This is a genomic window from Streptomyces maremycinicus (assembly GCF_001184025.1).
Lineage (GTDB): Bacteria > Actinomycetota > Actinomycetes > Streptomycetales > Streptomycetaceae > Streptomyces > Streptomyces maremycinicus.
Genome location: NZ_BBYG01000011.1, coordinates 429,222 through 543,710, shown reverse-complemented (window position 1 = coordinate 543,710; position 114,489 = coordinate 429,222). Strand labels below are relative to the sequence as shown.

Below are 114,489 nucleotides of genomic sequence, written 5' to 3'. Positions count from 1 at the left end.
CGCGGAGAAACGGGGCGCCGGGGCCGGCTGGGTGATGCCCCCGTGGTCGGTGAAGGTGCCGCGGGCCGCGAGATGCGGGTGGCGCGGGGCCTCGCGCAGCGACAGCACGGGCGCCACGCACGCGTCGGAGCCCTCGAAACGGGCCGTCCACTCCTGCCGGGTGCGGGACCTGAAGCGGGCGGCGACGGCCTCGCGCAGCTCCCCCCAGCGCGTCCAGTCCTTGCGGGCGTCGCGGAGGTCCTCGAGGCCGAGGAGGTCCACGAAGGTGTCGTAGAACTGCGGTTCCAGGGCGCCGACGGCCATGTACCCGCCGTCGGCGGTCTCGTAGGTGCCGTAGTACGGGCAGCCGCCGTCGAGCAGGTTGGCGGCACGCCGGTCCTGCCAGCCGCCGGCCGAGAGCATGCCGTGGATCATCGCGGAGAGGTGCGCGGTGCCGTCGACGATGGCCGCGTCGACGACCTGGCCGGTGCCGCTCACGCGCGCGTGGTGCAGGGCCGCGAGGACACCGACGACGAGGTAGAGGGAGCCTCCCGCGTAGTCCCCCAGCAGGTTGGCCGGGACGGGCGGCGGCCGGTCCGGGTCCCCGATCATGCCGAGGGCGCCGGTGACGGCGATGTAGGAGACGTCGTGTCCCGCGCGGTCGGCGAGCGGGCCGTCCTGGCCCCAGCCGGTCATCCGGCCGTAGACCAGACGGGGGTTGCGGGCGTGGCAGTCCCCGGGGCCGACGCCGAGCCGCTCGGCGACGCCCGGGCGGTTGCCCTCGATGAGCACGTCGGCGCGGGCGGCGAGGTCCAGCACGCGCGCGGGGCCGTCCGGCGCCTTCAGGTCGACGATCACCGAGCGCTTGTTGCGGTTGGTGATGTCGTGGGCGGGGTCGATGGCCAGCGCCGAGCCTCCCGGGCGGTCCACCCGGACGACATCGGCGCCCAGGTCGGCCAGCAGCATGCCCGCGAAGGGGCCGGGGCCGATCCCGGCGAGCTCCACCACGCGCACGCCCGTCAGCGGGCCGTGCCCGGCCGTCCGTGCCGTCGTCATCCAGCCCCCTCGCTGTGACACAACCGATGTAACACCAGTGATGCTAAGAACGTGTTCCAGTGGGCACAAGAGGTGAGCGAGCAAGCGCTTAGACACTTTAGGGGCACCTGCCGCCGGCCTCCGCACTCCCCACGCTAGCCTCAGCCACCGTCAGCGGCGCGGGCTGCACGACGACGAAGGGATGTCATGAGCAGGCTGAAAAGGGCGGACCGCCCGTACGACATCGTGCTCTTCGGGGCCACCGGCTTCGTGGGCACGCTCACCGCGGAGTACCTCGCCGCGCACGCGCCCGACGACCTGAGCTGGGCAGTCGCCGGCCGGAGCGAGGAGAAACTGGAGCGGCTGCGCGAACGGCTCGGCGAGAAGGTCGGGGTGCTGCGCGCCGACGTCTCGGACCCGGCGTCCCTGCGCGCCCTCGCCGAGCACGCGCGCGTGGTGGCCACGACGGTGGGTCCGTACGTGTCGTACGGCGAGGAACTCGTGGCGGCCTGCGCGGACACCGGCGCCGACTACCTCGACCTCACCGGCGAACCGGAGTTCGTGGACCTGATGTACGTACGGCACGACGCACGCGCGCGGGAGACGGGTGCGCGGCTGCTCCACGCGTGCGGTTTCGACTCCGTCCCGCACGACCTCGGCGTGTTCTTCACCGTCCGGCAGCTTCCCGAGGACGTGCCGCTGACCGTCGACGGCTTCGTCTCCGTGGACGCCGCCTTCTCGGGCGGCACCTTCGCCTCGGCGCTGGGCCAGTTCGCGCGCGGCCGGCAGATGCTGGCCGCCGCACGGGAGCGCGGCCGGCACGAACCGCGGCTGATGGGCCGTCGGGCCGCCGCGCCGGTGGGCGCCCCCCGGTTCGCCCCGGAGGTGGGCGCCTGGGCGCTGCCGTTGCCGACCATCGACCCGCAGATCGTGCTGCGGTCGGCGAGGGCGCTGCCGCGCTACGGGCCCGACTTCCGCTACCGGCACTACGCGGCCGTACGGCGGCTGCCCGTCGCCGTGGGCGGGGTCGCGGCGGTCGGCACGCTCGCCGCGGCGGCCCAGCTCCCGCCGGCCCGGCGCTGGCTGTCCGACCGGCTCAAGCCGGGAGAGGGCCCCAGCGCGCAGAAGCGGGCGCGGAGCTGGTTCTCGGTGCGGTTCGTCGGCGAGGGCGGCGGTCGGCGGGTGTACACCGAGGTGGCGGGCGGCGACCCCGGCTACGACGAGACGGCGAAGATGTTCGCCGAGGCGGCACTGGCCCTGGCCTGCGACGACCTCCCGCCGACCGCGGGACAGGTGACGACGGCTGCGGCCATGGGCGAGGCACTGACCGGGCGGTTGACCCGGGCGGGTGTCGGCTTCCGCGTCGCGGCGCGCCGCTGACCGTCGGCGGGCCGGGTCCGCGGCCTCAGACCGGCCACTGCACCAGCGTGTAGATCATGCCGCCGATCCAGCCGACACCCGCCAGCACGGCGAGGATCAGCGCGGCGTTCACGGCACGCTCGACGGGCCGGTCGGGGTCGGCGAGGGGCTTCGAGGCACGGTGCGTGGTCATGGGCCCAGCCTGCCGAGGCGGGGGCGGGGCGCACATCCGTACGCGTACTCAGACGGCGTACTCAGACGGCGTACTCGGACGACGTGCCCGGACGACGTGCCCGGACGACGTGCCCGGACGGCGCGATGAGGCCGCGTACTCGGGCGGGCGGAGTGCGTGGCATCGGTGCGGTCGGTGGCGGGCGATCAGTGGCGGGCGATCGCCTCCTGAAGGGCGCCCCGGCACAGCGCGTCCGCCCTCCGGGTGGTTTCCGGGAGGCGGAACCGGGGGGTGAGGGCGAGGGTGTGGGCGCAGGCGTCGTCCAGCGTGACGCGGTGGCCCACGGACACGAAGACCGGCTTCACCCCCGCCCGGGTGCGCAGCGCCCGCCCCACCTCGTCCTCGCCCGCCAGCAGCGGGGACGCCGAGCCGCGCGGGGCGCCGGGGTCGTCGTACGTGAAGGTGAAGGGGTTCTTGGCGACGCCGATCGTGGGCAGGCCGGTGAGGACGCCCAGGTGGCTGGCGAGCCCGAAGCGGCGCGGATGGGCCAGGCCGTAGCCGTCGCAGACGACCAGGCCGGGTGGCCTGGGCAGCGCCTCCAGGGCGGCGAGCACGGTGGGGATCTCGCGGAAGGCGAGCAGCCCCGGCACGTACGGGAAGGAGATCCGGCCGACGGCGGTGGCCTCGGCGACGACTTCGAGGGTCGCCGCGTCCAGCACCACGGCCGCCGCCGCGACGATGTCCCGCTCGTCGTCGTAGGCGACGTCGACACCCGTCACCCGGCCCGTCCCGGGCGGCGGCCCCGGTTCGTCGAGCACCACCCGGTCGCGCAGCTCGTCCTGGACGGCGCGGGCCGCTTCCTCGGTCGCGGGCCAGCCCGCCGGAATGTCTACGGTCGTCATCGTGGGGTCGAGCGTACGGCCCCCGGGGACCGGCCCGCGATCGTGTTCCGGCGCGGACGTCGGACGCGGAGGGGGAGGCGGCGGCGGAGTCGGAGGCCCTCGGGTCCCCCGGGTGCGGATCAGCTCTCCAGCCGGGCCACCCGCCCCTGTTCGCCGGCGGCCCAGCAGGCGTGATCGGGGGTGCAGTCCACGGTGTCGTAGGAGCCCGTGTCGAGGGTGCGCCAGGTGCGGCCCGCGTCGGTGGTCAGGTCGGTGCCGGTGGGGCCGACGGCGAGGGCGGCGGAGCGGCTGTGCGGCAGCCAGGCGACGCCTGAGCGGTAGGCGGGCGGCGCCGTGGCGGCCGGCCGCCAGGTGCGGCCCGCGTCGCCGGTCGCGGCGGCCGCCCGCGGGGAGGGCTGGTCGGCGCGGTAGTCGCCGCCGACGGCGAGACCGTGGGTGCGGTCGCGGAAGGCCACCGCGAAGACACCGCGCGCGGGATCCCCCGCCGGGACCGGGGTGTCGGCGGCCGTCCACGTCAGTCCGCGGTCGGACGAGTGCAGCACCCGCGCGCGTGCGGCCCCGCCGGTGGCCAGCCAGACGTCCCTCGGCCCGGAGGCGACCAGACACTGGCCACTGGCCGCGAACCCCGCCTCGCCGTCCAGGGCGGCCGGCATGCCCGCGTTCGGCAGCACCTTCCAGGAGCGGCCGCCGTCGCCGGTCGACAGGATGCGGAACTTCCCGTCGACCGGGTCGCTCATGGCGAGGCCGTGCCGGCGGTCGAAGAAGGTCAGGCAGTCGTAGAAGGCGTGGGCGTCGGTGTTGCGGAAGGACTCCGTCCAGGTCGTCCCGCCGTCCTCGGTGCGGTACACGCGGGACGCCTCGCCCTCGCCGATGGCGAGCACCACGGCGTGGCGCGCGTCGAACGCCTCGATGTCCCGGAACTGGAGGTCGGCGGCACCGGGCGGCGAGACGTCCCGCCAGCTCCCGCCGCCGTCGGTGGTGCGCAGGACGGTGCCCGCGGTGCCGGACACCCAGGCGGTGTGCCGGTCGACCGCCGCCAGGCCCCGGAACCGTACGGCGGCCGTACCGGTCTCCTTGAGGTCCCAGTGCGGCGTCCGGGGCCCCGGGGTGCCGGCCTGGGCGGGCAGCGCGGTCAGGAGGGCCAGTGCCGCCCCACAGGCCGCCGCCACCACCCGGCCGCTCACGCGTGCTGTCCGAACCGTGCGTCGCGTCTTCCCCAAGCGCCTCATGGCGGGCGAAGCTAGCCCACGGCTTTCGGTGGCGTCCAGATGCCCGCGATCGCCTCAACCGCCAGCCGGGACACGGGAGGAGAGGTGAGTCACTCGTGTGCATGAATGACGGTGACCGAGGTCACTCGGAAAGGGTGTGCACGGATCGGCCGGTTCCGGCGTCTCTTCCAGTGTCCGGACGCACCGCCCGGAAGATCGTCCCGCCGTCACGAGGGAGCAAGGCGTTGTCCACCGTCATCGAGCAGTCCGTAGAGGCGCGCCTGGTCGCCGCCGCGCCTCGGATGCAGAACATCCCCGCGACCTTGTCCTACGACCGGCAGGACCCCTTCGCGGTCCGCATGACCTTCCCGGCTCCGGCCACCCTCGAGGGCGTCGAGGTCTGCTGGACCTTCGCCCGTGAGCTGCTCGCCGCGGGCCTGCACGACGCCGAGGGCCACGGCGACGTCCGGGTGCGGCCCTACGGGTACGGCCGCACCGTGCTGGAGTTCCACGCGCCCGAGGGCACCGCCGTCGTGCACGTCCACACGGAGCAGATCCTCGGCTTCCTGCACGCCACGAGCGAGCTGGTGCCCGTCGGCACGGAGCACCGGCAGCTCGACCTCGACCACGACCTGGTGGAGCTGATGCGGGACGCCCGTTAATGCGTTGACAGCCGTCACGGGCCTTCCTACCGTGTAGAACGGTTCTGTTGCCGCTGATCGGAGAAGGACGTTGCTCGTCTGAGGTCTTGAGACACCGCGCCGCACCCTCGGGGTGTGTGTGCCGCGTGCGACCTCGGCCTTGAGCCGTCCTGGCGGAGCAGGACCTCCTGCATGTCTCCGCGCTCCCCGCTGCCGCGGTGGTCGCCGCTTTCCGGTGTCTCGACACGTGTCGTCCCTGACCGCACACGCACCCACGAGGCCCGCTTTGACTCATTCCATCACCTGCACCTCCCTCGCCTTCTCCTGGCCGGACGGCACCCCCGTCTTCGACGGTCTCGACATCGCCTTCGGCCCCGGCCGGACCGGACTCGTCGGCGTCAACGGCTCCGGCAAGTCGACCCTGCTGAAACTGATCGCCGGGGAACTCGCCCCGCTCGACGGCACGGTGCGCGTCGCCGGCGACATCGGACACCTCCCGCAGAACGTCACCCTCGACACCACGCTGAAGGTCGACGCGGCGCTCGGCATCGCCGCGCAGCGGGCCGCGCTGCACGCCATCGAGGCCGGGGACGCCTCCGAGGGGCACTTCGAGACCGTCGGCGACGACTGGGACGTCGAGGAACGCGCGCTGGCCACCCTCGGCGAGCTCGGGCTCGGCCACATCGACCTCGACCGCACCATCGGCGAGGTGTCGGGCGGCGAGTCGGTCCTGCTGCGGCTGGCCGCGCTGCTGCTGCGCCGGCCGGACGTCCTGCTGCTGGACGAGCCGACCAACAACCTCGACCTGTACGCCCGGCGGCGGCTGTACGCGGCCGTCGCCTCGTGGCCGGGCGTCCTGGTCGTGGTCAGCCACGACCGGGAGCTGCTCGACCTCGTCGACCAGATCGCCGACCTGCGCGCCGGTGAGGTGACCTGGTACGGCGGCAACTTCTCGGCGTACGAGGAGGCCCTGGCCACCGAACAGGAGGCCGCCGAGCGCATGGTGCGCGTCGCGGAGGCCGATCTGCGCAAGCAGAAGCGCGAACTGACCGACGCCCAGGTCAAACTGGCCCGCCGCAAGCGGTACGGGCAGAAGATGTGGGACAGCAAGCGCGAGCCGAAGATCGTCATGGGGGCGCGCAAGCGCGCGGCCCAGGAGTCGGCGGGCAAGCACCGGATCATGCACGAGGAGAAGCTCGCCGAGGCCAAGGACCGGCTCGACGACGCGGTGGAGGCGGTACGCGACGACGACGAGATCCGCGTCGATCTGCCGTTCACGGCCGTACCGCCGGGGCGGGAGGTGCTGCTGCTCCAGGACCTCCGGCTCGCGTACGGCGCGCGCGTGGACGGCGGTCTCGACCTGCGCGGTCCCGAGCGGATCGCGCTCGTCGGACGCAACGGCGCGGGCAAGACGACGCTGCTGCGCACCATCGCCGGGGAGCTGGCGCCGGAGGCGGGCGAGGCGCACGCGCACGTGCCGCTGCGCTTCCTGCCCCAGCGCCTCGACATCCTCGACGGCGAGCGCACGGTCGCCGAGAACGTGGCCCGGTTCGCGCCGGGCGCCACCAACAACCGGATCCGGGCCCGGCTGGCCCGCTTCCTGTTCCGGGGTGCCCGCGCCGACCAGAAGGCGGCGACGCTGTCCGGCGGGGAACGCTTCCGGGCGAGCCTGGCGGCGCTGATGCTGGCCGAGCCCGCGCCCCAGCTGCTCCTGCTGGACGAGCCGACCAACAACCTCGACATGGCCAGCGTGCGCCAGCTGACCACGGCCCTGGAGTCCTACGAGGGCGCGCTGATCGTGGCCAGCCACGACCTGCCGTTCCTGGAGTCCATCGGCATCACCCGGTGGCTGCTGCTCGACGGAAAGCTGCGGGAGACGACGGCGGCGGAACTGGCGGACCCGGCGTAGGTCCGCCTCGCTCGGTCTCAGGTGGGGCACATTGTTACTGCGGGGTTTTGTCCTGGTGGTCCCGCGCTGCATGATGGCTGACCGGCGCCGCGCCCGAGGCGCCGGTTGTGCCACCCGATTCGGAGACCTGGACGTGCCCAGCAAGAAGGCCCTCATCCGCCGCCCCAGCCCGCGCCTGGCCGAAGGCCTGGTCACGCACGTCGAGCGGGAGAAGGTCGACGTGGAGCTCGCCCTGGAGCAGTGGGAGGCGTACGCCGAGGCCCTGCGGACGCACGGCTGGGAGACCGTCGAGGTCGATCCGGCCGACGACTGCCCGGACTCCGTCTTCGTCGAGGACACGGTGGTGATGTACAAGAACGTCGCCCTGATCGCGCGCTCCGGCGCCGAGTCCCGGCGCGACGAGACCCTGGGCGTCGAGGAGGCCGTGGCCCGCCTGGGCTGCTCGGTGAACTGGATCTGGGACCCGGGCACCCTGGACGGCGGTGACGTGCTCAAGGTCGGCGACACGATCTACGTCGGCCGGGGCGGTCGTACCAACGCGGCCGGCGTCCAGCAGGTGCGCGCCGCCTTCGAACCGCTGGGCGCGCGGGTCGTGGCGGTACCGGTGAGCAAGGTGCTGCACCTGAAGTCGGCGGTCACGGCGCTGCCGGACGGCACGGTGATCGGTCACATCCCCAAGGTGGACCGGCCGTCGCTGTTCCCGCGCTTCCTGTCGGTGCCCGAGGAGGCCGGCTCGCACGTGGTGCTGCTCGGCGGCCCGCAGGTGCTCATCTCGGCCGCCGCTCCGAAGACGGCGGACCTGCTCGCCGATCTCGGTCACGAGCCCGTCGTCGTCGACATCGGCGAGTTCGAGAAACTCGAGGGATGTGTGACATGCCTCTCGGTGCGACTGCGTGGGCTGTACGCCTGAGCGCCTGATCCTCTCACCCGTTCAGCCCTGGGACCTGCGGTTCCCGGGGCTGTTCGGCATGCCCCGAATTATCCGACGCAACACGGCTGATCAGCGATCTTTACGCAGTTCTTAACCTACGACTTCGTAACCTACGGATACGTAGCCTACGATCCCGTAAGTTCCGGCTCCGCTCGCCGGATTGTTCCACTCCGATTTACGTCCCCTGGAGTACTCGTGACGATCGCCTCCCCTCACCTCGGCAGCCCCGCCGTCTGGACCGACGCCAAGCTGCTGTACGCGCTCGAGGAAGTGGTCGAGAACGAACTCAACCGGCACCTCAAGGTGACCAAGGACTGGATGCCCCACGAGTATGTGCCGTGGAGCGACGGCCGCAACTTCCCCGGCTTCTTCGAGGACGGCGAGGCCTGGGAGAAGGGTCAGTCCAAGGTCACCGAGATCGGCCGGATCGCGCTCGTCGTGAACCTGCTGACCGAGGACAACCTGCCCAGCTACCACCACGAGATCGCCTCCCTCTTCGGCCGGGACGGCGCCTGGGGCACCTGGGTGCACCGCTGGACGGCCGAGGAGGGCCGGCACGGCATCGTGATGCGCGACTACCTGCTCGCCTCGCGCGCGGTGGACCCGGACAAGCTGGAGCAGTTCCGCATGGCCCACATGAGCGAGGGCTTCGAGTCGGACAACCGGCACTCGATGCTGCACTCGGTGGCCTACGTCGCCTTCCAGGAGCTGGCGACCCGCGTCTCGCACCGCAACACCGGCCACCAGTCGGGCGACCCGGTCTGCGACCGCATGCTGGCGCGTATCGCGACCGACGAGAACCTCCACATGGTCTTCTACCGCAACCTCCTGAAGGCCGCCTTCGAGCTGGCCCCCGACCTCACCATGCAGGCCGTGCGGGACGTCCTCGTCAACTTCCGCATGCCCGGCCACGGCATGCCCGGCTTCGAGCGGTTCGCCGCGCAGATGGCGATCGGCGAGGTCTACAACCTGCGCATCCACCACGACGACGTCATCCAGCCCGTGCTGCGCTTCCTGAAGGTCATGGAGATCGACGGTCTCGGCCCGGAGGGACAGAAGGCGCAGGAGGAGATCGGCCTGTACATGGGCGGCCTCGACTCCGAGGCCTCGAAGTTCGACGAGAAGCTGGCGACGCGCAAGGCCCGGATGGCGGCGCGGCAGGCCGGCTGACCTGCCCCCACCGAGCACTTCGACGGCCCGCACCGGGATGCGACTCCCCGGTGCGGGCCGTTCGCGCGCCGCGGCGGACCGGGGGTGGCGGGGCAAGCGGGTATCGACCGGTACCGAGGGGGGCTGGTGCCGAGAGGGGCCGGTGCCGACGGAGGCCGGTGTCGACGGAGGCCGGTGTCGGAGGGGGCCGGTGTCGGAGGGGGCGGGTGTCGGAGGGGGCGGGGCGGCTGGATTCGAACCAGCGTGACCCGGTTCTGGAGACCGGTGCGACTGCCTCTGCGCTACGACCCCGCCCTTGCCCCGGAGCCTAGTGCCTCGGCGGAGGTTCGCGCGGGGGTGTTCCCGGGGCTGATGCGCCGAGCGAATCGGCGGGGCGGCGGACGGACGTCACTCCCCCGCGGGGGCCTCCAGGATCTCCCGCGCCTCCGGTGCCGGTGCCGGTGCCGGTGCCTCCGCTGCCGCCGTGCGGTGCACGCTGCGGACGGCCGCCACGTCGGGTGGCACGGCCGGGGCCGGGACACCGGCGCTGAGAGCCGCCAGGCGGCGCTTGACGGTGGTGGCGACGCCCTGCCCCAGGACGAAACGGGTGGCGGTGACCGCGCGGGGCGCGTGGTCGAGGATGCGGTGGGCCTCCCGGCTGCGCAGGCCCGTGTGGCGCAGGACGAGGTGGGCCAGGCGGTGCTCACCGGCCGCCAGCGTCCGCCCGATGGACTCGGCCGCCGTCAGGTCCAGCCGGTTGTCCGCCGCGCCGAGCACGGCCGCCGCCCGGACCCGGCCGAGGTCCAGCAGGGTGACACCGGCGACGGTGACAGCGCCGACCAGTCGGGCGGCGGCGGAGGGGCCGATGCCGTTGCTGGCCACCGACAGCCGGGTGAGCCGTCCGTACGGCGCCCGCTCGAGGCCGTCGGCGAGCCGGAGGGCGCCCGCGTCGCCCAACCGGGCGGCGGACACGTACAGTTCACCGATCGCCCCGGCGGCGACCACGGCCGCGAGCGCCCCGGCGCCCGCCTCCCCCAGGGGGTTGCCGCCGACGAACAGCCGCTCGACCCGCCGTCCGGCGTCGTCGGCGGCCAGCAGCGCGTCGGCGAGCACCGCGACGCCCGCCGCGTCGAGGCCGGTCTGCACCAGGTCGAGCGTGCGCAACGTCCGTGCCGAGTCGAGGAGTTCGGCCGCCGCCCGGCCACCGCCGCGGCCCAGCGGATTGCGCTTGAGCCACACCCCCGTGAGCACCTGCGGCGAGGCGCGCAGCTGGTCGGCGATACGGCAGGCGCCGCCCGCGGTGATGCCGTTGCACCCGAGGTAGAGCGTCTCGACCGGCGCGTCCGCACCGGCCACGGTGGCGGCGCCGTCGTCCCCGAGGGCGTCGGTGCCGAGGAGCAGATGCCGTACGGGCGAGGGCCCGTCGGCCAGCGCGCCGGCGACCAGGGCCGCGCCCTCGGCCCCCAGGCCCTGCTTGCACAGGTCGAGCCGCCCGTCGGGCAGCGCGGTGCCCGACGCGAAGTCCAGCCGCTCCGCCGCCGGGCGTCCGGCCCGCAGCCAGTCGAGCAGCGGGGCGAGATCGGCGAGGGGGCGGGGCGTCACACGGGGCACCCCGGCGAAGCCCGCCGGTACCGGTCCCGACACAGACCCCGGTGCCGGTGCCGTCGCGTCGTCCTCGCTCACCACGGGGCCTCCCGGTAGTCCTTGAGGAACACTCCCGACACCGGGTGGCCGGCTTCGCCACGCACGATCGGGTCGTACACCCGGGCCGCGCCGTCCACGATGTCCAGCGGGGTACGGAAGCCCGCGCCCGCCATCCGGGCCTTCTTCGGCGCGGGGTTCTCGTCCGTGATCCAGCCGGTGTCGACGGCGCACATGTGCACGCCCTGCTCGGCGAGCGCGGCCGCGCTGGTGCGGGTGAGCATGTTGAGGGCGGCCTTGGCCATGTTGGTGTGCGGATGCCCCGGCATCTTGTTGCGCACCGCGAACCGGCCCTCGACGGCCGTCACGTTGACCACGTAGCGGCGTGGGCTGGGCGAGGCCAGCAGCAGCGGCAGCAGCCGGTCGCACAGCAGCGCCGGAGCGAGGGCGTTGACGAGCTGGGTCTCCAGCACCTCGGCCGGGTCGAGCGCGCCGAGCCGGGCCGACCAGGAGTTCTCCGGGGACGGGTCGGGCAGCAGTCCGGCCTCGTCGGCCTCGCGCAGGGCGGCGGGCAGCGCGGAGAGCGAGCCGCCGAGTCCCTCCAGCATCCGCATCGGGGTGAATCCGGGCGCCCGCCGCGTCCCTTCGGGCAGCGCGTCGGGTTCCCCGGCGGCCAGCAGGGCGTAGGAGTGCGGCGGACGGCGCACGGTCTGCGCCGCGTTGTTGACGAGGATGTCGAGCGGTTCGCCCTCCCGCCGCAACTCCTCGCACAGGCCCAGCACCTGGCGCGGGTCGCGCAGATCGACGGCGACGACGGTGAGCCGGTCCAGCCACCGCGCGCTGCCGGGCGCGGCACGGAAACGGCGGACCGTGTCGTGCGGGAAGCGAGAAGTGACGACGATCCGCGCCCCGTCCCTCAGCATCATCAGCGCCAGCTGGAAGCCGATCTTCACCCGGCCGCCGGTGAGCAGGACCCGGCGCCCGCGCAGATCGGTGCTCAGCGAGCGGCGGGCCGCGTTGTCGGCGGCGCAGGCGGGGCAGAGCCGGTGGTAGAAGGTGTCGACCTCGCGATAGGGCGACTTGCACACATAGCAGGAGCGTGGCCGCTGGAACCGCCCACCGCGCCCGGCGGCCGACAGGGGCGCGTCCTCGCGGCGGTCCAGGGCGCCGGTCGCCGTCCCGGCCATCGCCGCCGCGTCGGCGGCCGCCACCTCGGCGCCCCGCTCCTTGCGCCGCCGCAGCCGTCCGTCCCGCGCGAAGGACGCGGCGACCTGCTCGGCCCGCAGCCGTACGGGATCGTCGACGGGCAGCGCCCGGAGCCTGCCCACGACGTCATGGAAGGCGGCCAGTTCCGCCTCGGTGACCGACGGGCCCGACGCCGCCCCCTCGTTGTGCTCGTCCATCCGTCGCCGCCCCGCCCCGCGCCGTCCCGCACCGTGCTCCGCGTGCCCTGCTCCTCGTCCTGTGGTCCCGACCGGATTCGAACCGGCGTATCCACCCTGAGAAGGTGGCGAGTCTGCCTCTGCTCTACGGGACCGCGCACGTTTCCGGACGACCGGATGCGAACCGGCTTGACGCGCCTGAGCAAGGCGCCGCGCCTGCCTCCGCGCTACGTCCGGACACGCTCCCGGATCCTAACCGCACCCCCGCGACGCGGTCATTCGAATTCGGGGTCGCCGTGCAGGGGCGCTTCAGCGCGGGACGCGCCGAAGGCTCAGACGCTCCTTCTCGGACATGCCGCCCCAGACGCCGAAGCGCTCGTCGTTGGCCAGGGCGTACTCGAGGCAGGCGGAACGCATCTCGCACATGCCGCAGATGCGCTTCGCCTCCCGTACCGAACTGCCGGGCTCGGGGAAGAAGAACTCGGCCCCGGTCTGCGCGCACAGTGCCTCACGCTGCCAGCCGAGGTCGGGTGTCGGAATCGTGTCGGTATACATGGCCTGGATCGTGCCCGGCGGCGAAAAACGTTCGATCAACGCCGGATATACGCCGCGTTCCAAGGCCCCCGGCCGCTCGATGATGCTCCTGCCGCACCCCCTTGCGCACGGCGGCGCGCGGCGTGTCCGGCAGGGTCCCGGAACGCCGGTGGCGGTGTCCCGGCAGCGATTGTCGGTGGGCGGTGCGAGACTCGGCAGTGCAGAGGCCGGGACCCCTTCGAGGAGGGCACGATGCTCACCACCCGTTTCGTCGACGGCGCTCCGAACTGGATCGACGTCGGCACGTCCGACATCGACGGCGCCACCTCCTTCTACGGCGCCCTCTTCGACTGGCGGTTCCGGTCGGCCGGGCCCGACGCCGGCGGCTACGGCTTCTTCCAGCTGGACGGCAGGACCGTGGCGGGCGGCATGCAGACCGGACCCGAGCAGGGCCCGCCGTCGTGGACGGTCTACTTCCGGACATCGGACGCCCAGGCCACGGCAGAGACGGCCGAGCGCAAGCACGGCAGGATGCTCTTCGCGCCGATGGACGTGATGGGCCAGGGCACGATGGCGGTCCTCGCCGACCAGGCGGGCGTGTCGTTCGGCCTCTGGCAACCGGGCCGGACCACGGGCGTGGACGTGGCGAACGAACCCGGCGCGCTGTGCTGGGTCGAGCTGTACACGCCGGACGTCGCCGCTGCGGCCGCCTTCTACAACGCCACCCTGGGCCTGGAGACCTCCGCCGCCGCCTTCCCCGGCGGCACGTACACCTGCGTCAACCCGGCCGACGCCGGGGAGGAGGCGATGTTCGGCGGGATCGTGCCGCTGGCCGACGACCCGACGGAGGCCGAGTCCGGCGCGTACTGGCTGCCGTACTTCGAGGTCGCCGACACGGACGCGGTCGTGGCCGAGGCGGAGAAGCTCGGCGGCAGGGTGCGGATGCCCGCGACGGACGTCGAGGGCGTCGGCCGTATCGCCAAGCTGGCCGACCCCTACGGAGCACGCTTCGCCGTGATCAAGAGCGTCCCCCAGGAGATGTGAGGCGGTCCCGCGGGGCGACGCGGGTAACGGGCCGGGCTGCGCAGGTGGGGAGCCGGGCTGGGCCGACGGCGATATACGGGACAGGGACGGCGGTGAGCGGGGCGGGGACGGCGGTGGGCCGGGCGGGGACGGCGGTGGGCCGGGTGGCGGGCCCGGTCAGGCCGAGGCGCGGCGCACCAGCGTCGTCGGCAGGACCACTCCGCCCGGCCCCTCGTCGGCGACGCTCCGGTCGAGGCGGCGCAGCAGCAGCCGGGCCATGATCCGGCCCATCTCCTCGATGTCCTGACGGACCGTGGTCAGCGGCGGATCGCTCTGTTCGGCGACCGGGAGCATGTCGTCGAAGCCGACCACGGCGACGTCCTCGGGCACCCGGCGCCCGCGTTCCCGCAGGACGCGCAGGGCTCCCGAGGCGGCGAGGTCGTTGGCGGCGAACACGGCGTCCAGGTCGGGGCGGCGGTCGAGGAGTTCGCGCATGGCCCGCTCGGCGCCGCCGGGGGTGAAGTCGCTCTCGACGACGAGCCGCGGGTCGTGCACGCCCATGACCTCCCGGTACCCGTCGAGCCGGTCGGCCGCGGAGGTCTGGTCGAGGGGTCCGGTGATGTGCGCGATGCGGGTGCGGCCGAGCCCGGCCAGCAGGCGCACGGCCGCGCGGGCACCGCCGCGGTTGTCGCTGTCGACGTAGACCACGTCCCGGGTGCCGTCGCTCCAGCCGGGACGGCCGCCGAACACGGTGGGGACACCGGCGCCCTGGATCAGCCCGGGGAGCGGGTCGTCGAGGTGGAGCGAGAAGACCAGGGCGCCGTCGACATGGCCGCCGGCGAGGTAGCGGGCGACCCGGGCGTGATCGTCCCGGCCCTCGGTGAGCAGCAGCACCAACTGGTTGTCGTGGGACGTCAGTTCCTTGCTGATACCGCGGAGCTGGAGGGCGAAGAAGGGGTCGGCGAAGACCCGGGTCTCCGGTTCGGCGATGACCACGGCGACCGCGTCGTGCCGCTTCGTCACCAGGCTGCGTGCCGCCTGGTTGGGGACGTAGCCGAGCTCCTCCACGGCCCGGCGCACCCGCTCGACGAGCGGCTCGCGGACGCCGTCCCCGCCGTTGACGACGCGTGACACGGTCGCCCGGGAGACCCCGGCCCGTGCGGCCACGGCCTCCAGCGTGGGACGCGACGCTGTCTCGGTCACTTCGGGGCTCCTCCTGGCCGGCTGCGGCTCAGGATAACTCCGGGAGACGTCCCGGGTGAGAGCGCTCTCCGGCCCGCGTCCCTCAGTGTTCGTGCGCGGTGCCGGTCCCGTCCGGAACAGGGGGCCCGTCCGGAGCAGGGGTCCCGTGCGACGCGTGCGGATCGTGCGGTTCGTATCCCGGGATCGTGCCGTCGGGCTTCCTCACCAGGAACAGACCGACCATGCCCATGTCGGAGTGGCTCTGTACATGGCAGTGGTACATCCAGGCGCCCGCGCCCACCCCCTCCCCCGCGATCACCTGGAAGCCGAAGGAGTCGGCCGGGCCCACGATCTTGTTGTCGACGACCTGGCTGGGGTCGTCGGGTCCGGTGAGCAGCCCCGTGCGGTTGTCGGCCCAGCGGTGACCGTGCATGTGGAAGGTGTGGTAGTACTCGCCGTGCGTGATCATCACGAACTCGACCCGGTCACCGACCGTCGCCTCGAAGTCTGGGCCCTGGTGGCCCGAGTGGGCGGGCCTGTTGTTGATCGTCATGTCGTTGAAGACGATCGTGTGGGTGGCGTCGGGAAGGATGTCGCCCTTGCGCCGCACGATCACCGGCCCGTACAGCCCTTTGCGGATGCCACCGGTGCCGTGTTCCGTTCCCACGACGTGGTCGTGGTAGTGCCAGTAGCCCGCGCTGCCCGCCCGCCAGGTGCCGTCGGCGCGGCGACCGGGGGCGTGGGTGCGCCAGGTGTAGGTACGGGTAGCGCCGGGCTCGATGTCGCTCCGGTTCAACTTCGTGCCGTCGCTGGACACTTCGTAGTCCAGGCCGTGGACGTGCAGACTCGCGGCCACGTCCAGGGTGTTCTCCACCTCGATGTGGACGGTGTCGCCCTCGTTGAGTTCGATCAGCGGTCCGGGGACGGTCGCCTTCCCCTTCTCGAAGCCGTAGCCGAGTTGTCCGTCGGCGAGCTTCTCCGCGTACAGCTTGAGGTGTCTGACCGCTCCTCCCGCCGGCGCGGTCCTGGCCGGTCCGTCGGCGCTCACCGCCCTCGGCCCCAAGGACAACGATGTCGCGGCGGCGGCACCGCCCAGCAGCACCCGGCGGTTGAACCCGCGTCTGTCCATGCCGAACTCCCCACCCTGGTACGGAATTTGCGACGATGAAGAAGACGAGCCTGTGATGAACCTGTGAGACGGTACCGGCCGTTCCGCAGTTTCTCCACACCCAGGACAAAGTTCGTGCCATTGCGGTCATAGCTATTGGCGAGTCAGGCACATGGGGTCTAGCTTCCTTGGCGCTGTCGCTGTGACCGAGGAGGTGCCCATGCACTTACGAGGATCGAGTACGAGAAGACGGGTCCGGGTGACCGCCGTGGCGTGCGCCACGCTTGTCGCCGGCCTGCTGACCGCGCCGGCCGCGGAGGCGCGCCCGGCGCCCGAGCCACTCCCGACAACGATGTCCATCAAGTCGCCGCCGGGCGGCGCGGATGTACGGGTGCTGATCTTCCACGGGTCGGCCGCGGCCGGAGAGGAGTCGCCGGTCGTCAACGCCGGGATCGAGGCCATCGAGCGGATCGGCCTGTCGGGACCGGCGGAGCAACGCTTCGAGGTCGAGGCCACGGACGACGCCTCGGTCTTCACCAGCGCGACCGAACTGGGCACCTACAACGCCGTCGTGTTCCTGACCGGAGGCGGCGACGTCCTCGACCCGGAACAGGAAGCCGGCCTGGAGGCCTACATGGAGGCCGGCGGCGGGTTCGTCGGCATCCACGACGCGGCCCGGGCGGAGCCCTACTCGGACTGGTTCACCCAACTGATCGGTGCCCGTCCGGCCGCGTCGAGCCCGACGGCCGTACAGCGGGCCACGGTCGAGGTCGGCGACCGGCGGCATCCGGCCACCGGAACGCTGCCGCTGGAGTGGAAGCGCCCCGACGTGTGGCCGAACTGGGTGAAGAACCCGACCGGCACGGTGCACACCGTCGCCCGGGTGCGCGAGTCCACGTACCGGCCGGGCGCGAGCGCCAACGGCGCCGACCACCCGGTGAGCTGGTGTCGCGACTACGACGGCGGCCGCTCCTTCTACACCGGCATGGGCGGCACGGTCTCGTCCTACGACGAGGCGGACTTCCGTACGCATCTGCGCGGCGCGCTGCTCTGGACGTCCCGGCTGGTGCGGGCCGACTGCAAGGCGACCATCACCGGCAACTACAAGGCCGAACGCCTGACCCCGGCCAACCAGCCCGGCCAGAACGACCAGATCGGTGAACCGCACGGTCTGGTCACCGCACCCGACGGCCGGGTTCTCTACATCGGCCGGGGCGGCGCCGACTCCTCCCGGCCGGTGATCACCGACTGGAACAACCCGGACGTGGGCAAGGGCAAGGGCCAGATCCACGTCTACGACCCGGCGACCAAGAAGGTCACGCTGGCCGGGGAACTGACCGTCTTCGGCGACAAGGGCGGCGGCGACGAGCTCGTCAAGGTCGAGGAAGGTCTCCTCGGCATCGAACTCGACCCGCGCTTCGAGCAGAACGGCTGGGTGTACCTGCACTACACGCCGCACTCGGGCGTCGACCGTGACACCCGGACGGCCGAGCGGCGCGTCTCCCGCTTCACGCTCGACCTCGCGACGAACCGGCTCGACCTGGGCAGCGAGAAGGTACTGCTCAAGTGGCCGGTGCAGGTGCACAGTTGCTGTCACGCGGGCGGGGGTCTCGCCTGGGACTCGAAGGGCAACCTCTACATCGCCACCGGTGACAACAACTCCAGTGGTTTCAGCGGCGGTTACTCCGGCAACAACCCGCAGCCGAACTTCAAGGGCGTCTCCTTCGCCGACGCGCGCCGCACGGCCGGGAACACCCACAACCTCAACGGCAAGATCCTGCGCATCCACCCGGAGCCCGACGGCACGTACACCCTGCCTTCGGGGAACCTGTTCACGGGCCGGGAGACCGACGAGGGTGGCGGCAAGACCCGCGGCGAGATCTATGTGATGGGCGTCCGCAACCCGGCGCGCATCTCCGTGGACCCCGCCACCGACATCCTGTACGCGGGCTGGGTGGGCCCGGACGCGGGCGAGCCGTCGCCCACCTGGGGCCCGGCGAAGTACGACACGTTCGCCGTCATCACCCAGGCGGGCAACCGGGGCTGGCCGTACTGCATGGGCGACAAGCAGCCCTACCGGGACCGCAACCTGCCGGATCCGTCACAGCCGCTCGGCTGGTACGACTGCGACCACCCGAAGAACGAGTCGCCGAACAACGACGGCCTGGTCAACCTGCCGCCGGTCACCGGCAACAACATCTGGTACTCGCCCCAGGGCGGCGCACCCGACTACCCGCGCGACGCGGCCGGTGTCCCCTCCTATCGGCAGGACCAGGCGACCTACCGGCTGCCGTGGCTCAAGGGCGGCGGCCAGGCGGCGATGAACGGCCCGCTCTACCGCTACGACGCGGCCGGTTCGAGCGCGGTCAGGTGGCCCGCGTACTGGGACGGCAAGTGGTTCGTCGGCGACTTCTACGACGCCGATCAGCCGCGCAACGCGGTGGTCATGGACCCGAGGACCCAGGCATCGGGCGGTCTGCCGGTCCACTCGGAGTCGCTGAAGAAGATCGTGCCGGTCGGCAACGACGGCATCAAGAACCTCATGGACTGGAAGTTCGGTCCGGACGGCGCCCTGTACGTCCTCGACTACGGCCGCGGCTTCTTCACCTCGGACGCCAAGTCGGCTCTGTGGAGGGTCACTTACCAGGGCGGCGGTCCGACGCCGGCCGCCGACCGGCTGGCGAGGGGGACGCGGTGACACGGCAGCCACGACAACGGAGAATCTTCACGGCCCTGTTGGCCGCCGTGCTGATGACCCTCGGGCTTCAGGCGGCGCCCAGCACGGCACGGACCGAACCGGAGGCCGCCGCCCAGGTGCTCACCTGGACCGCCGGTGACGACATCACCCAGTACGGTGCGGCGCCGACGACCGCGGTTGCGGGCCAGGCGACGATCGTCTTCGAGAACAGTGTGGCGACCGGCAACACCATGGGCATGCCGCACACGTTGACGTTCGCGACCAGCGACCCCGAGTTCAACGACGACGTCGCGCTGAACATCCTGGCCAACCCGAACGACGACACGGGCGGGCGGCACACCGCCGAGGTCACCCTGACCCCGGGGCGCTACTTCTACCACTGCACCATCCCCGGCCACGGCCAGATGCAGGGCATCCTGGTGGTGACCGAGGGCGGCGGCGAGGACACCACTGCGCCCGGGACGACGGCGCGGGTCACCGGCACACAGAACGCGCGGGGCGAGTACGTCGGCTCGGCGAGTGTCGCGATCGCGGCGACCGACGACGGCGGGTCGGGGGTCGACGCCGTCCAGTACGCGGTCGGCGCCTCGGGTGACTGGATCCCGTACACCGCGCCGGTCGTCGTCGACCAGGTCGGCAGCCACCAGATCCGTTACCGGGCGTTCGACAAGGCCGGAAACGTCTCCGCGGAGAAGAGCGTCGCCTTCACGGTCGTCGCGCCGCCCTCCGACGACACGACTCCCCCGGACACCTCGGGGACCGTGAGCGGCGAGCGGAGCCCCGACGGCACGTACATCGACATGGCGACCGTCACCGTGTCGGCCTCCGACACCGGATCCGGCGTCAACACCGTCGAGTACGCGGTCGGCTCCGGGGCCTGGCAGCCGTACACGGCGCCCGTCATGGTGCATCAGGTCGGCACCCACACCGTGCGGTACCGGGCCACCGACAAGGCGGGCAACGTGTCCGCCGAGAAGGACGTCCGGTTCACCGTGGTCGCGGCGACCCCGCAGGACACCACACCCCCGGTGACCGGCGTGACGGTCGACGGCACCAGGAACTCCGCCGGAGCCTACGTCGGCAACGCCAGGGTGACCGTCAGCGCGACGGACGAGCACGGGACGGGTGTCGAACGGATCGAGTACTCGCTCGACGCCGGCCCCTACATCGCCTACACCGTCCCCGTGGTGGTCGACCGCGCCGGTCCGCACAGCCTCGCCTACCGTGCCACCGACAAGGCGGGCAACACCTCCACCGCGCGCACCGTGACCTTCACGGTGGTGTCCAGTCCGGTCCCGGCCCCCAACTGCCCGGAATACGACGAGCGGTTGACGGTCATCGTGGGCACGGTCGACTCGGGGGTGCCGAACCGGCTGACGAACAAGCGGTGCCGCGTCAACGAGTTGATCGAGGACGAGAAGGAGTGGACGTCCCACGCGCTGTTCCTCAAGCACGTGAAGACCGTCCTCGACGCGCTGTTCGCCGAAGGGGTGGTGGACGGGCGTGAGTACGACGCAGTCCAGGAGGCCGCACGGGAGTCCGGGATCGGCAAGCCCGGCCAGACCGAGGGCTACCGCACGATCCTCGACGGCAGCGCGGAGTCGTTCGCCAAGTGGCAGCAGGTGGGAGGTGGTTCGTTCACGCGGAACACCGACGGGTCGATCACCAGCGGCACCACCCGAGAGGGCCTGGGCATGCTGTGGTTCCCCGAGCGCAAGTACGGCGACTTCTCGCTGAAGCTCCAGTGGCGTGACGACGCACCGGGCACGGGCAACGCCAACTCCGGTGTCTTCGTGCGCTTCCCGTGGGTCCACGACCATGCCGAGGAGCCGCGACCGGAGTGGGTCGCGATCAAGTACGGACACGAGATACAGGTATTGGACCGGCCGGACGGGGACATGTACAAGACCGGGTCGGTGTACGGCTTCGACCGGGTGGGACTCGCCGGCGCCGGCGTCACCCAGAAGGGGACCTGGAACGACTACGAGATCAGGGTGGTCGACCAGCACTACTCGGTCTACCGCAACGGTGTGCTGATCAACGAGTTCGACAACACCGGCGGCCAGGAGTTCTCCCCGCCGCGCGCGGACGACCCGGGCACCGACGGACGGCGTTTCGCCTCCGGCTACCTCGGGCTCCAGGTGCACGGCACGACGGACGTCGTCTCGTACCGGGACATCCGCGTCAAGGAACTCTGAGCGGAGCGGTCCGGGTGGTCCGGGCCGGCTAGGACGCCCCGGGTCCGCCCGGGGCGTCCTCGTGCCGTGCCCGGCTCGGCTGCACGCGCTTCGGCTCGCCGGGCATCTTCGGGTACTCCGGCGGATACGGCAGGTCCCCCAGGCCGTGGTCGTGTTCGTCGCGGCGGGCCAGTTCGAGGAGGGGCTCCAGGGAGAACGCGTGGTCGTCCATGTCGGCGTGCACGTCGCCGAGTTCGGCGTACCGGGCCGGCATGGTCGCGAGGTCGAAGTCGCCGGGGTGCGCGTCGCCGACCTCCTCCCAGCGCAGCGGCGCAGAGACGGGCGCGTGCGGACGGGGACGCACGGAGTAGGCGGAGGCGATGGTGCGGTCGCGGGCGGTCTGGTTGTAGTCGATGAAGATGCGCTCGCCCCGCTCCTCCTTCCACCACTTGATGGTCACCCGCTCCGGCAGCCGCCGTTCCATCTCCCGGCCGACGGCGATGGCGGCACGCCGGACCTGGGTGAAGGTCCAGCGGGGTTCGATCGGCACGAAGACGTGCAGACCGCGGCCGCCCGAGGTCTTGGGCCATCCGCGCAGACCGCCGAACTCCTCCAACACGGACCGCAGTTCATGGGCGGCGTGGACCGCGTCGTCGTAGTCGGTGCCGGGCTGCGGGTCGAGGTCGATGCGCAGCTCGTCGGGGCGGTCGACGTCGTCGCGGCGCACGGGCCAGGGATGGAAGGTGAGGGTGCCGTACTGGGCGGCCCACAGGACGGCGGCCTCCTCGGTCGGGCACATCTCGTCGGCGCTGCGTCCGCTGGGGAAGGTGATGTGAGCGGTCGGGATCCAGTCGGGCATGTTCTTCGGCGCCCGCTTCTGGAAGAAGGACTCGCCGGTGACGCCGTCCGGGTAGCGCTCCAGGGTGGTGGGGCGGTTGCGCAGGGCGCGCAGGATGCCGGGGGCGACCGCCTGGTAGTAGCGGGCGAGGTCCAGCTTGGTGAAACCGCGCTCCGGGAAGAACACCTTGTCCGGGCTGGACAGCCGTACCGTGCGCCCGGCCACTTCCAGTTCCACCGCATCGCCCATGCGAGCCACGGTAGACACACCTCCGCGACCTCGCATCAGCTCGCGGCGGCCCCCGCACCCCGGACGGCCCACGCATCGCAGCGCCCGCACGACCCAGGCATCGCACGGCCCACCCGTCGCACGACCTGCACACCGGACGGCCCGCACACCGGGCGGTACCCGCCGCCCTCGCGCAGAATCGGAGCATGGATCTGCCCGTGATGCCGCCCGTGAAACCGATGCTCGCCAAGTCGGTGGCGGCGATCCCGCCGGGCATGCAGTACGAGGCGAAGTGGGACGGTTTCCGGGCGATCGTGTTCCGCGACGGTGCCGAGATCGAGTTGGGCAGCCGCACCGGCAAACCGTTGACCAGGTATTTCCCGGAGCTGGTGGAGGCGTTGCGGGAGCGGTTGCCGCTCCGGTGCGTGCTGGACGGGGAGATCGTGATCGCCCGGGAGGGCCGGCTCGACTTCGACGCCCTCACCGAGCGCATCCACCCGGCGCAGTCCCGGGTGCGCACCCTCGCCGAACGGACCCCGGCGTCGTTCGTCGCCTTCGACCTGCTGGCGCTCGAGGACCGGGCGCTCCTGGACGTGCCGCTGAGCGACCGGCGTGAGCTGCTGACCGGGGCGCTCGCCGAAGTGACGGCGCCGGTGCACCTGGCACCGGCGACGACCGACGCCGAGGTGGCACAGCGGTGGTTCGAGGAGTACGAGGGCGCGGGACTTGACGGCGTGATCGCCAAACCGCTCACCCTGCGCTACCGCCAGGACGAGCGCGCCATGTTCAAGGTCAAGCACGAGCGCACCGCGGACGTCGTCGTCGCGGGATACCGCTTCCACAAGAGCGGGCCGGTGGTGGGCTCCCTGCTGCTGGGCCTGTACGACGACAGGGGCGTCCTCCAGCACGTCGGCGTGTCGGCCGCGTTCGCCATGAAACGCCGGGCGGAGCTGATCGAGGAGCTGGAGCCGTTGCGCATGGAGGACGCGGCGGGTCATCCGTGGGCGGCCTGGGCCGAGGAGGCCGCGCACGAGACGGCGCGGCTGCCCGGGGCGCCGAGCCGCTGGTCGGGCAAGAAGGACCTGTCCTGGGTGCCGCTGCGGCCCGAGCGGGTGATCGAGGTGGCGTACGACCACATGGAGAACGGGGCACGGTTCCGGCACACCGCCCGCTTCCGCCGCTGGCGCCCCGACCGCACCGCGACCAGCTGCACGTACGCGCAACTGGAGGAACCGGTGCGCTACGACCTGGCGGAGATCCTCGGGGCCCCGCCCGTGAGGCCGCCCGCCGCACCGCCCACGCCGCCCCACGGAGCCTGAGGCGTAGGTGGGGGCGTAGGCGGAGGCGGGCGGGTTCCCGCGCGCTCGTCCGTCACGGCGTCATCAGGATCTTCACCGCGCCGTCCTGCTTGTGCTGGAACATCTCGTAGGCGTGCGGGGCGTCCGACAGCGGCACGCGGTGGGTGGCGAAGTCGTCGACGCCGAGCGGGTCCTCGTCGGTGAGGTACGGCATGATCTCGTCGCTCCAGCGGCGTACGTTGGCCTGCCCCATGCGGATCTGGAGCTGCTTGTCGAACATGGTGAGCATCGGCAGCGGGTCGGCCATACCGCCGTAGACACCGACGAGGGAGAGGGTGCCGCCGCGGCGCACCAGCTCGATGGCGGTGTGCAGGGCGGCGAGCCGGTCGACGCTGAAGCGTTCCGCGAGCGGGCCGCTCAGTTTGCGAGGCAGCATGGCGGCGGCGTTCTGGATCATGCGAGCGGCCGCGCTGCCGTGCGCCTCGGTGCCGACGGCGTCGATCACCGCGTCGGGGCCGCGGCCGTCGGTCTCGTCGCGGATCGCGGCGACGAGCTCCTTCTCGGTGTCGAAACTGCGCAGGTCGTACGTCTCCACGCCGCGCGCGCGGGCCCGGCGCAGCCGGTCGCCGACCAGGTCCACACCGAACACCCGGCCCGCGCCGCGTACCTGGGCGATGCGGCAGGCCATGTCACCGATGGGGCCGAGGCCGAGCACCGCGACGGTGCCGCCCTCGGGGATGTCGGCGTAGGCGACCGCCTGCCAGGCGGTGGGCAGCACGTCGGAGAGGTAGACGAAGCGGTCGTCGGGCGGCCCCTCCGGCACCTTGATGGGGCCGAACTGGGCCTGCGGTACGCGCAGATACTCGGCCTGGGCACCGGGCACCGCCCCGTACAGGCGGGTGTAGCCGAACAGCGCGGCACCCATTCCCTCGCCGGTGACCTGGGTCGTCTCGCACTGGGTGGGCAGCGCGTTCAGGCACATCCAGCAGTTGCCGCAGGCGATCTGGAAGGGCACCACGACCCGGTCGCCCGCCCGCAGATCGGGTACCGCGGCACCGACCTCCTCGACGATGCCCATGGGCTCGTGGCCGAGGATGTCGCCCGGGGTCATGAACGGGGTGAGCACCTCGTACAGGTGGAGGTCGGAGCCGCACAGACCGCTGGACGTGATGCGGATGACGGCGTCCGTCGGTTCCTGGATCGTCGGGTCGGGAACCGTGTCCACCCTGACGTCCCGCTTGCCCTGCCAGGTCACTGCCTTCATCGCACCGCGCTCCCTCCGCCGACCGGCCCGTCCCGGCTGGTCCGGGGGTACCGGTTCCTGGCTGCGGCCCGGGTACCCGACGCCCCGGCCCCGAACCACGCCACCCCGGCCGGCACAGCCCGCACAGCCCGCACAGCCCGCACAGCCCGCACAGCCCGCACAGAGCCACGCATAGCCACTCTCGAACGGATGAGCGCACAATCGAGACACGAAACGGGGGTGGCCATGACAGGCGCGATACGTCCAGGACGTGCCGGACACCGAAGACACCTGGAAGGCCTCGTCGCGGCCCTGTCGGCCGTCCTGCTGGCGATCACCCTCGCGGCGGGCTGTACGACGAGCCGCGAGCCGTCGAGAGGCGACGACAGCCGGAGCGCCTCGCGGCAGCCGGACCCGAGCGGCAGCACCAGCCCGAGCGCCGTCGCCGCCTCCCCGCTCGCCGTGAAGATCGACAACGCCCCGGGGGCCCGGCCGCAGACCGGTCTCGACGCCGCGGACGTCGTCTACGTCGAACAGGTCGAGGGCGGGCTGAGCCGGCTGATGGCCGTGTACGCGACCACGTTGCCGAAGGCCGTCGGTCCCGTGCGCAGCGCCCGGGAGTCGGATCTGGAGTTGCTGCGCCAGTTCCGGCGTCCGGTGCTGGCGTTCTCCGGCGCGCAGGGCAAGCTGCTGCCGCTGATCGACCGGGCGCCGCTGGACGCCGTCACCCCCGAGGACGCGGACGGGGACGGGGCCTACTACCGGGGCACCGACCGGGCCGCGCCGCACAACCTCTACGTGCGCCCGGGCCGCCTGCTGCCCGCCGCGCCGGGCGCCGCCGCGCTGACCACCGGGTTCCGCTACGGCGCCGCGCCCGCCGGCGGTACGGCGCTGCCCTCGCTCACCGTGCGCTACCCGGCGGCGCGCTTCACCTTCACCTGGTCCGCGAGCCGGGCCCGGTGGCTGGTCTCGACGGACGGCGCGCCGACCGTGACGACCGACGGGCGGCGGGTGGCCCCGGCCACGGTGGTCGTGCAGTACGTGAAGGTGCGCGCGTCGGGCTTCCACGACTTCCTGGGCAACAACACGCCGTACACCGAGACGGTGGGCTCGGGAACGGCGCGGGTGCTGCGTGACGGGCGGGTCCACGAGGTGAACTGGAAGCGGGCGACGGCCACGTCCGGCACGGACTTCACGACCGCCGACGGCTCCCCGGTCGCCTTCGCCCAGGGTCAGGTGTGGGTGGTGTTCGCCCAGGCACCCTGACGCGGCGCGCCGCGCGGCTCCGCGCACCCGGGGGCCGGTGTCGCGTTCAGGACGGCGCGACCAGCGGTTCCCCGGGGTTGCGCAGGCCCTCCGCCGCGTCCGAGACACGCTGGATGAGCTCGAGGAACAGGGTCTGCTCCGCGGCCGAGAGGGGAGACAGGAAGACCTGGTTCATCCGGGCCGTGCGCACGGTCAGCCTGCGGTGGGTGCGCAGCCCTTCGTCGGTGAGGCCCAGCAGGAAGCGGCGCCCGTCCTGGGGGTCGCGGACCTTGTCGAGCAGGCCCCGGCGGATGAGCCGGCTGATCACCTCGGCGATGGTGGAACGGTCGAGCCCCACCCGCTCCCCCACCGTGCGCTGGTCGAGGCCCGGCTCGGCCACGAGCGCGTTGAGGACCGCGAACTGCGGCGAGGTGATCTCCTCGGAGACCATCGTGTTCCACAGCAGGTAGTGCGCCTGCTGGAGCCGCCGGGCCAGGTGCCCGGGGTGGCTGGTGAGATCCACCGCGGCCATGTGCGCTCCTCAGCGTGAGATGTCGCCGTCTGATTTCATCGGTGCACTGAACGATACCCCGCCTGATGAGCCACGTCTTGTGGCCGAGTGACCCTCGTCAGACCTCCGGCCTGGGGTCTTGACTGCTCCACTCCACGGTGGCAGCGTGTGTGAAACCTCGGAGAAATAATCAGTGCCCTGATTAATTGACGGCCGGGGGCGCGCGGAAGAGATGGGGCTTCACGGATGGACAAGGTGGTCGCCACGGCCCTGGAGGCGGTGGCCGACGTGCCGGACGGCGCGTCTGTGGCAGTGGGCGGATTCGGACTGAGCGGCGTACCGAACGTGCTCATCCAGGCTCTGTACGAGCGGGGCGTCGCCGGACTGTCGGTCGTCTCCAACAACTGCGGCGCGATGGAGTCGGGCCTCGCGGTCCTGCTCGCCGCCGGGCGGATCGCCCGGGTGACCGGTTCCTACATCGGTGCGAACAAGGAGTTCGCCCGCCAGTACCTGTCCGGTGAGCTCGAGGTCGAGATGATCCCGCAGGGCACGCTGGCCGAGCGGCTGCGGGCCGGCGGCGCCGGGATCCCCGCCTTCTACACCCCCGCGGGCGTGGGCACCCAGGTCGCCGACGGCGGACTGCCGTGGCGGTACGACGGTGAGGGCGGCGTCGCCCTGGCGTCACCGCCGAAGGAGGTCCGGGAGTTCGACGGCGTGGAGTACGTCCTAGAGCACGCCATCCGTACGGACTTCGCGCTGGTCAGGGCGGCGAAGGGGGACCGGCACGGCAACCTGGTGTTCAACAGGTCCGCCCGCAACTTCAACCCGCTGTCCGCGATGGCCGGGCGGATCACGATCGCCGAGGTCGAGGAGCTCGTCGAGCCCGGCGAGATCGACCCGGACGCGGTCCACGTGCCGGGCATCTTCGTGCAGCGGGTGCTCGCGCTGACCCCGGGGCAGGCGGCGGACAAGAGGATCGAGCGGCGGACGGTCTCCGCGCCCGTGACCGAGGGAACGGTGAGCGAGTGATGGCCTGGACACGCGAGGAGATGGCGGCCCGCGCCGCGCGCGAGCTGGAGGACGGCCAGTACGTCAATCTCGGCATCGGCCTGCCGACCCTCATCCCCAACTACCTCCCGGCGGACGTCGAGGTGGTGCTGGAGAGCGAGAACGGCATCCTGGGCACCGGCCCCTACCCCACCGACGACGCCGTCGACCCGGACCTGATCAACGCCGGCAAGGAGACCGTGACGGTCCTGCCGGGCGCGTCCTTCTTCGACTCGGCGCTGTCCTTCGGCATGATCCGCGGCGGGCACATCGACGTCGCCGTGCTCGGCGCGATGCAGGTCTCCGAGCGCGGCGACCTGGCGAACTGGGCGATCCCCGGCAAGCTGATCACCGGGATCGGCGGGGCGATGGACCTGGTGCACGGCGCCCGCACGGTCATCGTCGTGATGACCCACACCGCCAAGGACGGCAGCCCCAAGATCCTCACGGACTGCGCGCTGCCGCTGACCGGGAAGGCCTGCGTGAACCGGATCATCACCGACCTGGGCGTCCTGGACGTCACCGAGGAGGGTCTGGTGCTGGTGGAGACCGCGCCGGGCGTCACCGCGGAGGAGATCGTGAAGAAGACCGCCGCCAAGGTCCGCATCGCCGAGGAGTTCCCGTCATGAGCGACACCGGCAACACGCTGAAGACCGTGTACGTCGTCGACGCGGTCCGTACCCCGATCGGCCGCTACAACGGCGCGCTCGCCTCGGTGCGGCCGGACGACCTCGCCGCCCACGCCATCCGTGAACTGCTGGCCCGTACACCCGCGTTGGACCCGTCCCGGATCGAGGACGTGTACTTCGGCAACGCCAACGGAGCCGGTGAGGAGAACCGCAACGTCGCCCGGATGGGCGCGCTGCTCGCGGGCCTGCCCACCTCCGTGCCCGGTGTCACCGTCAACCGGCTGTGCGCCTCCGGGCTGGAGGCGGTCGTCCAGGCGGCCCGGGCGATCGCGGTCGGCGACGCCTCCGTCGCCGTGGCGGGCGGTGTGGAGTCGATGACCCGCGCGCCGTACGTGCTGCCGAAGTCGGACCGGGCGTTCCCCGCCGGGCACACCGAGCTGTACTCGACGACGCTGGGCTGGCGGATGGTCAACCCGCGGATGGACCCGCAGTGGACGATCCCGCTGGGCGAGTCGGCCGAACTGATCGCCGACAAGCACAAGATCGGCCGCGAGCAACAGGACGAGTTCGCCCTCGCCAGCCACCGCAAGGCCGCGGCGGCCCAGGAGGCCGGCCTGTTCGACGCCGAGCTCGCGCCGGTGTCGATCCCCCGGCGCAAGGGCGATCCGGTCGTGTTCGGCGCCGACGAATGCGTCCGGCCGGACGCCTCGCTGGAGGCGATGGCCAAGCTCCGGCCGTCGTTCCGGACCGAGGACGGCACCGTGACGGCGGGCAACGCCTCGCCGCTGAACGACGGCGCCGCGGCCCTGCTGCTGGTGGACGAGGACGGGTTGAGGGCGACCGGACGTGAGCCGCTCGCCCGGGTGAGTGCCACCGGCGTGTCCGCGATCGACCCGCAGTACTTCGGGCTCGCCCCCGTCGAGGCGGTCAACCGCGCGCTCGCCAAGGCGGGCAAGGGCTTCGCCGATCTGTCGGTGCTCGAACTGAACGAGGCCTTCGCGGCCCAGGTGCTGGGCTGTGTGGCCGAGTGGCCCGAGTTCGACCCGGCGGTCCTCAACCCGCAGGGCGGCGCGATCGCCCTCGGCCACCCGCTCGGCGCCTCCGGTGCCCGGCTGGCCGGCACGGTCGCCCACCAGCTCGCCCGTCGGGGCGGCGGCGTCGGGGTCGCCACCCTCTGCATCGGTGTGGGCCAGGGCCTCGCCCTCGTCCTCGAACGTTAAGAAACCCGGGAACCGTCATGACTCTCACGCAAGCCGACATCGACCAGGAGATCGCGGCCGAGCACGCCGCGTACGAGAAGCGGCTCGCCGACGGCGCGCCCGTCGAGCACCAGCCGCGCCGCGACTACGCGCCGTACCGGTCCTCCGTCCTGCGCCACCCGAAACAGCCGCCGGTCGCCATCGACGTCAGCAAGGACCCGGAACTGGTGGAGCTGGCCTCCCCCGCCTTCGGCGAGCGGGACATCACCGAGATCGACAACGACCTCACCCGGCAGCACAACGGCGAGCCGATCGGTGAGCGGATCACCGTTTCCGGCCGGCTGCTGGACCGTGACGGCCGGCCGGTGCGCGGTCAGCTGGTCGAGATCTGGCAGGCCAACTCGGCGGGCCGCTACGCCCACCAGCGCGAGCAGCACGACGCGCCGCTGGACCCGAACTTCACGGGCGTCGGCCGCACGCTCACAGACGACAGCGGTTTCTACCGTTTCACCACCGTGCAGCCGGGCCCCTACCCCTGGCGTCAGCACGTCAACGCCTGGCGACCGGCCCACATCCACTTCTCGCTGTTCGGCTCGGCGTTCACGCAGCGGCTGGTGACACAGATGTACTTCCCGAGCGACCCGCTGTTCCCGTACGACCCGATCATCCAGTCGGTGACGGACGACGCGGCCCGGCAGCGGCTGGTCGCCACGTACGACCACAGCCTGTCGGTGCCGGAGTTCTCGATGGGCTACCACTGGGACATCGTGCTCGACGGGCCGCACGCCACCTGGATCGAAGAAGGACGCTGAGCTGCCATGACGAAGATCGACACGAGCCGCCCGGAGAGCGTCCTGCCCACTCCGTCGCACACGGTCGGCCCGTTCTACGGCCACGCGCTGCCGTTCCCCGGCGGCGGTGACATCGCCCCGCTCGGCCACCCGGACACGATCGCGCTCCAGGGCCATGTGTACGACGGGGAGGGCAACCCGTTGCCGGACGCGTTCCTGGAGCTGTGGGGCGCGGACCCAGAGGGCAATCTGCCGCGGGTGGACGGCTCGATGCGGCGGGACCCGTCCAGCGGTGGTTTCCTCGGCCGCAACGGCGTCGAGTTCACCGGCTGGGGCCGCATCCAGACGGACGCGAACGGCCACTGGTCGGCGCGGACGCTGCGGCCCGGCGCGCGCGGACACAGCGCCCCGTACCTGAGTGTCTGCGTGTTCGCCCGCGGGCTGCTGGTGCATCTGTTCACCCGGATCTACCTGCCGGACGACGAGGCCGCGCTGACCGCCGACCCGCTGCTGGCGCGGGTGGACCCGGCGCGGCGCGACACGCTCATCGCCACGCGGGGCGAGCTGGGGACCTACCGTTTCGACATCCGCCTTCAGGGCGAAGGCGAGACGGTCTTCCTGGAGTTCCAGTGACAACTGCTCACCACGACGCCGGTCTGCTCGCCCCCGGGTGGACCGGCTCCCCCGCCGCAGCCGCGACCGACGACAGGGCCTATCTGCGGGCGCTGCTCGACGCGGAGGCGGCGCTGACCCGCGCCCAGGAGGCTCTGGGGCTGGCTCCGCGAGGCGCCGGCGCGGCCGTCACCTCGGCGGCCGACGACGGCGGGTTCGACGTGCGCTCCCTGGCCGAGCGGGCGCGCGCGGGCGGAAACCCGGTGATCCCGCTGGTCGCGGATCTCACGAAGGCGGCCGGTGAGGAGTACGGGCCGTACGTCCACCGGGGCGCGACCAGCCAGGACATCATGGACACGGCGACGATGCTGGTCGCGGTCCGTACCCTCGGTCTCCTGCTGGCCGACCTCGACCGCGTCCAGCGGGCGCTGGCCCGGCTGGCCGCCGAGCACCGCGACACACCGATGCCGGGCCGCACCCTCACCCAGCACGCCGTGCCGACGACCTTCGGGCTGAAGGCGGCCGGCTGGCGGTCGCTGGTGCTCGACGCGCGGGACCGGGTGACAGCCGTACGGGACTCGCTGCCGGCCCAACTCGGCGGCGCGGCCGGGACGCTGGCGGCCTTCACGGCGTACGGAGCCACCGACGCGACCGCCTTGCCCGGTGCCTTCGCCGATGAACTCGGGCTGCGGGCACCGCTGTTGCCGTGGCACACCCTGCGCACGCCGATCGCCGACCTGGCCGGCTGTCTGGCCTTCGCGGCGGGCGCGCTGGGGAAGGTCGCGACGGACGTCCTGACCCTCGCGCGCACCGAGATCGCCGAGGTGGCGGAGGGCAGCGGCGGCGGTTCCTCGGCCATGCCGCACAAGGCGAACCCCGTGCGGTCCACGTTGATCGCGGCCGCCGCCCGGCGTGCTCCGCAGCTCGCGGCCACGCTGTACGGATCGCTGGCGGCGCAGGACGAGCGGCCGGCGGGGGCGTGGCACGCCGAGTGGGAGCCGCTCAGGGAGCTGCTGCGAGTGGCGGGCGGGGCCGCCCGGGACGCGGCCGAACTGACCGGGGGGCTCCGGGTGGACGCCGACGCGATGCGGGCACACCTCGGCCTCACCCACGGACTGATCGTCTCCGAGCGGCTGTCCGCGGCGCTGTCGGCGGTGCTCGGCCGCGGCCGGGCCAAGGAGCTGCTGACCGAACTCGCCCGGCGCACCTACGCCGAGGGCCGTCCGCTGGGTGAACTCCTCGCCGAGGAACCCGGCTTGAAGGACGTCGACCTCGACGATCTCACCGACCCCGCCCGCTACACCGGCTCCGCCGGAAGCCTCACCGACCGTGCGCTGGAGCGACGTTGACCGAGAAGCTGCTCAACCACCGTGCCGAGGGACCGACCACCGCTCCCCCGCTGCTGCTCGGCCCCTCGCTGGGCACGTCGTACGCCCTGTGGGACAAGGTCGCGCCGGAACTGTCCGTCACGCACCGGGTGATCCGCTGGGATCTGCCCGGGCACGGGGGCTCGGCGGCCGACCTCATCGGCCCCGGCGCCACCGTGGGTGATCTCGCGGACCTGGTGCTGGCGCTCGCCGACTCGCTCGGCCTGGAGCGGTTCGCGTACGCGGGCGTGTCCCTGGGCGGCGCGGTGGGTCTGCATCTGGCGCTGCACCACCCGGAGCGGGTGTCGGCGCTGGCGGTCATCTGCTCGTCGGCCCACTTCAACGGGGCCGGGCCGTGGCAGGAGCGGGCCGCGCTGGTGCGCCGCGAGGGACTCGCCGGGCTCGCCGAGGGCGCGAACGCCCGTTGGTTCACCCCCGGGTTCACCGTGCCGGGGCTGGTCGCCGACCACCGCGACGCCGACCCGGAGGCCTACGCGGCGTGTTGTGACGCGCTGGCCGCGTTCGATCTGCGGGAGCGGCTGCCGGAGATCGGCGTGCGGACCCTGCTGATCGCCGGGCGGCAGGACCCGGCGACGCCGCCGGCGCATCTGCGGGAGATCGCGGACGCGGTGCCGGGCGCCACCCTGGTCGAACTCCCGGGCGCCTCGCATCTCGCGCCCGCCGAGTGCCCCGAGGCCGTCCTGACCGTGCTGCGCGCCCACCTGGACGGCCTGGCCGAGCGGGGCATGGAGGTGCGCCGGGAGGTGCTCGGGGACGCGCACGTGGACCGTGCGCAGGCCCGGCAGAACGCGTTCACCGCGCGCTACCAGGACTTCATCTCCCGCTACGCCTGGGGCGAGATCTGGACCGACCCGACGCTCAGCCGCCGCGAGCGCAGCATGGTCACGCTGACCGCGCTGGTGGCCCACGGCCACCACGACGAGCTGGCCATGCATGTACGAGCGGCCCGCCGCAACGGGCTCACCCCGCAGGAGATCGGCGCCGTGCTGCTCCAGACGGCCGTCTACTGCGGCGTCCCGGCGGCGAACTCGGCCTTCGCGACGGCCCAGCGAGTGCTGGCCGAGGAGGAACACGAAACCGGCTGACCCGATGTCACCCTCACGCCGGAACCGACGGGCACACGAGCCGCGGCGCACCATCCACGCGGCTGCCCTGTCGGCAGGACGCGTCAGGCACACGGGGCGACGGCGCACGACCCGGGCGGCTGCCTCCTCGGCCCGGCCACTGGTCAGCCGCGAGCCACCGGTGCGAGACCGGGTGGCGGGTCCGTCGAGGCCGGGACGGGGCCGGCGAACCCCGGGCAGCAGGCCCGCCCGGGCTTTGGCAGTAGGTCCGCCGAGGCCCGGCCGCCGACCCGCCGGGGACCGGCCGCAGTCCACCGAGGCCGGGCGGCAACCCACTGAGGCCCGTGCGGAGGGCCCGCCGAGGCCCTGTCACCGGTCCGTCGAGACCGGGCGGCACGTCCATCGGGGAGCGGCCCCCGATGTCATCTTTGCCGGTGGCCCGGTCGCGGCTATCTTCTGGTCTGGCCGGGAACCAGGCCCACTTGGGGTGCGCCGAGGCCGCGCAGGGCCTGTTGGGCCTGGTCGACCAGCCCGTCCGCTCCGCAGGAGCGTGCCAGGGACAGGCCCCGGCTGAGTTCGGAGACCGAGCGGGCGAGGATGCCGTACTCGACGCGGGCCGCCGCGTGCTCGTACTGGCAGGGCGAGGACTCCAGGAAGGTGACGGCCTGCTGGGCCAGCCGGACCGCGCGCTGGCCGGTCTCCAGGGCGGCGGCGCAACGCAGGGCCTCCCCGATCGCGGTGTCGGTGCCGAAGCGCTCGGCCTGCCGACGGGCCTCGGAGACGAGCCGGTTCGCCCGGGCCGGGTCCTCGGTGGCCAGCGCCCGGGCGAGTTCGACGGCCCAGGGGACCATCACCGGGTTGAGGTGGCCGCGCACGGCGGCCGCCTTCTCGGCGGCCTCCAGCTCGTTCACGCCGTCCTTGACCCGGCCGACGGCCAGCAGCAGCCGGCCGCGCACCGAGCGCGGGTCGGGCAGGACGATCGTCGACGGGTAGGGCGGGGCGAATCCGTACTGCTCGGCGGTCTCCCAGGCCTCGGCGACATGGCCACGGGCCAGCAGCGTGTCGACGAGGTTGCAGGTGGCCGACCAGTACAGGGGCAGGCCGCGACCGACGCGTTCGGCGACCCGCAGGGATTCCCTGAGGGACTCCTCCGCCTCCTTCAGACGGCCCCGACGGCGCAGGCCCAGTCCGAGGTAGGCGTGGGCCAGGGCGAGATGGCCGCCGCTCCAGCCCGCGGAGGTGTAAGCGCGCAGGGCCTCGTTGAAGAGGGCGTCGGCGCGGTCGAGCCGGTCGGTGTAGGCGTAGGAGCTGGCCAGCATCATCAGCAGTTCGATGCCCCACTCCTGGTCGGTCCAGCCGAGCCCGGGGGCGAGGCCGCCGTTGACGAGGGCGCGGTCGCAGAACTCGGCGACCTCCTCGGCGTTCTCACCGTGGGTCATGGCGTCGAAGCCGCGCAGGATGAGCAGGGCGCGCTCGGCGTTGTCCCGGCCGGTACAGGTCGCGGCGAGATCGGCGAGTCTCTCGGAGCGGCGCGGTGTGGTCGCCTCCCCGGCGTGCACGCCCTCCCACATGAACTGCACCGCCTGGAGCCGCAGCCGCGCGGGTCCGGGAGCGTGCCGGGCGGCCTCCGCCTCGACGGTGCGGACGGCCTCCTCCAACTGGTCGTTGTGCAGGAGGGCCTGGGAGAGGCGGTACACGGCGTCGACGCGCTCGGGGCCGTCGAGTCCCGGCATGCCGAGCGCGGTGCGCAGGTGGTCGATGGTTCTGGCGGGGGCGGTGAGCAGGGTGGCGCAGCCCAGTTCGTAGAGGACGTGCGCGTGGACCTCGGGGGCGGGCGGTTCGCTCAGGGCCCGTTCCAGACAGCGGCGGGCCGCGTCGGGGGCGCCGACGGCGAGGTGTTCGCGGGCGGCCTCCCGCAGCTGTTCGACGAGTTCCTCGTCGCCTTCCGCGTGGACCTGGAGCAGGTGCCGGGAGGCGGCCGCGAGGCCCTTGCCCGCGTCGGTGACGACCTGGGCGGCGATGCCGTGCATCGCGGTGCGCAGGCCTCCGGGGATGGAGTCGTAGACGGCGGAGGCGATCAGCGGGTGGACGAACTCCAGATCGCCGTCGCCGGCCGGGACGGCCCCGGGGACGGGCTCGGTCAGGATGCGGGCGTTGCGCAGCAGTTCGGCGCAGCGCGCCGCGTCGTCGCGGCCGAGTCCGGCGAGCAGGGCGGCCTGGTCGACGGAGATGTCGGCGCCGAGGATCGCGGCGGCCATGGCGAACTTGGTGGCGTCGACGCCCAGTTTCTCCAGGCGGTCGACGAGGCCGCCGCCACGGGCCGCGCGGTTCAGGGCACGCAGTTCACCCGCCGAGGACTCGCTCGCCTCCAGTTCGCTGTCGCGGACCTTGGCGAGGAGTTCGACGGTCTCGTACGGGTTGCCGTCGGTGACGGCCCAGACCTCGCGGCAGAACGCGGCGTCGGCGTGCGGACCGAGGGTGGCGCGGGTGAGGCCGGCGACCGCGGTCGGGGTCAGGGCGCTGAGGCTGGTGACGGCACGGCCCGCGGCCGTGCCGATGGCGTCGAGGTGGCGGGCGGCGTCACCCTTGACCTCGCCGGGCCTGCGGGCCACGACGACCAGGACGGAGAGTTCGTCGAGGCGCTCGACGAACGCGACGAGCCAGCGCAGGGTCTCCTGGTCGGCCCAGTGCGCGTCGTCGATCAGCAGGACGAGCGGGTAGTCGCGCCGGGCCAGCCGGGTCACGGCGGCGACGAGGCCGTCGCACACGCCCTGCGGGTCGGCGTGGCCCTCGCCGGGTTCCAATATGCCGAGAGCGGGGCCGGCGATGTCGTACCAGTCGCCGAGGTACTCGCGGGCCTCCTCCGGGTGCAGGGACAGCAGGGCGGGCTGAAGCAGCTGCCGTACCACGTTGAAGGGGACGGACCGCAGGGTCTCGCCGCCGCGGGCCGACCAGACCGCGCAGCCGCGGCTCTCGGCGATACGGCGTGTCTCGGCCAACAGGGCGGTCTTGCCGAAGCCCGCCTCGCCCCTGAGGACCAGCAGGTGACCCGACGAGGAACGGTCGGCGCGGAGTGTCTCCACCGCCTCGGCGATGGCGGCGACCTCCCGCTCGCGCTCCCACAGGGAAGCCGACGCGGCCGCCGTCGGCCTGACCTCCGTCATCCCGCTACCTCCCCAAGTCGCCCGAACGACGTACCGACGTCGAGCGTAGCCTTCCGGGGGCCCGCGCGGAGGGCGGTCCGGGCAGGTCCCGCCTCCACGGGTGACACGCGACGGTCCGGGGCGCCCCGGCGGGCCTGCGGAAGCGGTCCCCCGGCGTCAACGGCGAGTGACGGGCACCGAATTGACGTCGAATTCACGCCAGCCGGGCGGCGGGGCGCCGGGAAGGTATTTCAACGGAGTGCCCTCCCTCTCATCCGGCTTTCACCGATGCCTCATACGGTGGGGGCATGACGCAGGTGACTCCTCCCGGGTGGTATCCCGATCCGGGGCAGACAAGTGACGGTCCCGCCACCGAACGCTGGTGGGACGGCAAGGCATGGACGGACCAGACCCGCGCCGCGGGCTCGGCCGCCGTATGGGGTCCGCCGGCGCAGACCCCGGCGGACGGGTCGTACCCGGCCCACCCCGGGTATCCGGGGTATCCGGGGTATCCGGGATATCCCGCGGCGCCGGCGGACAAGGGCCCGCGGCGCGGGCTGCGGACGGGGATAGCCGTCGCCGCGGCCGTCGCGGTCCTGGCCGCCATCGGGGTCGGCGTGTACGCGCTGTCCGGCGACGACGGCTCGGGCGGCGGCGGCACGGCCCAGGGGCCGGGCGGTCAGGGCGGACCCGGAGGCACGGGCGGCCAGGACGGCAACGGCGGCCAGGGCGGGCCGTTCGGCGACTCCGGCGGCTCCGGCGGTCCGGGGGGCTCCGGGGGTTCGGGCGGGGCCTCTCCCTCGCCGGAGGAGTCCGAGGCGCCGAAGATCAAGAGCGGTGCGGTGACCGACGCGCTCAACGGGATCAGCATCCCCATCCCGAAGGGCTGGACCGGCCAGGAGCTGAGCGTGGGCGCGCAGCTGACCTCCGACTCCTCCTACAAGTGCCCCGGCGACACCTCCAAGACCTGCACCAAGGGGGGCGTGTACTCGGCGCCCGTGGAGGTGCTGGAGACCAAGGGCGAGACCGCCGAGGCGGTCGCGAAGGCGGACATCGCGGCCAACGCCGAGGAGTCCTACGGCGGCACGACCTACGGCGCGATCACCTCGCACGAGGTGCTCGCCTCGAAGGCGGTGACGGTGGCCGGGCAGAAGGGCTACCTGGTGCGCTGGAAGGCCGTCACGAGCAAGGGCGCGGACGGCTATGTCGAGTCGCTGGCGTTCCCGGCGCCCGCGGACACCAAGCGGCTGGTGGTGCTGCGCTTCGGCGTCGACGCGGACCAGAGCGTGTCGGTCATCGACACCATCACCCAGGGCATCAAGGTGTCGACGGGCGGCGGCAGCGGCCAGGACGTCTGAGCCGCCCCCTGACGGGCCGGTGACACGGTCGGCCGGATGGGGCGCCCCTCCGCTCAAGGGGGCCCCACCCGGCCGGGTGGTGCGCGCCGCCCCCGTCCCCACGGTGCGGCGCGAGACAGGTCACCGTCCAGTCATCCCGTGGACGGCGGCCTGAGTCAGGTGCTGAGCTGTGTGCCGGTCTTGTTTCTGTGCCGGTCTTCCCTAGGTGAGGCCGAGGGCCGGCAGCACGGCGGCCTCCACGAAGCGGACCAGGTACTCCTGGTCGGCGTACTGCCCGTCCACGACGGGACGGGCGCGGATCACGCCGAACATCTGCGCCGGGATGTACTCCAGCGCCGGGTGGTCGCGGGCGACCTCGCCGCGTTCGACCCCGCGCCGCAGGATCTCACGCAGCGCCTCGATCTCGGGGGCGACGATCGCCTCCCGCAGCGCCAGCGCGAGGTCCTGGTCGCCGGTGACGGCGTGGCCGAGGGCCTGGAGCAGTTTGGTGTCGTTCGTGGACCAGCGGCCGGTCGCCCGCGCGGCCTCGCGCAGGTCCTCGGCGAGCGAGCCGGTGTCGATGCCGGTGAGCCGGGCCTGACGGCGCGAGCGCAGGGCGGCCACGACGAACTGGGGCTTGGTCTTCCACTGCCGGTAGAGCGTGGACTTGCTGCACCGGGTGCTGGCGGCGATGCCCTCCATGGTGACGGCTTCGTACCCGCATTCACGGACCTGGTCGAGGACGGCGTCGAAGAACTCCTGCTCACGCTCGGGCGTGAGCTTGGAGCGGCTCGTGGCGGCGACCGACTCGGGTCCGTCCGCTGCCTGCGACATCATCTGCCGTTCCCCTCGCTTCTCTTCCGTTCCTTCGGCCTGTCTCGAGGCGGCCGCGGGATTCTCTGTCCAGTGTGGCGCACACCATCGATACGCCAGTGTACCGGTACGCCGACGTATCGGTACACTGGCGTATCGGTACGACATAGTATCGATGGTGTATGCACGAGTCACGCGCACGGCAGCACCACCCGCACGCGCCACCCACATGCACCACCCACACGCACCACCGTCAGTGAAGGGGCCGGGGGATGAATGCCCGCACCGAGCCTGGGGAAGCGGAGCCGGTCACGCCGGCGCGGCCGCCCATAGTCCGAGAGCTCCTGCTGGTCGCGGGGCTCTTCCTCGTCTACAAGCTCGGCCGGCAGCTGGCCGCCGGCCACACCGGCGAGGCCTTCCGCAACGCCCATGACGTGTGGCACGTCGAACGCTTGCTCCGGCTCCCCGGGGAAGGCTCCGTCCAGGCCCTGCTGCTGCACGGCGACACCCTGGTCGAGGTCGCGAACACCTACTACGCGACCGTGCACTTCCCCGCCACCCTGGCGTTCCTGGTCTGGCTCTACCTGCGGCGCCCGGCCCACTACGTGTGGGCCCGCCGGGTGCTGGCCGCGGTCACCGCCGCCGCCCTGGTGCTGCACCTCGCCCTGCCGCTCGCCCCGCCGCGGATGCTGGCGGCGACGGGACTCGTCGACACGGCGCACGTGTACGGGCCCTCGGTGTACGGCCCGCCGCGGACGGACCACCTGTCGAACCAGTTCGCGGCGATGCCCTCGCTGCACTTCGGCTGGGCCCTGATGGTCGCGATCGGCCTGATCGTCGCCACCCGGTCGCGGTGGCGGTGGCTGTGGCTGCTGCATCCGCTGCTGACCCTGCTGGTGATCGTGGGCACGGCGAACCACTACTGGCTCGACGCGATCGCGGCGGGCGCGCTGCTCGGCCTCGCGCTCGCGCTGATCCACGCCCCCCGGCGCACGGCCACGACGGCGGGACGCGGTACGACCGCCCCCGCCCCGGCCGAGGACCGGATCCTCGTGGGGGCGGGCCGGTGAACGCCACCCTGGTCGCCGTCGTCCTGTCCCTCTTCTCGGCCGTCGCCTACGCGGCCGCCGCCGTCGCCCAGGAGAGGCTGGCCTCCCGGCACCCCGGCACGGGCCTGCTGCGCCTGCTCGGCAACGGCTCCTGGTGGTGCTCGGTCGGGCTGAACGCCGCCGCCGCGCTGCTGCACGTGGTCGCCCTCAAGTACGGACCGCTGACCGTGGTGCAGCCGCTCGGCGCGCTCACCCTGGTCGCGGCGGTGCCGATGGGCGCGCGGGTCGCGGGGCGCCGGGTCAGCGCGGCCGAGTGGCGGGGCACCGCCTTCACCCTGGCCGGCCTGGCCGCCATCCTGGTCACCGCGTCCGGCCCGGCTCCCGAGGACGTCCTGAGCGTGCCGGAGGCGGTGGCGGTGGCGGGCGCGACCGCGGCGCTCATCGGGCTGCTGGCCCGGCGCGGCGCCAAGCCGGGACTGCGGCACGCGACCGCGTCCGGCTTCGCGTCGGGGGTCGCCTCGGCCCTCACCCAGACCGTGACGGTGGCCGCGACGGACCGTTCCGGCCCGCTGCTCAGCGTGCAGGTGATCGGGGTGGCGCTGCTGGTCGCGGCCTTCGCGACGGCCGGGCTGCTGCTGTCGCAGACCGCATACCGAGGCGGGCTCGGCGCGCCGCTGGCGATGGTGACCCTGGCGAACCCGGTGGCCGCAGCGGCGATCGGCCTCGCGCTCCTGGGCGAACGCCTCCAGGGCGGGGCGGCGGGTGTGCTCCTGGCGCTGGCGGGAGCGGGCGTCGCCGGGTGGGGCGTGGTGCTGCTGTCCCGGGCCGCGCCGGAGCCCGGTGCCGTCGAGGACGAGGACGACCATCCCGTGGCGGTGGTGCTGGCGCTGAGTGCGCGGACGGCGTCGGCCGAACCGGCACTGCTGCCCCGGCCCGCGACCGGACCGGAGCACCTCACCCCGCTCTAGCTCCGGCAGGGTGACACCCCGCGGGGTGTCACCCGGGCACGGCGGGCGTCAGCCCAGACCGCGCGCGTCCTGCTTGAGCGCGGTGTCCACGGTCAGGGCCGTGGCGACGACCAGGCTCAGCAGCGGCTCGGGCAGCTGGTAGTGGATCTGGAGGACGTAGTTGTCCGCCGTGGTGAACATCGTCTTGGCGAGGCCTTCCCAGGTCTTGGTGATCCGGGCGACCTCGTTGTCGGCGTGGTCGACGATCGCGAAGTTCCAGGCCCGCCAGTTCTCCGCCTTGATCGCGCCGATCTGGCGGCCGTCCGCGTTGATGGCGAAGTTGATCTTCCCGAAGACGTTCTGCTGCACGATCTCGCCGACCGGCTGCCCGTCGGGGCGCGTCACGACCACCCGCGACTTGAGGAACTTCGCCGGACGCGTCAGCAGCAGCACCGGCTGCCCGTGGACGTCGCGGATCTCCAGCTTGTGCGTCAGGTACTGGTCGATGCTGACGACGAAGCGGAGGATCTTGCGCAGCGCGCTCTGGCCGACCTGGACGACCGAGCCGAGCTGACCGCCCTGCTGGTCCATGACCTTGTACTCGTTGGTCAGCTCGATCAGCTTGGCCTTCTGGTTCACCACCAGCACCGGTTCGCTGAACAGGGTGCCGCCGCCGGGGCCGCCCGCCGCGACCCCGGCCTGCTGCTGCACCTGGCGCTGGACGCGCTGGTCCGGCCCCGCCTGGTGGGGCACCTGCGGCGCGGCCTGGCCCTTGCCGTCCTCGTGGGTGTGCTCGGTCCACCGGGCGCCGTCCCAGTAACGCAAGGTCTGGGCCGCCCCGTGCGGGTCCGGGTACCAGCCTGAAGGTGTGTTCGAATGCGTGGTCACCGGGGCACATTACCCCGAGCCCGCAGGGACCTGACCAGCCCCCACGATCCGGTGCCCATCACCCATTTGCCGTGCCCCCGGCGCCAGCGGGTCACTCCGTGACGATCGCCGGGTCGCTCACCCCGGGTCGGCCGTTCTCGACGTGCCCGGCGAACCGCCTGAGGAACGCCGGGTCGGCGCTCGACGTGACGGTGAGGTCGTACCACCGGTGGCTCGCCCGCAGGTCCAGGGTGCGCTTCAGCGATCCGCCGGGCCGCAGCCTGACGGTCGTGGGCCGGCCGCCGTAGCCGTCGGTCAGCCTCAGCTCCACCGTGCCGTAGCCCCGGTGGGTGAAGGTCAGTTCGAGCCCGGCGTCGACGTGCCGGACGGTCACCTCGGGCCCGGCCGCCTTGCCGGCTCCCCTGAAGGCGCGCAGGAATCCGTTCGGGCCGTGCACGGTGAGGTCGTGCGCGCCGCCCGAGTACGCCGAGTTCCAGGTGTCGGAGACGGTCGCGCCGGCCCCGGTGGTGTAGCTCCACGGCCCGTCGGCGCGGTTGCCGGAGGTGACCAGGAAGGCGGCGCCTGCCCTGGCCCCGGAGGCGAAGGTGAGGGTGAGGGTGCCCGCGGTCGGGTCCACCGCGCCGTGCACGGCGGGCGCGTACCCGAGCGGGCGGGTGGGCCGCGAGCCGCGCTCCTGCTTCGGCAGGACGGGCACGGCCGGCGGGGTGGGCACGTAGTCGGGGTGGCGGCCCTTGTCCGGGGGCTCGTAGCCGTCGGTGTCCGGCAGGACGACCGGCCGGGTGTCCGGGCGGGAGAAGTCGAACGCGGAGGTCAGGTCACCGCACACGGCGCGCCGCCACGGCGAGATGTTCGGCTCGTGGACGCCGAAGCGGCGCTCCATGAACCGGATGACCGAGGTGTGGTCCAGCGTCTCGGAGCAGACGTAACCGCCCTTGCTCCAGGGCGATATGACGAGCATCGGCACCCGCTGGCCGAGTCCGTAGGGGCCGGCGGCGTGGCCGCTGTCGCCCGGGAAGACGTCGAGGCCCACGTCGACCGTCGAGCGGCCCTGCGCCGGGGAGGCCGGCGGGAACGGCGGGAGCAGGTGGTCGAAGAAGCCGTCGTTCTCGTCGTAGGTGACGAACAGGGCCGTCTTCGCCCACACCTTCGGGTCGGAGGTCAGCGCGTCGAGAACCTGGGCGACGTACCAGGCGCCGTAGTTCGCGGGCCAGTTGGGGTGCTCGGTGAAGGCCTCCGGGGCGACGATCCAGGAGATCTGCGGCAGCTTGCCGCCCTTGACGTCCGCCTTCAACCGCTCGAAGTAGCCCTCGCCGGTACGGGCGTCGGTGCCGGTGCGCGCCTTGTCGTACAGCGGGTCGCCGGGCCCGGCGTTCTGGTACTGCTTGAAGTAGAGCAGCGAGTTGTCGCCGTAGTTGCCGCGGTAGGCGTCCTGGATCCAGCCCCAGCTGCCCTGCGCGTCCAGGCCGTCACCGATGTCCTGGTAGATCTTCCAGGAGACCCCGGCCCGCTCGAGGCGTTCGGGGTACGTCGTCCAGTTGTAGCCGACCTCGTCGTTGCCGAGGACCGGGCCGCCGCCCCTGCCGTCGTTGCCGGTGTGTCCGGTCCACAGGTAGTAGCGGTTGGGGTCGGTGGAGCCGATGAACGAGCAGTGGTAGGCGTCGCAGACGGTGAAGGTGTCGGCGAGCGCGTAGTGGAAGGGGATGTCCTCGCGGGTCAGGTACGCCATCGTCGTGGCGCTCTTGGCGGGCACCCACTTGTCGTACTTGCCGTTGTCGAAGGCGGCGTGGCCGTCGTTCCAGCCGTGCGGGAGATCCTGGAGGAAGGCGAGGCCCAGATCGTCGGCGTCCGGGTGGAAGGGGAGCACGTCCTTGCCGGCGCCGTCCGCCTGGTGCCAGACCGACTTGCCGTTCGGGAGGGTGACCGGGCGGGGGTCGCCGAAGCCTCTGACCCCCCGCACTGTGCCGAAGTAGTGGTCGAAGGATCGGTTCTCCTGCATCAGGACCACGATGTGCTCGACGTCCTCGATCGACCCCGTGCGGTGGTTCGCGGGCAGCGCGGCGGCACGCTCGATGCTGCCGGAGAGAGCGGTGAACGCCGTTGTGGCGCCCGCGAGTTGGAGGAATCGGCGCCGGTTGACTTCGGGCATGGGTGAGGCACCTCTCGTACGGAAGGGGCTGCGCCTGCCGGTTCTTGACGCAATGCGCGCGCAAGGAGTGTTCCAAGGGCACCGAACGTCAGGGAAGGGTCGGATGACGTCAGCGTGAAAGTCGACGGTACGAGGGGGGTGCGACAGGCCAAGAGATCCCCAAGGGCCTCCGCGAGGGTTCCCTCGGCGGCTTCCGGCCGACCGGCACGGGGACGGCCGACCGGCTCGGGGGCGGCCGACCGGCTCGGGGGCGGCCGACCGGCTCGGGGACGGCCGACCCGGGGCCCGACCGCCCCTCTCGCCTCAGTAGCGAAAAAGGACAACTTCTGTTCATTTACGACCGAATATAACGAGCCTATCGCTATGGGTACTTAATCCTTTAAACTTTCCGGTATCACGCCAGGAAGCGCGCTGGGGGCGCGCGCCGGGGGGAGCTGGTCGTCGTGCGCCGTAGCGCGTTTTTCACCACCCTGCTCAGCTGTGCCGCGTTCCTGGTGCTGCCGTTGTTCTCCGCGGCACCGGCCCAGGCCGCCGACCCGGTCGCACCGTATGTCGAACTCGCCCCAGCAACAGGACAGTTGACACCCGGCGGGGCCCCGCTGGCCGTCGACGCCCTGTTCCACAACACGCTGGACACGGACATCACGGACAGCTTCATCGTCTCCGTGGGTATCCGGCTCGCTCCGCCCGCCACACCGCTGACGCCGCAGCAGGTCACCGTGGAGTGGTTCGACGCGGCCGCGGCCGTGTGGCGGGCGGTGGAGCTGACGCCGGGCCAGACCGCGCTCACCGGCTTCCTCAGCACGGACGCGGGTCTGCCGTCCGTGGGCTCGCTGCCGGCGAACGGCACCGCCCGGATCGGCCTGCGCATCGCGCTCGCCGCCCAGGTGCCGACCGCGAACACCGTCCAGTTCGTGGCACAGGGCCTCATCCAGCCCAGCCCGCTGATCGACCCGGTGGCCCTGATGGACGGCAAGGCGTCCTACGCCGTCGTCGCACGGCCGCCGGCCACGGGATCTCCGTCGTCGTCCGGCAGTGCGAGTGCGAGCGGAGGTACCGGCGGTCCGGCCTCCCCCTCCGCTTCCCCTTCCCTCTCCGCCTCCGCCTCTGCTTCCGCGACCGCGTTTCCGTCCGGCCCGCCCGGCTCGTCCGGTGAACCGTCACTGTCCGCCGTACCGGTGCCGCCGGGGCCGCAGGCGCTGTCCGGCGGAACGAGCGGGGGGCGGCTGGCGGACAGCGGGAGCCCCGCACTGGCCGCCGCCGGCACGGCCGCTCTCGTGGTCGCCGCCGGGGCCGCCCTCGCCGCGACCCGGCGCCGGCGCCACGGACGCGGCTGACCCGACGGCGGACGGGACACCGCCACAGGACTCGTACGCGCAGCACCGGTCCGTCCTTACGGGAGGAATTCATGCACCAGCGCACGGGGCAGGACGTCCTGCGTGAAGTGGTCCGCGGCCTCGCACCGGCCGAACTGGAGAAGCTCGACGAGACCTGCCGGGCCTATGCCGCCCGGCCCTATCCCCCGCAGCCCCTGCACCGTCCGGCCGGGGACCCGCTGGGCGACGGCGTCCAGACGGCCGTCCTGCTGCCGGTGCTCGTGGCGGTGGTCTCGCAGATCCTCGCCGACCTCGCCTCCGGACGCATCCGGGCGGGCGGCAGCCGACTCGGGCGGTGGTGGCGGCGACGGCGGGCGCGCGGCGCCGCGACCGACGAGCGGCGTACGGCGCTGACCTCCGCCCTCCCCGAGCTCGCCGGGGTGACGCCACAGGAACTCACCGCCTGGGCGCTGGCCCAGGGCCGGGCCGTCCGGCTGTCACCCGCGCAGGCCGCGGCGTGCGCCCATCTCGTCGTCGTGGCCGTGGTACGTCCGCCGGCGGAGCCCGCGCCCGGACCGGCGGCGGACTCGCACGAGGCAGACGGTCCGTCGGCCGCCAACGGGGAGTCGGGTGCGGTCGCCGGGCACGAGGAAGCCGGTCCGGCCGCCGTCCGCGAGGAAGCGGGTGAGGTCCAGGCACCCGCGCGCACACCGCCGTCGTGAGCGGTGCGCCGGGCGCCGCCAGGTCCGCCGCCGTCCGACGGGACACCGCTCGCGCGCTCGTCTCCAGCCCGCTGCCGCTGCCGACGACCACCCGGCTGGTGCTGCTGGTCCTCGTCGCGTGCGCGGGCGCCTCGTTCGCGACGTGGTGGTGGCTGGTCCTGGGACAGGGCAACTGGCCGGGCGCCCAGCTCGCCTGTCTGCCCGCCGCGGGGGGCCCGCCCGACCGGGTCCTCGACCGTTTCACGGGCTGCGTCAACGACGTCCGGCTGGCGCAGTCGGCGGTCGTGCTGTGCGGGCCGCTCGCGCTGCTCGCCCTCGCCCTGCTCGGCCGGGCCGCCGGCCGCCGGCTGAGCCTGTGGCGGTGGGCGGCGGAGCCCGACCGCTCGTCGCTCTCCGCGAGGCTGGCCGCCGTACTGCCCGACGGGGACGGCGCTCCGGGAGGGCCCCGGCCGACGCTGTGGGTGCGCGGGCGGCGGGTCGGGGTCGGCGCCCGCGCCTCCGGCACCCGGCGCGAGCCGTGGATCGTGGCCGACTCGAATGTCTTCAACCTGCCCGACCGTCAGGTGGAGGCCGTGTTCCGCCACGAACTGGCCCATCTGCGCCTGCGGGACGTGGGTCGGGTACGGCTCGCCGTCGCCGCCTGGTGGATCCTGCTCGCGGGGGTCACCCTGCCGGTCGGCGCGGCCCTGCTGCTGGACCCCGGTCAGCTCACCGCGGGTCTGCTGGCGCGGATGCCGGTCGTCCTGGTGATCATGCTGCTCACCCTGTGCGCGGTCCTTCGGGTGCGGGAGCACGACGCCGATCTCGCGGCGGAGGCGGATCCGCGCGCGCCGCTGGGCGCCACCGCCGAGCATGTCGCCTCCGACCAGCCGCCGAGCCGCCGCCGACGGGTGCTGCGGGCCGCGGGCCTCGCCAGCCATCCGACCTCCAGAGCCCGCCTCGACGTGCTCGCGGACCCGGCGCGCTCCTGGGGCGTCACGGCGACCGAATGCCTGGCCACCGGACTGGCCGCGGGGCTGCTCTTCACCGAACTGACGCTGCTGGTGGCTTCCCTGATGCCGACGCGAGCCCGACTCGCCTACCACATCACGGGGTTGCTGACCGGCTGGGCGGTCGCCGGGGTGGTGGTCGTGGCCTGGTGGCGGGCCGTCGCGGTGGGACACCGGGACGCGTCGGGCCGCCGTCCGGCACGGGCGGGGGCCGCGTTGGGTCTCGGCGTGCTCGTGGGCAGCCAGCTGTCCGGGCGGGCCGCGGGCGACTGGGTGCGCGACACGGGCACGGCGGACGGACTGGCCACGGCGCTCTCCCTCGTGCACGCTCCCCTCGCCCAGGTGCTCGCCCTGACGGCGGCCCTGGTGATCGGCGGGGCGCTGTTCGCCACCTGGACCACCTCTCTCGCCCGGGCCGCCGGGGCCGCGGTCAGCGGTCCGCGCTCGGCACCCGCGTGCGCGGCGGCCGTCGTCCTCTCCGGAGTCCTGGTCGCCGTGCCGCTGGGCAGCTGGTTCCTCTTCGCCCGCCTGGTCGCGGCCCGTGCCGCCCCGGACATCCGGTGGAGCGTGATCGCCACACCCTGGTGGGTGACGGGGGTTCTGGTGGCCGTCGTCGGGGCGCTGGTTCCTCTCGCCGCGGCGAGGCGGCGGGCCGCGCGGGGGAGCGTCGCCCGCCGGTTCCGGCCGGTGGCCGTGCTCGCGTTCGCCGGGGTCGTCGTCGCGGCCGGGGCCGGGTGGGCCACGGTCGGCGGCGACTTCGGGCAGGCGCCGACGGCATCGGCCGCCCGGTCCTCCGGTCCCCCGGCCTCGGTCACCGTCCGGCCCGGGTCGGCGGCCACCACCGGTGACGAGATCGTGCCCCTGGAGGATCTCCCCGTCCTCCCGCCCGAGGAGGAGCGCACCGCGCGGCTGCGGGCGGACACCGGGCTCGTGTGCCGTGCGCTGAACCTCGGCGGAACGGTCGTCTGGACCGACCCGCGCCGCCGGCTCGACACGGCCGCACTGCTCGGCGGCCTCGACGACACCGTCTTCAGCGCCGCCTCCGCCGTACTGCTGCGCGACCCCGCAGGTCCGGTGGACTCCGAGGCGCTGGTCGCCTCGCTCCTGCGCTGCGACCTGTACTTCCGCTACCACCGCTGAGCCCGCGCGCTCCCGCACCCGACGGTCCACCCGCTCTCCGAGGAGGCACGCATGAGCCGGCCGACCACCACCACGACCACCGCCCGCCGACACCGGTTCACCACCGTGCCGGTCACGGCCGCGCTCCTGGCCACGGCGCTCACCGCGTGCGGCCACGCCACCGACCGGGCGGACACCGTCGTCCCCGTCGATCCGTCGCTGTCGTCGCCGGCCACCGGGGCCCCGGCCCCCTCCGGCTCCCCGTCCGCCTCCGCCTCCGCCTCAGCCTCCACGAAGGCCTCGTCCGGCTCCCCTTCCCCCTCGAAGAGCGCGAGCGGTTCGGGGAGGACGGGCCGTACGGGAGGTTCCGGCGCGTCGGGGACCGGCGGCGCGGGAGGCGGAAGCGGAGGGAGCACGGGATCCGGCGGAAGCGGAAGCGGCGGCGGCTCGGGCACAGGGTCGGGGTCGGGGTCGGGATCAGGTGGCCGCTCGTCTTCCGGAGGGGGCACCCAGGCCGGCCCCGAGCTGCCCACCGCCGCCCGGCTGTCGTCCGCGCTGCTGACGACGGGCCAGCTCCCCGCCGGTTACGTACGGACCGACCTGCGCAACGATCCCCCCACCCGCTCGGACCGCCCCGAGTGCGTCAGCACGCTCAACGCGCTGGAGTCCTACCGCAGTACCCGTGCCGGCGCGGTCGAGGCCAGGGCCACCTTCGCCCAGAGCCAGAGCGGTCCGTTCCTCCAGGAGGTGGTGCGCGCGCTGCCGGGCTCGGGTGCGCGGCAGGACCTCCAGCAGGCGGCGGCCGTGCTGTCCGGCTGCGCCGAGTTCGCCATCGGCTGGAGCGACGGCATGACCGGCACCGAGCGGGTGGTGGCGCACGGCGCGGCGGGCATCGGCGACGCGTCGTGGCACGCCACGGTCACCGCGACCAGCGAGACCTTCACCGTCCAGGAGACCCTGGTCCTGGTGGTCGTGGGCAAGACCCTGGTCGTCCTCAGCGAGGCGGGCAGTCCCACGGCGCCCTCCCGCTCCCGCACGCTGTCCCTGGCCCGCACGGCGGCGTCACGCGTCCCCTGAGGAATCCCCGTCCCGCGTCGCGGCGAAGGGGCCGGGGCGCGGCTGCCCGGTCAGGCACGGTCCGGGGCCGTCGGCAGGGACAGATGGGCGAGGTCGCCGGGTGGTGGCGTCGTGAAGGACCAGAGCGGGGCGGGGGAACCGTCCGCGACGGCTGCCGGGGCGTCGGTCAGGTTCATCCGCTCGCGCAGCCGTCCGTAGAAGTCCATCGGGCCCAGCCGGACGGCCCGCAGGCGGCGCGGGGCGGCGTACACGCCGATCCATTCTCCCGGGTCGAGCACACCGCGCAACTGGCCGTCGATGCTGACGGCTGCCGTTCCCGAACGCTCCAGCAGACGCAGTCCGACGGGTTCGTCGGGGGCGGTGACGACGGAACGGTCGAAGGCCATGTGCGGGGCCACCGGTGTGAAGACGAGGGCCTCCGCCCGGGGCGAGACGACGGGCCCGCCCGCGGCGAAGCTGTAGGCGGTCGAGCCGGTCGGCGTGGCGACGAGCAGCGCGTCGGCCGAGTAGGAGGCCAGGAGCCGCCCGGAGACATAGACCCCGACCGACACCTGGCGGTCCCTGACCAGCTTCTCCACCACGATGTCGTTGAGCGCGGTGACGTCCAGCGGGATGCCCCAGTCCTTGTCGACCTCGCAGTCGGGCCGTACCTGCGGAGGGGGCAGGAGCGGCCCACGGCCGTACTCGATGAGCGATTCCATGCCCGCCGGAACCTCCAGCCGGCGCGAGGCCCGCAGCGCCAGCAGCATCCGGCTGTCGACCTCGAACCGGCCCTCCCGCACCGCGTCCAGGGCCGAACGCACCCCGGCCGCCGACACCTCCGTCAGAAAGCCGACCCGGCCCAGGTCGACCCCCAGGACCAGGGCGTCGTTGGCGGCGGCCAGCCGGGCGCCGCGCAGAAAGGTGCCGTCGCCGCCCAGGGTCACCACGAGGTCGGGGTGGCCCGCGGCCTCGACCTCCTCGCGGGCGCCGCGCCGCCCGCCGTCGTGCCACACGTCGATGTCCGCGCAGGCCACGGCGTGTTCCGCGCACCACGCGCGGACGAGGTCCGCCGCCGCCACGGCCTCCGGACGTCCGCCGTGCACGACCAGGCCCAGCCGGTTCACTGTCACATCCGCCTCCGGACGGTCTCGGTCACCAGGGGGTGGCCGCCGTGCGCGGCACACCCGGTGCCGCCCCGCGACCTGCTTCTCCTCGATGGTGTGACACCCGGACCGGCCCTGTCGCCTCCGTGCCAGCCATTCAGCCCCCCCGGGACGCCGGGCGCCGGACGCCGGGCGCCGGGCACCGGCGGTGCGGTGCCCGGCGTCCGATGTGCCGTCAGCCGGTGGGCATCAGGACGGTGTCGATGATGTAGACGTGGGCATTGGCGGTCTTGACGTTCCCGCAGACCACCTTGGCGGAGTCGTTCACGGTGTAGGACTCGCCCGAGCCCGAGGTCGTCAGCTCGGACTTCTCCAGCGTGGTGAAGGAGCCGTTCTCCAGGTCCTTCGGGGTGAGCTGCTGACCCACCACGTGGTAGGTGAGGATCTTCGTCAGCTGGGCCTTGTCGTTGAGGACCTTGTCCAGGGTGGCCTTGGGGATCTTGGCGAATGCGTCGTTGGTCGGGGCGAACACGGTGATGTTCTGGGCGTTGTTGAGGGTGTCGACCAGGCCTGCCTTCTTCACCGCCGTCACCAGCGTGGACAGGGCCGGGTTGTTGGACGCCGCGGTGGCCACCGGGTCCTGGGCCATCCCGTCGAAGGAGCCGGCGCCGCTCGCGGGCACCGACGAACAGGCAGGTCCGAACGGCTCGTCCGAGGCGGCGGTGCTGCCGGCGCCGGCCATGCCGTCGTCGGAGGCGGTGGCCGACGCCGCGGTCTTCGCGGAGGAGTCCGCGCCGCTCGTCCCGCTGCCGTCGTCCGAGCAGGCGCTCAGCGCGAGCGGCAGAAGGGCGGCGGCGGTCACGGTCATGGCGACACGGCGGATACGGGTGTTCATGGGGTTTCTCCTGTTGGTTGCCGCAGCGAGCGCTGCGTTCCTCGGGGGGGCGGAAATCCGTGGGGAAATGGGTGGAGGGAAGGTGACGTGGGTCTGGGGTCTGGGGTCTGGCTGGGGGTCTGAGGGGTCGGGGGTCAGTCGACGGTGACCACGACGGAGTGCCGGCCGCTGGCGCCGTCGGGCACCGTGCGGGCGCGTTCTTCGGTCTGCACCGCGCCGGTGCGGTCGGTAGCGCGCACGGTGAGGGTGTGGCCGCCCCTGGTCGCCTGCCAGGGGAAGGACCACTGGCGCCAGGTGTCACGGGAGTCCTCGGCCGCGAGGCGGGCCGGCTGCCAGGGGCCGTCGTCGACGCGGACCTCGACCTTGTCGATACCGCGGTGCTGGGCCCAGGCCACCCCCGCGACCATGACGGTGCCGGCTCCGGGGCGGGCGAAGGGTTTGGGCGTGTCGATGCGGGACTGGGTCTTGACCGGCGCCCTGCGGGCCCAGTCGCGTTTCACCCAGTAGGGGTCGTAGGCGTCGAACGTGGTGAGTTCGATGTCCTCGATCCACTTGCACGCGGAGACGTAGCCGTAGAGGCCGGGCACCACCATGCGGACCGGGAAGCCGTGCGCGAAGGGCAGCGGTTCGCCGTTCATCCCCACGGCGAGCAGGGCGTCGCGGCCGTCCATGACGTCCTCGACCGGGCTGCCGAGCGTCATGCCGTCCACCGACCGGGCCACCAGCTGATCGGCGGGTCCTCCCGCGGAGGGAGGCCGGACCCCGCACTCGGTCAGCAGATCGGCCAGGCGCACGCCGAGCCAGCGGGCGTTGCCCACGTACGGGCCGCCGACCTCGTTCGACACACAGGTCAGGGTGATGTCACGCTCGATCAGATCCCGCCGCAGCAGATCGTCGAAGGACAGCGTGACCGGACGGACGACCCCTCGGCCGTGGACGCGCAGCCGCCAGGCGGTCGCGTCGACCTTGGGCACGACCAGGGCGGTGTCCACACGGTAGAAGTCCTGGTTCGGCGTCGTGAAGGAGCTGATCCCGGGGATCCGCACCTGCGCGGCCCGGGGCACCGCCGGAGCGGGCGAGTCCGGGGCGGGCAGGACGAGATCCTCGCGGGAGGCGACCGCGTCACGGCCGCTCGTCGCGTTCAGCACGCGGCCGAGCACTCCGGCCCCGGCGGACGCGACCGCGGCCGCGCTCGCCGCGAGCACGAACCCCCGCCGGTCCCACTCCGGTCCCGGGAACGCCGCGCCCTCCGTGCCTCCCGCGCCGCCCGGTGCGGGCGCACGCAACGCGAGACGGCCGGCCAGGAAGTACAGGAGGAAGGCTCCGGCGACCCCGCCCACGGCGGAGGGCAGCGCGTCCGTGAGCCCCGTGGAATCCGGCCGGCCGATCGCCGCGGCCGCTCCGACTGCGCCGAGCAGGAGCACCCCGGCGGACCCGCTCCGCCGGTACCGCGGTGCGAGAGCACCCAGGGCGAGGGCGAACAGGGCGAGTACGGCGAGGATCCCGAGCTGGAGGACGAGTTTGTCGTCGGTGCCGAAATTCCGGATCGCCCAGGCTTTCACCGCCGCGGGCGTCCGGTCGATCGCGGCACCACCGACCGCGACCACCGGACCGGCCTGCGGACGCACCCGGCCCGCCGCCAGTTCGGCGACGGCGAGGGCGGCGCATCCCGCGAGGACACCGCTGAGCGCACCGAGCGCCGGCCGCGTCCCGCTCCGCGGAGTCCGCCTGTTCTTCCCGTCGTCTGTCACATGGGGAATCCGGGCCTGGACGCGGCACGGATTGGTCGCTCATCCGATCGAAGGAATTCTCCTTCCGGACCAATCCGTACGCCGCTTCGCAACGGATCTACCCACGTGCCGTGGCGCGTGGCTAGGCCGCGCCCTCGAGGAGCGCGGAGTCGTCGAGGAGAGCCCCGTCCTCGGGGAACTCCTCGTCCCCGAGGAAGGCCTCGTCATCCATCATCGCGGCGCCGAACCCGCCCAGGATCTCCTCCATGTCCAGCTCGGTGGCGCCGGCCGGGGCCGCGGGCTTGTGCCCCTCGCTCATCCGCACCACGAGCCCGAGCTTCTTCACCTTCGCGTTCTCGGCCAGCTTCGCGAGATCGACGGAGACCTCGGTCAACTCACCGTCGTCGAGGGTGAAGTCGGCTGTGACCTTGGCGTTCGGGGCGTCCTTGAGGTCCTTGTCCGTGGGCAGTTCCATGCCCGGCGGGAGGCTCTTCGCGAGCGGACGGATCTCGCCGAGGAACTCGGTGACGAGCGTGCGGAACGGAGCGGTGGCGGTGATGTGCTCGGCGCCGTCCTCGTCACCGGCGGTCTTGAAGGCGACCTCGCGGGCGACGGTCTCGCGCAGCGCCTCCAGCAGTTGCTTCTGCGCCTCGGCGTCGAGGGTGGGCTCCGGCTCGGGCGCCGCGCCCGGCTCCGCGCCCATCTCGGCGGTGGTCTTCTCCATCTCCTTGGTGTTGATCTTCACCCACTCTCCCTCGAGTACCTTCTTGAGCCCGCCCGCCTCCGGGGGAAGGTCCTTCGTCGAGGGCACGGGAAAGCCCATGGCCTTGCCGAGGGCGTTCACATCGGAGCGGATGTAGGCGTAGTCGCCGATGACCCGGTACTCGGTGAGATCGCCGTCCTCGGTGCTGATCTTCATCGCCATGCCGACGTAGTCCTTCTCCCCGGACTCCCCGATCGGCTTCTTCGACTGGACCGTGACACTGATCTTCGCGCCGCTCAGCAGATCGGCGACCTCGTCCGTCATCTCCTCGCCGGGCTCCGGATCCATCGAGGCGTCCAGGGCCTTCAGGCTCTGGGCGTCCGTGTCCAGATCGAGCTCGAAGGAGATCGACTTCTCGCTCGCGAGCTTGTCGAAGGCCTCGTCGAGCCTCTTGCCCGCGGTCAGCTGCTCCACGGTGCCACAGGCGGCCGAACCCACCAGGACGGCGCCGACAACTGCGGTGGCGGTCAAGGTCTTTCGTATGGCGGTGATGATGGTCTCCTCGTCAGTGCGATCACCGACGAAGACGTGCGGCTTCGCCAAATGGTTGTACCCGCCCGGGCGATCGCGGGCCGGGCGGGTAACTCCTGCACATGCGGCGGCCCGACGCGGCACACCCGGCGGCCCGACGCGCCACGTGCCCGCCGAACCGGACACGGCCGAAGGGCACTCGTCCTCGGCGCGCGGCCCGCACGACCTGACCCGGGTGGGTCAGCGGCGGCCGCCGCGGCGGTGGCCCCAGGAGTAGTCGTCGACGGTGCGGCCTCGGCTGTCGCGCAGGGTGACGGTGTCGCGGTCGTCGTCCCACACGTAGGCGCGGCGGTTCTGGTAGAGGTCGCCGCGGGTGTCGCGTCCCTTGCCGGTGTGGACGCGGACCGAGGACTGCGGGGCCAGGCGGTAGTGGTGGAACGTGTAGGAGTGACCGTCTTCGTCGCTCAGGGTCCAGCCGTCCAGGTCGACCGTGTGGCGGGTGGGGTTGGTCAGCTGTGCCCGTTCCCTGTTCAGCGAGCGGTTGGAGCGGTCGTCGCGCCCCGGGGAGCCGTGCTGGACGGTCGAGATCTCCACCCGCGCCCGATGCGGGCGGGCGTGGTCGGCCGCCGCGGCCGGCAGCGCCGCCACCGAGACCAGAGCGGCGGCCACGAGCGCGGCAGCGGCCGAACGGCGAGCGGTGAAGGAAGCAGAAGCGGACAAGAAGTCCCCCTGACGGTGCGGCACCCACCCCGGCCCGGTGTAGGTGTCATGGCCGGCGCGAGGGCTGGTGCGGTGTGCGGTGGCGGCCGGACAGCCGCGTCCCCAGCATGTCCACCACGGAGGGGAATGGAGCGAAAACGCAGCCTGCGTTACCTGTTGTCCACATTGCCGTGATGCTCGACTGTAACCTCCATGTATGCGGCTTGTGCACGAAGTTGACGAGTCGCCAGGCGCGATTCCCTTGCGAACGCGGGCCGGAGGCCCACCCCGACCGGACTCGCCGCGGCGGATCGACCAAGGCCATCACCCGAAAGTGAGTAACAGCAGGACAGCTCCACGACGGCAGCCGCACGGGGCACGATGGTCGAGGAGTACCGCCGGTCCACCGCACCGGGCGACGACCGGGCCCCCTGTGACGCCGGATCCGGTAGCGGCACGGACGGCGGGCGAGCCACCCCCCTGCCGACGCCGGGGGAACGGCCTGCCGTACGGCTCGGCACGCGGCCCCTGGTGCGAGTTCCGCGTGCCGTTCGCGCCGCCGATGCGTCAAGAGACAAGGCCGGCCATCTTGTCGGCTCGCGCGAGGCGGAGTGCGGAGACGAGGAAGAAGACCCCGCCCAGGAAGGCATAGCCGCCCAGGCCGCTCAAGGAGGCGTCGGCCTTGCCGGCCTGGATCACGAACGAGGTTCCGGCGAGAGTGGAGATGGCGCCACTGGCGATCATCGGCCACTGCCCTGCCATGCCGCGCCGATGGACGGCGACGACGAGTTGGACGAGTCCGGCAGTGACGGCCCAGGAGCCCCAGACCCGCAGGACGGCCGGGACGCCCGAGGTGGCGGCGGCGGCGAGACCTGCGGCGGCGAGGGCACTGAGCGCGACATTCACCTGGAGACCGCGCACTGATCGGCGGTCCGTTTTGGCGGACCTCAGGTCGACCACCGCACACGCCACATCGAACACGGGGTAGATCACCAGCAAGGTCGTGCTCAGGGGGTTCAGTTCGTCGGTGGCGGTGAACAGGAGGACGGCCCATACCGCGGCGAACGCGAAGCGCAGGAAGTAGAGACGGCGCAGTGCTGCGGTGCCGCTCACGGAGGCGGCGACGGGGGCGGAGACGGAGGATCCCATGGCGGGTCCTTTCGGCGATGGGCGCTTGCCACGGGACCGGCCGGGCCGGAGGGCACCGGCCTGTGCGGCTGCGGTACGGCCCTCGTCGGGCGAGCCACCGGTCCCGGCAAGCGCCGGGCATGGACGGGAGAGGGAGAAGGGAAGGGGAAGGAGAAGATGAGGGAGAACGTTCGGTCTTCCCTCATCAAAAGCGGCAGCACCTCCCCTGTCAAGACCGAACGTTCTCCCTCATCGGCTGCTATCGTCGGCACCATGAGCGCGGAGGCAGAAGGCAGAGGCAGATCCGAGGCGCGGGAGCGACTGCTCGGCACGGCGACCCGGATCTTCTACGCCGAAGGGATCCACTCGGTCGGCGTGGACCGGATCATCGCGGACGCGCAGGTCACTCGCGCCACCCTGTACCGGCACTTCAAGGGCAAGGACGAACTGATCCTCGCCTACCTCCAGCAGGCCGATCAGGGCATCCGGGGGCAGGTGGCCGCGATCCGGGCACAAGGCCTGTCGGCAGCCGACACGGTCCGGGCCGTGAGCCGCTTCGTCGCCGAAGGCATCCGGTCCTCCGGGTTCCGCGGCTGCGCCTTCCTGAACGCGGCAGCCGAGTATCCCGACTCCGCACACCCCGTCCACCAGGCCGTACTGGCCCATCGGCAGTGGTTCCTGGAGACCGCCACGGAGTTGCTGGAAGACGCCGGCCACACTCCGGCCGACGCGGCGGGCCGGCACTTCGTCATGCTCCGGGACGGCGCCATGGCGGCCGGCTGCCTCTCCGACCCGGCGCCGATCTGCGAGACGTTCCTGCACGGTGTGGAGGGCATCCTGGCCAAAGCCACAGCACCGGCGCCGGCGCCCTCGGTATCGGCACCACCGGCACGACCGGCGTCTGAAGGGGACGCGCCGGCCGCGCTTCCGGCATGACGATGCGGGCGGGCGCCCATCGGCCCGCGATCGAGCCTCCCGTTCGGCACCCCCGCTTCCGGGAACGCGAGCGGCCGACGACCGCCCCGCCTCCCGCCGCACGGCGAGACGTCAGGCGGTTCTCAACGTGACCGCACGCGCCGCAGGGTCGGCTTCGGCGGCGTCGAGAGTTCCGGCCGGGACGGACCGGGCCGCTCGACGACCCTGGCCAGTTGGAGCGGGGTGAGGTTCAGCAGCCGCAGCAGCGCGGCCGTCTGGCGCTCGTCACCGGCCCAGAGGTCTCGCTGCTCGGCCTGCTCGTACTGGGCCGGGTCCATTCCGATGGACCGGGCAAGCCTGTCCGTGGTGAACTGCCGCGCCAGCCGGTGCTCCCCCAGCGTTCGCGGTTCCTCGATCCCCATCAGGTCCGTGGTCCGGCACCAGAGGACGTCCGCGAGGGCGATCAGTTCGTGCTCGGCGGGGCGGTGCTCGCCGCTCTCCCACGCGTGGACGAGGGAGACGTCGGCGGGAACTCCGCACGCGTTCAGCTGCTCCGCCACCTGCTGAGGCGATATCCCGAGACCCTGTCTGGCCGACAGAGCGGCAGCGGGAGAGAACGGCGGTCTGTTCACGGGGGGCGGCCCTTCTTGTTGCTCGGTGGTGCGTGTCTGCGCCGACGCATCCGGTTCGCCCCGAAGGCAGTCCGGAACGCGCGTCGATCGGTGAGCCCGGTGCGGGCACCCCGCACGGTCCTGCTCATGATCAAAGTCTCGTCGCCGCATATCCGTGCCTACGACATATGCACCTCACTTGTGCACGGTCGCCCCTCACCCATGCCTCGCAGGTCACCCCGGCGCGCCGCCCGGCCGTCCTCAGGGGCAGGTTCGTCATGATCGACAGGGCATCACGACCGGACGAGCGGGAGTTCTCTCGCCGTCTCCGGCATCCGCCGACCTCGCGCGGCGAAGGGCCCGACACCTCCCCGGTCACCCTGCCGCCCGTCCGCCCGTGCGCCCGTGCGCCCGTCCCCCGTCCGCCCGTCCCCCCGTCCGCCCGTGCGCCTGCCCTCCCGCCTGCCGGGCCGGTCGTCCGCTCTACCCGGAGCTCCGCACCGCCCCCACGACACCGAGGGTGCGTACGGCTGCGCTCTTCAGGGCCGGGTGTTCGCGCACCAGCCGATGAGCCGCCCGGAGCGGCTCGTGCCGGAGCCAGTGCAGCGCGGCACCCGGACCGACCGTGCGCAGGGCGCCTTCGTGGACCGTGAGGTCACCCGTCTTGAAGGCGTTCTTGTAGGCGGCCTCGCCCCGGCCGAAGTCGACCAGCCGAATGCCGGAAGCGGCGGCGGCCTCGATCATGCGCAGGTAGAGGATCCGGCCGGGCGAGAAGGTGGCGAGGTCGCGGTCGTAGGAGGGGAACCAGCAGGACAGGACCGTGCGGGAGCGCAGACCGAAGTGGGCGGCTACGGGACGGTCGGCGGCGTAGAGCACCGAGAGGACGCCCGAGCAGTCCGGTGCGGTGGTGTCGGCCAGCAGGCGCACCAGGCCGGCGATCCACCGCTGCTCGAACGGGTCACGGCGACCGGTGCGGCGGTAGTGGGCCGACTTCCAGCCGACAAGGGTCCTCAGCGCCGCCGGGTGGCGCTCGTCGTGGACGAAGCGCAGCGGGCCGAGGTGCCGGGCCAGGCGGCGCTCCTGGGCCCGGGTCGATTTCAGCAGGCTCCGCGAGTGGGCGCGCAGGTGGGTTTCGTACGCGGCGTAGCCCTGTGCGAGATCGACGACGGGAGACGCGAACCGGCCCGTCGCGTACGGCAGGAACAGGTCCTGCCCGCCTTCGAGATGGTTGAACTCCCAGGCGTTCAGGGAGCAGGCACGCATGAGGTGGCGCGGGTCGAGGCGCGCGTCGTCGGGATGCAGGACGGCACCCTGGCAGTCGGACACCCCCAGACCGACCGCGCGGCCGTGGCCCCACCGGCCCCGTTGGTAGGGGAAGTAGCCGACGGCCTGCCGCTTGCGGCGCAGTACCGCCACGCGGGCGTCACGGCGTACGCGGCCGACGGCCCGGGTGAACTCGGCGCTCATGAAGGGGTTGGCGGTGGCGCCGGTCGCGGCGTGCCGTAGTTCGTTCCAGCGGGCGAGGTCGCTCGGCGCGAGGTCACCGGCGTGCACGATGTCGATACGTGGAGTCGTCATGAGAGGTCCTGAGTCCTGGTTTCGCGGCAGGACGAGTCGTCCGGCGGGCGTTCGAGGCGTGCGACGGCTCGGGCATGGGGCGCCGAGGCGTTCTCCAGCGTGCTTGTCGGGACGTACCTGTGACGGGACGTCAGCTCAGGGGAGGGCCTCGGCGGCCGACCGCGCCGGTGAGCAGCACCTCCGGGCCGTGCTCGTCGTCGTCGGCGCGGGCTGCGCGGAACCGGCCCGGGCCGACGTCCAGGTCCGTGCGCCTCCGCGGGCGCAGCAGAGCGCGCAGGCGGTGGAAGAAGGCGCGCGGACCCGCCTGGACCGTGGCGGACAGCCGGGACCGGGAACGCGCCACGGCGCGCAGCGCGCACACCGTGACCAGGGTCATCGCCAGATGGACCGCGCCGCCCTCGCCGCCGTGGAGCGGCCCGCCCGTGCCCCCCGGCCCGGAGGCGGCGACAGCGAACCAGCAGCAGGCCACGGCCTGCGCCAGGATCATGGCGCAGAGGTCGGGCAGCAGGGCGTCCGACCCGGCCGCCCGGGACCGCGGCAGCGCACTCGCGAACAGGATCGGCACCACCAACAGGCAGGCGGCGAAGGAGATCGAACGCGCGAAGACCAGGTGGTAGCCGGCGGCGGCCAGGGCCGTCGCGGTCACCGCCAGGCCCAGGGCGGGTAACACCCCTCGCCGGGCCTTGCCGTCGACGGACCGACGGCAAGGCCCGCCGAGGGGGTACGAGTTCACGATCATGTCCCGTCCATGGTCGACGAGATTCGCGGCCGTGAACTCCGGAACGGCAAAACCGCCCGGTGCGAACGTTCGGGCGACCGGTCCCATCTGGGGGTGAACGGGCAGGGGGACGCGTGCGCTCTTCGACGACGCCCTTCCGTGAGGCGGAAGCCGTGTTGCGGCCCCGTGACGCCCGCCCCGACGATGCGGACACCAGCAGAGACGGGAGCCGCAACGATGCCGCACACCACCGCATTCGCCAGGAACCAGTGGTACGTCGCCGCCTACGCCGCAGAGGTCGGGCGGGAGGAGTTGCTCGGCCGGACGATTCTGGGTGAGCCGCTCGTGTTCTACCGGACCGAGGAGGACGGGACGCCCGTCGCCCTGCACGACCGCTGCGTGCACCGCCGCTTCCCGCTGTCGGAGAGCCGGCTGGACGGCGACCGCATCGTGTGCGGCTACCACGGCTTCACCTACGACTCGACCGGCGCCTGTGTGTACGTGCCGGGACAGAAACGGATCCCGCGCACCGCCCGGGTCACCGCCTACCCGGTCGTCGAGCTGGACTCGCTGGTGTGGGTGTGGATCGGCGACCCGGCGCTCGCCGACCGGCGGACGATCCCGCGCGCCCGGCATCTCGACGCCCCCGGCTGGACCACCGTCCGGGGCATGGAGCCCATCGACGCGGACTACGGGCTGCTCGTCGACAACCTCCTGGACCTCTCCCACGAGACGTATCTGCACGGCGGTTACATCGGCACGCCCGAGGTAGCCGAGACGCCGATCACCACCGAGGTCGACGAGGGCGCGGGGATCGTGCGGGTCAGCCGGCACATGGACGACGCCGAGTGCCCCCCGTTCTACGCCCGTTCGACGGGCATCGAGGGCCGCATCACCCGCTGGCAGGACATCGAGTACCACGCGCCCTGTCTGTATCTGCTGCACAGCCGGATCGCTCCGGTGGGTGTCCTGCCCGAGGCGGACGGCGGTGACCCGAACGGCTTCCACACCGAGATCACGTACGCGATCACACCCTCCGCGGACGGCGAGGTGTACGACTTCTGGATGGTCTCGCGGGACTGGGCGACGGACGACGAGGAGGTCACCGAGTTCCTGCGCGGCAACAACCACACGGTGGTCATGCAGGACGTCGACGCTCTCAACCTCCTTCAGCGCACGCTCGGTTCGGAACGCACCGGCTACCAGGAGCTGAGCATCAACATCGACACCGGCGGTCTGGCCGCGCGCCGTATCCTCGCCCGGCTGGTGGCCGAGGGCGACAAGCCCGTGGAGCGGGTCCTGTGAGCACCGGCCCGACCGGCGAGATCTACCGCGTCGACTGGCTGCCGGGCACCGACGTGCTGCACGGAACCTGTCACTGCGGCGCCGAACACACCACGCAGGACCCGGTCGAGATGTGGGAGTGGATGCTCGGCCACCCCGAAGGACACCGGCCGCGAGGGAACGGCTCATGAGCGTGTACGAGACCGAACTGGTCGTCGAAGTACGCGAGTTCGCCGCCGAAGGGGTGCTCGCCCTCACTCTGCGCCACCCGCTGGGCGAGCCGCTCCCGGCCTGGGAGCCGGGTGCCCATGTGGACCTCGTCCTCGGCCCGGGGCTGGAGCGCCCGTACTCGCTGTGCGGTGATCCCGCGGACCGCCGCGCCTGGCGGATCGCGGTGCTGCGCGAGCCGGCCGGGCGAGGCGGATCCGCGCATGTGCACGAACAGTTGAGGCCGGGCGACAAGGTGCGGGTGCGGGGCCCGCGCAACCACTTCGCGCTGCGTCCGGCGGCCGGCTACCGCTTCGTCGCGGGCGGCATCGGGATCACCCCCATCCTGCCGATGCTGGCGGCGGCCGAGGCGGCGGGCGCCGAGTGGAGCCTGCTCTACGGCGGCCGGACCCGCGGTTCCATGGCGTTCGCCGGGGAGTTGGCGCGGTACGGGGACCGGGTCACCGTCGCGCCGCAGGACGAGACGGGTCTGCTCGACCTCGGTTCCGTGCTCGACGCGCTGCCGGAGGGCACCCTCGTCTACTGCTGCGGTCCGACTCCGCTGCTCGACGCCGTGCAGGAGCGCTGTCCGGCCGATGTGCTCCGGGTCGAGCGGTTCCAGGCGCGTGATGAACCGGCGGGCGAGGAGGGCGAGTTCGAGGTCGAGCTGGCGCGGAGCGGGCGGACACTGACCGTCGCGGCGGGGGTCTCCGTGCTGGACACCGTACGGGCGGCGGGGGTCGAGGTCCTCTACTCCTGCACGGAGGGCACCTGCGGCACCTGTGAGACCGACGTGCTGGAGGGCACGCCGGAGCACCGGGACTGCGTCCTCAGTCCGCAGGAGCGGGAGGCCGGGGAGACGATGATGATCTGCGTGTCCCGGTGCCGGGGGAGGAAGCTCGTCCTGGACCTGTGACCGGACCCGTGGCCCGGGCGGCGGCGCCTCCCGTCGGGTCGGTGATCCGCAGGTCGGCCTCGATCCGCGCCACGGCCGCCAGCAGCGGTGGCAGCAAGTCCCGGCGGACGGCGGCCACCGAGGTGCGGCCGGCGTGGACGGCGATGTTGACGGCGGCGACCACCGTGCCGTCGCGGCCGCGCACCGGGGCGCCCACCGACCGCAGCCCCTCCTCCAGTTCCTGGTCGACGAGGGCGTATCCCTGCCGCCGCACCCGCGCCAGTTCCGCCCGCAGCTCCTCCGGCCCGACCAGCGTCCGCGCGGTGAGCGCGCGCAGTTCCGCCCGGTTCAGCCGGAGTTCGAGCTCGTCGTCCGCCAGGTCGGCGAGCATCACCCGGCCCACCGAGGTGACGTGCGCGGGGAAGCGGGTGCCGACGGTGATGACGGCCGACATGATGCGGGTGGTCGGCACCCGGGCGACGTAGACGATGTCGTCACCGTCCAGGACGCACAGCGAGGAGGACTCCCTCACCTGTGCGACGAGGTGTTCCAGATGCGGCTCGGCGACCTGCGGAAGGGTGAGCCCGGCCAGGTAGGCGTAGCCGAGTTCCAGCACCCGCGGGGTGAGCCGGAAGAGCCGGCCGTCGCTGTGGACGTAGCCGAGATCCGCGAGGGTGAGCAACAGGCGCCGGGCCGCCGCCCGGGTCAGCCCGCAGGCGCGGGCGACGTCGCTGAGGGTGCGCGCGGGGTGCTCCGCGTCGAAGGAGCGGATCACCGCGAGACCCCGCTCGAAGGACCTCACGAAGTGCGGTGCTCGGGCCGTGGTGGACATACCACCCTCCCAACTGTCAACAATTTCGTCAGCCAAACGCATTGACCCCGTCGGACGGCGGGCTCTACGTTCCCTGTACGCCAATTGAGCACTACTGTGCGGTGTGCGCACAGCCTGTCGGAACACCGTTGTCTGCACAGGAGGAGCCTTGCGTCGTCTGTTCGCCGGTCTCGCGACCGGCACCATCCTGCTCGCCACGGCGGCCTGTGGCTCGTCCGACGACTCCGGTACGTCCACCGGGAGTTCGTCGTCCGGGGGCACCACGACCGTCGAACTCGGACTCATCCCCATCGTCGACGTGGCGCCCGTCTATCTGGGCGTGAAACAGGGTTTCTACGCCAAGCACGGCCTGAAGCTCTCGATCACCACCGCGCAGGGCGGCGCGGCGATCGTTCCCGGAGTCGTCAGCGGCCAGTTCCAGTTCGGCTTCAGCAACATGACCTCCCTGATGGTCGCGCAGTCCAACAACGTTCCCGTGCAGGCCGTTTCGAACGGCATCGCCTCGACGGGCGTACAGGGCAAGGACTTCGGGGCGATCACCGTGAAGAAGGGCAGCCCGCTCAAGTCCGCGAAGGACCTGGAGGGCAAGAAGGTCGCCATCAACACCCTGAAGAACATCAACGAGACCGCCGTGCGCGAGTCGGTGCGCAAGGCGGGCGGCGACCCGGACAAGGTGAAGTTCGTCGAGCTGGCCTTCGACCAGATGCCCGCCGCGCTGGACGGCGGGCAGATCGACGCGGCGATGGTCGTCGAACCGGCGCTGGCGACCGTCAAGAGCCAGGGCGGGGTGGAGATCGCCTCGCCGCTGGTGGACGTGGCCCCGAACCTCACCGTCGCCATGTACTTCACCTCGACGCAGTACGCGCAGAAGAACCCGGAGGTGGTGAAGAAGTTCCAGGACGCCACCGCGGAGTCGCTCGCCTACGCCGACGCGCACCCGGACGAGGTCCGCCAGATCGTCACCACCTACACCAAGATCCCGACGTCGGTGCTCGCACAGGTGACGCTGCCCAAGTGGCCCGCCGAGGCCGACCGTGCGTCGATCGAGGCGCTGGAGAAGCTGGGCGAACAGGACAAGCTCTTCAAGTCGACCCCGGACCTGGAGAAGCTGCTGCCGTGAGAGGCACGAACCTCGCACTCGGCGCCGCCGGACTCGCGGCCTTCCTCGGCCTGGGCGAGGCGGTGCCGCGGCTCGGGCTGGTCAAGGAGGCCTACTTCCCGCCGACCAGCCGCATCGCCGGCGCGCTGGGCGACGAACTCGCCGACTCCGCCTTCTGGACGGCGCTCGGCGACACCCTCACCGGCTGGGCCCTGGGTCTGGCGATCGCGGTGGGCGCCGGGGTCGTGGCCGGTGTGCTCGTCTCGGTCGTCCCCTACCTCCGCGAGGCGACCTCCTCGACCATCGAGTTCCTGCGCCCGATCCCGTCCGTCGCCCTGATCCCCCTCGCCGTGCTGCTCTACGGCACCGAACTGCGCTCGGTCCTGTTGCTGGTCGTCTACGCCTCGTTCTGGCAGATCCTGATCCAGGTCCTGTACGGCGTCCAGGACGTCGACCCGGTCGCCGAGGAGACGGCCCGCTCCTACGGACTCGGCGCCTGGGCGCGAGTGCGGCACGTCCTGTGGCCGACCGCGCTGCCGTACGTCATGACCGGCGTGCGGCTCGCGGCGGCCGTCGCGCTGATCCTCGTCATCACCGCCGAACTGGTCATCGGAGCACCGGGGTTGGGCGCGCGCATCGCCGTCGCGCAGACCTCGCAGGCGGTGCCCGAGATGTACGCCCTGATCGTCGTCACCGGAGTGCTGGGGCTGCTGATCAACGTGGGCGCCCGGACGGTGGAGCGGCACGCGCTGGCCTGGCACCAGTCGGTGCGCGGGGAGGTGGCGGTGTGAGCCGGTACTCCCCCGCCCGAACGGGTGCGGCGGCCTGGCGGCGCGTGCTGCTGCGGATGCTCTTCACGCTCGCCCTGCCGGCCGTGCTGGTCACCGTGTGGTGGGTGGCGTCCGACGGCAGTACGAACGTGTACTGGCCGCCGCTGCGCACGATCCTGAAGGCCTTCCCCGACGTGTGGACCGCGGAGCGGCTGCGCACCGACGTCCGGCCGAGCGTGCTGCGGCTGCTCGGCGGGTACGCGACGGCGGCCGTCGTCGGTGTGGCGCTGGGCACGGTCATCGGCTCCCACCGGCGGGTGCGGGCGGTGTGCGAGCCGGTCCTGGAGTTCCTGCGGGCGGTGCCGCCGCCCGTCCTGGTGCCGGTCATCATGCTGTTCGCGGGCATCGGCGACACCATGAAGGTCGTCGTCATCGCGAGCGGCTGTGTGTGGCCGGTGCTGCTCAACACGGTCGAGGGCGTGCGGGCGGTGGACCCGGTGATGGCGGAGACGGCGCGGTCCTACGGCATCACGGGCGTCGCCCGGTTGCGCGACGTGGTGCTGCCGTCGGCGAGCCCGCAGATCTTCGCGGGGCTGCGCCAGGCGCTGTCGATCGGCATCATCCTGATGGTCATCAGCGAGATGTTCGCCGCGAGCAACGGGCTCGGCTTCACCATCGTGCAGTTCCAGCGCGGTTTCGCCATACCCGACATGTGGACCGGGATCCTGGTGCTCGGTCTCCTGGGCTTCGTCCTGTCGGTGCTCTTCCGGATCGTGGAGCGCCGGGTGCTCGGCTGGTACCACGGTCTGCGCGCATCCACCCGGCGGTCCCCGTGACCCTCGCGAAAGGGCGTTCCATGCACCCGCGTCTTGCAGTGTCCGGCCTGCGGAAGGTCTACGAGGGGTCAGGGCGCCGGGTGGAGGCGGTGCGCGACCTCACCTTCACCGTCGAGGCCGGTGAACTCGTCTGCCTCGTCGGCCCGTCGGGCTGCGGCAAGACGACCCTGCTGAAGTGCATGGCCGGACTGCTCACCCCGACCTCGGGCGAAGTGCTCCTGGAGGGGCGCAGGGTGACCGGGCCGCCGCCGGACATGGCGTTCGTCTTCCAGGAGTACGGACGCAGCCTGTTCCCGTGGATGCGGGTCGGCGAGAACGTCGAACTCCCGCTGAAACAGAAGAGGTTGCCCAAGGGCCTACGACGCGAACTGGTCGCGGACGCCCTGCGTTCGGTCGGCCTGGAGGACGCGCTCTCCGCGTACCCGTGGCAGCTGTCGGGCGGGATGCAGCAGCGGGTGGCGATCGCCCGCGCGCTCGCCTACGAGCCCCGGGTGCTGCTGATGGACGAGCCGTTCGCCGCGGTGGACGCGCAGACCCGCGCCGATCTGGAGGACCTGGTCCGGGGTCTGTGGCGGGAGCGCGGGATCACCATCCTGTTCGTCACCCACGACATCGACGAGGCCGTCTACCTCGGCGAGCGGGTCGTCGTCCTGTCCGCCTCCCCGACGGTCGTCCGGGAGCAGCTGACGGTCGACCTCCCGCCGGAGCGCGACCAGTTGCACACGCGGGTGGCGCCGCGCTTCGCGGAACTGCGCACCCGGGTGTACGAGCAGATCCAGGCGGCGAAGCGCGACACCCCGGTGGACCGCCTCACGAAGTCGGACGCGCCGCCGGCGTGATTCCGCGCGCGGTGCCGACCCGGGCGCCGTCGGCGACCTGAACGCCGACGGTGCCCGGTCAGACCTCGGGTGCCGGGACCACGCTGAGGTGGCTCGCGGTACGGCGCGCGGCGCGCGTCCTGCGGGGCAGCGGGGTCGGGCGGGTGGCGCGCAGCACCATCGTCAGCCGGGTGTACCCCATGTCGTGCAGGGTCCTGGGGGTGTCGCAGACGATGCGGCACTCCGTGGCGCCCCAGCGCGGGTCGGGGTGCAGCAGGGGCCGGACCGCCCCGTCGTGCTCGACGGCCTCCTCGCCGACCGCGCGGATCCAGTGCGGCAGCCCGTGGCGGTAGGCGGCCTCCATGATCGGGTCCTGGGCGATCTCGCGGCGGATCGCCTGGAGCCCGTGGTCGTGGGCGTGCCGCTCCACGGCGGCGGCGAAGCGGGCGAGCATCGGCAGGCACCAGCCGGCCTCGTGGTCCCCGAGGACCGAGGGGGCGTCGGGATGGAAGAGGACGAAACGCAGGAAGTTGTCGCCGGGCAGGGCCGTGGGATGCGGGCCCACCTCCCGGAAAAGTGACGCGAAAGCGTCGTTGGAGAGAACGACGTCCCAGCGGTGGTCGAGGACGACGGACGGGAAGGGGACGGCCTCCAGGTATGCGGCGTAGTCGTGCAGATACGCCTGGGCCTCAAGACTCTCGGGGACGGGCCGCGGTACGGACCGCTGCCCACCTGCCTGATATGCCATCGGGAGGTCACCCCTCTTGCCTATGCGGCCTTCACGCGGCGCCCCGATCCTGCTGCCCCGACGCGATCGGTGTCAACTATCGTGGCATTCCGTGCTGGTTGACGGCTGAAATTGGCCACAGTTGTGGCGAGACCTGGATGTGAGTTCGAAAGACGGGCTACTCTCCACGCAGTTCACGGCGACCGTCCGTTCTGGTGATCGTGTGCCTGTGAGAGGGACGTGAGAGACCTAGGAGACCTGTCGGTGGCGGAGGATGGCTTCGAGGTTCCGGGCGCCGCGGCGACGGTGCTGATGTCGGCCGTCGTCGCCCGGGTCGCCGCGCTCGCCGACCGGCTCGGCGTGCCGCACGCGGAGGTCTTCGGCACCGGGCGGCTGTCCGTCGCCTCCGGTGTCCCGGAGTCGGTGGTCAAGGCCCTGCTGAGCGGCCGGCCCGCCGGTGAGCCCGATGTGCAGGCCCGCTTCTTGCAGCGGCTGGACCTGCTGCGCCGCACCCGGCTCAAGCCGAACGGCCGTAAGTACACGCAGCAGGAGATCGCCGACGGCGCCGGTATGTCGCGCCAGCAGGCGGGCGCCCTCATCAACGGCGACCGGCGGCCCACCATGGAGCACTGCGACGCCCTCCAGCGCTTCTTCCGGGTGCACGCGGGCTTCCTCACGGCCGAGGACCCGGAGGCGCTCGCGGGAGCCCTCCAGCACATCGAGCAGGAGCTGCTCCAGAAGCTCGCCGCCCGGGAGGCCGCCGCGGCCGCCGAGGATCCGCTCGAGCGGCTGCTGCAAGACCACGGCGTGCGCGGGATCGCCTGGCGGGCCGCCCAGCTGCCCACCGACCAGCACCGCGACAAGGTCGCCGAGTGGCTGGACATGCTCCTGGAGAGCGTGAAGCGGCCCGAGTCGTGATCCGGGGGAGAACTGTGAGCATCGCCAGGGAAATGCGCCGCCTCAGCGGCGAGTTGGTCGCGGAACTGAGCCTGCCGGCCCCCGCCGTGCCGGCCGACCTGTACACCGCCCTGTGCGACGGGATGAGCAGACGGCGGGGCCGCCCGGTGCACTTCCGCATGGCCCCCTTCCCGGCCGACACCGCCAGCGGTCTGTGGCTCGACATGGCCGACCAGGACCTCGTGGTCGTCGAGGAACGCACCGCACCGGAGCACCAGTTGGTGATCCTGGGCCATGAGCTGTGGCACATGAAGGCGGGTCACTGCGGGCACCACGTCGAGGGTGCCGCGGTGGCGGCCCGTTTACTCAGCGACGGGGCGGATCTCCGGGCGACGGTGCGCAGCGTCGCCGCGCGCACGCGTTTCGACCTCACCGACGAGCGGGAGGCCGAGAGCTTCGGCCTGCTGCTCGCCAGCAAGTGCCGTACCTGGCTCCCGGGTTCGTCGCCGCGGGAACGGGGCCAGCGGGACCATCTGGCCGGGCGCATCGAGGCGTCGCTGGGCTACCTGGGGCCGTAGCACCGCCCGGCCGGCGGAGCACCCGGACGGCTGTCGCGGGCGGCTGCCCCCGGCGGATGCCCTGTCGGCTGTCGCGGACGGCCGTCAGGTCGCGCTGCGCTCGCTCGCCTCGCGCCGGTCCCGTTCCGTGCCGTCCGGCGGACCCGTCGTCCCCGTTCCGGGCCTGCCCTCGCGAAGGAGCCGGCGCCAGTGGTCACGGCTCCAGTCGGCCGGGGCCGTGGTGCGGGTGAACTCCTCGACGAGGGCGCGGAACCGGGCGGGGTCGCTGTGGAACGGGAAGTGACCGGCCCCCTCGAAGATCTCCAGCCGGCTGCCGGGCATCGCCTCGTGGGCGCCGTACGCGTGCCGCACGGGCACCACGCTGTCCCGGTCGCCCCACAGCAGCATCGTCGGCAGGCCGGCCGTCAGATAGCAGCGGTCGAGCATGGTCACGACCTGGCCACGCCAGTCGACGACCGCACGCAGGGTACGGATGAAGGCGTTGCGCGCGGTCGCGTCCGGCAGGGCGTCGACGAGGTGGAGCAGATCGGGGGCGTCCTGGCCGAGATCGGTGTCCAGCAGCCTCATCAGACCGACGGCGAGACCGACCTGGAAGCGTGCGCCCGGCAATCGCAGCGCGGACAGCGCCAGATGGGCGCCCGGCAGCGAGACCAGCCGCAGGGCCGGGTTGACCTCGCGGCCGACGCCGCCCGCGCTGACGAGGATCAGCCGTTCGGTGCGCTCGGGGAACTGGTACGCGAACTGCATCGCCACCCCCCCGCCCAGCGAATGCCCGACCAGGGTCGCCGACTCGATGCCGAGCGCGCTGAGCAGATCGCGCAGCCCGTTGGCGTACGCGGCCACCGAGTAGTCGGCGCGGGGCTTGTCCGAGGCCCCGTGGCCGAGAAGGTCCGGGGCGATGACCGTGTGGGTGCGGGCCAGGTCGGGGATCAGCTCGGTCCAGGTCCGCGAGGAGTCGCCGATACCGTGGACGAGGACCAGCGCGGGACCTTCCCCGGCCATGCGGAAGGCACGCCGGTAACCGTGCACGACCCGGTGGCGCAGCTCCAGTTCGGCGTCGCCGACCGGGCGCAGCCTGGTGGCGCGCGACGGGCGCCGCTGCGGGACATCGACCACCTGCTCGCCTCCTGTACCCGTGGCCCCGGCGAGCCGCCGAAAGCCCTTCTCCCCAGCGTAGAACCCCTTTCCACCAGGGGATTTCCAGGAGGTTTCAGCTCCGCTAAGCGGGCGAACGGAGGCCGGGTCGGACCGGATTGTCAGTGGTGGGCGGCAAGCTGGGGGGTGCGCCGCCGTATGGGGGCGTACGCGCCGTCGGGCGCGGGGGACACGACGCCGACACGGGGAGAGCCGACCGATGCCCACTGCCGTACTGACCGACCGCGAGCGCACCGCCGTCCAGGCCTACCTGCGGCTGCTGCACACCGTCCGTGCCGCCTTCGGCGACGAGGACGGCGGCGAGGACGCGGGCGCCTCCGGTGCGCCGCAGGACCGGCTGCCCCCGGTGGTGCCGCCGGCCGTCCTGGCCGAGGCCGAACAGGCCCTGGCCGCGGCGGGACTGGCGGGCAACGAGGAGGAGTTCTTCCGGCTCCTGCACACCTGGTACCCGGGCCGGTGATCCCCGGGGGCGGCCCGCCGCCTCAGGTGTGGTGCACGGTGACCGCCGTGGCCACCAGCCCTCGCCGCACGCTCCAGCGGCCGTCGAAGTGACCGAGCCGGTGGCCGCCGACCACCGGCCCGGGGACGAGCAGCCGGGCGCGGAAGACACCGTACGAGCCGTCGGCGGGACCGGTCGCGAAGGCGGCGGCCGGAAGGGAGGCGGAGGACGGAACGGGGGCGGAAGGCGGAACGGGGGCGGACGCCGGAACGGGGGCGGAAGGCGGGACGGGGGCGGAGGCCGGGGTGAGCTCGATGTCCGCCTCGCTGAAGTCCAGCCACTTGCGGGTGAGCGGGAACCACGCCTTGTAGACGGACTCCTTGGCACTGAACAGCAGCCGGTCCCAGTGCACCTCGGGACGGGCCTGGGCCAGCCGGCCGAGCCGCTCCGCCTCGGCCGGCAGGGCGATGGCGGCCAGGACGCCCTCGGGAAGCGGCTCGTGGGGTTCGGCGTCGATACCGAGAGAGGCCAGGTCGGCGGCCCGGACCAGGGCGGCCGCGCAGTAGCCCGCGCAGTGGGTCATGCTGCCCGTCAGCCCGTCCGGCCACTGCGGGGCGCCGCGCTCACCGGGCAGCACGGGCTGCGCGGGCACGCCGAGCTTCTCCATGGCGCGCCGGGCGCAGGAGCGTACGACGGTGAACTCACGGCGGCGCTTGGCGACCGCCCGCGCCACCAGCGCCTCCTCCTGCGGGAACAGCGGCGCGCTCCCGAACTCGCGGACGCCCTCCTCGCCGAAGGCCTCGACCGCCACGACCGACTCCGGCAAAAGCTCCTCGATCACCGGGCCCCGGCCTCTCCCGGCAGGATGCGGCGCAGCCGCCCCGGCGGCTGGGCCCGCTTGCGCCATTCGCGGGGGTAGCCCACCGACACCTCCTCGAAGCGGACGCCCTCGTGCCAGGTGGTCCGCGGGATGTGCAGATGGCCGTACACCATGGTCTCGATCCGGAACCTGCGGTGCCAGTCCGCCGTCAGCCCGGTGCCGCACCACATGGCGAACTCGGGGTGCCACAGCACGTCCATCGGGTGCCGGTGCAGGGGATAGTGGTTGACGGGGACGACGGGCAGGCCGTCGGGGATCTCGGCCAGCCGCCGTTCGGTCTCGGCGACCCGGGCCCGGCACCAGGCCTCGCGGCTGGGATACGGGTCGGGATGCAGCAGGTACTCGTCGTTGCACACGATGCCGGTGCCCTGGGCGTAGGCCAGCCCCTCCTCCTTGGTGGCACAGCCCGCCGGGAGGAACGAGTAGTCGTACAGCAGGAACAGCGGCGCGACGGCCACCGGGCCGCCGGGGCCCTCCCAGACCGGGTAGGGGTCCTCGGGCGTGGTGACCCCGAGGTCGCGGCAGACCTCGACGAGGTGCTCGTAGCGGGCGACCCCGCGCAGGGTGACCGGGTCGCTGGGATGCGTCCACAGCTCGTGGTTGCCGGGGGTCCAGACGACCCTGCGGAACCGGCCGGCGAGGGTCTTCAGGGCCCAGCGGATGTCCGCCACGTTCTCCGAGACGTCACCGGCGACCAGCAACCAGTCCTCGTCCGTCTCCGGGACCATCGCCTCGACCAGCGCGCGGTTCTCCGGATATCCGATGTGCAGATCGCTGACGGCCAGCAGCCGTCCGGCGCCGCCCGCCGTCGACGTCACGTTCCGCCCCCGCTCACGAGCCCACGCTCCGCATCCTCACGACTACACCGGTGTCACCACGAGAACACATTCACGCGTCCGGTACAAGGTCGGTCCGGGGCCCCCGCCACAAGGGGACCCGGCCCCACCTGCACCGGGAGCGCGCCCCCCTACCCGAACTCGCGCCTCACGTGAACAAGATCGGAAAATCCGTAACACGGGCGTTGCACGCCGCACCCCCGGGAAGCCGTATGATCGCCCCAACACCACCGCCATGGACGACCCTTCCGCAGGGCGGTTTGGTGACCCTCCAATCCCCCTGCCCGGGCCGGGCTCGCTTTGCCCTGCCCGCGAACCGTGAAAGGCGGCCTGCATGGTCTCTCGCGTACGCGTCTGGCTCAACCGCACGTACGCGGAGAACGTGTTCTTCACGGATCAGCTGCGACGAAATCCCAGCGACCGCGCGGTCGAGATCCACGCCACGCACGGTGACGCCGACTCCCCCGTGCTGGCCGCCGCCGACACCGCCGAGCTGGAGCCGGAGGGGCTCTCCCCGGCCGCGTACGTCGAGTACGCCCTCGCGCAGTGCAAGCGCCGCGGCATCGACGTGTTCGTGCCCCGGCTGCACCAGGCGGCCGTCGTGGCGCACCGGGCCGACTTCGACGCGGTCGGCACCGCCCTGCTCGCGCCGCCGCCGGAGGCCGTCGCCGTCTTCCACGACAAGGTGATCGCGTACGAGGCCGTCAAGGCGATCGGCGTGCCCGTGCCGCCGTGGTTCCGGGTCCGGACGGCGGACGAACTCGTCGCGGCCGTCGAGGAGTTGGAGGAGGCCGGGCACCGGGCGTGCTTCAAGCCGGCCTCCGGCGCGGGCGGGGTGGGCTTCCGGGTGATCACCCGCACCCCCTTCTCGCTGATGCACCTCAGCGGCTTCCCGACCCCGTACGTCCAGCTCGACATGGTCGTCGACGCGCTGACGCGGGCCGCGGAGCAGGGCGAGGAGCAGATCGACTGGCTGGTCATGCCGCGCCTGGAGCAGCCGGAGGTCTCCGTGGACTGCCTCACCGGCCCGGACAACATCCTGCGGATGGCCATCGGCCGGACGAAGAACGGCCGCCGCCGGGGCTTCACCCTGCACGAGCAGTGGCTGGAGCCCGCCCGGCTGATCGCCGAGGGGTTCGGCCTGCACTACCTGTCCAACATCCAGTTCCGGATGTTCGGCGACCGGCCCGTCCTCATGGACGTCAACACCCGGCCGGCCGGCGGACTTCACCAGCTCTCGCTGTGCGGCGTCAACGCCCCTTGGGCGGCGGTGCAGTTGGCGCTCGGCGAGGACCCGGGCGAGATCGTGCCGCCGTTCCTGGGGCAGGACTACACCGTGGTGTCGGGTCCGCGTCCGCTGCGCGCGGTCACGCTGCCGCACCAGCGGGTGGAGGAGAGCGCCGAGCCGCTGCTGCCGGCCGTGCCCGCGCCCGCCGATCCCGTCGAGGTGCCCACGGCGGGCGCCGCGCAGGCGCTGCCGCTCTAGTTCCCCCTCGTTCCCTCACCGGTATGGACCAATTCCGTCTCCCGCCTTGACAGGCGGATTGGTCCATACCAACTTTGTTGCGCACCTCCTTGCAGTCCCCTGCACTCCCGAACACCCCCATTCCTTCAGGGAGATCGCGTGCGCACCAGACCCCTCGGACGCCCCTGGCGTCGGTTCCTCGCCCTGCTCGGCACCGCCGGTCTCGCCCTCGCCGGGGCCGTGGCCCTGCCGGGCACCGCCCAGGCGGCCAACATCCTCACCAACCCCGGCCTCGAGTCGGGCTCCCTCTCGCCCTGGTCCTGCACCGGCAACCTCGGCTCCGTCGTCTCCTCCCCCACCCATGGCGGCTCCAAGGCCCTCGCGGGAGCGGTGAGTTCGAGCGACATCGCCAAGTGCAGCCAGAGCGTCGCCGTCCAACCGAACACCACGTACGCGCTGACCGGCTGGGTGCGCGGCTCCTACGTCTACCTCGGTGTCGACGGCGGCGCCTCCACCTGGACGTCGTCGCCGTCGGCGTACAGCCTGCTGTCGGTGTCCTTCACCACCGGGGCCTCGCAGACCAGCGCCACGATCTACACGCACGGCTGGTACGCCCAGGGCACCTACTACGCGGACGACATCAGCCTGGACGGACCCGGCGGCGGAGGCGGCTCGGACACCCAGGCGCCGACCACGCCCGGCGGGCTGACCTCGACCGGCAAGACGTCCTCCAGCGTGTCGCTGTCGTGGAACGCCTCTTCCGACAACGTCGGCGTCACGGGCTACGACGTGTACAGCGGGTCCGCCCGGGTGCTCACCGTCTCCGGTACGTCCGCGACGGTCAGCGGGCTGTCCGCGAGCACCGCGTACACCTTCACCGTGCGGGCCCGCGACGCGGCCGGGAACACCTCCGGGGCCTCCAACCCCGTGAGCGTCACGACGAACGCGGGCGGCGGGGGCGGGACCGGCTTCAAGCAGGCCGCCCCCTACCTGTTCGAGGGCTGGGGCGACCCGCCGGCGGTGTCGACGGTGATGAACTCGACCGGCATCAAGTGGTTCACGATGGCGTTCATGCTGGACGGCGGCGGGTGCAACCCGATGTGGGACAGCAGCCGGCCGCTGACCGGCGGGGTCGACCAGAGCGTCATCAACCAGGTCCGCTCCGCGGGCGGCGACATCGTCCCCTCGTTCGGCGGCTGGCAGGGCAGCAAGCTCGGCGCCAACTGCTCCTCGGCGAGCGCGCTGGCGGGCGCGCTCCAGAAGGTGATCGACGCCTACTCCCTCAAGGCGATCGACATGGACATCGAGAACACGGACGAGTTCGAGAACGAGGCCGTGCAGGCGCGGATCCTCACCGCCCTGAAGACGGTCAAGGCCAACAACCCCGGCCTGAAGACCATCGTCACCTTCGGGACGTCCACGACCGGGCCGACCTACTACGGCAACCGTCTCATCGAGCAGGCCAAGTCGCTCGGCGCCGACATCGACGTCTTCACCATCATGCCGTTCGACTTCGGCGGCGGTTCGGACATGTACGGCAACACCGTGAACGCGACGGAGGGGCTCAAGAACAAGCTGAAGTCGACCTTCGGCTGGGACGACGCGACCGCCTACGCCCATATCGGCATCTCCGGCATGAACGGCCTGTCGGACCAGCAGGAGAACACCACCCCGGCGATCTGGACCCAGATCCGTGACTGGGCCAACAGCCATCACATCGCCCGGCTCGCCTACTGGGCCGTCAACCGCGACCGGCCCTGCCCGGGCGGTGGCGTGGTGAGCAACTGCTCCGGCATCAGCCAGAGCACCTGGCAGTTCACCTCGATCACGGCCGGCTTCACCGGCTGAGCGTCCCGGAACACGAGCGGGAGTCCCCCGGACCGCGGTCCGGGGGACTTTTTCCGTGCAGGGTGTATCAGGAGCCGGGGGTCTCGCTCTTAAGAGTGAAGGGCCCCACGGGGGAGCAACCGGGGAAGCACGGGGCTCCAGGGGGAAGCACAGGGATCAACGGGGGAAGTGCCGGGAATCGACGGGGGATTCCCGGCGGTACGGGGGATCGGGTCGGTCGGCCGCTGTCACGGGGAGCGGCCGGCCGGCCCGAACCGCTGTGCTGCGCCGGCCGAACGGCCGCCCCGGCTCACCCGATCCCCCACCGGCCCCCGGCGGGGCGCGGGGTGACCGTGTCTCAGAAGCGTCCCGACCCCCGGTACAGCTCGAGTTCGCCGTCCAGTTCCAGGGCGAGGACGGTGGCGTGCGGGTCCAGGTCGGAGCCGGCCGGCGGGTCGATCCACAGCACACCGACCGCCTCGTGCAGTCCGCCGACGACACGGTGGCCGAGTTCCGTCCCGGTGCCCAGCACGGTGACCCTGCGGACCGGGGTGACCAGCCCCCGGACCCCGATCTCGGCACGCGGGATGTCGAACAGGGTGAGGTACAGGGTGCGGCCGTCGGCGGAGAGGGTGCTGGGCCCGTAGTGGTGCCCCGCCGGGAGCCCCCGCACCGTCCCGTACACGGCCTCCGCGTGCTTGCGGATCCACTCCCCCAGGCCTTCGAGGCGCTCGACCTGCGGCTGCGGGATGGTGCCGTCCTCCATCGGGCCCACGTCCAGCAGCAGGTTGCCCCCGCCGCCGATGGTCTCGGCGAAGCAGCGGATCAGCTGGGCGAGCGACTTGTGGTGCTGGTCGTGGTGCCGGTAGCCCCACGAGTCGTTGATGGTGAGGCACAACTCCCAGGGCCCGGCCGGGGGTTCGATGGGTGCCCCCTGTTCGGGGGTGGCGTAGTCGCCCTCGCTGAGCATGCGGGCGTTGAAGACGACGTCCGGGCAGTACGAGCGGATCAGCGCGGCGAGTTCCCTGATACGCCACTGCTCCTCGCTGCGGTCCCACTCACCGTCGAACCACATGAGGTCCGGCCGGTAGCGGGAGGCCAACTCCCGTATCTGACCGTCCCGGTAGGCGAGGAACCGCTCCCAGGCCGCCAGGTCCTCGTCCTCGGCGGAGCACTCGGAGTAGCGGTTGTCCTCCTGCTCCGGCGGTCGGCCCGGCTTGCGCGTGGTGGCGTAGTCCGGGTGGCTCCAGTCGGAGTGCGAGTAGTACAGCCCGACCTTGAGGCCCTTCTCGCGCAGGGCCTCGGCGTAGCCGGTGAGGTAGTCGCGGCCCAGATGGAGGTCCCCGTACGCGGTGTCCCACAGGGCGACGCCGTCGTGGTGGCGGCTGGTGAGGACGGCGTACCCGGCACCGGCGCGGGCGAACAGGTCGGCCCAGGCCCGCGGGTCGTATCGGGCGCCGGTGAAGCGGTCGAGCTGGGACATGTACCGGTCGTGGGGCACGATGTCGTCGTAGAACGACCAGGACTCCTGCACGCCGTCGACGGCGTAGATGCCCCAGTGGACGAATATCCCCAACTTGGCGTCGGTGAACCAGGGTTGCATGGGCACGAACGGTCTCTCCTCCGCAGAGCAGGGCACTTCAGGGCGAGGGCGGGCGCGCATCGGGCAGCGCGCCCGCCCCGGGGCCGCCGCTAGCGGCCGGTCGCGGCGCGCTCCAGACGGAGCGTCAGGATCTGGAACGGGCGCAGCGCGACGGCGACCGTGCCGTCCTCGCCGACGGCCGCGGTCTCCAGCGGCCGTTCCAGCAGGTCGGTCACCTGGGCCGTGGCGAGCGGGAAACCCGTGCGCAGGATGCCGGTGGCGCGGCCGCCGCGGGACTCGTAGAGCCGGACGACGACGTCCCCGGACTCGTCGTCGGCGAGCTTCACGGCCTCCACGGTGACTCCGGCGCCGTCCACCGAGACGACGGGCTCGGGGACGGTGTCCGCCGCGTCGGCCACGCGCAGCGGCAGATTGAGGGAGTAGCCCTCGGCGACGGCGTCCTCGATGCTCGCGCCGGGCAGCAGCGCGTAACTGAAGCGGTGCCGGCCCTGGTCCGCCTCGGGGTCCGGGATCCGCGGGGCGCGCACCAGGCTGAGGCGGACGGTGGTGGTCGTGCCGCCGTCCTCGCGGACCGTGCGGGAGACGTCGTGGCCGTAGGTGGAGTCGTTGATGACCGCGACGCCGTAGCCGGGCTCGCCGATGTGCACCCAGCGGTGGCCGGAGACCTCGAACCGGGCCGCCTCCCAGCTGGTGTTGGTGTGGGTGGGGCGCTGGATGTGGCCGAACTGGATCTCGGCGGAGGAGTGCGGCGCCCGGATGTCCACCGGGAAGGCCGCCTTCAGGATCTTCTCCGCCTCGTGCCAGTCGATGTCGGTCTCGAAGTCGACGCGGGGGCTGCCGGCGCGCAGTGTGATGGTCTGGGTGATCGTGGAGCCCTTGCCGAAGGAGCGCGTGACGCGGATCGCGCCGACGAGCGGGTCCTCCTCGACGACGGTCACCGCGTCGGGCTCCAGCAGGTCGGTGAACCGGTTCTGGTAGTGCTTGTCGATGTCCCAGGCGTCCCAGTAGTTCGGGAGGTCGGTGTGCAGACGCAGCAGGTTGCCCCGGTCGGCGAGGACCTCCCGGTCCGCCCGCAGATCGCGGACGGACGACAGCGTGCCGTCCTCCGCGACCTCGACGCGGACCAGCCCGTTGTCGAGGACCCGCCCGGAGACCGTCACCGGCCGCGGGGGTTCGGCGCCGGTCAGTGGCGCGCTGCCGCTCGCGGGCACCTCGACGTACGCCGGGGCGCCCTCGGGCGTGCGGACCACCTCGGCACGCGGGTAGGGGCTGGTGTTGAACACCCGGAGCGAGCCGCCCTGCCGCCCGCCGTCCTGCCGCCCGCCGCCCAGTGCGGCGACCGCCTCGGCCGTCAGCACCTCCAGTTCCCCGGCGACCCGGGCGTACTCGGCTTCGGCCTCGCGGTGCACCCAGGCGATCGAGGAGCCCGGCAGGATGTCGTGGAACTGGTGCAGCAGCACCGTCTTCCAGAGCCGGTCGAGCTTCGCGTACGGGTAGGCGTAGCCCGGCGCGTGCAGGGCGGCCGTCGTGGCCCACAGCTCCGCCTCGCGCAGCTTGTGTTCACTGCGGCGGTTGCCCTGCTTGGTGCGGGCCTGGGTGGTGTAGGTGGCCCGGTGCAGCTCCAGGTAGAGCTCGCCGACCCATACGGGGGCGTCCTGGTACTCCGCGCGGGCCTTGGCGAAGAAGGTGTCGGGGTGCTCGACGACGACCTTCGGGGAGCCCTCCAGGTCGGCCAGCCGGCGCGCCCGTTCCATGATCTCGCGGGTGGGGCCGCCACCGCCGTCGCCCCAGCCGAAGGGGGCGAGCGAACGCGTACCGCCGCCCTTCTCGGAGTAGTTGCGCACCGCGCGGTCCATCTCCTCGCCGCTGAACCGCGCGTTGTAGGTGTCGACCGGCGGGAAGTGCGTGAAGATGCGGGTGCCGTCGATGCCCTCCCACCAGAAGGTGTGGTGGGGGAACTTGTTCGTCTGGTTCCAGGAGATCTTCTGGGTGAGGAACCAGTCGTTCCCGGCGAGCTTGGCGAGCTGCGGGTAGGCGGCGTTGTAGCCGAAGGAGTCCGGCAGCCAGACGCCCTTGGTCTCGATGCCGAAGTGCTCGATGAAGAAGCGCTTGCCGTGCACGAGCTGGCGGGCGATGGCCTCGCCGCCGGGCAGGTTGCCGTCGGACTCGACCCACATGCCGCCGACCGGGGCCCACTGCCCCTTCTTCACCGACTCCTGGATGCGCGCCCACACCTGCGGGTAGTTGTCGCGCACCCACTCGTACTGCTGGGCCTGCGAGCAGGCGAAGATGAAGTCGTCGTACTCCTCGGCGAGCGAGGTGACGTTGGAGAAGGTGCGGGAGGTCTTCCGCTTCGTCTCACGGATCGGCCACAGCCAGGCGGAGTCGATGTGCGCGTGACCGACGCCGGAGATGGTGTGGGCGCTGGCGTGGGCGGGGCTGGCCAGCACCGGCGCGAGGACCTCGCGGACGGCCGCGGCGCTGCCGGAGACGTCGTCGAGGTCGAGGGCGTCCATCGCGCGGTCCAGGGCGTGCATGATCTCGTGCCGGCGCGGCTCGTGCTCGCCGAGGTGGACCATCAGTTCGCGCAGCACCTGGAGGTCGAGGTCCAGGTGCCAGACCTCCTCGTCGAGGACGGCGATGTCGGCGTGGCGGAAGGTGTACAGGGGGCGGTCGCCCGCCGTGAACACATCGCCCAGCGGGGTCGGGCCCGCGAAGTCGTTGGCCAGGATGTCGGGGTTGGAGGCCGCCTCGACCAGGTAGTCGATGGTCTCCCCGCCCGTCGCCGGGTTGCCGATCGGCACGTACTGGTTGAGCGGGTTGACCGCCTTCAGCGGCGTCCCGTCGGCGAGGTGGACGAGGGCCTCGGCCTGGTTGCCGGGCCAGTCGCCCACGAAGCCGAGGTCGATGACGGCCTCGACGCGCCGGCCGGCCCACTCGGCGGGCACCTGTCCGCGCATCCGGAACCAGGTGGTGCCCCAGGGCGGACCCCACGGGGTGTCCATCGCGAAGGGCTCGTAGACGGCGGCCGCGGCCTCCGCGAAGGGGACGGGCTCCCCCGGCGCCTGCCAGGCCTCGACCTCGAAGGGGACGCGGGCCGCGTAGATCGCGGGCTTGACGCGCTGGTGGTGGACGCGCTCGACGCGCTCCTCGATGCGGCGGCGTTCGTCATGCATGGGGAATCTCCAGAGAGGGACCACGAGGTGCGGGGAGGCCTGGGGCAGCCGGGGGACGAGCGGATCCGGAAGGAAGCGGGGAAAGCGCTTTCCCTCCGGGTGCTCACCTAAGGTACGCCAGCCCGGGATGGACGTCGGTGTAGCCCTCGACCAGCTTGCGGGCCACGTTCACCGAGTCGACCAGCGGATGCAGCGCGAACGCCTTCACGGCCGTCGTCCGGGAGCCGGACTCGGCGGCGGCCAGCACCTCGCGCTCGACGCCCTTCACCGCGCAGACCAGCCCGGTGGCGTGGTCGGGAAGCGGGGCCACGGCCACCGGATGGGCGCCGTTGGCGTCGACGAGGCAGGGCACCTCGATGACGGCGTCCGCGTCGAGCACCGAGAGGGTGCCCTGGTTGCGGACGTTGAGGATCAGGGTGGTGCGCTCATCCCGGGCGATGGCCCGCATCAGGGCGAGGGCCACCTTCTCGTAGCCGCCGGAGAGGTCGTCGGCGTCGCGCTCGCCCGCGCCGGCGGTCTCCCGGTTCTCGGCCATGTAGGTGGCCTCGCGCTCGGCGCGGGTGCGGTCCCAGGCGGTCAGGGCCGCGGCGTCGGGGCGCTTCATCTCCTCGTAGAAGCGGGCCTGCTGGTCGGCCAGGAAGGCGCCGCGGGTCTTCTCGACCTGCTGGTAGGCCCGTACGGCCTCCCGGTTGAAGTAGTAGTAGTGCAGGTACTCGTTGGGGATCGCGCCCAGGGACCGCAGCCAGTCGACGCCGAACAGCTTGCCCTCCTCGAAGGAACCGAGCAGGTCGGCGTCGGCGAGCAGCCGCGGGAGTTCGTCGCGGCCGGCGACCCGCAGCCCGCGGACCCAGCCGAGGTGGTTGAGACCGACGTAGTCGATCCACGCCTCCTTCGGGTCCGCGCCGAGCACCCGGGCGATCCGGCGGCCGAGCCCGACCGGCGAGTCGCAGATGCCGATCACCCGGTCGCCGAGGTGACGGGACATGGCCTCGGTGACCAGGCCCGCCGGGTTGGTGAAGTTGATGACCCAGGCGTCGGGCGCCAGCCGGGCCACCCGGCGGGCGATGTCGACGGCGACGGGGACCGTCCGCAGGCCGTAGGCGATGCCTCCCGCGCCGACCGTCTCCTGGCCGAGGACGCCCTCGGCCAGGGCCACCCGCTCGTCGTTCGCGCGGCCCTCGAGACCGCCGACGCGGATCGCGGAGAAGACGAAGTCGGCGCCGCGCAGGGCCTCGTCGAGGTCGGTGGTGGCGGTCACCCGGGGCGCGTCGGGGACGGCGGCCGCCTGCTCGTCCAGGACACGGGCGACCGCGTGGAGCCGGCTGTCGTCCAGATCGTGCAGGACCACTTCCGTGACCCGGCCCTCGGCGCGGTCCGTCAGCAGCGCCCCGTACACCAGCGGCACCCGGAACCCGCCGCCGCCCAGAATCGTGAGTTTCACGCTTGCACCTTTCCTGCCACGACCACCTCGACGCCCGCCTCCTCGAAGGAGGACCGGGTCGCCGGATCGACCGGCGTGTTCGTCACCACCACGTCCAGGTCCTCGGGACCGCAGACCTTCGCCATGCCCGTACCCGGGAACTTCTCCGAGTCGGCGAGCAGGACGACCTTGTCACCGGCCTTGATCATGGCCCGCTTCACCGGCACCTCGACCACCGTCGTGTCCATCACCTGCCCGCCCGGGCGCACTCCACTGGTCCCGAGGAACACCCAGTCGGCGTGCAACTGGCGCAGATTGTCCTCGGTGAGGAACCCGACCAGGGAGCGGTACTCACGGCGGACCATGCCGCCGAGCAGGACCAGCTCGATGCCCTCGTCGTCGGCGAGCTCCTCGTAGACCACGAGGTTGCTGGTGATGACCGTCAGCCGGCGGCCGTGCAGTTGCCGGGCCAGGCGGTAGGCGGTGGTGCCGATGTCGAGGAGGACCGACTGGCCGTCGGCGACCATGGCCGCCGCGTGGGCCGCTATGGCGTCCTTCTCGCCCACCCGCACCTCGGCGACCTCGGCGAAGGGCTGGTCGCCCTCCTCCGCGACGGCTCCGCCGTGCACCCGGGTGAGCAGGCCGTCCTCCTCCAGTTTCACCAGGTCACGCCGGATCGTGGCAGGGCTCACACCCAGCTGTTCGGAGAGATCGGTCACGGCCGCGGGACCACCGGAGCGCAGGGCCCGCAGGATGAGTTGATGTCGTCGTTCTGCCAGCACGGCGTGCACACTACTCGTCATCTTCAATCAAATCCATGCTCACTTCTGCTGAGGTATTGACCAAAGTCGCCGATGGGCGCACGATTCCGGTCACTGAATTGAAGAGATCTGACGAGCTCCCCCGACGGGACGAGCTCCCCCGGCGAGGAGGATGTGCGGTGGACGACGACCGGCCCGAGGTACTGCTCACCGGGCTGCTCTTCTACGACCTCGTCCTCACGGGGCTCGGCAGACCGCCGACGCCGGGCGAGGAGATCTGGACGGCCGGCATGGGCTGCGGCCCCGGCGGCATCGCCAACCTCGCGGTGGCCGCGTCCCGCCTCGGCCTGCGGACCTCGCTGGCCACGGTCTTCGGCGACGACTTCTACGGCGCCCACTGTCACCAGGTCCTGGCCGGTCAGGAGGGGGTCGACCTCGCCCTGTCCCGGGTGGCGGACGGCTGGCACACGCCGGTCACCGTCGCCCTCGCGCACGGTCACGACCGGGCCCTCGTCACCCACGGCCAGGAGCCGCCGTACTCGCAGGACGAGCTGATGGGCAACCCGCCCGAGGCGCGCACGGCCCTCGTACACCTCGAGGCCGAACCGCGCGCCTGGCTCGCCGAGGCGGCCGCGAACGGCACCCACATCTACGCCGACGTCGGCTGGGACCCCACCCAGCGGTGGTCCACCGACCTGCTCGACCAGCTCGCCCTGTGCCACGCCTTCCTGCCCAACGAGGCCGAGGCGATGGCGTACACCCGTACCGACAGCGCGCTCGCCGCGCTGGGCACGCTGGCCGAGCTGGTGCCGGTGGCCGTGGTCACCCGCGGCGCCGACGGGGCCATCGCGGTCGACCAGGAAAGCGGGGAGTACGCCGAGGTCCCGGCTCTTGACATCGATGTCCTGGACGCGACGGGCGCCGGTGACGTGTTCGGCGCGAGCTTCGTGGCGGCCTCGCTCGGCGGCTGGCCGCTGGTGGAACGGCTGCGGTTCGCCGTCCTCGCCGCCGGCCTCTCCGTACAGCACCACGGCGGAGCGCTGGCCGCCCCCGGCTGGTACGGCGTCGACCGCTGGTGGCGCTCGCTGCGCGACCCCGATCTCAGGCGGGCGTACGCCTTCCTCGCCGACCGCATCCCGGCGGACGTGGGTCCGCCCGTGCGGTACGCGCCGGTCACTCCGCCCGCCCCACGGCCCTGACCGAGCCCGTGCCCGTGTCCGTGTCCGGAAGTCGACCCCACCCATGCCCCTCGAAGTGCACCCCGTCTGCGAAGACGCGAACAGATCCGAAAGGCGGTGGGAGCCGTGCCGCTCTCACGTAGAGGCCTGCTCCGTGCGGGCCTGGCCGGTTCGGCCGCCACGGCGCTCGGCGGCCTGGCGTCCGGCTGTGCCGTTCCGACCGGTTCGACCGGCCGGAACATGGTCCTGTGGTACTGGGACGGAGGCCTGGGCGACACGGTCGTCAAGAACGCCCGGGCCCGCTACGACAGCTCGGTCGACCTCCAGGCCATCAAGATCGGCGGCTACTACCGGTCGAAGCTGATCACCACGATGGCCGGCCGCGCCCACATACCCGACATCGCGGGCCTGAAGGGCGAGGACATGGCGTCCTACCTGCCCAACGCCGACCAGTTCGTGGACCTGCGCACCCTCGGCGCGCGGAAGTACGAGTCGCGGTACCTGCCCTGGAAGTGGGAGCAGGGCATCGCGGACGACGGCCGGATGGTCGGCTTCCCGATCGACTGCGGGCCGGTGGCGCACTTCTACCAGTACGCCGTCTTCCGCGAGGCGGGCCTGCCCTTCGAGCCCGCCGACGTGTCGAGGGAACTCGACACCTGGGAGAAGTTCTTCGCGGCGGGCGAGCGGCTGCGGCAGCGGATCCCGGGGACCTTCCTGCTCACCGACATCAACAGCGTCTTCGAGAACGTGGTCCAGCAGGGCAGCGCGCGGTACGTCGACAAGGACCGGCACTTCATCGGCGACCAGGAGCATGTGCGCCACGCCTGGGCGCTCGCCGTGGAGGCCAAGCAGCGCAAGATCGTGTCCAACCTGGTCACCGGCACCCCGGACCAGCTGTCGGCGGTCGAGGACGGCAAGCTGCCGAGCCAGCTGGGCGCCTCCTGGGCCACCGGCGACCTCAAGAACGGCGTGCCCAGGACCAAGGGCCGATGGCGGGTGGCCGACATGCCCGTCCGGCCGTCCAACAACGGCGGCTCCTTCCTGTCGGTCACCAAGGCCTGCCGGGAGCCCGAGCGGGCGTTCCGGATCATCAGCTGGATGCTCGACGCGGAGAACCAGGCGCAGGGGTTCGTGGACGCGGGGCTCTTTCCCTCGACGCCCGCCTCGTACGGCCTGAAGCAGGTGCGCGAGCCGGACGAGTTCTTCGGCGGCCAGGTCACGATGGACGTCTTCGGTCCGGCCGCGCAGAAGATCGTGGTCGCCTACAACAGCCCGTTCGACGTCGCGCTCGGGCAGCCCGTCAAGGACGAGATCAAGAACGTCGGCGTCCTCGGCAAGGACCCGGAGCAGGCCTGGAGTGATGCCATGAGCAAGTGCCGACGCATCGCGAAGCACCTGGGGGTGAGCTACTGATGGCCACCCTCCCCGCAGTGGAGAAGCCCCCGGCGGTCGTGGCGGAGGTCCACGTCGCCCGGCCCCGGACCGGCTTCAGGAAGTACTGGCACCTCTACGCCGCGATCTCCCCGTTCTACCTGCTCTTCCTCTGCTTCGGCCTCGTCCCCGTCGGCTTCTCGCTCTACCTGTCCTTCCACCGCTGGGACGGCCTCGGCTCGATGGAGTGGGCGGGGCTGTCGCAGTACCAGTACCTGGTGACCGACTCCGAGTTCTGGAGCTCGATCGGGACCACGATCGTCATCTGGGCGATGGCCACCTTCCCCATGATCTTCCTGGCGATGGTGACGGCGGTGATGCTCAACTCGGCGGTCCGTTTCAAGAACCTCTACCGCGTCGCCTACTTCCTGCCGAACGTCACCTCCGTCGTGGCGATCGCGATCATCTTCGGCTCGGTGTTCTCCACCAACTTCGGTCTGGTGAACGCGTTCCTCCAGGCCATCGGCTTCGACCAGATCGCCTGGCTGAACACCCCCTGGGGCATCAAGATCGCCATCGCGACGCTGATGACCTGGCAGTGGACCGGCTACAACGCGATCATCTTCCTCGCCGGCCTCCAGACCGTCCCGGGCGAGCTGTACGAGGCGGCGCGCATGGACGGCGCCGGCCCGGTGCAGACCTTCTTCCGGATCACGCTGCCGATGATGCGGCCGGTACTGCTGTTCGCGCTCGTCGTCTCCACGGTCACCGGTCTCCAGAGTTTCTCCGAACCCCAGGTCCTGCTCCAGAACACCTCGAACGACTCGACGTTCTCGGGTGGCCCGGGCCACGCCGGCCGGACGATGGTCCTCTACTTCTTCCAGCAGACCTTCGACAACAACGACTTCGGCTACGGCGCGGCCGTGGCGTGGGGCATCTTCCTCGTCGTCGTCCTCTTCTCGATCATCAACTGGCGGCTGGTGCAGCGCCGGGGCGAAGAATAGGGAGGCCCGCACACCATGGCATCCACCCACGAAACACGGCGCACCAAGGGGATCGACGGTTCCCGTCGCAGGGGCATCGGGCTGCACGCCGCCCTGGTCGCCGGTGTCCTGCTCTCGGCCTTCCCGTTCTACTGGGCCGTGATCATGTCGACGCACACGTCGTCGGAGATCTTCTCCTACCCGCCGAAACTGCTGCCGGGCACGCACTTCGCGGAGAACGTCCGCAGCCTCTTCGACACCGTCGATTTCTTCGGATCGATGTTCAACTCGCTGCTGGTGGCGTGTTCGGTGACCTTCCTGGTCCTGTTCTTCGACTCGCTGGCCGCCTTCGTCTTCGCCAAGTTCGCTTTTCCGGGCAAGCGGCTGCTGTTCGTCCTGCTCATGTTCATCTTCATGGTCCCGGCGCAGCTCCAGGCGATCCCCCAGTTCGTCATCATGGCGAAGCTCGGCTGGATCGGCTCGATGACCGCCCTGATCGTGCCGGCCGCCGCCAACGCGTTCGGAATCTTCTGGATGCGCCAGTACATGAAGGGCGCGATCCACGACGAACTCCTCGACGCCTCCCGCATCGACGGCGCGAACTTCCTGCGCCAGTACTGGCACGTAGCCCTCCCCGTGGTGCGGCCCGGCCTGGCGTTCCTGGGTATCTTCACCTTCATGGGCCAGTGGAACGACTACGCCTGGCCCCTGATCGCCCTCACCGACCCGGACAACGTGACCCTCCAGGTCGCGCTGTCACAGCTCAACGGCACTCACGGAACGACGGATTACGGAATGGTCATGACCGGCGCACTGCTCGCCCTCCTACCCTTGCTGATCGTGTTCGCGATCGGCGCCCGCCAGATGATCGGCGACCTCGCGAAGGGAGCGATCAAGTGACGGATCCGCTGCTGACGCTCCGCCCCTGGGAGGCACCCGAGGTGACCTCGTGGGGACGGCTGCCCATGAACGCCGTCGACCGGCGCTCCGGAGCACACTCCCTGGACGGCGACTGGCGTTTCCGGTTGCTGCCCGCTCCGGACGCGCCGGTCGACGGTGCCTGGTCGAGGGCGGCCGTGCCCGGCGTGTGGACCATGCAGACCATCGAGGGCGCCGACGACCTGCCGCAGTACCTGAACATCCGCATGCCGTTCGCGGAGTTCCCGCCGCTGTCGCCCGCCGACAATCCGACGGGTGTGTACGAGCGGGAGATCGACGTCCCCGCCGAGTGGGCCGGGCGCCGCGTCGTGCTCCAGGTCGGGGCCGCCGAGAGCGTGCTGCTGGTGCATGTGGACGGGCGGCCGGTCGGCATCTCCAAGGACTCGCATCTGGCGGCCGAGTTCGATCTGTCGGGCGTGGTGCGCCCGGGTGGCCGTTCCGTGCTGCGGCTGACGGTCGTCAAGTGGTCGGACGCCTCGCACATCGAGGACCAGGACCACTGGTGGCATGCCGGGATCACCCGCTCGGTCCTGCTCTACGCGACCGACCCGCTGCGACTGGCGGACGTGACCGTGCGGGCCGCGCGGGACGGCGAACTGCGGGTCGACTGCCAGGTGCGGAACTCGGCCGGGGCACTGCCCGCGGGCTGGTACGTCAGCGGGGAACTGGACGGGCTTCCGCTGGCGCAGGACGCGGAGTTCGACCTCGCCAACACCGAGGAGGAGCGCGTGTCCGCCTTCCTCGGCGAGGCACGGCTGCGCGCGCGGGTGCCCGAGGTGCGCACCTGGACGGCCGAGACGCCCGAGCTGTACGGCCTGACGGTCCGGCTGCACCGCGCCGACGGCAGCGTCGCCGACGCCTCCCGCCACCGGATCGGCTTCCGCGACGTGACCATCGTCGGCCGGGATCTGCTGGTCAACGGCGAGCGGGTGTTCATCCGCGGGGTGAACCGGCACGACTTCCACCCCCTGACGGGGCGGACCGTGTCGTACGACGACATGCGCGCCGACCTGGTGCTGCTGAAGCGGTTCGGCTTCAACGCGATCCGTACCGCCCACTACCCGAACGACCCCACGCTGTACGACCTCGCCGACGAACTCGGCTTCTACGTCGTCGACGAGGCGGACATCGAGTCCCACGACCACGCGCACGAGATCGCCGACGACCCGCGTTATCTGAACGCCTTCGTCGACCGGGTCTCGCGGATGGTGCTGCGGGACAAGAACCACCCGTCGGTCATCATCTGGTCGCTGGGCAACGAGTCGGACTACGGCGCCAACCACGACGCCGCCGCGGGCTGGGTGCGCCGGCACGACCCGACCCGGCCGCTTCAGTACGAGGGGGCCGCCAAGACCGGCTGGGCCGACCCGGAGGTGGCCTCCGACATCGCCTGCCCGATGTACGCGCCCCTGGAGGACTGCGTGGCGCACGCGCTGTCCGGGCAGCAGACCAAGCCGCTCATCCAGTGCGAGTACTCCCACGCGATGGGCAACAGCAACGGCACGCTGGCCGACCACTGGGCCGCCATCGAGGCCACCCCGGGTCTTCAGGGCGGGTTCATCTGGGAGTTCTGGGACCACGGCATCCTCCAGCGTGTGAACGACGGAAAACCGGTCGGGCCCGGGGGCGCCGGACTCTATGACAACGCTGTCACCGCGCCCGGCCACCGCTGGGCGTACGGCGGCGACTTCGGCGAGAAGGACCACGACGGCGCGTTCATCGCGGACGGCGTCGTCTTCCCGGACCGCACCCCGAAGCCGGTGATGTACGAGCACCGGGAACTCTCCGCGCCGGTACGGCTCCAGGCCGCCGGGCCGGACGGGGCGACGGTCTCCAACCACCAGCACTTCCGCGGCCTGGAGTGGCTCGCGGGCGAGTGGGAACTGGCACTCGCCGACGGCACCCGGCTCACCGCGCCGGCCGAGCTGCCCGACCTGGCGCCCGGCGGTACGGCCGTGGTGCCGCTGCCGTTCACGGTGCCGGACGACGGCGGCGAGGCGTGGCTGACCCTGCGGGTGACCACGGCACAGGACGGGCCGTGGGCCGCTCGCGGCACCGAGGTCTGTACGCCGCAGGTGCGACTGCGGGCGCCGGTGCCGGTCGAGGACCCGGTGGGTCCCGGCCGTGTCGAGATCGACGCCGACGGCCTCCTCGTCCACCCCCTGCTGACCTCCGCGCCCGTCCTGTCGCTGTGGCGGGCGCCCACCGACAACGACGAGCTGGGCGGCATGGCGCTGCGCTGGCGGACATGGGGCCTGGACGCCCTCGTGCGCAGGCTGGTGTCCGTGCACCAGGAGGGTGACGGGGTCACCGTGCTGGCCGAGTACGCCGGCACCACCGGCGTCGTCCGGCACCGGCAGGTCTTCACCCCGGTGGAGGGCGGCATCCGGATCGACGAACAGGCCGAGCTGCCCGAGGAGTTCGACGACGTGGCGCGCGTCGGCTCGGTCTTCGAGACGGTGGCGGGCCCGGACCGGCTGGACTGGTTCGGACAGGGCCCCTGGGAGTCGTACCCGGACCGGAGCGCGGGTGCGCCGGTCGGCCATCACCACGCCCCGGTCGACGCGTTGTTCACCCCGTACCTGCGCCCGCAGGAGAGCGGTGGCCGGCACGGTGTACGGCGCTTCACGCTCTCCGCGCCGGACGCCACGGGCCTGTCCGTCACGCTGGACGAGCCGCGCCAGGTCTCCGTCACGCGGTACCGCGCCGAGGATCTGACGGCCGTCACCCACCACGACGAACTCGTCCCGCGCGAGGGCTGTGTGGTGCACCTCGACGCGGCGCACCGCGGCCTCGGCACGGCGTCGTGCGGCCCCGACACCTTCCCCTCCTACCTGGTCGCACCGGGTGTCCACCGCTGGAGCTGGACCCTGCGCGTCCTTTGAACCCCCGTTCTCGGCAACGGGCTCACCCACGGAGCACACGTGTGCACTTCGCATGCCCCCGACCCGGGCGAGGCCGCGCCGGCCGGCGCCGGGAGGCGCGGTTTCCTCCGGGCGACCGCGCTGCTCGGCGCGGCCGCCACGGCCGCTCTCGCGCTGCCGGCCACGGCGGAGGCGGCCGCCACCGAGGCGTCCGCCGCCTGGCGCCCGGATCCCGGCAGCCGCCGTTTCACGCTCGCCGTCATGCCCGACACGCAGTACCTCTTCGACGGCCCGAGCATCGACGGGGCGCCGGTCGAGGCGTCCCTGCGCTACCTCCTCGATCGAGGCCGGCACGAGAACCTCGTGTTCCTGTCCCACCTGGGCGACCTCACCCAGAACGGGGCGAAGGACGAAGTCACCGCGATCGGTGAGGCGTTCGGGCTGCTCGACCGGCACGGCGTCGGGTACAGCGTGCTGGCCGGCAACCACGACGTGAAGTCGTCGACGACCGACCAGCGCGGCCCGACCCCGTACCTTGACGCCTTCGGTCCGCGGCGTTTCAGGGGCAAGCCCACCTTCGGCGGAGCCTCACCCGACGGTTACAACACCTTCCACCTGTTCCGGGCGGGCGGCCGGGCGTGGATGGTGCTCGCGCTGGACTGGCGGCTGTCGGAGCAGGGGTACGCCTGGGCGGCGGGTGTCCTCGCCCGGCACCCGAGGACCCCGGTCGTTCTGACCACGCACGAGCTGGTCGCCGGGGACGACACCCTGTCGGCGTACGGCGGCCGACTGTGGGAGCGGCTGATCGAGGGCCACGACCAGATCTTCCTCACCCTGAACGGGCACTACTGGCCCGCCGGCCGGGCGACCCGCCGGAACGCGGCCGGACATGACGTCCAACTGCATCTGACGAACTATCAGAATCGATACTTCGGCGGCGCTGCGATGATCCGCCTCTACCGCTTCGACCTCGACCGGAACGTCATCGACGTGGAGACGGTCTCCCCGTGGATCCTCGGCCGGGCCGCCGCGGGGCTCAACGAGCTGGAGCGACAGGAGATCGAACTCAGCGGCGACGCCGACCGGTTCACGGTCGACATCGACTTCGCCGAGCGCTTCGCGGGTTTCGACCCGGTGCCCGCGCGTGCCGCCCGCCCCCCGTCGAAGGTGCTGGTGCGCGACACGGTCGCCTACTGGCGCTTCGACGGCCACGAAGACGGCACGGCGGTCGACGGCACCGTCCGCGACCTGTCCGGACGCGGAAACGACCTCGCCCTCGTCACGGTGGGCGGCGGCACCCTGACCTGGTCGTCCGACCACCACCCGGACCAACCCGGGCACGGCAGCCTGGAGTTCCGGGGGTACAGGTCACCGCTGAAGGGCGCCTACCTGCGCACGGTCGACGGCGCCCCGCTCAACTCGGCTACTTTCCGCGACGGTTACACCATCGAGGCGTTCTACCGGCTCCCCGCCGACTGGGACCCCGCGCACCACGCCTGGTCGGGACTGGTCAGCCGGACCGGCACGGGCGGCGCCGCGGGCAGGACCGGCGACGACCCCGACGAGCCGCTCGCCACCCTCTCCCTGTCCGATGACCGGGAACCGCAGTGGGCGGTGCGTCCGCTGAACCAGCAGGGCATCGCCACCAACTGGGGCCAGGAGACCCCGCTGGAGACCTGGTGGCACCTCGCGGTCGTCAACGACGGCAGGCACACCACGCTGTACGTCGAGGGCTGCCCGGTGGTGCGCAACCCCACGGCGGTGTCCGTAGGCATCACGTCCGTCGGGCTGCCGTGGCTGCTCGGCGGCTACGAGTACGGCGGACGGATCGACCAGATCCTGCACGGCCGCCTCGGCGACGTCCGGATCGTCGCGCGGGCGCTGCCCGTCACCTCCTTCCTGAACCACTGACCTTCCGCACGAGGATCTCCGTGACCGAGCAGCAACTGCCCGCCTGGGCCGATCCGTCCGTCCCGCCCGCCGCCCTCGACGCCCAGGGCGTGTCGAGGCGCGGGCTTCTGCGCCGCGTGGGCCTCTTCGGCGCCGCGTTCGCCCTGGGCGGTGCGGCCACCCCGGCCGTAGCCGCCGACGGCCGGGGCCACGGCGGCGAGGACCCGCGTCTCGCCTACCTGGTGGGCGACCACCACGTCCACTCCGTCTACAGCCACGACGCCAAGTACACCTTCTCCCAGCAGGCCAGGGCCGCCGCCCGGTACGGCCTCGACTGGATGGTGTTCAACGAGCACTCCAACTTCGGGCACGCCTCCCGCGGCGCCGCGCTCGAACACCGGGAGATCCTGAAGGCCCGCGCCGCGAACCCGCGCCAGCTCATCTTCCAGGGCCTGGAGTGGTACATCCCGGCCGCCGAGCACTGCACGGTGTTCGCCGCCCCCGGCCCGCACGAGACCGACCTGCTCACGCGGTTCGAGCTGGCCTACGACGGCAAGCTGCTCGGCTACACCGAGGGCGCCGCGGGCGCGGCCGACACCGCCCGCAACGAGGCGCACGCCGTCAAGGCCGTCCGATGGCTGGCCGAACAGCGTCGCAGCGGGTACGTCGACGACGTCCTGGTCTTCGCCAACCACCCGCTGCGCCTCGGCATCGACTCCCCGCACGAGCTGCGCAACTGGCGGGACGCGGCGCCCGAGATCGTCGTCGGCATGGAGGGCGCGCCGGGCGCCCAGGGCGCGGCGATCCCCGGCCTGCGCGGTGCCACGTCCGTGCGCGGCGAGTACGAGAACAAGCCGTCCGCCCAGTCCTGGGCGGACTACCCGGCGGACGCCTACCTCACCTACGGCGGCTTCGACTGGGCCACCGCGACCGTGGGCGGCCTGTGGGACTCGATGCTGGCCGAGGGCCGGCTGTTCTCGGTCACCACCAACTCCGACAACCACCGGACCGTCTTCGACACCTGGAAGAACGGCGACTGGCCCGCCGGGCAGAGCTTCGACGACACCGGTAGGCTGCCCGACCCGGTGAACACCGGCACCGCGCAGCCCGGCAGCGACTTCTGGCCGGGGCAGTTCAGCCGGACCCACGTCGGGGTGACCCGCTACGGGTACCGCGCGGTGATGACGGGTCTGCGCGAGGGCCGGGTCTGGCTGGACCACGGGCATCTGCTCGACGGCCTGGAGGTCCGGCTGCGGCGGGAGCACGGCACCGGGCGGGGCGTCACCCTCGGCGGCCGGCTGCGGGTGCGCAAGGGCGAGAAGCTCACCCTGGAGATCACGGTCACCAGCGCCTCCCGTCCCAACCCCCGGGGAATCCTGCCGCGGTTGGCGCATGTGGACGTGATCCGGGGCGCGGTGCGCGGCGCGGTGTCCGACCGCGACACCTGGCGGGCGCCCGACACGAAGGTCGTCCGCACGACGGACGTGAGCGGCCGCGAGGGGACCTACACCCTGCGCGTCCCGGTCACGGTGGGCGACGAGTCCTGCTACCTCCGGCTGCGGGGCAGCGACGGCAACCGCAACGGAACGGGTTACCTGGGTGCTTCCGTGGATCCACACGGCCCGGTCCCGCACGAGCCGGGCGACGGCGATCCGTGGGCCGACACGTGGTTCTACTCGAACCCGATCTTCGTGGACGTCGTCGGCTGACGCGGCCCTGAAGGGACGTGGGGAACCGCGCGACCGCCGACAGCGGTCCCGCGGTTCCCAGCACGTCAAGCCCCGCAGGCGCTGCCGTCGCCGAGCCCTACGAGCCCCACGGCGCCGCCTTCGCCGAGCCTGACGGCGTGGTCTTCGCGGAGTCTCACGCGTAGAAGCGTGACAGGCTCTGGAGCACGGCCGCGGGCTTCGCGCCGCCCTCGATCTCGATCGTGCCGTCCACGGTGATCTGCACCCCGCCCGGCACGTCCTCGACCTCGGTCAGCCTGCCCACCAGGCGGATCCGCGAGCCGACCTTGACCGGCGAGGGGAAACGCACCTTGTTCAGCCCGTAGTTGACCTTCGTCGTGACGCCCTGGACGTCCAGCAGCTCGGTGAAGAGCGGGATGAACAGGGAGAGCGTGAGGTAGCCGTGGGCGATCGGCGCTCCGAAGGGCCCGGCGGCCGCCCGCTCGGGGTCGACGTGGATCCACTGGTGGTCCCCGGTCGCGTCGGCGAACGTGTCGACGCGCTCCTGGGTGACCTCGATCCACTCGCTGGTGCCCAGGTCGCTCCCTGCCAGCTTCTTCAGCTCGTCGAGACCGTTGACGGTGATGCTCATATGCCGTTCCTCACAGGAGAGTTCACAGGGTTCAGAGGGTGCACGGGTGCACGGGTGCACGGGGAAGTCGTTCAGGTTCCGGTGCCGAAGCGGGAGCGCACCCGGGACTTCAGGAGCTTCCCGGAGGCGGTGCGCGGGAGTTCGTCCGCCACCACCACCGACTTGGGGATCTTGTACTTGGCGAGCCGCCCGGACAGCGAGGCCAGCACCTCGTCGGGGTCGAGCCAGGCGCCCTCGCGGGGCACCACGACCGCGCGCGGGACCTCGCCCCACTTGTCGTCGGACACGCCGATGACCGCGCACTCCGCGATGTCGGGGTGGGCGAGGAGGAGGTCCTCGATCTCGGCCGGGTAGATGTTCTCCCCACCTGAGATGATCATGTCCTTGATCCGGTCGACGATGTGGACGTAACCGTCCTCGTCGACCCGGGCCGCGTCCCCGCTGCGGAACCAGCCGTCGGCGAAGGAGGCGGCCGTCTCCTCGGGCAGCCCCCAGTAGCCGGGCATGACGTGCGGACCGCGGACGACGACCTCGCCCGTCTCGCCGACCTCCACGGGGGTGAGGTCGGGCCGCAGGACGCGTACGTCGCTGAAGAAGTGCGGGACGCCGGCCGAGCCCGCCTTGCTGACGGCGTGCTCGGCGTCCAGGAACAGCGTGCCGGGGGACGCCTCGGTCATCCCGTAGCCCTGGAGGAAGGTGAGCCCGCGCTTTTGGTAGGCGGCGATCAGCGGGGTGGACACCGGCGAGCCGCCGCAGGTCAGGATCCGCAGACTGGACAGATCCGCGTCCGCCCAGCGCGGGTGCCGGGCCACCTGCTCGAACATCGTCGGCACGCCGAACATGAAGGTGATCCGGTGCCGCTCGATCAGGCCGAAGGTGGCCTCCGGGTCGAAGGCCTCGACCAGGACGCAGCGGCCGCCCTTGAGGAGCACCGGCAGCGTCAGCATGTTCAGGCCGGCCGTGTGGAACAGCGGCGCGCAGACCAGGGCGCGTTCGTCGGCGGTCAGATCGGTGTCGACGAGGACGTTGAGCGCGTTCCAGGTGAGGTTGCCGTGCGTGAGCATGGCCCCCTTGGGGCGGCCGGTCGTGCCCGAGGTGTACATGATGATGCAGGTGTCGTCGGGAGTGACCGGGGTGTCGATCGGCTCCTCGGAGGCGGCGGCGAGCTCCTCCTCGTACTCGGCGCCGACCTCGAGGTAGATCCGGACGTCCGTGTTCCCGGGCAGTCCGGCGACCAGGCCCGCGTGCGAGGGACCGTAGACGAGGGCCTTGGCGCCGGAGTCGGCGAGCTGGTACGCGATCTCGGGGCCGGCGAGACGGGTGTTGAGGGGGACGAACACCGCGCCGAGGGTGCCGGCGGCGAACAGGGTCTCCAGGTAGGACGGGTGGTTGGGGCCGAGGTAGGCGATGCGGTCGCCGCGCCGCACGCCCCGGGCGCGCAGGGCGTGGGCCAGGCGCGTGGTGCGGGTGTGGAGCGTGCGGTAGTCCGTCGCCCGCTCGCCGTGGACCAGGGCGGTGCGGTGCGGGGTCTTGCGGGCCCGGCGGGCGGGCCACGACCCCAGTCCCTCGTTGCGCATCTTCCACGCCCCTTACGGTGTGGTCAGCCCGAGCAGACGGGCGGCGTTCTCCTTGAGGATCTTCGGCCTCACCTCGTCCTTGATCGTCAGCTTGTCGAAGTCGGCGAGCCAGCGGTCGGGGGTGAGGACGGGGAAGTCGGAGCCGAAGAGGACCTTGTCCTTGAGCAGCGTGTTGGCGTACTGCACCAGCTGCGGCGGGAAGTACTTCGGCGACCAGCCGGACAGGTCGATGTGCACGCCCGGCTTGTGGGTGGCGACCGCGAGAGCCTCGTCCTGCCAGGGGAAGGACGGATGGGCCAGGATGATCTTGAGGTGCGGGAAGTCCGCGGCCACGTCGTCCACGTGCAGCGGGTTCGAGTACTTGAGCCTGATCCCCCCGCCGCCCGGCACTCCGGCGCCGATGCCCGTCTGACCGGTGTGGAACAGGGCGATGGTCCCCGTCTCCTCGATCACCTCGTACAGGCCGTAGGCCACCGAGCGGTCGTCGGGGAAGAAGCCCTGGATGCTGGGGTGGAACTTGAAGCCCTTCACCCCGCACTCCTCGACCAGACGCCTGGCCTGCTTCACGCCCGCCCGCCCCCGGAAGGGGTCGATGGAGGCGAACGGGATGAGGACGTCGGCGTTGGCGGCGGCGGCCTCGGCGACCTCCTCGTTCGGGACCGGCGCCGTGCCGGTCGCGGACTCGGCGTCCACCGTGAAGATCACCGCGGCCATCTTCCGCTCACGGTAGTAGCGGGCCGTCTCCTCCAGGGTGGGCTTCCGCTCGCCCTGGACCTTGAAGTAGGCGGAGGACGCGTCGTGCAGGTCGTCGCCCAGCGAGGAGTGCCCCTCGGAGGACACCTCCGCGTGGGTGTGGACGTCGATCGCGACCAGGTCGTCGACCTTCATGGCGGGGGTCGTGGCGGGGCTCATCACGCCTCCGGGAACGTGGGGGCCGGGATGCCGACCGTCTGGAGCTCGGCACAGACCGAGGTGGTGAAGGCGTCGGCCAGGGTCTCGGGCGTCCAGCCGCCGTCGGCGTAGGCCGCGCGGATCTCCTGCGGATGCGACCAGAGTGCCAGCTTGTCACCGCCGATGCCGATGGCCTGGCCGGTGATGCCCCGGGCGGCCTCGGAGGCCAGGAAGGGCACCAGGGCCGCGCAGTCCTCGGGGGTGCCGAAGCCCTCGCCCTTGCGCAGGAAGTCCGGGAACGGCTCGCCGTTCTTCAGGGCCTCGACGTACGGGGCGAAGGCCGGGATGGTCTCGGTCATCGCGGTCGCGGCGACGGGGACGATCGCGTTCACGGTGATGCCCGCGCGGCCCAGTTCCATGGACCAGGTGCGGGCGAAGGCGGCGATGCCGGCCTTGGCGGCCGCGTAGTTCGTCTGGCCGAAGTTGCCCCGCTGCCCGGCCGGCGAGCCGACGAGGATCAGCGTGCCGCCCTCGCCCTGCTCGCGCATCCGTACGGCGGCGGCCCGGGCGCAGGTGAAGGTGCCCCTGAGATGGGTGGCGATCACCGCGTCGAAGTCGTCGTCGGTCATCTTCCACAGCACCTTGTCGCGCAGGATGCCCGCGTTGGTGACCAGGATGTCGAGCCGGCCGAACTCCCGCACGGCACGGTCCACCAGCCGGTCGGCGGCCTGTGTCGTACCGACCGGGACCACCTCGGCGACCGCCGTGCCACCGGCCTCGACGAGGGACTTCACGGCCTGCTCGGCCACGGCCTCGTCGACGTCGTTGACGACCACGGACGCGCCGCGGGCGGCCAGGGCATGGGCATAGGCGAGGCCGAGGCCCCGGCCGCTGCCGGTGACGACGGCGACCTTGCCGGTGAGATCGATGCTGGGCACGACGGTGTCCCTTCACATGGGTTCGCAGGAGGTGCTGCGTCGTGTCGCGGGGAGCACGACGACGAGATCGAAGCTAAGAGCAATAATTGTTATCGTCAATAGTTGTTGTCGTCCTACGCGTGCGTCATGCTGGAATCTGTACGCAGCACCACCCCCGGAAGGGGACCGAACCCAGGGAGCCCGCCATCGCCCGCCAGGACACTGCAAGCAACGCCGCCCCGATCGACGCGGACGAGCCGTGGATGCGCGGGCTGCACGCGGACACCGGTTACCTGCTGTACCGCCTGGGCCTGCGCTCGGGTCAGTTGTTCAACACGTTCCTCCAGGAGTCGGGGGTGCGGCTGCGCCACTACGCGGTGCTGCGCTTCCTCGCCACCGCGGAGGGCGCCCTCCAGCGGGAGCTGAGCGCACGGCTCGGCTACGACCCCAGCGCGATCGTCGGCCTGGTCGACGACCTGGAGAAGCTGGGCTTCGCCGAGCGCCGCCCGGCGCCCGACGACCGCCGCAGCCGGATCGTCGTCCTCACGGAGGACGGCCGCGCGTTCCTGCGCGGCACCGACGAGGCCGGCCTGCGCGTGACCAACGACCTGCTGGCCCCCCTCGACCCGGCCGAACGCGAGACACTGCACACCCTGCTGCGGCGGATCGCCGAGGACGGGCTCACCTGATGACGTGAGGAGGACCCGATGGACCAGGGCGCTCTCGCCGGGACCGCCCGCTCCGCGCCCGGCCGGCTGCTGGCCGTGCTCGCCGCGTTCGACCACACGCACCCCGCGCTGTCCCTGACCGACATCAGCCGCCGCGCCGGTCTGACCCTCACCACCGCGCACCGGCTGGTCAGCGCGCTGACCGAGTGGGGCGCCCTGGAACGGGACCCGTCCGGCGTGTACCACGTGGGGCTGCGGCTGTGGGAGATCGCGGCGCTGGCGCCGCGCGGACTCGCGCTGCGCCAGGTGGCGCTGCCGTACCTGGAGGACCTGTACGAAGCCACGCACGAAAACGTGCAGTTGGCGGTGCGGGACGGGTCCGAGGTCGTCTACACCGAGTGGCTGTCGGGGCGTTCGGCCGTCGGGGTGCACATCCGGGTGGGCGCCCGCTGGCCGCTGCACGTCACCGGCGTGGGGCTGGCGCTGCTGGCGCACGGCGACGCCGGACTCCAGGACGCCTACTGCGCCGGGCCGTTGGCCGCCTGCACCGCCCACACCATCACCGACCCGGTGCGGTTGCGCCGGGTGCTGGCCGAAGTCCGGCGGTCGGGAGTCGCGGTGAGCAGCCGTCAGGTCACCGACGACGCCCTGTCGGTGGCGGCTCCGGTGCGCGGAGCGGACGGCGCGGTGACGGCCGCCGTGTCGGTCGTCGTCCCGTACGCCGACGCGCAGGTACCGGTGCTGGCACCGGCCGTACGCCTCGCGGCGCGCGGGATCTCCCGGGCCCTGGGCTGGCGGCCGGACGGCGGGACCGGCTGAACCCGCGGGCCGGGCACGGGTGGTGGTCCGCGCGGGGCGGAACCCGGTGGGCGACGCGGGGGTCCCGGGCGAGAATGCCCCACCATGACGGAGATCGGCCCACTGGGTCCGCAGGACCGCGCCGCCTGGGAAGTGCTGGCGCGCGGCTACAAGAGGTTCTACCGCACGGAGGTGCCCGACGAGGGGTACGAGGCAATGTGGGGCCGCCTCCAGGGCGGCGGCGAGGTGCACGCCCTGGGCGCCCGGGCGGACGGGCAACTGGTGGGCATCGCCCACTACCTGTTCCACGCCACGGTCTGGACGGCGGACAGCTGCTAGCTCCAGGACCTCTACGTGGCCGAGGCGGCGCGTGGCCGGGGGGCGGTCCGGGCGCTGATCGGGCGCGTGGCGCGGGCGGCGCGGGAGCGTGGCGCCGCCCGGCTGTACCGGACCGCCCAGGAGGGCAACGGCACCGCCCGCGCCCTGTACGACAAGGTGGCGTCGTTCAACGGGTTCATCCGCTACGACCACCCGCTGTCCTAGGCCACCGGCCCGGCGGCTCCGCGGCGCCGCTCAGGCGGTCCTCACAGGAATCTCAGGTTTCGACCCGGGGATTCAAAGGGTCGCCCCATCTCCGAGGCGCAGGATGCACGCGCAAAGGTGGACAACTCAGGAAGGCGTGCCGTGGGCGTCTCGCACATATCGAACCGGTCCGAACAACAGCCGCGGGGCTGGTCCCGGCGCGGGATCCTGGGCGTGCTCGGGGCCGTCCCGGCCGTCGCGCTGACCGGGTGCGGCTCCGGATCGGCGGACGCCTCGGAGAACCCGGCGGCCGGGACCGGGACCTCGCCGGCCGCCGTCACGAAGGCCTCGCCGGCCGCCCGGCAGCCGGTGATCTCGGTCACCCCCGCCGACGGGACCAAGAAGGCGGCCTTCACCAGCCCCGTCGAGGTCACCGTGACCGACGGCACACTCGCCTCGGTGAAGGTGACGGGCAACGACGGCTCGACGCTCGCGGGCTCCCTCGACGAGAGCGCGACCACGTGGACGTCCTCGGCCGACCCCTACTCCGGCACGAAGTACACCGTGACCGCCCAGGCCGAAGGCGCCGCCGCGCAGACGGCCACCTTCACCACCAGGTCGCCGGGCGAGACCTTCGTCGGCTACTTCACCCCCGAGGCGAACTCCACCTCCGGCGTGGGCATGCCGGTCTCGATCAACTTCTCGCACGCCGTGTCCGACAGGGCCGCCGTGGAGAAGGCGATCACGGTGACCGCCGAGCCGCCCGTGGAGATCGTCGGGCACTGGTTCAGCGACACCCGGCTGGACTTCCGCCCGCGGACGTACTGGGCGGCCGGGACGACGATCAGCCTCGGTCTGCGGCTGAAGGACGTCGAGGGAGCGGACGACGTGTACGGCACGCAGTCGAAGGACGTCACGTTCCACATCGGCCGCGCGCAGATCAGCACCGTGGACCTGGCCGCCAAGAAGATGGTGGTCGAGCGGGACGGCGCCACCCTGGCCACCTACCCGGTCTCCGGCGGCGATTCCGACCACACGACCTGGTCCGGGATCATGGTGATCAGCGAGCGGTTCAAGGAGACCCGGATGGAGTCCTCCACGGTCGGCCTCGGCGACGAGTACGACATCTCCGACGTCCCGCATGCCCAGCGGCTGACCACCTCGGGCACCTTCATCCACGGCAACTACTGGGCCTCGGCCTCGATCTTCGGCAGCCGGAACACCAGCCACGGCTGTATCGGTCTGCACGACGCCAAGGGGGCGGACGACGACTCCGTCGCGGGCTACGAGTTCTACGCGAGTTCGATGCTCGGCGACGTGGTGGTCGTCAAGAACTCGGGCGAGAGGACCGTCGCCGCGGCCAACGGCCTCAACGGCTGGAACCTCTCCTGGGACGACTGGAAGTCGGGCAGCGCGCTTTAACACGTTTGCGTGGTTCAAGCCGTGAACTTCCTTGCCCTGAAAGGACTTTCCTTGCTTTAAGTCTTGACGGCCCTCGGGTCGGAGAGCACATTGGGCCCACTTTGAGAGCGCTCTCAAAGGCTTTCGAAGACACCCGCGCCCATCACTCCGTACCCGAGAGGCATCCCTCCCATGAGCGCAACCTCCGGCATACCCAGACGGCGACGCGCGCTCGTCGCCGTGCTCAGCACCCTCGGTCTGGCCGCCGCCGCCGCGGCGGCCGTCACCCTGCCCGCGAACGCCTCCGCGCCCACGCCCCCGACCGGCTGGACGCAGGTCTTCCTCGACGACTTCACCGGTGCGGCGGGCACCGGGGTGAACACCTCCAACTGGCAGTACAGCACCGGGACCTCGTACCCGGGCGGGCCCGCCAACTGGGGCACCGGCGAGGTCGAGACGATGACCAACAGCACCGCCAACGTCTCGCTCGACGGCAACGGCAACCTGCGCATCACGCCGCTGCGCGACTCCGCGGGCCGCTGGACCTCGGGCCGCATCGAGACCAACCGCACCGACTTCCAGCCCCCGTCCGGCGGCAAGCTGCGGGTGGAGGCCCGCATCCAGATGCCGAACGTGACCGGCACCGCCGCCGAGGGCTACTGGCCCGCCTTCTGGGCACTCGGCGCGCCCTACCGCGGCAACTACCAGAACTGGCCCGGGGTCGGCGAGCTGGACATCATGGAGAACGTCCAGGGCCTGAACAAGGTCTGGTCGACGATGCACTGCGGCACCAACCCGGGCGGCCCGTGCAACGAGACCACCGGCATCGGCAACTCGGTCGCGTGTCCCAACACGACCTGCCAGTCCGGCTTCCACACGTACGCGATGGAGTGGGACCGCTCGGCGTCCCCGGAGGCGATCCGCTTCTACGTCGACGGGGTCAACTACCACACCGTCACCGCGAACCAGGTCGACGCGACGACCTGGACCAACGCCACGAACCACGGCTACTTCGTGATCCTGAACGTCGCGATGGGCGGCGGCTTCCCGGACGCCTTCGGCGGCGGTCTGGACGGCGACACCCAGCCCGGTCACCCGATGGTCGTGGACTACGTGCAGGTGCTCCAGGCCGCGGGCGGTGGGAGCGGTACCACGCCCCCGCCGTCCGGCAGCCGTGACGCCTACGGCACGATCCAGGCCGAGTCGTACGACAGCAACTCCGGCACGATCACCGAGACGACCACGGACACCGGCGGCGGCCAGAACATCGGCGCCCTCGCGAACGGCGACTACGCGCTCTACAAGGGCGTCACCTTCGGTTCGGCGGCGGCGACCCAGTTCAGCGCACGGGTCGCGAGCGGCGCGGCCGGCGGGGTCAGCGGCCTGGTCGAGGTACGCCTCGACAGCCGTACGGCGACGCCCGTCGGCAGCTTCGCGGTGGCCAACACCGGTGGCTGGCAGTCGTGGCGGACGGTCCCGGCGAACATCAGCTCGGTCACCGGCACCCACGACGTCTATCTGACCTTCACCAGCGGCCAGCCGGCCGACTTCGTGAACGTCAACTGGTTCACCTTCAGGCACTGACCGCAGGCCGCACGGCACCGGGCGGCCGGCCCTCCCGCACGGGCCGGCTCCCGGCACCGCGCGCGACGCCCTCCCGGTCGGTCCGAGCGCACCCCGGTCGCCTCAGCGCAGTTCCGCGCGGAAGGCCACCGGGGTGTTTCCCGTGTGCAGTTGGAAGAACTTGGAGAAGTTGGCCGGATCGGGGAAGCCCACCGCCGCCCCCACCCGGCCGATCGGCAGGTCCGTGTGGGCGAGCAGCCGCTTCGCCTCCAGGACGACCCGCTTGTCGATGAAGCCCTTGGGCGTCTCGCCGGTGGCGGCGCGTACCGCGCGCACGAGAGTGCGGCGGGAGTAGCCGAGCGCGTCGGCGTAGGCGCTGACGCTGTGGTTGGTGGCGAAGTCCCGTTCCACGGCGTCCCGGAAGAGGGTGAACGTGGTGTCGGCCCGGCCGCGCGCCGCCTCCGCGCTGCTCGCCGCGAGGTGCGCCAGCCGGAGCAGGAACGCGGTGAGCGAGTGCCGCAGCACCGCCGTGTGCAGACTCAGCGGCAGCGTGCCCTCGGCACCGCCGTCGTCGTACTCCCCGCGCAGATACGTCAGCGCCGCGCGCAGGCCCGCGAGCTGCCGCGCGTCCGGGCGCAGCAGCGGAGGCAGGTCGTAGCGGTACAGCCCCGCCGCCTCGACGGTGGCGCGCGGCAGAAAGCCGGGCTGCATGGTCAGCACCGTTCCGCGGTACTCGCTCGACTTCGAGAAACGGTGGACCTGGCCCGGCCGGATCCACAGCACGTCGCCGGCCGCCGCCTGGTGCTCGGCGAAGTCGATCATGTGGCGGACGGGGCCGTCGTCGAAGAGCATCACCACGTGGAAGTCGATGCGGTGCACACGGTCCAGCGGCGCGTCGGTGTGCCAGGTGCGGCCCGCGCCCATGGGGCCCACCTGCATGCCGACGCCGCCGACGCTGAGTTCGACGGGAAAGGGGAAGGTTCTGATGCCCTCACCGGCGCCGTCTTGGGTATGTGTGTCCACCATGTCCGTCTCATGCCGCCCGATTGCCGCCCGGCGGGCTCATCTGTCGCCCGCGGGTGTCCCACTTTCACCACAGGCTGACACAGGGAGACCTTCCCCCCTAAAAGTCAGACTTTTAGGTTTGAACACATCAGAGCAGCTGACCCCCTCCTATCGAGGATTTCTTGAAGATGAGCACGCAGACACCGAACAACTTCGAGTGGACCGAACTTGACCGGCGTGCCATCGACACCGCACGTCTACTGGCGGCGGATGCCGTGCAGCAGGTGGGCAACGGCCACCCCGGAACCGCCATGAGCCTGGCGCCGGTCGCCTACACGATCTTTCAGAAGGTGATGCGACACGACCCGGCGGACCCCGAGTGGACGGGCCGTGACCGCTTCGTCCTGTCCCCCGGCCACACCTCGCTGACCCTCTACACCCAGCTCTTCCTCTCCGGCTACGAGCTGGAGCTGGCGGACCTCAAGAGCTTCCGTACGCACGGCTCGAAGACGCCCGGCCATCCCGAGTACGGGCACACCGCCGGCGTCGAGACGACCACCGGTCCGCTCGGCCAGGGCGTCGCGAACGCCGTCGGCATGGCGATGGCCGCCCGCTTCGAGCGCGGCCTGTTCGACCCGGACGCCCCGCGCGGCGAGTCGCCGTTCGACCACACCGTCTGGGGCATCGTCTCCGACGGCGACCTGGAGGAGGGTGTCTCCGCCGAGGCCTCGTCCCTCGCCGGCCACCAGAAGCTCGGCAACCTCGTCCTCGTCTACGACGACAACCACATCTCCATCGAGGGCGACACCGCCACCGCCTTCTCCGAGGACGTGCTGAAGCGCTACGAGGCCTACGGCTGGCACACCCGGCGCGTGGAGCCCACCGAGGACGGCGACGTCGACGTCCCCGCCCTGTACGCGGCCCTGAAGGCGGCACAGGCCGAGACCGGGCGCCCCTCGATCATCTCGCTGCGCACGATCATCGCCTGGCCGGCCCCGAACGCCCGGAACACCGAGGCCTCCCACGGCTCGGCGCTCGGCTCGGAGGAGGTCGCCGCCACCAAGCGTCTCCTCGGCTTCGACCCCGAGCGCAGCTTCGAGGTCTCCGACGAGGTCCTCGCGCACACCCGGGCCGCCCTCGACCGGGGCGCCGAGGCCCACGCGGCCTGGGACAAGCAGCTGGAGAAGTGGCGCGGTGCCGATCCCGCGCGCGCCCAGCTGTTCGACCGGGTCCTCGCCGGTCAGCTGCCCGAGGGCTGGGAGGACGCGCTGCCGGTGTTCGAGCCCGGCAAGCCGGTCGCCACCCGCGCCGCCTCCGGCAAGGTGCTCCAGTCGCTCGGGGCGGTCCTGCCCGAGCTGTGGGGCGGCTCCGCCGACCTGGCCGGTTCCAACAACACCACGATCGACAAGACGTCCTCGTTCCTCCCCGAGGGCAACCCGCTGCCCGGGGCGAGCCCGTACGGCCGTACGGTCCACTTCGGTATCCGCGAGTTCTCGATGGCCGCCGAGATGAACGGCATCGCCCTGCACGGCAACACCCGCATCTACGGCGGCACCTTCCTGGTGTTCTCGGACTACATGCGCAACGCCGTGCGGATGTCGGCGCTGATGCAGCTGCCCGTGACCTACGTGTGGACGCACGACTCGGTCGGCCTCGGTGAGGACGGCCCGACCCACCAGCCGGTGGAGCACCTGGCCTCGCTGCGCGCGATCCCGGGCCTGAACGTGGTCCGCCCGGCCGACGCCAACGAGACGGCGATCGCCTGGGCCGAGGTACTGCGGCGGCACGCCACCCGGCCCGCCCCGCACGGTCTGGCCCTCACCCGTCAGGGCGTGCCGACGTACGCGCCGAACCCGGACGCGGCGAAGGGCGGTTACGTCCTGGCGGAGTCCTCCACCGCGACGCCCGACGTCGTCCTGATCGCCACCGGCTCCGAGGTGCAGCTGGCCGTCGCCGCGCGCGAGACGCTCGAGGCCGAGGGAATCGGCGTCCGGGTGGTGTCGATGCCGTCCGTGGAGTGGTTCGACGAGCAGCCGCGCGAGTACCGCGACCGCGTCCTGCCGCCGTCCGTGAAGGCCCGCGTCGCCGTCGAGGCGGGCATCGGCCTGACCTGGTACCGGTTCGTGGGGGACGCGGGACGCATCGTCTCCCTGGAGCACTTCGGCGCCTCCGCCGACGCGAAGACCCTGTTCGCCGAGTACGGCTTCACCGCCGAGAACGTGGCCGCCGCGGCCCGGGAATCCCTCCTTGCCGCGCGTGGTTGATCCGACCGCCAGAAAGAAGATGATCGAAGTGACCGAAGCAACCGCGACCGCGGGAGCACTGGACCGCCTGTCCGACGAGGGCGTCTCCATCTGGCTGGACGACCTGTCGCGCAAGCGGATCGCCTCCGGCAACCTCGCCGGACTCGTCGCCACGAAGAACGTCGTCGGCGTCACCACCAACCCGTCCATCTTCCAGGCCGCGATCGGTTCCGGCGAGGGGTACGAGGAGCAGCTCGCCGACCTGGCGGTGCGGGGTGTCACGGTCGACGAGGCCGTACGGATGATGACGACGGCCGATGTGCGGGCCGCGGCCGACATCCTGCGTCCCGTGTACACGGCGACGGGAGGCCGGGACGGCCGGGTCTCCATCGAGGTCGACCCCCGTCTGGCCCATCACACCGCCGCCACCGTCGCCGAGGCCAAGCAGCTCGCCTGGCTCGTCGACCGCCCCAACGTCATGATCAAGATCCCGGCGACCCGGGCCGGTCTGCCGGCGATCACCGAGGTCATCGGTCTCGGCATCAGCGTCAACGTCACGCTGATCTTCTCGCTGGAGCGCTACCGCGAGGTCATCGACGCCTACCTGGCGGGCCTGGAGCAGGCCGCCGCCAGGGGCCTCGACCTCTCCACGATCCACTCGGTGGCCTCCTTCTTCGTCTCCCGCGTCGACTCCGAGATCGACAAGCGGCTGACCGCGCTGGGCACCGACGCGGCCCGCGCCCTGAAGGGAAGGGCGGCGCTGGCCAACGCGCGGCTGGCCTACCAGGCGTACGAGGAGGTCTTCGCGGGCGACCGCTGGACCGCGCTCGCCGGGGCCGGGGCGAACCGGCAGCGCCCGCTGTGGGCATCCACCGGAGTGAAGGATCCTGCGTACAAGGACACGCTGTACGTGGACGACCTGGTCGCACCGGGCACGGTCAACACCATGCCCGAGGCCACTCTGGACGCCACCGCCGACCACGGCGTCATCACCGGTGACACCGTCACCGGCGGCTACGCCCAGGCGCGTGCCGACCTCGCCGCCGTCGAGGCGCTCGGCATCTCCTACGACGAGGTCGTCACCCGGTTGGAGGAAGAGGGTGTCGCCAAGTTCGCGGTGGCGTGGCAGGACCTTCTGGACGCGGTCACGAAGTCGCTGATGAGCAAGGGAGTTGACGCGGAATGAGCAGCAGCAGTCTCGGCGCGGCCTGGGAGAACCCCCTGCGGGACGCCCGCGACCGGCGCCTGCCCCGTATCGCGGGGCCCTCCGGCCTCGTCATCTTCGGCGTGACCGGCGACCTGTCCCGCAAGAAGCTGATGCCGGCGGTCTACGACCTCGCCAACCGCGGTCTGCTCCCGCCGGGCTTCTCGCTCGTCGGCTTCGCCCGCCGCGACTGGGAGGACCAGGACTTCGCGCAGGTCGTCCACGACGCGGTGCGCGAGCACTCCCGGACGCCGTTCCGCGAGGAGGTCTGGCAGCAGCTCGCCGAGGGCATGCGGTTCGTCCCCGGCGACTTCGACGACGACACGGCGTTCAAGCAGCTGCGGAACGCCGTCGAGGAGCTGGACGCCTCGCGCGGCACGGGCGGCAACTTCGCCTTCTACCTCTCCGTACCGCCGAAGTTCTTCCCCAAGGTCGTCGAGCAGCTCAAGAAGCACGGGCTGGCGAAGGGGCGGCAGGGGTCCTGGCGACGGGCCGTCATCGAGAAGCCCTTCGGCCACGACCTGGCCAGCGCGCAGGACCTGAACGCGGTCGTGCACGACGTGTTCGAGCCGGACCAGGTGTTCCGCATCGACCACTACCTGGGCAAGGAGACCGTCCAGAACATCCTGGCCCTGCGCTTCGCCAACACCATGTTCGAACCGATCTGGAACCGGTCGTACGTGGACCACGTGCAGATCACCATGGCCGAGGACATCGGCATCGGCGGCCGGGCCGGCTACTACGACGGCATCGGCGCCGCCCGTGACGTCATCCAGAACCACCTGCTCCAGCTCATGGCCCTCACGGCCATGGAGGAGCCGGCCTCCTTCGACGCCGACGCGCTGCTCACCGAGAAGCTCAAGGTGCTCAGGGCGGTGAAGCTGCCCGAGGAGCTGGGCAAGCACACCGTGCGCGGGCAGTACGCGAGCGCCTGGCAGGGCGGCGAGAAGGTGAGGGGCTACCTGGAGGAGGACGGCATCGACCCGGCCTCCACGACGGACACCTACGCCGCCGTGAAGCTGAACGTCGACAACCGCCGCTGGGCGGGCGTGCCGTTCTACCTGCGCACCGGCAAGCGCCTCGGCCGCCGCGTCACCGAGATCGCGGTCGTCTTCCAGCGCGCCCCGCACTCCCCCTTCGACTCCACCGCCACCGAGGAACTCGGCGCGAACGCGATCGTCATCCGCGTCCAGCCGGACGAGGGCATCACGGTGCGGTTCGGCTCCAAGGTTCCGGGCACCTCGATGGAGATCCGGGACGTCACGATGGACTTCGCCTACGGCGAGTCCTTCACCGAGTCCAGCCCGGAGGCCTACGAGCGCCTCATCCTGGATGTGCTGCTCGGGGACGCCAACCTGTTCCCCCGCCACCAGGAAGTGGAAGAGTCCTGGAAGATCCTCGACCCGATCGAGGAGTACTGGGCACGGCACGGCAAGCCGGCGCAGTACGCCTCGGGCAGCTGGGGACCCGAGGAAGCCGACGAGATGCTCGCACGAGACGGACGGAGCTGGCGCAGGCCATGAAGATCGACCTGACCGACACCACGGCAAGCAAGATCAACAAGGCGCTGGTGAAGGGTCGCCGCGCCATCGGCACACCGGCCGTGGGCATGGTCCTGACGATGGTCATCGTCACGGACGAGGAGAACGCCTACGACGCGATCAAGGCGGCCGAGGAGGCCTCGCACGAGCACCCCTCGCGCACCCTGGTCGTCATCAAGCGGCACGCCCGCAGCCCGCGCGACCGCACCAACGCCCGCCTCGACGCCGAGGTCCGGGTGGGCGCGGACGCGGGCACCGGCGAGACGGTCATCCTGCGGACGTACGGCGAGGTCTCCGACCACGCCGACTCCGTCGTCCTGCCGCTCCTGCTCCCGGACGCGCCGGTCGTCGTGTGGTGGCCGGTGGACGCGCCGATGAACCCCGCCAAGGACCCGCTGGGCGCCCTCGCGCAGCGCAGGATCACCGACATGTACGCCGTCGAGCGGCCCCTGACGGCCCTGGAGGCGCGCGTGAAGTCCTACGCGCCCGGCGACACCGACCTGGCCTGGACCAGGCTCACCCCGTGGCGCTCGATGCTCGCGGCGGCCCTGGACCAGGCACAGGTGCCGATCGTCTCGGCGGCCGTGGAGAGCGAGGCCGACAACCCCAGCGCCGAGCTCCTCGCGCGCTGGCTGGAGGCCCGGCTGAACGTCGTCGTCGACCGGGTGGTGACCGCCGGGCCCGTCGTCACCGCCGTCCGCCTCGGCACCGCGAACGGCGAGATCGTCATCGACCGCCCCGAGGGTCCGCTCGCCACGCTCACCCTGCCCGGCCAGCCCTCGCGCACCCTCGCGCTGAAGGTCCGGGCCACCTCCGAACTCATCGCCGAGGAGCTCAGGCGCCTCGACGCGGACGAGATGTACGCCGTCGCCCTGCGCGGCGAGGGCACCAAGGAGACCCCTTCCCATGTCTGACACCCCCCGGCTCGACCAGCGGCCCGAGTGGACCGCGCTGAAGGACCACCGCGCCCGGTGGCAGACCCATCTGCGGGAGCTGTTCGCGACGGACCCGGAGCGCGCGGAGCGCTACGTGGTGCGCGTCGGGGACCTGCGCATCGACTTCTCCAAGAACCTGGTCACCGACGAGACGCTCGCCCTGCTGCGCGAACTCGCCGCCGCCACCGACGTGTTCGGGCTGCGCGACGCCATGTTCCGCGGCGAGAAGATCAACATCACCGAGGACCGCGCCGTCCTGCACACCGCGCTGCGGGCCCCCACCGGGACCGTCGTGGAGGTCGACGGGAAGAACGTCGTCCCCGAGGTCCACGCCGTCCTCGGCCGCATGAGCGGCTTCGCCGAGCGCGTGCGCTCCGGTGAGTGGACGGGCCACACCGGCAAGCGGATCAGGAACGTCGTCAACATCGGCATCGGCGGCTCCGACCTGGGCCCCGCGATGGCCTACGAGGCACTGCGGGCGTACACGGACCGCTCGCTGACCTTCCGGTTCGTCTCCAACGTCGACGGCGCCGACCTCCACGAGGCGGTCCGCGACCTGGACCCGGCCGAGACGCTGTTCATCGTCGCCTCCAAGACCTTCACCACGATCGAGACGATCACCAACGCCACCTCGGCCCGCTCCTGGCTGCTGGCCGGGCTGGGCGGCGAGGAGAAGGCAGTGGCGCGGCACTTCGTCGCGCTGTCGACGAACGCCGAGAAGGTCGCCGATTTCGGCATCGACACGGCCAACATGTTCGAGTTCTGGGACTGGGTCGGCGGCCGCTACTCCTTCGACTCGGCGATCGGCCTGTCGCTGATGATCGCCATCGGCCCGGCACGGTTCCGCGAACTGCTGGACGGGTTCAGGATCGTCGACGACCACTTCCGCACCGCCCCCGCCGAGTCCAACGCCCCTTTGATCCTTGGCCTGCTGGGCATCTGGTACGGCAACTTCTTCGACGCGCAGTCGCACGCCGTGCTCCCCTACAGCCACTACCTCTCGAAGTTCACCGCCTACCTCCAGCAGCTCGACATGGAGTCGAACGGCAAGTCGGTGGACCGCGAGGGGCACCCCGTGCGGTGGCAGACCGGTCCGGTGGTGTGGGGCACTCCGGGCACCAACGGTCAGCACGCCTACTACCAGTTGATCCACCAGGGCACGAAGCTGATCCCGGCCGACCTGATCGGCTTCGCCCGTCCGCTCGACGAGCTGAGCGATGAACTCAAGTCCCAGCACGACCTGTTGATGGCCAACCTGTTCGCGCAGGGACAGGCGCTCGCCTTCGGCAAGACCGCCGACGAGGTCCGGGCGGAAGAGGTGCCCGAGGAGCAGGTGGCGCACCGCACCTTCCAGGGCAACCACCCCACCACCACGATCCTCAGCCCCGAGCTGACCCCGTCGGTGATCGGCCAGCTCGTCGCGCTGTACGAGCACAAGGTGTTCGTGCAGGGCGCCGTGTGGAACATCGACTCCTTCGACCAGTGGGGCGTGGAGCTCGGCAAGGTCCTCGCCAAGCGCGTCGAACCCGCCCTCACCGAGGGCGCCGAGGTCCCCGGCCTCGACCCCTCCACCGCCGCTCTCGTCGCCGCCTACCGCGAACTCAGGAAGTAGTGAACTGACATGACATCGATCCAGCTGGGCCTGATCGGTCTGGGCAAGATGGGCGGCAACATGCGCGAGCGCATCCGCCGCGCCGGCCACACCGTCATCGGCTACGACCGCAACCCCGAGGTCTCCGACGTCAGCGATCTCGCCGAACTCGTCGAGAAGCTCGAAGCGCCGCGCGTCGTCTGGGTGATGGTCCCGGCCGGCGAGGCCACCCAGTCCGTCATCGACGAGCTCGGCGACCTGCTCGAGAGCGGCGACACCGTCGTCGACGGCGGCAACTCCCGTTGGACGGACGACGAGAAGCACGCCAAGGAGCTCGGCGCCAAGGGCATCGGCTTCGTCGACGCGGGTGTGTCCGGCGGCGTCTGGGGCCTCCAGAACGGCTATGCCCTGATGGTCGGCGGCGACGTCGCGCATGTCGCCAAGGTGCAGCCGGTCTTCGACGCGCTCAAGCCGGAGGGCCCGTACGGCTTCGTCCACGCGGGCAAGGTCGGCGCCGGTCACTTCTCGAAGATGGTCCACAACGGCATCGAGTACGCCATGATGCAGGCCTACGCCGAGGGCTGGGAGCTGCTGGAGAAGGTCGACTCCGTGGAGAACGTGCGCGAGGTCTTCCGCTCCTGGCAGGAGGGGACCGTCATCCGGTCCTGGCTGCTCGACCTGGCCGTCAACGCCCTCGACGAGGACGTGCACCTCGACAGGCTGCGCGGTTACGCGGAGGACTCCGGCGAGGGCCGCTGGACGGTCGAGGCCGCCATCGACAACGCCGTGCCGCTGCCCGCCATCACCGCGTCCCTGTTCGCCCGGTTCGCCTCCCGCCAGGAGGACTCGCCGCAGATGAAGATGATCGCGGCGCTGCGCAACCAGTTCGGCGGCCACGCCGTCGAATCGGCGAAGAAGTAGGCCCGGCCGTGGGGGATCTGCTGCTGGTCCGCCACGGGGAGACGGAGTGGAGCGTGTCGGGGCAGCACACCAGCTTCACCGACCTGCCCCTCACCGGACACGGTGAGGAACAGGCCAAGTCGCTCGCTCCGCTCCTCTCCGGCCGGACCCTCTCGCTCGCCCTGACCAGCCCGCTGCACCGGGCGATACGCACCGCCGAACTCGCCGGCCTCGCCGTTGCCGGGACCGAACCCGATCTTCGGGAGTGGGACTACGGCGGCTACGAGGGCGTCACCACCGCCGACATCCACCGCACCCGGCCCGGCTGGGACCTGTGGACCGACGGTGTGCCGCCCGGCCCGGACGGTCGTCCCGGCGAGTCGCCCGAGGAGATCGGGCGGCGTGCCGACCGGGTGCTGGCCCGGGTGGACTCGGCGCTGGCGGGCGACGACGGTGACGTCGTCCTCGTCGCCCATGCCCATTTCCTCCGGGTGCTGACGGCCCGTCGGCTCGGACTGCCGCCCGCCGAGGGGCGGTTGTTCCAGCTGGCCACGGGCACCCTGAGCCGGCTGTCCACGGAGCACGGGCGACCCGTGATCGCCGAATGGAACACCCGGGCGTAGCCGGTTGACACCGCTCGGCAGGGCCCGCCAGAGTCGCGGCTGATGGAGATCAACGATCTGACACCGGCCGAACAGCGACTCCGGCGGGCCTTCGCCACGGGGACGACCGTCGACTTCCGGGGCCAGGGGGAGGCGAACGGCCCCGAACGCGCCGTCCGGGCGGCGGTGTTGCGGGCACTGCTCCTCAACGGCCCCCGCGAGCCCGGGGAGATAGCCGCCCTCAAGGTGGCCGGGGCGCGGATCACCGGACTCCTCGACCTGCGGTACGCGGTCGTCGACAGCATGATCCGGCTGGCCCACTGCCGCTTCGACGAGGCCCCGCGACTGGTCGGCGCCCAGCTCGGCTACGTCAGCCTGCGCGACTCCGAGCTGCCCGGCCTGGACGCGTCGCACACCCGGATCGACGGGGGCCTGCGGCTGACCCGCTGCCGGATCGGCGGCCCCGTGCACCTCAGCAGGGCGCAGATCTCGGGCGCGCTGTACCTCGACGGGGCGGAGGTCGCCACGACGGACCCCGCGCAGCCCGCCCTCCAGCTCAACCAGGTCTCCATCGACGACGACCTCTGCGCCCGCGGTCTGCGCACCCAGGGCCTGATCCGGCTCGACGGAGCCTCGGTCACCGGCTCGATCGACCTGGAGGACGCCGAACTGAGCAACCCCGGCGCCCAGGTGCTGACCGCGGAGTCCCTCGACGTGGGGGCCAACCTGCTGGGCCGGCGGCTGCGCGCACACGGCCGGATCGATCTGCGGGGCTCCCGCGTCCCGGGCCGGGTGGATCTGCTGCGGACCTCCCTGTCCAACCCGGGCGACACCGCGCTGCGGGCCAGCAGCTGTGTCCTGGGGGAACTCTGGCTGCGCGAGGGCCCGCCGATCGAGGGCCGGCTCAATCTGCGGCGCGCCGAGGTGGGCCAGCTCCAGCTGGAGCCGGAGATGCTGCCCGACCAGGTGCGGCTGCTCGATCTCACCTACACCTTCCTGACCCCGCACGAGCCCGCCGAGCGCCGGCTGCCGATGCTGGAGCGCGACGACGGCGCGTTCGACCCGCACGCCTACGAGCAGCTCACGGCCGCCTACCGCCGTACCGGCGACGACCGGTCCGCGCGGGTGGTGCAACTGGCCAAGCAGCGCCGCCATCGCGGCACCCTGCCCTGGTACGGCCGGGCGTGGGGCCACCTCCAGGACGCGGCCGTCGGCTACGGGTTCCGCCCGCTGCGCGCGGCCGTCTGGCTGCTGTCCCTGCTGGCCGTCGGCTCGATCGCGTACGCCGGGCACCACCCGCCCCCGCTCAAGGCCGGTGAGGCGCCCGAGTTCGACCCGGTCTTCTACACCCTCGACCTGCTGCTGCCCGTGATCTCCTTCGGTCAGGAGAGCGCGTTCGCGCCGACCGGCTGGTACCGGTCGTTGTCGTACGTCCTCATCGTGACCGGGTGGATCCTGGCCACGACGGTCGTCGCCGGTGTGACCCGGACGGTCAGCCGGCAGTAGGTCGGCGCGCGGTCAGCGCGCGGTGTGCTGGGCGGCCAGCCGCACCGGCGCGTTGACGGCGCCGTAGCCCCGGTAGCCGCCGTCGCGCTGCACGAGTTCGAAGAAGACCCGGCCGACGGTGTGCGTGTAGCAGTGCCGGAAGACGCCGTGCGCGTCCCGGTCGTAGAGGATGCCTAGCTCGCGGTAGGTCTCCAGCTCCCCTTCGGCGAACTCGAAGCGGGCCTCGAGGTCGTCGTAGTAGTTCGCCGGGACGGGCAGCAGGCGTCCACCGGCCTCGGTGAAGCGGCGGGCCGCGGCGACCACGTCGGCGGTGGCCAGCGCGATGTGCCGGGCCTGCGCGGTGTCGTCACCGGGGGCCGCGCCGACGGTGAGCGGGAACCTGACGCTGCCGTCGGCGTTGGTCACGGCGCGGCTGCGCAGCAGCCCGTAGGGGTCGGCGACGTCGACGCTCTCCTGGGCGTCCAGGCCGAGGACACCGCGGTGGAAGAGGACCGCCTCGTCGAACTGGTGCCAGGGCTGGGTGAGCGCCACATGGTCGATGCGGACGCCGACCGGGGCGTGCGGGGCCGCCGGGGCGGCGGGGGTGTGCGGCACGTCCACGAAGTCGGCACGCCAGTCGGGCAGTCCGGGCCGGTTCGTCGCGCACAGGAAGAGCTCCGTGCCGTCGGGGGCCGCGACGGCGTCGAGCGGGGCGTCCTCGGCGGCGCGCCGGCGGGGCAGGACGGGGGCGAGCAGTGCCTCGGCCCGGCGGGCGGCGGCCGCCGGGTCCGGTGACTCAAGGCCGATCGCGGTCAGGGTGGTGCCGTCACGCCGGGCCGCCGGACCGGTGTTGACCAGGACACGGGCCTCGCCCTGCTCCCACAGCTCGACCGGCTTGCCGCGGTGCCGGGCGGTACGGACGAAGCCCAGGCCGGTGAGGAGGGCCGCGACGGGTTCGGCGTCGTGGGTGACCAGTTCGGCGAAGGCGACCCCGGTGGGCGAGGCGGGCGCGGGCAGGGCCCGGATGCCGGCCTCCTCCTGGAGGATCAGCAGGGAGCGGCGGGCGTCCACGGCGGTCGGGCCCGCCTCGGCCTGCCGGAAGACGTCGTTGAAGACCTCGAGCGAGAGCGGTCCGTCATAACCGGTGCGCAGCACGTGCTTCACCAGCCCGGCGATGTCGAAGCCGCCCTGCCCGGGGAAGCAGCGGTGGTGGCGGCTCCACTGGAGGACGTCCATGCCGAGCAGCGGCGCGTCGGCCAGCTGGAGGAAGAAGATCTTCTCGCCGGGGATGTCCTCGATGCCTTCGAGACCCTTCGGACCGGAGCTCCGGGACAG

98 protein-coding genes and 2 tRNA genes (2 of these 100 running past the window's edge) are annotated in these 114,489 nt (G+C 72.1%); 58 read left to right on the top strand and 42 right to left on the bottom strand.

Going from position 1 to position 114,489, the window contains the following annotated elements:
• On the bottom strand, positions 1 to 1,035 hold the 5' portion of the coding sequence (locus AOQ37_RS12830; protein ID WP_062644320.1) for a CaiB/BaiF CoA transferase family protein. Its footprint begins 258 nt before the window's first position; only the first 1,035 of its 1,293 coding nucleotides appear in the window; the start codon lies at positions 1,033 to 1,035; its stop codon lies beyond the left edge, outside the window.
• Between the two features lie 186 nt (positions 1,036 to 1,221).
• On the opposite strand from AOQ37_RS12830, the gene AOQ37_RS12825 reads away from it, so the two are divergent.
• Positions 1,222 to 2,394, top strand: coding sequence for a saccharopine dehydrogenase family protein (locus tag AOQ37_RS12825; RefSeq protein WP_062644318.1), 1,173 nt, complete (start codon positions 1,222 to 1,224; stop codon positions 2,392 to 2,394).
• Between the two features lie 25 nt (positions 2,395 to 2,419).
• On the opposite strand, the gene mmpA is transcribed toward AOQ37_RS12825, so the two are convergent.
• From mmpA to AOQ37_RS12815, 3 genes are all read right to left on the bottom strand, one after another.
• Positions 2,420 to 2,566 carry a morphogenic membrane protein MmpA gene (gene mmpA / locus AOQ37_RS40835; protein WP_199824991.1) on the bottom strand — a complete coding sequence of 49 codons (147 nt, stop codon included), beginning with the start codon at positions 2,564 to 2,566 and terminating at the stop codon, positions 2,420 to 2,422.
• A 185-nt stretch (positions 2,567 to 2,751) separates the two neighbouring features.
• The gene (locus tag AOQ37_RS12820; protein WP_062644316.1) at positions 2,752 to 3,447 is read right to left on the bottom strand and encodes an endonuclease V; all 696 of its coding nucleotides are present in this window, start codon (positions 3,445 to 3,447) and stop codon (positions 2,752 to 2,754) included.
• Positions 3,448 to 3,566: 119 nt separating this feature from the next.
• Positions 3,567 to 4,676, bottom strand: coding sequence for a WD40/YVTN/BNR-like repeat-containing protein (locus tag AOQ37_RS12815; protein ID WP_234436885.1), 1,110 nt, complete (start codon positions 4,674 to 4,676; stop codon positions 3,567 to 3,569).
• A 224-nt stretch (positions 4,677 to 4,900) separates the two neighbouring features.
• On the opposite strand from AOQ37_RS12815, the gene ssgD reads away from it, so the two are divergent.
• The 4 genes from ssgD to AOQ37_RS12795 all read left to right on the top strand — a co-directional run bounded on the left by ssgD (position 4,901) and on the right by AOQ37_RS12795 (position 9,306).
• Positions 4,901 to 5,317, top strand: a complete 417-nt coding sequence (gene ssgD / locus AOQ37_RS12810) for a spore wall synthesis regulator SsgD (protein ID WP_062644314.1) — start codon at positions 4,901 to 4,903, stop codon at positions 5,315 to 5,317.
• Positions 5,318 to 5,582: 265 nt separating this feature from the next.
• On the top strand, positions 5,583 to 7,205 hold the full coding sequence (locus tag AOQ37_RS12805; protein WP_062644313.1) for an ABC-F family ATP-binding cassette domain-containing protein: 1,623 nt from the start codon (positions 5,583 to 5,585) through the stop codon (positions 7,203 to 7,205).
• A gap of 133 nt (positions 7,206 to 7,338) precedes the next feature.
• Positions 7,339 to 8,115 (top strand): dimethylargininase, encoded by a 777-nt coding sequence (gene ddaH / locus AOQ37_RS12800; protein ID WP_062644311.1) that lies wholly within the window; start codon positions 7,339 to 7,341, stop codon positions 8,113 to 8,115.
• Positions 8,116 to 8,331: 216 nt separating this feature from the next.
• Positions 8,332 to 9,306: an acyl-ACP desaturase gene (locus AOQ37_RS12795; RefSeq protein ID WP_062644310.1), complete on the top strand. Its 975-nt coding sequence runs from the start codon at positions 8,332 to 8,334 to the stop codon at positions 9,304 to 9,306.
• Positions 9,307 to 9,523: 217 nt separating this feature from the next.
• On the opposite strand, the gene AOQ37_RS12790 is transcribed toward AOQ37_RS12795, so the two are convergent.
• From AOQ37_RS12790 to AOQ37_RS12770, 5 genes are all read right to left on the bottom strand, one after another.
• Positions 9,524 to 9,599, bottom strand: a tRNA-Trp gene (locus AOQ37_RS12790).
• 94 nt (positions 9,600 to 9,693) lie between these two features.
• Entirely contained in the window at positions 9,694 to 10,887 is a 1,194-nt protein-coding gene (locus tag AOQ37_RS12785; RefSeq protein ID WP_234436884.1) for a leucine-rich repeat domain-containing protein, read from the bottom strand.
• 77 nt (positions 10,888 to 10,964) lie between these two features.
• Positions 10,965 to 12,329 carry an SDR family oxidoreductase gene (locus tag AOQ37_RS12780; protein WP_062644308.1) on the bottom strand — a complete coding sequence of 455 codons (1,365 nt, stop codon included), beginning with the start codon at positions 12,327 to 12,329 and terminating at the stop codon, positions 10,965 to 10,967.
• Between the two features lie 62 nt (positions 12,330 to 12,391).
• Positions 12,392 to 12,463: transfer RNA gene (locus AOQ37_RS12775), tRNA-Glu, on the bottom strand.
• Between the two features lie 154 nt (positions 12,464 to 12,617).
• Positions 12,618 to 12,863 (bottom strand): WhiB family transcriptional regulator, encoded by a 246-nt coding sequence (locus AOQ37_RS12770; protein WP_199824989.1) that lies wholly within the window; start codon positions 12,861 to 12,863, stop codon positions 12,618 to 12,620.
• A 231-nt stretch (positions 12,864 to 13,094) separates the two neighbouring features.
• Here AOQ37_RS12770 and AOQ37_RS12765 point away from each other — a divergent pair, with 231 nt between their 5' ends.
• Complete coding sequence (locus AOQ37_RS12765) at positions 13,095 to 13,886, top strand: VOC family protein (RefSeq protein WP_062644306.1); 792 nt, start codon at positions 13,095 to 13,097, stop codon at positions 13,884 to 13,886.
• A gap of 156 nt (positions 13,887 to 14,042) precedes the next feature.
• Here AOQ37_RS12765 and AOQ37_RS12760 read toward each other — a convergent pair whose 3' ends face one another.
• Together AOQ37_RS12760 and AOQ37_RS12755 are read right to left on the bottom strand one after the other, a co-directional pair.
• Positions 14,043 to 15,068, bottom strand: coding sequence for a LacI family DNA-binding transcriptional regulator (locus AOQ37_RS12760; protein ID WP_062644304.1), 1,026 nt, complete (start codon positions 15,066 to 15,068; stop codon positions 14,043 to 14,045).
• An 82-nt stretch (positions 15,069 to 15,150) separates the two neighbouring features.
• A complete protein-coding gene (locus AOQ37_RS12755; protein ID WP_062644303.1) occupies positions 15,151 to 16,176 on the bottom strand; it encodes a multicopper oxidase domain-containing protein in 1,026 nt (341 codons plus the stop codon).
• 199 nt (positions 16,177 to 16,375) lie between these two features.
• Between AOQ37_RS12755 and AOQ37_RS12750 the strand changes: the two genes are divergently transcribed.
• A complete protein-coding gene (locus AOQ37_RS12750; RefSeq protein ID WP_199824988.1) occupies positions 16,376 to 18,853 on the top strand; it encodes a ThuA domain-containing protein in 2,478 nt (825 codons plus the stop codon).
• Between the two features lie 53 nt (positions 18,854 to 18,906).
• A complete protein-coding gene (locus tag AOQ37_RS12745; RefSeq protein ID WP_062644521.1) occupies positions 18,907 to 21,051 on the top strand; it encodes an OmpL47-type beta-barrel domain-containing protein in 2,145 nt (714 codons plus the stop codon).
• A gap of 28 nt (positions 21,052 to 21,079) precedes the next feature.
• On the opposite strand, the gene ligD is transcribed toward AOQ37_RS12745, so the two are convergent.
• Positions 21,080 to 22,117 carry a non-homologous end-joining DNA ligase gene (ligD, locus tag AOQ37_RS12740; RefSeq protein WP_062644302.1) on the bottom strand — a complete coding sequence of 346 codons (1,038 nt, stop codon included), beginning with the start codon at positions 22,115 to 22,117 and terminating at the stop codon, positions 21,080 to 21,082.
• Positions 22,118 to 22,302: 185 nt separating this feature from the next.
• Between ligD and AOQ37_RS12735 the strand changes: the two genes are divergently transcribed.
• The gene (locus tag AOQ37_RS12735) at positions 22,303 to 23,415 is read left to right on the top strand and encodes an ATP-dependent DNA ligase (protein WP_062644301.1); all 1,113 of its coding nucleotides are present in this window, start codon (positions 22,303 to 22,305) and stop codon (positions 23,413 to 23,415) included.
• A 52-nt stretch (positions 23,416 to 23,467) separates the two neighbouring features.
• On the opposite strand, the gene AOQ37_RS12730 is transcribed toward AOQ37_RS12735, so the two are convergent.
• Positions 23,468 to 24,658, bottom strand: coding sequence for a zinc-dependent alcohol dehydrogenase (locus AOQ37_RS12730; protein ID WP_062644300.1), 1,191 nt, complete (start codon positions 24,656 to 24,658; stop codon positions 23,468 to 23,470).
• 225 nt (positions 24,659 to 24,883) lie between these two features.
• Between AOQ37_RS12730 and AOQ37_RS12725 the strand changes: the two genes are divergently transcribed.
• Positions 24,884 to 25,903, top strand: a complete 1,020-nt coding sequence (locus AOQ37_RS12725; protein ID WP_078890139.1) for a DUF3048 domain-containing protein — start codon at positions 24,884 to 24,886, stop codon at positions 25,901 to 25,903.
• 46 nt (positions 25,904 to 25,949) lie between these two features.
• Here the strand turns inward: AOQ37_RS12725 and AOQ37_RS12720 are convergent, their stop codons facing one another.
• Positions 25,950 to 26,414: a MarR family winged helix-turn-helix transcriptional regulator gene (locus AOQ37_RS12720; RefSeq protein WP_062644299.1), complete on the bottom strand. Its 465-nt coding sequence runs from the start codon at positions 26,412 to 26,414 to the stop codon at positions 25,950 to 25,952.
• Between the two features lie 225 nt (positions 26,415 to 26,639).
• Here AOQ37_RS12720 and AOQ37_RS12715 point away from each other — a divergent pair, with 225 nt between their 5' ends.
• From AOQ37_RS12715 to pcaDC, 7 genes are read left to right on the top strand one after another with little or no spacing between them, the layout of a single operon-like run.
• Positions 26,640 to 27,422, top strand: a complete 783-nt coding sequence (locus tag AOQ37_RS12715; RefSeq protein WP_062644297.1) for a CoA transferase subunit A — start codon at positions 26,640 to 26,642, stop codon at positions 27,420 to 27,422.
• On the top strand, positions 27,422 to 28,069 hold the full coding sequence (locus AOQ37_RS12710) for a CoA transferase subunit B (protein ID WP_062644295.1): 648 nt from the start codon (positions 27,422 to 27,424) through the stop codon (positions 28,067 to 28,069). The genes AOQ37_RS12715 and AOQ37_RS12710 overlap by 1 nt, the downstream gene beginning before the upstream one ends.
• Before the next feature lie 17 nt (positions 28,070 to 28,086).
• A complete protein-coding gene (locus tag AOQ37_RS12705; RefSeq protein ID WP_062644515.1) occupies positions 28,087 to 29,289 on the top strand; it encodes a thiolase family protein in 1,203 nt (400 codons plus the stop codon).
• A gap of 17 nt (positions 29,290 to 29,306) precedes the next feature.
• Positions 29,307 to 30,080, top strand: a complete 774-nt coding sequence (gene pcaH / locus AOQ37_RS12700) for a protocatechuate 3,4-dioxygenase subunit beta (protein ID WP_062644293.1) — start codon at positions 29,307 to 29,309, stop codon at positions 30,078 to 30,080.
• Positions 30,081 to 30,086: 6 nt separating this feature from the next.
• Complete coding sequence (gene pcaG, locus AOQ37_RS12695) at positions 30,087 to 30,692, top strand: protocatechuate 3,4-dioxygenase subunit alpha (RefSeq protein ID WP_062644292.1); 606 nt, start codon at positions 30,087 to 30,089, stop codon at positions 30,690 to 30,692.
• Positions 30,689 to 32,020 carry a 3-carboxy-cis,cis-muconate cycloisomerase gene (gene pcaB, locus AOQ37_RS12690; protein ID WP_062644291.1) on the top strand — a complete coding sequence of 444 codons (1,332 nt, stop codon included), beginning with the start codon at positions 30,689 to 30,691 and terminating at the stop codon, positions 32,018 to 32,020. The genes pcaG and pcaB overlap by 4 nt, the downstream gene beginning before the upstream one ends.
• Positions 32,017 to 33,144 carry a bifunctional 3-oxoadipate enol-lactonase/4-carboxymuconolactone decarboxylase PcaDC gene (gene pcaDC / locus AOQ37_RS12685; RefSeq protein ID WP_062644289.1) on the top strand — a complete coding sequence of 376 codons (1,128 nt, stop codon included), beginning with the start codon at positions 32,017 to 32,019 and terminating at the stop codon, positions 33,142 to 33,144. Before pcaB ends, pcaDC begins: the two co-directional genes overlap by 4 nt.
• Before the next feature lie 428 nt (positions 33,145 to 33,572).
• Here pcaDC and AOQ37_RS12680 read toward each other — a convergent pair whose 3' ends face one another.
• Positions 33,573 to 36,287, bottom strand: a complete 2,715-nt coding sequence (locus AOQ37_RS12680; protein ID WP_062644285.1) for an ATP-binding protein — start codon at positions 36,285 to 36,287, stop codon at positions 33,573 to 33,575.
• Positions 36,288 to 36,574: 287 nt separating this feature from the next.
• Here AOQ37_RS12680 and AOQ37_RS12675 point away from each other — a divergent pair, with 287 nt between their 5' ends.
• Positions 36,575 to 37,624, top strand: coding sequence for a DUF2510 domain-containing protein (locus AOQ37_RS12675; RefSeq protein WP_062644284.1), 1,050 nt, complete (start codon positions 36,575 to 36,577; stop codon positions 37,622 to 37,624).
• A gap of 201 nt (positions 37,625 to 37,825) precedes the next feature.
• Here AOQ37_RS12675 and AOQ37_RS12670 read toward each other — a convergent pair whose 3' ends face one another.
• Positions 37,826 to 38,440 carry a TetR/AcrR family transcriptional regulator gene (locus tag AOQ37_RS12670; RefSeq protein ID WP_062644281.1) on the bottom strand — a complete coding sequence of 205 codons (615 nt, stop codon included), beginning with the start codon at positions 38,438 to 38,440 and terminating at the stop codon, positions 37,826 to 37,828.
• Positions 38,441 to 38,688: 248 nt separating this feature from the next.
• Between AOQ37_RS12670 and AOQ37_RS12665 the strand changes: the two genes are divergently transcribed.
• Complete coding sequence (locus tag AOQ37_RS12665; protein WP_062644279.1) at positions 38,689 to 39,486, top strand: phosphatase PAP2 family protein; 798 nt, start codon at positions 38,689 to 38,691, stop codon at positions 39,484 to 39,486.
• Complete coding sequence (locus tag AOQ37_RS12660) at positions 39,483 to 40,433, top strand: DMT family protein (protein WP_062644278.1); 951 nt, start codon at positions 39,483 to 39,485, stop codon at positions 40,431 to 40,433. Before AOQ37_RS12665 ends, AOQ37_RS12660 begins: the two co-directional genes overlap by 4 nt.
• Before the next feature lie 48 nt (positions 40,434 to 40,481).
• Here the strand turns inward: AOQ37_RS12660 and AOQ37_RS12655 are convergent, their stop codons facing one another.
• Entirely contained in the window at positions 40,482 to 41,300 is an 819-nt protein-coding gene (locus tag AOQ37_RS12655) for an LURP-one-related family protein (protein WP_062644276.1), read from the bottom strand.
• 91 nt (positions 41,301 to 41,391) lie between these two features.
• Complete coding sequence (locus tag AOQ37_RS12650) at positions 41,392 to 43,446, bottom strand: phosphocholine-specific phospholipase C (RefSeq protein WP_062644274.1); 2,055 nt, start codon at positions 43,444 to 43,446, stop codon at positions 41,392 to 41,394.
• Between the two features lie 443 nt (positions 43,447 to 43,889).
• On the opposite strand from AOQ37_RS12650, the gene AOQ37_RS12645 reads away from it, so the two are divergent.
• The 4 genes from AOQ37_RS12645 (at position 43,890) to AOQ37_RS40410 (ending at position 48,669) form a co-directional block, all read left to right on the top strand.
• Positions 43,890 to 44,783 (top strand): hypothetical protein, encoded by an 894-nt coding sequence (locus tag AOQ37_RS12645; RefSeq protein WP_062644272.1) that lies wholly within the window; start codon positions 43,890 to 43,892, stop codon positions 44,781 to 44,783.
• A gap of 71 nt (positions 44,784 to 44,854) precedes the next feature.
• Positions 44,855 to 45,484 carry a hypothetical protein gene (locus tag AOQ37_RS12640; protein WP_062644270.1) on the top strand — a complete coding sequence of 210 codons (630 nt, stop codon included), beginning with the start codon at positions 44,855 to 44,857 and terminating at the stop codon, positions 45,482 to 45,484.
• Positions 45,481 to 47,613: a M48 family metalloprotease gene (locus AOQ37_RS12635; RefSeq protein ID WP_062644265.1), complete on the top strand. Its 2,133-nt coding sequence runs from the start codon at positions 45,481 to 45,483 to the stop codon at positions 47,611 to 47,613. The genes AOQ37_RS12640 and AOQ37_RS12635 overlap by 4 nt, the downstream gene beginning before the upstream one ends.
• A gap of 51 nt (positions 47,614 to 47,664) precedes the next feature.
• Positions 47,665 to 48,669, top strand: a complete 1,005-nt coding sequence (locus AOQ37_RS40410; protein ID WP_062644263.1) for a hypothetical protein — start codon at positions 47,665 to 47,667, stop codon at positions 48,667 to 48,669.
• 50 nt (positions 48,670 to 48,719) lie between these two features.
• Here the strand turns inward: AOQ37_RS40410 and AOQ37_RS12625 are convergent, their stop codons facing one another.
• The 6 genes from AOQ37_RS12625 to AOQ37_RS12600 all read right to left on the bottom strand — a co-directional run bounded on the left by AOQ37_RS12625 (position 48,720) and on the right by AOQ37_RS12600 (position 55,461).
• A complete protein-coding gene (locus AOQ37_RS12625; RefSeq protein ID WP_062644259.1) occupies positions 48,720 to 49,781 on the bottom strand; it encodes an NAD(+)/NADH kinase in 1,062 nt (353 codons plus the stop codon).
• 208 nt (positions 49,782 to 49,989) lie between these two features.
• Positions 49,990 to 50,649 (bottom strand): fasciclin domain-containing protein, encoded by a 660-nt coding sequence (locus tag AOQ37_RS12620; protein ID WP_062644257.1) that lies wholly within the window; start codon positions 50,647 to 50,649, stop codon positions 49,990 to 49,992.
• A gap of 134 nt (positions 50,650 to 50,783) precedes the next feature.
• The gene (locus AOQ37_RS12615; RefSeq protein ID WP_374701497.1) at positions 50,784 to 52,409 is read right to left on the bottom strand and encodes a sulfite oxidase; all 1,626 of its coding nucleotides are present in this window, start codon (positions 52,407 to 52,409) and stop codon (positions 50,784 to 50,786) included.
• 112 nt (positions 52,410 to 52,521) lie between these two features.
• Positions 52,522 to 53,613 (bottom strand): hypothetical protein, encoded by a 1,092-nt coding sequence (locus AOQ37_RS12610; protein ID WP_234436883.1) that lies wholly within the window; start codon positions 53,611 to 53,613, stop codon positions 52,522 to 52,524.
• 240 nt (positions 53,614 to 53,853) lie between these two features.
• On the bottom strand, positions 53,854 to 54,333 hold the full coding sequence (locus tag AOQ37_RS12605) for a lamin tail domain-containing protein (RefSeq protein WP_062644512.1): 480 nt from the start codon (positions 54,331 to 54,333) through the stop codon (positions 53,854 to 53,856).
• 546 nt (positions 54,334 to 54,879) lie between these two features.
• On the bottom strand, positions 54,880 to 55,461 hold the full coding sequence (locus AOQ37_RS12600; RefSeq protein ID WP_062644247.1) for a hypothetical protein: 582 nt from the start codon (positions 55,459 to 55,461) through the stop codon (positions 54,880 to 54,882).
• Positions 55,462 to 55,713: 252 nt separating this feature from the next.
• On the opposite strand from AOQ37_RS12600, the gene AOQ37_RS12595 reads away from it, so the two are divergent.
• On the top strand, positions 55,714 to 56,376 hold the full coding sequence (locus AOQ37_RS12595) for a TetR/AcrR family transcriptional regulator (RefSeq protein ID WP_062644245.1): 663 nt from the start codon (positions 55,714 to 55,716) through the stop codon (positions 56,374 to 56,376).
• Positions 56,377 to 56,498: 122 nt separating this feature from the next.
• Here the strand turns inward: AOQ37_RS12595 and AOQ37_RS12590 are convergent, their stop codons facing one another.
• From AOQ37_RS12590 to AOQ37_RS12580, 3 genes are all read right to left on the bottom strand, one after another.
• Complete coding sequence (locus AOQ37_RS12590) at positions 56,499 to 56,915, bottom strand: XRE family transcriptional regulator (RefSeq protein WP_234436882.1); 417 nt, start codon at positions 56,913 to 56,915, stop codon at positions 56,499 to 56,501.
• 534 nt (positions 56,916 to 57,449) lie between these two features.
• Complete coding sequence (locus AOQ37_RS12585) at positions 57,450 to 58,544, bottom strand: GNAT family N-acetyltransferase (RefSeq protein WP_062644243.1); 1,095 nt, start codon at positions 58,542 to 58,544, stop codon at positions 57,450 to 57,452.
• 130 nt (positions 58,545 to 58,674) lie between these two features.
• Positions 58,675 to 59,214, bottom strand: a complete 540-nt coding sequence (locus tag AOQ37_RS12580) for a hypothetical protein (protein ID WP_159401335.1) — start codon at positions 59,212 to 59,214, stop codon at positions 58,675 to 58,677.
• A gap of 285 nt (positions 59,215 to 59,499) precedes the next feature.
• On the opposite strand from AOQ37_RS12580, the gene AOQ37_RS12575 reads away from it, so the two are divergent.
• Genes AOQ37_RS12575 through AOQ37_RS12570 form a run of 3 tightly spaced genes read left to right on the top strand, consistent with a single transcriptional unit; the run spans position 59,500 to position 61,669 of the window.
• Positions 59,500 to 60,567 carry an aromatic ring-hydroxylating dioxygenase subunit alpha gene (locus AOQ37_RS12575; RefSeq protein ID WP_062644240.1) on the top strand — a complete coding sequence of 356 codons (1,068 nt, stop codon included), beginning with the start codon at positions 59,500 to 59,502 and terminating at the stop codon, positions 60,565 to 60,567.
• On the top strand, positions 60,564 to 60,737 hold the full coding sequence (locus AOQ37_RS40830) for a hypothetical protein (protein ID WP_199824987.1): 174 nt from the start codon (positions 60,564 to 60,566) through the stop codon (positions 60,735 to 60,737). The genes AOQ37_RS12575 and AOQ37_RS40830 overlap by 4 nt, the downstream gene beginning before the upstream one ends.
• Entirely contained in the window at positions 60,734 to 61,669 is a 936-nt protein-coding gene (locus AOQ37_RS12570) for a PDR/VanB family oxidoreductase (protein WP_062644239.1), read from the top strand. The genes AOQ37_RS40830 and AOQ37_RS12570 overlap by 4 nt, the downstream gene beginning before the upstream one ends.
• Here AOQ37_RS12570 and AOQ37_RS12565 read toward each other — a convergent pair.
• Positions 61,584 to 62,480, bottom strand: coding sequence for an IclR family transcriptional regulator domain-containing protein (locus AOQ37_RS12565; RefSeq protein WP_062644238.1), 897 nt, complete (start codon positions 62,478 to 62,480; stop codon positions 61,584 to 61,586). The genes AOQ37_RS12570 and AOQ37_RS12565 overlap by 86 nt on opposite strands.
• Before the next feature lie 148 nt (positions 62,481 to 62,628).
• On the opposite strand from AOQ37_RS12565, the gene AOQ37_RS12560 reads away from it, so the two are divergent.
• The 4 genes from AOQ37_RS12560 to AOQ37_RS12545 are packed head-to-tail and all read left to right on the top strand — an operon-like array spanning position 62,629 to position 66,024.
• Positions 62,629 to 63,600 carry an ABC transporter substrate-binding protein gene (locus AOQ37_RS12560; RefSeq protein ID WP_062644236.1) on the top strand — a complete coding sequence of 324 codons (972 nt, stop codon included), beginning with the start codon at positions 62,629 to 62,631 and terminating at the stop codon, positions 63,598 to 63,600.
• Positions 63,597 to 64,370, top strand: coding sequence for an ABC transporter permease (locus tag AOQ37_RS12555; RefSeq protein ID WP_062644230.1), 774 nt, complete (start codon positions 63,597 to 63,599; stop codon positions 64,368 to 64,370). The genes AOQ37_RS12560 and AOQ37_RS12555 overlap by 4 nt, the downstream gene beginning before the upstream one ends.
• A gap of 56 nt (positions 64,371 to 64,426) precedes the next feature.
• Positions 64,427 to 65,185: an ABC transporter permease gene (locus AOQ37_RS12550; RefSeq protein WP_062644508.1), complete on the top strand. Its 759-nt coding sequence runs from the start codon at positions 64,427 to 64,429 to the stop codon at positions 65,183 to 65,185.
• 20 nt (positions 65,186 to 65,205) lie between these two features.
• Entirely contained in the window at positions 65,206 to 66,024 is an 819-nt protein-coding gene (locus AOQ37_RS12545; RefSeq protein WP_078890137.1) for an ABC transporter ATP-binding protein, read from the top strand.
• A 58-nt stretch (positions 66,025 to 66,082) separates the two neighbouring features.
• Here the strand turns inward: AOQ37_RS12545 and AOQ37_RS12540 are convergent, their stop codons facing one another.
• A complete protein-coding gene (locus tag AOQ37_RS12540; RefSeq protein ID WP_062644227.1) occupies positions 66,083 to 66,751 on the bottom strand; it encodes an MmyB family transcriptional regulator in 669 nt (222 codons plus the stop codon).
• A gap of 291 nt (positions 66,752 to 67,042) precedes the next feature.
• Between AOQ37_RS12540 and AOQ37_RS12535 the strand changes: the two genes are divergently transcribed.
• Both AOQ37_RS12535 and AOQ37_RS12530 read left to right on the top strand, forming a co-directional pair.
• On the top strand, positions 67,043 to 67,648 hold the full coding sequence (locus AOQ37_RS12535; protein ID WP_052183798.1) for a helix-turn-helix domain-containing protein: 606 nt from the start codon (positions 67,043 to 67,045) through the stop codon (positions 67,646 to 67,648).
• A gap of 32 nt (positions 67,649 to 67,680) precedes the next feature.
• Positions 67,681 to 68,205: a hypothetical protein gene (locus AOQ37_RS12530; protein ID WP_062644223.1), complete on the top strand. Its 525-nt coding sequence runs from the start codon at positions 67,681 to 67,683 to the stop codon at positions 68,203 to 68,205.
• A gap of 84 nt (positions 68,206 to 68,289) precedes the next feature.
• On the opposite strand, the gene AOQ37_RS12525 is transcribed toward AOQ37_RS12530, so the two are convergent.
• Complete coding sequence (locus AOQ37_RS12525) at positions 68,290 to 69,321, bottom strand: alpha/beta fold hydrolase (protein WP_062644222.1); 1,032 nt, start codon at positions 69,319 to 69,321, stop codon at positions 68,290 to 68,292.
• 238 nt (positions 69,322 to 69,559) lie between these two features.
• On the opposite strand from AOQ37_RS12525, the gene AOQ37_RS12520 reads away from it, so the two are divergent.
• On the top strand, positions 69,560 to 69,820 hold the full coding sequence (locus tag AOQ37_RS12520) for a hypothetical protein (RefSeq protein ID WP_062644220.1): 261 nt from the start codon (positions 69,560 to 69,562) through the stop codon (positions 69,818 to 69,820).
• Between the two features lie 22 nt (positions 69,821 to 69,842).
• On the opposite strand, the gene AOQ37_RS12515 is transcribed toward AOQ37_RS12520, so the two are convergent.
• Together AOQ37_RS12515 and AOQ37_RS12510 are read right to left on the bottom strand one after the other, a co-directional pair.
• A complete protein-coding gene (locus AOQ37_RS12515; RefSeq protein ID WP_062644218.1) occupies positions 69,843 to 70,640 on the bottom strand; it encodes a 4'-phosphopantetheinyl transferase family protein in 798 nt (265 codons plus the stop codon).
• Positions 70,637 to 71,497 carry a metallophosphoesterase family protein gene (locus AOQ37_RS12510; RefSeq protein ID WP_062644216.1) on the bottom strand — a complete coding sequence of 287 codons (861 nt, stop codon included), beginning with the start codon at positions 71,495 to 71,497 and terminating at the stop codon, positions 70,637 to 70,639. Before AOQ37_RS12510 ends, AOQ37_RS12515 begins: the two co-directional genes overlap by 4 nt.
• A 352-nt stretch (positions 71,498 to 71,849) precedes the next feature.
• On the opposite strand from AOQ37_RS12510, the gene AOQ37_RS12505 reads away from it, so the two are divergent.
• Positions 71,850 to 73,001 carry an ATP-grasp domain-containing protein gene (locus tag AOQ37_RS12505; RefSeq protein WP_062644214.1) on the top strand — a complete coding sequence of 384 codons (1,152 nt, stop codon included), beginning with the start codon at positions 71,850 to 71,852 and terminating at the stop codon, positions 72,999 to 73,001.
• A 138-nt stretch (positions 73,002 to 73,139) separates the two neighbouring features.
• Positions 73,140 to 74,828 carry a fibronectin type III domain-containing protein gene (locus tag AOQ37_RS12500; RefSeq protein ID WP_062644212.1) on the top strand — a complete coding sequence of 563 codons (1,689 nt, stop codon included), beginning with the start codon at positions 73,140 to 73,142 and terminating at the stop codon, positions 74,826 to 74,828.
• Between the two features lie 337 nt (positions 74,829 to 75,165).
• Here AOQ37_RS12500 and AOQ37_RS12495 read toward each other — a convergent pair whose 3' ends face one another.
• The 4 genes from AOQ37_RS12495 to AOQ37_RS12480 form a co-directional block, all read right to left on the bottom strand.
• Positions 75,166 to 76,416 (bottom strand): alpha-L-fucosidase, encoded by a 1,251-nt coding sequence (locus tag AOQ37_RS12495; protein WP_199824986.1) that lies wholly within the window; start codon positions 76,414 to 76,416, stop codon positions 75,166 to 75,168.
• A gap of 83 nt (positions 76,417 to 76,499) precedes the next feature.
• Complete coding sequence (locus tag AOQ37_RS12490) at positions 76,500 to 79,586, bottom strand: alpha-mannosidase (protein WP_062644209.1); 3,087 nt, start codon at positions 79,584 to 79,586, stop codon at positions 76,500 to 76,502.
• A gap of 103 nt (positions 79,587 to 79,689) precedes the next feature.
• Positions 79,690 to 81,027 (bottom strand): 6-phospho-beta-glucosidase, encoded by a 1,338-nt coding sequence (locus AOQ37_RS12485; RefSeq protein WP_062644207.1) that lies wholly within the window; start codon positions 81,025 to 81,027, stop codon positions 79,690 to 79,692.
• Positions 81,024 to 81,788, bottom strand: coding sequence for a DeoR/GlpR family DNA-binding transcription regulator (locus tag AOQ37_RS12480; RefSeq protein ID WP_062644506.1), 765 nt, complete (start codon positions 81,786 to 81,788; stop codon positions 81,024 to 81,026). Before AOQ37_RS12480 ends, AOQ37_RS12485 begins: the two co-directional genes overlap by 4 nt.
• 158 nt (positions 81,789 to 81,946) lie before the next feature.
• Here AOQ37_RS12480 and AOQ37_RS12475 point away from each other — a divergent pair, with 158 nt between their 5' ends.
• From AOQ37_RS12475 to AOQ37_RS12445, 7 genes are all read left to right on the top strand, one after another.
• Complete coding sequence (locus AOQ37_RS12475) at positions 81,947 to 82,966, top strand: carbohydrate kinase family protein (protein ID WP_062644205.1); 1,020 nt, start codon at positions 81,947 to 81,949, stop codon at positions 82,964 to 82,966.
• A 105-nt stretch (positions 82,967 to 83,071) separates the two neighbouring features.
• Complete coding sequence (locus AOQ37_RS12470) at positions 83,072 to 84,358, top strand: ABC transporter substrate-binding protein (RefSeq protein WP_062644203.1); 1,287 nt, start codon at positions 83,072 to 83,074, stop codon at positions 84,356 to 84,358.
• Positions 84,358 to 85,320 (top strand): carbohydrate ABC transporter permease, encoded by a 963-nt coding sequence (locus tag AOQ37_RS12465; RefSeq protein ID WP_062644201.1) that lies wholly within the window; start codon positions 84,358 to 84,360, stop codon positions 85,318 to 85,320. Before AOQ37_RS12470 ends, AOQ37_RS12465 begins: the two co-directional genes overlap by 1 nt.
• 15 nt (positions 85,321 to 85,335) lie before the next feature.
• Positions 85,336 to 86,199 carry a carbohydrate ABC transporter permease gene (locus AOQ37_RS12460; protein WP_062644200.1) on the top strand — a complete coding sequence of 288 codons (864 nt, stop codon included), beginning with the start codon at positions 85,336 to 85,338 and terminating at the stop codon, positions 86,197 to 86,199.
• Positions 86,196 to 89,123, top strand: a complete 2,928-nt coding sequence (locus tag AOQ37_RS12455) for a glycoside hydrolase family 2 TIM barrel-domain containing protein (RefSeq protein WP_062644198.1) — start codon at positions 86,196 to 86,198, stop codon at positions 89,121 to 89,123. Before AOQ37_RS12460 ends, AOQ37_RS12455 begins: the two co-directional genes overlap by 4 nt.
• Positions 89,124 to 89,162: 39 nt before the next feature.
• Positions 89,163 to 91,013, top strand: a complete 1,851-nt coding sequence (locus AOQ37_RS12450) for a LamG-like jellyroll fold domain-containing protein (RefSeq protein WP_062644196.1) — start codon at positions 89,163 to 89,165, stop codon at positions 91,011 to 91,013.
• Positions 91,014 to 91,033: 20 nt separating this feature from the next.
• A complete protein-coding gene (locus AOQ37_RS12445; protein ID WP_062644194.1) occupies positions 91,034 to 92,701 on the top strand; it encodes a PHP domain-containing protein in 1,668 nt (555 codons plus the stop codon).
• 154 nt (positions 92,702 to 92,855) lie between these two features.
• On the opposite strand, the gene AOQ37_RS12440 is transcribed toward AOQ37_RS12445, so the two are convergent.
• From AOQ37_RS12440 to AOQ37_RS12425, 4 genes are all read right to left on the bottom strand, one after another.
• The gene (locus tag AOQ37_RS12440; protein WP_062644192.1) at positions 92,856 to 93,311 is read right to left on the bottom strand and encodes a MaoC family dehydratase; all 456 of its coding nucleotides are present in this window, start codon (positions 93,309 to 93,311) and stop codon (positions 92,856 to 92,858) included.
• 71 nt (positions 93,312 to 93,382) lie between these two features.
• Positions 93,383 to 94,888, bottom strand: a complete 1,506-nt coding sequence (locus AOQ37_RS12435; protein ID WP_062644190.1) for an acyl-CoA synthetase — start codon at positions 94,886 to 94,888, stop codon at positions 93,383 to 93,385.
• A 12-nt stretch (positions 94,889 to 94,900) separates the two neighbouring features.
• Entirely contained in the window at positions 94,901 to 95,776 is an 876-nt protein-coding gene (locus AOQ37_RS12430) for an amidohydrolase family protein (RefSeq protein ID WP_062644504.1), read from the bottom strand.
• 23 nt (positions 95,777 to 95,799) lie between these two features.
• Positions 95,800 to 96,717: an SDR family NAD(P)-dependent oxidoreductase gene (locus AOQ37_RS12425; RefSeq protein WP_062644188.1), complete on the bottom strand. Its 918-nt coding sequence runs from the start codon at positions 96,715 to 96,717 to the stop codon at positions 95,800 to 95,802.
• A gap of 242 nt (positions 96,718 to 96,959) precedes the next feature.
• On the opposite strand from AOQ37_RS12425, the gene AOQ37_RS12420 reads away from it, so the two are divergent.
• The 6 genes from AOQ37_RS12420 (at position 96,960) to AOQ37_RS12400 (ending at position 101,669) form a co-directional block, all read left to right on the top strand.
• The gene (locus AOQ37_RS12420) at positions 96,960 to 97,385 is read left to right on the top strand and encodes a MarR family winged helix-turn-helix transcriptional regulator (RefSeq protein WP_062644186.1); all 426 of its coding nucleotides are present in this window, start codon (positions 96,960 to 96,962) and stop codon (positions 97,383 to 97,385) included.
• Between the two features lie 18 nt (positions 97,386 to 97,403).
• A complete protein-coding gene (locus tag AOQ37_RS12415; protein ID WP_062644185.1) occupies positions 97,404 to 98,183 on the top strand; it encodes an IclR family transcriptional regulator in 780 nt (259 codons plus the stop codon).
• Positions 98,184 to 98,267: 84 nt separating this feature from the next.
• Positions 98,268 to 98,501 (top strand): hypothetical protein, encoded by a 234-nt coding sequence (locus AOQ37_RS41245; protein WP_234436881.1) that lies wholly within the window; start codon positions 98,268 to 98,270, stop codon positions 98,499 to 98,501.
• 15 nt (positions 98,502 to 98,516) lie between these two features.
• The gene (locus AOQ37_RS41240) at positions 98,517 to 98,705 is read left to right on the top strand and encodes a GNAT family N-acetyltransferase (protein WP_234436880.1); all 189 of its coding nucleotides are present in this window, start codon (positions 98,517 to 98,519) and stop codon (positions 98,703 to 98,705) included.
• A 141-nt stretch (positions 98,706 to 98,846) separates the two neighbouring features.
• Positions 98,847 to 100,106: a L,D-transpeptidase gene (locus tag AOQ37_RS12405; protein WP_062644183.1), complete on the top strand. Its 1,260-nt coding sequence runs from the start codon at positions 98,847 to 98,849 to the stop codon at positions 100,104 to 100,106.
• A 171-nt stretch (positions 100,107 to 100,277) separates the two neighbouring features.
• A complete protein-coding gene (locus AOQ37_RS12400) occupies positions 100,278 to 101,669 on the top strand; it encodes a glycoside hydrolase family 16 protein (protein WP_062644181.1) in 1,392 nt (463 codons plus the stop codon).
• Between the two features lie 102 nt (positions 101,670 to 101,771).
• On the opposite strand, the gene AOQ37_RS12395 is transcribed toward AOQ37_RS12400, so the two are convergent.
• Entirely contained in the window at positions 101,772 to 102,674 is a 903-nt protein-coding gene (locus tag AOQ37_RS12395) for a helix-turn-helix domain-containing protein (protein WP_062644180.1), read from the bottom strand.
• A 167-nt stretch (positions 102,675 to 102,841) separates the two neighbouring features.
• Between AOQ37_RS12395 and tkt the strand changes: the two genes are divergently transcribed.
• The 8 genes from tkt to AOQ37_RS12355 are packed head-to-tail and all read left to right on the top strand — an operon-like array spanning position 102,842 to position 113,175.
• On the top strand, positions 102,842 to 104,917 hold the full coding sequence (gene tkt / locus AOQ37_RS12390) for a transketolase (protein WP_062644178.1): 2,076 nt from the start codon (positions 102,842 to 102,844) through the stop codon (positions 104,915 to 104,917).
• Between the two features lie 19 nt (positions 104,918 to 104,936).
• A complete protein-coding gene (gene tal / locus AOQ37_RS12385) occupies positions 104,937 to 106,082 on the top strand; it encodes a transaldolase (RefSeq protein ID WP_062644176.1) in 1,146 nt (381 codons plus the stop codon).
• A complete protein-coding gene (gene zwf, locus AOQ37_RS12380) occupies positions 106,079 to 107,623 on the top strand; it encodes a glucose-6-phosphate dehydrogenase (protein WP_062644175.1) in 1,545 nt (514 codons plus the stop codon). The genes tal and zwf overlap by 4 nt, the downstream gene beginning before the upstream one ends.
• Positions 107,620 to 108,555, top strand: a complete 936-nt coding sequence (opcA, locus tag AOQ37_RS12375) for a glucose-6-phosphate dehydrogenase assembly protein OpcA (protein ID WP_062644173.1) — start codon at positions 107,620 to 107,622, stop codon at positions 108,553 to 108,555. The genes zwf and opcA overlap by 4 nt, the downstream gene beginning before the upstream one ends.
• Positions 108,548 to 110,188, top strand: coding sequence for a glucose-6-phosphate isomerase (gene pgi, locus AOQ37_RS12370; protein ID WP_062644171.1), 1,641 nt, complete (start codon positions 108,548 to 108,550; stop codon positions 110,186 to 110,188). Before opcA ends, pgi begins: the two co-directional genes overlap by 8 nt.
• An 18-nt stretch (positions 110,189 to 110,206) precedes the next feature.
• Entirely contained in the window at positions 110,207 to 111,088 is an 882-nt protein-coding gene (gene gnd / locus AOQ37_RS12365) for a phosphogluconate dehydrogenase (NAD(+)-dependent, decarboxylating) (RefSeq protein WP_062644502.1), read from the top strand.
• Between the two features lie 8 nt (positions 111,089 to 111,096).
• Positions 111,097 to 111,690 carry a histidine phosphatase family protein gene (locus AOQ37_RS12360; protein WP_062644169.1) on the top strand — a complete coding sequence of 198 codons (594 nt, stop codon included), beginning with the start codon at positions 111,097 to 111,099 and terminating at the stop codon, positions 111,688 to 111,690.
• A gap of 42 nt (positions 111,691 to 111,732) precedes the next feature.
• Positions 111,733 to 113,175, top strand: a complete 1,443-nt coding sequence (locus tag AOQ37_RS12355) for a hypothetical protein (protein WP_062644167.1) — start codon at positions 111,733 to 111,735, stop codon at positions 113,173 to 113,175.
• A 12-nt stretch (positions 113,176 to 113,187) separates the two neighbouring features.
• Here AOQ37_RS12355 and AOQ37_RS12350 read toward each other — a convergent pair whose 3' ends face one another.
• Positions 113,188 to 114,489: the 3' portion of a bifunctional sugar phosphate isomerase/epimerase/4-hydroxyphenylpyruvate dioxygenase family protein gene (locus AOQ37_RS12350; protein WP_062644499.1), read on the bottom strand. The gene runs 507 nt beyond the window's last position; the window shows 1,302 of its 1,809 coding nt (coding positions 508-1,809); the start codon falls outside the window, past its right edge; its stop codon occupies positions 113,188 to 113,190.

What these genes read in the sequence shown, in the direction of transcription:
- AOQ37_RS12825 (WP_062644318.1), top strand. Translation starts at nt 1,222, where the DNA reads ATGAGCAGGCTGAAAAGGGCGGACCGCCCGTACGACATCGTGCTCTTC.
- mmpA (WP_199824991.1), bottom strand. Translation starts at nt 2,566, where the DNA reads ATGACCACGCACCGTGCCTCGAAGCCCCTCGCCGACCCCGACCGGCCC.
- AOQ37_RS12820 (WP_062644316.1), bottom strand. Translation starts at nt 3,447, where the DNA reads ATGACGACCGTAGACATTCCGGCGGGCTGGCCCGCGACCGAGGAAGCG.
- AOQ37_RS12815 (WP_234436885.1), bottom strand. Translation starts at nt 4,676, where the DNA reads ATGAGGCGCTTGGGGAAGACGCGACGCACGGTTCGGACAGCACGCGTG.
- AOQ37_RS12780 (WP_062644308.1), bottom strand. Translation starts at nt 12,329, where the DNA reads ATGGACGAGCACAACGAGGGGGCGGCGTCGGGCCCGTCGGTCACCGAG.
- AOQ37_RS12770 (WP_199824989.1), bottom strand. Translation starts at nt 12,863, where the DNA reads ATGTATACCGACACGATTCCGACACCCGACCTCGGCTGGCAGCGTGAG.
- AOQ37_RS12765 (WP_062644306.1), top strand. Translation starts at nt 13,095, where the DNA reads ATGCTCACCACCCGTTTCGTCGACGGCGCTCCGAACTGGATCGACGTC.
- AOQ37_RS12755 (WP_062644303.1), bottom strand. Translation starts at nt 16,176, where the DNA reads ATGGACAGACGCGGGTTCAACCGCCGGGTGCTGCTGGGCGGTGCCGCC.
- AOQ37_RS12750 (WP_199824988.1), top strand. Translation starts at nt 16,376, where the DNA reads ATGCACTTACGAGGATCGAGTACGAGAAGACGGGTCCGGGTGACCGCC.
- AOQ37_RS12745 (WP_062644521.1), top strand. Translation starts at nt 18,907, where the DNA reads ATGACCCTCGGGCTTCAGGCGGCGCCCAGCACGGCACGGACCGAACCG.
- ligD (WP_062644302.1), bottom strand. Translation starts at nt 22,117, where the DNA reads ATGGGCGATGCGGTGGAACTGGAAGTGGCCGGGCGCACGGTACGGCTG.
- AOQ37_RS12735 (WP_062644301.1), top strand. Translation starts at nt 22,303, where the DNA reads ATGGATCTGCCCGTGATGCCGCCCGTGAAACCGATGCTCGCCAAGTCG.
- AOQ37_RS12730 (WP_062644300.1), bottom strand. Translation starts at nt 24,658, where the DNA reads ATGAAGGCAGTGACCTGGCAGGGCAAGCGGGACGTCAGGGTGGACACG.
- AOQ37_RS12725 (WP_078890139.1), top strand. Translation starts at nt 24,884, where the DNA reads ATGACAGGCGCGATACGTCCAGGACGTGCCGGACACCGAAGACACCTG.
- AOQ37_RS12720 (WP_062644299.1), bottom strand. Translation starts at nt 26,414, where the DNA reads ATGGCCGCGGTGGATCTCACCAGCCACCCCGGGCACCTGGCCCGGCGG.
- AOQ37_RS12715 (WP_062644297.1), top strand. Translation starts at nt 26,640, where the DNA reads ATGGACAAGGTGGTCGCCACGGCCCTGGAGGCGGTGGCCGACGTGCCG.
- AOQ37_RS12710 (WP_062644295.1), top strand. Translation starts at nt 27,422, where the DNA reads ATGGCCTGGACACGCGAGGAGATGGCGGCCCGCGCCGCGCGCGAGCTG.
- pcaH (WP_062644293.1), top strand. Translation starts at nt 29,307, where the DNA reads ATGACTCTCACGCAAGCCGACATCGACCAGGAGATCGCGGCCGAGCAC.
- pcaG (WP_062644292.1), top strand. Translation starts at nt 30,087, where the DNA reads ATGACGAAGATCGACACGAGCCGCCCGGAGAGCGTCCTGCCCACTCCG.
- AOQ37_RS12680 (WP_062644285.1), bottom strand. Translation starts at nt 36,287, where the DNA reads ATGACGGAGGTCAGGCCGACGGCGGCCGCGTCGGCTTCCCTGTGGGAG.
- AOQ37_RS12675 (WP_062644284.1), top strand. Translation starts at nt 36,575, where the DNA reads ATGACGCAGGTGACTCCTCCCGGGTGGTATCCCGATCCGGGGCAGACA.
- AOQ37_RS12670 (WP_062644281.1), bottom strand. Translation starts at nt 38,440, where the DNA reads ATGATGTCGCAGGCAGCGGACGGACCCGAGTCGGTCGCCGCCACGAGC.
- AOQ37_RS12665 (WP_062644279.1), top strand. Translation starts at nt 38,689, where the DNA reads ATGAATGCCCGCACCGAGCCTGGGGAAGCGGAGCCGGTCACGCCGGCG.
- AOQ37_RS12650 (WP_062644274.1), bottom strand. Translation starts at nt 43,446, where the DNA reads ATGCCCGAAGTCAACCGGCGCCGATTCCTCCAACTCGCGGGCGCCACA.
- AOQ37_RS12640 (WP_062644270.1), top strand. Translation starts at nt 44,855, where the DNA reads ATGCACCAGCGCACGGGGCAGGACGTCCTGCGTGAAGTGGTCCGCGGC.
- AOQ37_RS40410 (WP_062644263.1), top strand. Translation starts at nt 47,665, where the DNA reads ATGAGCCGGCCGACCACCACCACGACCACCGCCCGCCGACACCGGTTC.
- AOQ37_RS12620 (WP_062644257.1), bottom strand. Translation starts at nt 50,649, where the DNA reads ATGAACACCCGTATCCGCCGTGTCGCCATGACCGTGACCGCCGCCGCC.
- AOQ37_RS12600 (WP_062644247.1), bottom strand. Translation starts at nt 55,461, where the DNA reads ATGGGATCCTCCGTCTCCGCCCCCGTCGCCGCCTCCGTGAGCGGCACC.
- AOQ37_RS12595 (WP_062644245.1), top strand. Translation starts at nt 55,714, where the DNA reads ATGAGCGCGGAGGCAGAAGGCAGAGGCAGATCCGAGGCGCGGGAGCGA.
- AOQ37_RS12585 (WP_062644243.1), bottom strand. Translation starts at nt 58,544, where the DNA reads ATGACGACTCCACGTATCGACATCGTGCACGCCGGTGACCTCGCGCCG.
- AOQ37_RS12575 (WP_062644240.1), top strand. Translation starts at nt 59,500, where the DNA reads ATGCCGCACACCACCGCATTCGCCAGGAACCAGTGGTACGTCGCCGCC.
- AOQ37_RS12570 (WP_062644239.1), top strand. Translation starts at nt 60,734, where the DNA reads ATGAGCGTGTACGAGACCGAACTGGTCGTCGAAGTACGCGAGTTCGCC.
- AOQ37_RS12565 (WP_062644238.1), bottom strand. Translation starts at nt 62,480, where the DNA reads ATGTCCACCACGGCCCGAGCACCGCACTTCGTGAGGTCCTTCGAGCGG.
- AOQ37_RS12550 (WP_062644508.1), top strand. Translation starts at nt 64,427, where the DNA reads ATGCTCTTCACGCTCGCCCTGCCGGCCGTGCTGGTCACCGTGTGGTGG.
- AOQ37_RS12545 (WP_078890137.1), top strand. Translation starts at nt 65,206, where the DNA reads ATGCACCCGCGTCTTGCAGTGTCCGGCCTGCGGAAGGTCTACGAGGGG.
- AOQ37_RS12540 (WP_062644227.1), bottom strand. Translation starts at nt 66,751, where the DNA reads ATGGCATATCAGGCAGGTGGGCAGCGGTCCGTACCGCGGCCCGTCCCC.
- AOQ37_RS12535 (WP_052183798.1), top strand. Translation starts at nt 67,043, where the DNA reads ATGTCGGCCGTCGTCGCCCGGGTCGCCGCGCTCGCCGACCGGCTCGGC.
- AOQ37_RS12530 (WP_062644223.1), top strand. Translation starts at nt 67,681, where the DNA reads ATGCGCCGCCTCAGCGGCGAGTTGGTCGCGGAACTGAGCCTGCCGGCC.
- AOQ37_RS12520 (WP_062644220.1), top strand. Translation starts at nt 69,560, where the DNA reads ATGCCCACTGCCGTACTGACCGACCGCGAGCGCACCGCCGTCCAGGCC.
- AOQ37_RS12505 (WP_062644214.1), top strand. Translation starts at nt 71,850, where the DNA reads ATGGTCTCTCGCGTACGCGTCTGGCTCAACCGCACGTACGCGGAGAAC.
- AOQ37_RS12490 (WP_062644209.1), bottom strand. Translation starts at nt 79,586, where the DNA reads ATGCATGACGAACGCCGCCGCATCGAGGAGCGCGTCGAGCGCGTCCAC.
- AOQ37_RS12465 (WP_062644201.1), top strand. Translation starts at nt 84,358, where the DNA reads ATGGCCACCCTCCCCGCAGTGGAGAAGCCCCCGGCGGTCGTGGCGGAG.
- AOQ37_RS12460 (WP_062644200.1), top strand. Translation starts at nt 85,336, where the DNA reads ATGGCATCCACCCACGAAACACGGCGCACCAAGGGGATCGACGGTTCC.
- AOQ37_RS12440 (WP_062644192.1), bottom strand. Translation starts at nt 93,311, where the DNA reads ATGAGCATCACCGTCAACGGTCTCGACGAGCTGAAGAAGCTGGCAGGG.
- AOQ37_RS12435 (WP_062644190.1), bottom strand. Translation starts at nt 94,888, where the DNA reads ATGCGCAACGAGGGACTGGGGTCGTGGCCCGCCCGCCGGGCCCGCAAG.
- AOQ37_RS12430 (WP_062644504.1), bottom strand. Translation starts at nt 95,776, where the DNA reads ATGAAGGTCGACGACCTGGTCGCGATCGACGTCCACACCCACGCGGAG.
- AOQ37_RS12420 (WP_062644186.1), top strand. Translation starts at nt 96,960, where the DNA reads ATGCGCGGGCTGCACGCGGACACCGGTTACCTGCTGTACCGCCTGGGC.
- AOQ37_RS12415 (WP_062644185.1), top strand. Translation starts at nt 97,404, where the DNA reads ATGGACCAGGGCGCTCTCGCCGGGACCGCCCGCTCCGCGCCCGGCCGG.
- AOQ37_RS41245 (WP_234436881.1), top strand. Translation starts at nt 98,268, where the DNA reads ATGACGGAGATCGGCCCACTGGGTCCGCAGGACCGCGCCGCCTGGGAA.
- AOQ37_RS12400 (WP_062644181.1), top strand. Translation starts at nt 100,278, where the DNA reads ATGAGCGCAACCTCCGGCATACCCAGACGGCGACGCGCGCTCGTCGCC.
- AOQ37_RS12395 (WP_062644180.1), bottom strand. Translation starts at nt 102,674, where the DNA reads ATGGTGGACACACATACCCAAGACGGCGCCGGTGAGGGCATCAGAACC.
- tkt (WP_062644178.1), top strand. Translation starts at nt 102,842, where the DNA reads ATGAGCACGCAGACACCGAACAACTTCGAGTGGACCGAACTTGACCGG.
- tal (WP_062644176.1), top strand. Translation starts at nt 104,937, where the DNA reads ATGATCGAAGTGACCGAAGCAACCGCGACCGCGGGAGCACTGGACCGC.
- zwf (WP_062644175.1), top strand. Translation starts at nt 106,079, where the DNA reads ATGAGCAGCAGCAGTCTCGGCGCGGCCTGGGAGAACCCCCTGCGGGAC.
- opcA (WP_062644173.1), top strand. Translation starts at nt 107,620, where the DNA reads ATGAAGATCGACCTGACCGACACCACGGCAAGCAAGATCAACAAGGCG.
- pgi (WP_062644171.1), top strand. Translation starts at nt 108,548, where the DNA reads ATGTCTGACACCCCCCGGCTCGACCAGCGGCCCGAGTGGACCGCGCTG.
- AOQ37_RS12355 (WP_062644167.1), top strand. Translation starts at nt 111,733, where the DNA reads ATGGAGATCAACGATCTGACACCGGCCGAACAGCGACTCCGGCGGGCC.